This window comes from Mesorhizobium sp. MC2-1-1 (genome assembly GCF_057597255.1).
Map to the genome: position 1 here is coordinate 2,786,227 of NZ_CP195205.1, position 113,371 is coordinate 2,899,597.

The following is a 113,371-nucleotide window of genomic DNA, read 5'->3' on the forward strand; positions in this document are numbered from 1 at the left end:
ATTCACCATCTCGCCGAACCCGTTCATCAACATCGCCCATCTCGCCGCCAAGACGAAAAAGATCCGCCTCGGCACCGGCACGATCATCGCGCCCTTCTGGCATCCGATCAAACTCGCCGGGGAAGCGGCGATGACCGATGTCGTGACGGGCGGCAGGCTGGATCTCGGCATCGCTCGCGGCGCCTACAGCTACGAGTACCAGCGCGTCTTTCCCGGACTAGACGCCTGGGGCGCCGGCCAGCGCATGCGTGAGATGATCCCGGCGATCCGCGGCCTCTGGGACGGCGACTACGAGCATTCCGGCGAATTCTGGCAATTCCCGCCGACGACTTCCTCGCCCAAGCCTTTGCAACAGCCATATCCGCCTATCTGGGTGGCCGCGCGCGACCCGAACTCGCACGACTTCGCGGTGGCCAACAAATGCCAGGTCCAGGTCACGCCGCTTGCCTCCGGCGACGGCGAGGTCGCAAGCCTGATGGAGCGCTTCAACGCCGCCTGCCAGGCTCATCCGGACATAGCACGGCCGCAGATCATGCTCCTGATGCACACTTTCGTGGCCGAGGACGCGGCAGACGCCGATCGCCTGACCCAGGACCTGTCGACCTTCTACTGCCAGTTCGGCGCCTGGTTCCAGAACAAGAAACCAGTCCACCAGGGCATCCTGGAGCCCCTGACCGAGGACGAGATCGCGGCCATGCCGCAATATGCGCCGGACAAGATCCGGCAAAACCTCGTGATCGGCGAGGCCGACGAGGTGATCGCACGGCTGAAGACCTATGAGGCGCAAGGCTACGACCAGTACTCGATCTGGATCGACAGCGGCCTTTCGCACGAGCGCAAGAAGAAGTCGCTGCAGCTGTTCATCGATAAGGTGATGCCGGCCTTCCGGGAGACAGGGTCGCGATGAGCAGCACCGCCTTCAGGAACTACATCGACGGGCGGTTCACGGAGCCTTCCTCCACCTTCGACAGCATGGACCCTTCGACAGGCTTGCCCTGGGCGACGATGCCGGCCGCTTCCGTTGCTGATGTCGACCGGGCCGTGGAGGCCGCGCACCGCGCGCTGCGCTCCGGCCCATGGGCGACGATGACGGCGACCGCGCGTGGAAAACTGCTGGTGAAGCTCGGCGATCTCGTCGCCGCCAATGCCGGGCGGCTGAGCGAGCTGGAAACGCGGGACACCGGCAAGATTATCCGCGAGACCCGCGCCCAGATCGCCTATGTCGGCGACTACTACCGCTACTATGGCGGGCTGGCCGACAAGCACGAAGGGACTTTCATCCCGATCGACAAGGCAGACATGGAAGTGACTGTGCGACCCGAGCCGATCGGTGTCGTCGCCGCCGTCGTGCCGTGGAACTCGCAGCTCTTCCTGTCGGCCGTAAAACTCGGCCCGGCGCTGGCCGCCGGCTGCACCGTCGTTCTCAAAGCCTCCGAGGATGGTCCGGCGCCACTACTCGCTTTCGCCGAGTTGGTTGGCGAAGCCGGCTTTCCAGCCGGCAGCGTCAACATCATCACCGGCTTCGGCCATGATTGCGGGCATCGCCTGACCAGCCATCCGCTTGTCGCACGCGTCGCCTTTACCGGCGGTCCCTCGACCGCGCGGCGCATCGTCGCCAACACGGCCGAGAACCTCGCCTACACCACGCTGGAGCTCGGCGGAAAAAGCCCGGTCGTCGTCTTCGCCGATGCCGATCTCGATAGCGCCGCCAATGCCGTCGTCGCCGGCATATTCGCAGCCACCGGCCAAAGTTGTGTCGCGGGGTCACGACTGCTGGTCGAGCGCTCCATCAAGGACGATTTCCTTGCGCGACTGAAGGGCAAGGCCGAGGCCATCGTCATCGGCGATCCGCAGGATCCAGCTACCGAGATGGGGCCGCTGGCGACTTCGCGCCAGCGTGAGAGGATCGAGGCGATCGTAGCGGAGAGCGTGGCGGCCGGTGGTCGGCTGATCACCGGCGGCGCACGGCCGAAAGACAGCGCTGAGGGATATTACTACGCGCCGACGATCATCGAAGCGCGGGACCAAACCCTCTCCTGCGTGCGCGAAGAGCTGTTCGGCCCGGTGCTCAGCGCTATTGCCTTCGAGAGCGAGGCCGAGGCGCTCGCTCTCGCCAACGACACGGCCTTCGGCCTTGCGTCTGGCGTCTTTACCTCAAACCTCGCCAAGGCGCATCGCATGGCGCGCGGTATCCATGCCGGCGTCGTCTGGGTCAACACCTACCGCGCCGTCTCACCGCTGGTGCCCTTCGGCGGCTACGGCCTTTCCGGCCTCGGCCGAGAGGGTGGCCTCGATGCCATCCGCGATTATACGCGCTCGAAGTCGGTGTGGATCCGCACCTCGGACGAGCCGATTCCAGATTCCTTCGTCATGCGCTGAGGCGGCATGACGGCGGTGCACTAAAGAACAAGAAACGGAAAGAACAGATAAGAGGAGAACGAGATGAAATTGATTTTCGCAAGCGTAGTTGCCGGGCTTATGGCGACCACGGTCGCAAAGGCCGATGAAATGGTGTTCACCAGTTGGGGCGGGACCACGCAGGAGGCTCAGACCAAGTCCTGGGCCGAGCCCTTCACCGCGTCGTCGGGTATCAAGGTGCTGCAGGACGGGCCGACCGACTACGGCAAGCTGAAGGCCATGGTGGACGGCAAGAACGTCACCTGGGACGTCGTCGACGTCGAGATGGATTTCGCCATCAAGGCCGCCAAGGACGGCCTGCTCGAGCCGATCGACTTCGCCGTCGTGCCGAAGGCCGATCTCGACCCGCGCTTCAGCAACGAGAACGCTGTCGGCAGCTTCTACTATTCATTCGTGCTGGCCTGGAACAAAGGCGCCGTCTCCGGCGAGCCGGCAAGCTGGGCCGACATGTTCGACACCAAGAAATTTCCCGGCAAGCGCACCTTCTACAAATGGTCTGCGCCGGGCGTGATCGAGATCGCGCTGCTTGCCGACGGCGTGCCGGCCGACAAGCTCTATCCGCTCGATCTCGACCGCGCCTTCAAGAAACTCGACACCATCAAGTCCGACATCGTGTGGTGGGGCGGCGGCGCGGAATCGCAGCAGTTGATCGCTTCCGGTGAAGCCGCCTTCGGCCAGCTGTGGAACGGCCGCGTCTTCGCGCTGGAGAAGGACGGCGCCGATGTCGGCGTATCCTGGAACCAGAACCTCACCGCCGCCGACGTGCTTGTCGTGCCGAAGGGCGCCAAGAACAAGGACGCAGCGATGAAGTTCCTCGCCACAGCGACCAGCCCGACCGGCCAGGCGAAATTCGCCGAGGCGAGCGGCTACGCGCCGATCAACACCAAGGCCAAGGCCGAAATGGCTGCCGACGTGGTCAAAGGCCTGCCCGACGCGCATGTCGATGGCCAGATCAACCTCGACATGAACTATTGGGCCGAGCATCGCGACGAGATCGCCAAGCGCTGGTACGCCTGGCAGGCGAAGTAGGCGCCGTCGACCGTGACAAGGATCGGGGCAGCTCCGGCTGTCCCGCCCCCCAACTTGGGAACCGCCATGTCGGTGGAAGCACAGCAAGGGATCGCAACCCCTCGGATACCGGCAGGCCTTGGCGGCCTGCTTCCGGCGTTGATCCTGATCGGACTTTTCTTCGTCGTGCCGGTGCTGGCACTTTTGCTGCGAAGCGTCACCGACCCCGCTCCAGGCCTGCAGAATTATGCGGCGCTGCTGGGGGATGGCACCTATGCGCGGGTGTTCTTCAACACTTTCCTGGTCGCAGCCGTCGTCACCATCGTCACCGTGCTGGTCGCCTTCCCCGTCGCCTGGATGCTTGCGATCATGCCACCAGCGCTCGCTTCCATCATGTTCGGCATCATCATCCTGTCGATGTGGACGAACCTGTTGACCCGCACCTATGCCTGGATGGTGCTGCTGCAGCGTACCGGCGTCATCAACCGGGCGCTGGTAAGCGCCGGCATAATCGACCAACCGCTGCCGCTCATCAATAATCTCACAGGCGTCACCATCGGCATGGTCTATATTATGCTGCCGTTCATGATCCTTCCGCTGGTCGCCACCCTGCGCGCGATAGATCCGATGACCTTGCGCGCCGCCGCCCTTTGCGGTGCCAGCCCGCTTGCCGCGTTCCGCCGCATTCTTCTGCCGCTCTCGCTCCCCGGCATCGCCGCCGGCGGCCTGATGGTCTTCGTCATGTCGCTCGGCTATTTCGTCACCCCGGCGCTGCTCGGCGGCACGTCGAACATGATGCTGGCCGAAATGATCGCGCAGATGATTCAGTCGCTGCTCAACTGGGGCCTCGGCAGCGCCGCCGCCTTCATCCTGCTCATCGTCACCATGTCCCTCTATGCGCTGCAACTGCGTCTTGTCGGCTCAAAACGCTCGACGGGAGCCGCCTGAGATGCTGCTCGACTATGACCGCCTCGGCTGGCTGAAGGTCGCGCTGCTTGGCTTCACCGCGCTGGTGGCGGCATTTCTGCTCCTGCCGGTAGTGTTCATCGTGCTGCTCTCCTTCGGCTCGTCGCGCTGGCTGGCATTCCCACCGCCCGGCTGGACGCTCAAATGGTACGAGGAATTGTTTGCCGATCCCTCCTGGATCGAAGCGGCCCTCACAAGTGCCCGCATCGCCACGATGACTGCTATCCTTGCCGTCGCCATTGGCCTGCTTGCCTCCTTCGCGCTGGTGCGCGCCCAGTTCCGCGGCCGCGAGATCCTGCGCGGGCTGCTCTTGACGCCCATGGTGCTGCCGGTCGTCGTTTTTGCCATCGCCATCTACGCCTTCTTCCTGAAGCTTGGCCTCGGCGGCACCACGATCGGCTTCGTCGTTGCCCACACCGTGCTTGCACTGCCCTTCGCCATCATTCCGATCGCCACAGCGCTCGAAGGATTCGACAAGTCGGTCGAGGACGCGGCCATCGTCTGCGGCGCCAGTCCGCTTCAGGCGAAGCTCCGCATCACCCTGCCGTCGATCCGCATCGGCATCTTCTCCGCCGCGATCTTTTCCTTCCTGGCCTCTTGGGACGAGGTGGTCGTGGCGATCTTCATGGCTAGCCCGACCTTGCAAACCTTGCCGGTCAAGATATGGGGCAGCCTGCGATCCGACCTCACCCCCGTCATCGCCGCCGCCTCCAGCCTGTTGGTTGCACTCACGCTCGCCCTGATGGTCGTGACGGCACTCTTGCGCCGAAAGCTGCAGACATGACCCAACCCTTTCTCTCAATCCGCAAATTGCGCAAGGCATTCGGTGCGTTCACCGCCGTCCACGATGTGACGCTGGATATTCCCAAGGGCGAGTTCCTGACCTTCCTCGGTCCGTCGGGCTCGGGCAAATCGACCACGCTCTACGCAATCGCCGGCTTCCAGGACCCGACCTCCGGCAACGTGCTGCTGCAGGGCAAGTCGCTGCTGTCGGTGCCCTCGCACAAGCGCAACATCGGCATGGTTTTCCAGCGCTACACGCTATTCCCGCATCTGAGCGTCGCCGAAAACGTCGCCTTCCCGCTCCGCGTCCGCCGCCGGCCCGACTCCGAGATCAAGCGCAAGGTCGCCGACATGCTGTCGCTGGTGCGGCTGGAAAGCTTCGCCGAGCGTCTGCCTGCCGCGCTTTCCGGCGGGCAGCAGCAACGCGTCGCGCTCGCCCGCGCGCTGGCCTACGATCCGCCGATCCTTCTGATGGACGAGCCATTGTCGGCACTCGACAAGAAACTGCGCGAGGAGATCCAGGCCGAGATTCGCCGCATCCATCGCGAAACGGGCGTCACAATCCTCTACGTCACCCACGACCAGGAAGAGGCGCTCCATCTGTCGGACCGCATCGCGCTCTTCCGCGATGGCCGAATCGAGCAGATCGGTTCCGGCGAGGACCTCTACCTGAGGCCCGCCACCGATTTCGTCGCCGGGTTCATCGGCAACTCGAATTTCCTCGCCGCCGAGCATCTGGCAACGGTGGACGGCGCCTCCACCATACGCCTTGCCGATGGTTCGCTCGTTTCCGGAATAAATGCCAATGGCAGCTTCGCCTCGGGACAGAAAGCCAGGCTGATGATCAGGCCGGAGGCGTTCCACCTGGAGCGCTCGCCGAACACTGCGGAGCTGGCGGTCGAGATCGTCGATGTCGCCTTCTATGGCGAGCGCCGGCGCATCGTCGCGCGTACCGGTACCGGTCAGGAGATCGACATCAGGCCGACCTCTGCAGCTCTGGCGGCGCAGGACGTCTCACCAAGCCATCGGGCAGTATTCTTCGATCCTGGCGCGGCTTTCCTTTTTCCCGCCTGAGGCCTGTCGATTTCAAACGCGAATAACTTGTCGTACGCTGCCCGCTTGCTCGTCGGGGGCGCCGAAATTCGCCGCCAGCCAGGCAATGGCCCTGGCGACATCTTCGATCGCGAAGCGCGCCGCGGTCTCACCTTGCGGCTTCACCCGGATCGAAATTCCTCCCGCGGCATTGACGGTGTCGAAGCCGTTCTCGTCGGACGTGTCGTCGCCGAGGAACACCGGACGCCTGCCGGTGAACGGATCGAGCTGCATGAAGCGCCGGATCGCGGCGCCCTTGGCGGCTTCGAGCGGCATCAGCTCGACGCCGGCATTGCCGGCAATCACCCGGTAGCCTTTCGGCAGCCGCTCAAGCGCTGCCTCCACCAGTTCCGTCGCCCGTGCCAGGAGTTGGGGCGCGGCTCGCGTGTGGATGGCGAGCACTGGCCCCTTGCGCTCGACATAAACGGCTTTGCTTGCCAGTTCCAACTCGATCTCATCGGCGAGGACCGCCATGTCCGCCGGTTCGTCGGCGGCCTCGATCGGTCCATCCGGCGTAAGCCTGTGTTCCAAACCGTAGAGGCCGGCGACACGTAGCTTCAGCGGATCGAACAGATGGTCGACGGCCGCGATCGAGCGGCCTGTGATGAAGGCAAGCGCTCCGTCCAGCCGATGCTCGATCGTCTCCAGCAATTGCCGCAGCTCGTTGCTGACCGTCACACTGTCCGGGTGCGCAGCGTGCTCCAGCAAGGTGCCGTCGATATCGAGGAAAAGCGCCCAGCGTCCTTCGGGAAGCGGCGGGGTGAGGTCTGCCTGACTATTCATCGGAATCCGACTGCCTGCTTGCGTTCGAACATGGAAACGACATTGTCGCCGGTGGAGGCCGCTGGCCGATCGTATGAAGCCGTGACTCGGTCCAGGTCGCCGCGCTTCCTGAGCCTCGCTGCGTCGAGCAGCATGCTGCCGGCCCATCGATACACATTGTTGTCGCGCACGATCTCGCGCATGCGCCGCATGCGCTCGCGCTGCTCGTCCGGCCCCATGGTCAGCGCCTGCAGCATCGTCTCGCTCATCGTCGCGGTGTCGTAGGGATTGACGATCAGCGCCTCCAGCAATTCGCGCGACGCGCCGGCGAAGGTGCTGAGCAAAAGGACGCCCTGCTCGTCGTCGCGCGAGGCCACGAATTCCTTGGCGACGAGGTTCATGCCGTCATGCAGGCTGGTGACGAGGCAGATGTCGGCTGCGCGATAGAGTTCATAAACCGCCGCCTGCGAATGGTGTTCGGCCACCATGACCACCGGCTTGTAGGATTGGCTGCCGTAGCGCCGGTTGAGCTCCTCGGCATAGCGCATGCATTCCTCGTGCAGGTGCTTGTAGGCCGGCAGCGTGCCCCGGCTGGGAGCCGCGATCTGCAGGAAGACGACATTGCCGACCGTTTCGGGATGACGAATGAACAGCTCCTCCAATGCGTGGAAGCGATCGAGGATGCCCTTGGTGTAGTCGAGACGCTCGACGCCGACGCAGAGCTTGGCATCCGCCGGGATGCTGAACCGCTCGCGAACACGCGCGCGGCAATCGTCGACGCTAGGCAGCGCTTTCAGGACCTCGGCCGGCCATTCGATCGAGATTGGATAGGAGTGCACCAGAGTCACCTGGCCGCCATAGGAGACGGCGGCGTCCGCCCGCTCGATGCGGCTTTCCATGAAGCGGTCGACGCTTTCGGTGAAGTTGTTGGCGTGGAACTGGGTGTGGAAGCCCATGATGGAGCTGCCGAGCAAGCCGTCGAGGATGCGCTCACGCCACGGGCAGATGCTGAACACTTCGGAGTTCGGCCAGGGGATATGCCAGAAGGTGATGACGATCGCCTCCGGCAGCCGCTCGCGGATCATGCGCGGCAAGAGCGCGAAGTGGTAGTCCTGGACGAGCACGATCGGGCGCTCATTGCGCGCCTCGGCAACCACCGTCTCGGCGAATTTTCGGTTTACGGCCTGATAGGCCTCCCAGTCGGACTCGCGAAAGATCGGGCGCGTGAAGGCGATGTGGCAGAGCGGCCACAGGCCCTCATTGGCGAAGCCGAGATAATAGCCTTGATATTCATCGTCGCTCAGCCAGACGCGGCGCAGCGTGTAGGACGGGTTGCCGGGCGGGACCTGAACCCGGTCGCCCTTGTCGACCATCCGGCGGTCGGCGCTGCCGCCGCCATAGGCGATCCAGGTGCCGGCGCAGGCGCGCGTGATCGGCTCCAGCGCCGAGACCAAACCGCTTGCGGGCACGACAAGCTCGACTCCGCCATCCCTGGTCTCGTTGTGGATATAGGGTTCGCGATTGGAGACGACGATCACCTGCGCTTCCGGCAATTCGTCGGCGAGGATCTTGCGCAGCGTGTCCGGCGACCACGTGACCAGAGCCGCTTCGACAGATTGCCCGTTCTTCTCGAATTCGCGCAACACCTTGCGCGCGGCCTCGGTGGCGAAGTCGTCGCCGGTGCCGGACGACACCGCTGCCGCCGGTCGATTGCGGCGATGCCGGGATATGGAAATGAAGATCGCCAAGGCGGATAGCCCCAGGCTTGCGAGAACAAGAACCAGAAACAGGTCGACGCCATATTGTGTCATAGAAATGCCAGGTTGCCTCCGGCTGTCCGCTCAGTGTTTTCGTTCTTGCCGGCTGCGGACCGGTGAGCCGGATCTGTGTGTGCAACGCACTAAGCGGCCATGGGTTCCGACATTTTTCGATTGTTGAACGCGGGGTTGCGCCCCTTTATTTACGTGCGCACGATGAGCGGCACCTGGCCTTCGTGCCGGTCGGAAAGGAAGGCGACGACGCGGTCGCCGACCCGCTGGAAGGTGAGATCGACCGCCTTGTCGCCGACGGAAAGATGGCGGAGCGTCAGCGTGTCGATGCCGATCGGCAGCCTTGGCCGCGTGACATGCAGTTCGCCTTCCCAGCCGTCGATCTCCAGGCCAAGGCATGCCTGCATCAGCATGAAGGCTGAGCCCGCCGACCACGCTTGCGGCAGGCAAGCGACGGGATAGGCAATTGGCGCCTCGCCAGGCGCGCGGGTGAAGCCGCAAAACAGTTCCGGCAGCCGCATGTTGAAATGCACGGCCGACTCGAACGTCCCGCTCATTAGCCGCACCACGCTGTCGCGTTCGCCGTAGCGTGCGAGGCCGACCCCGCAAAGCGCGGTGTCATGCGGCCAGATCGAGCCGTTGTGGTAGGACATCGGGTTGAAGAACACCGCGTCGTCGGCGAGCGTCCTCAGTCCCCAGCCGGAATGGAAGGAGGCCGACAGCAATTGGTCGGCGACCAGCTTGGCGCGCTCGGGCTGCGGCAGGCCGACGAAAAGCAGATGCCCGGCATTCGAGGTCCGCACCTTGCAGGGCTGGCCTTCGCCATCGATGGCTAGGGCGTAGAAATCCATGTCGTCGAGCCAGAAATCCCGCTCGACGGCGACGCGCATTTCCTCGGCTCGGTTTTCCCAATGCTCGGCGTCGGCATACTCGCCGCGGCGACGCGCCAGCGCCGCCAGGCCGCGAAAGGCGGCAAAGACATAGCCCTGCACCTCGACAAGCGCGATCGGTCCCTTGGGAATGCGCCCATCGGCATGGAAGACGGAGTCGAAACTGTCCTTCCAGCCTTGGTTGGCGAGGCCGGACTCGGCGGCGCGCTGATAGGTGACGAAGCCGGTGGCCCGGCTCGCTTCCTCCGTCCATTCGGCGGCGGCCTTGAGCGAGGGCCAAAGCTTGTCGATGAAAGCCATGTCGCCCGTGCGGTCGGCATAAGCGGAAGCCAGATGGATATAAAGCGGCGTGGTGTCGACGCCACCGTAGTAGCGGCCGAAGGGAAGCTCGCGCAGCGCCGCCATCTCGCCCTTGCGCGTCTCATGCATGATCTTGCCCGGCTGGGAATCGCTGAAGGGCGATGTCTCCGTCGCCTGGTGCTCGGCGAGAAAAGCCAGCACGCCGCGCGCCAGTCCGGGATTGAGCCAAAGCATCTGCAGACTCGAGATGACGCCGTCGCGGCCGAATGCCGTCGAAAACCATGGGATGCCGGCATAGGGATAGGGCCCCGTCGAAAGCTCGGTGGTGAGCAGCGCCACGTCGGCGCGGGCGCGCTCGACCCAATCGTTGAAGACGCGCCCCGAACTGTGCACCGTGGCGCCATGCCTGCGCTTGGCGCGCATGCCGAAGCGGGCGCGTGCCGCCGCGGCGCGAAAGCGGTCGCGGTCGGGCGGATCGGCAACCTCGGGACCGACTTCGACATAGAGCACCTTCTGGCTGCGCTTGGTCACCGCGATGAGGAAGTCGGCGCGGTTGTCGCTCAACTGGTCGGGCGCCTGCGAAAAGGAGATCGCGGAAAGCCGCGGCAGGCCATCCAGGCCGTCATAGCCGAGCAGCACCGAAGTCTTGTCGGTCTTGGCGACATGCGTGGTGCCACGCCTCACCCGGGTCGAGCCTCGCACCTCGAACATGTCGCGAAAGTCGGCGGAAAAATGCAGCGAGACCGTGATGGTCGAATGCTCGCGGCTGTAGTTGGAAAGCGTGATGCGCTCGAAAAGCCTGTCCTGCCAGATCAGCCTGACGCGTTCGATATGGATAGCACCCTGCGGGATATCGCGGCCGGCCACACTCTGGATCGGCAGGTTGGTCAGGTTGGACGTGAACAGCACATTATCCTGGCTGAGCGAGGCGCCGAGCAGCGACATCTGCCTGCCGCCGATGGTAAGCCGGAACTCGGACAGCACGCGCGTGTCGTCGCGGAAGAACCCGTCGCCCGCCCCCCTGATGTCGCCATAGGCGTCGGCGACGGCGAAGCAGTCGCCCTGCTTGAGCGCAAAAAGCCGGTGCGGTTCGCGCGGCGCCGTTTCGTCCAGCGAGGAAAGGGCCACGGCGGGATCGAGCTTGCGCTCGTCGAGCTCCGTCATTGATCACCTCTTCGTTTGCCCCGCCCAAGAGCATGATGCCGAAAAGTGTGCAGCGGTTTTCGGACGACATCATGGTCAATCTCGTAGATTGGCGCAGTGAAGGTCAGGAAGCCATGGCCTCCGGCATGCCGGTCAGGCGCATATAGGCCGCAAGATAGTCGCGCGCCATTCTTGTCGCCGAGAACCTTTTCTCGAAGACCGCCCTCACCTGCCGCCGGTCGAGGTCGAGAATTGCAGGCACCGACGCGACAGCATCATCCACGCTGTCCACGACGAAGCCGGTGACGCCGTTGTCGACGATCTCCGGCAGGGCGCCGTTGTTCCAGGCGATCACTGGCGTGCCGCAGGCCATGGCCTCGATCGCGACGAGGCCGAAGGGCTCCGGCCAATCGATGGGGAACAGCAGGCCGGCCGCGTTGCCGAGAAACGCGGCCTTCTTGTCTTCCGTGATCTCGCCGACGTATTCGATACGGTCACCGTCGATGAGCGCCTCGATGTTGTCGCGGAAATAGGCCCGGTCGTCGTCGCCGATCTTGGCCGCCAGCTTCAGCTTCAATCCGGACCGCCGCGCGATCTCGATGGCGCGGTCCGGCCGCTTGTCGCGCGACAGGCGGCCAAGGAAAGCTAGATACGGCTCTTGCGCCCGCGGCTCGTAGGTCGGCCGGTAGGCGTCGAGCGGCAGTCCGTGATGGATCGTTGTCAGCCAGTTCGCATCCGGCAGGCCGCGCTTCTGGCTGCGCGAAATCGAGATCATCGGGAAGCGCGGGAAGCGCTTATAGGCCGGCGCCAAGTCGACATAGTCGAGCCGGCCATGCGGCGTCGTCACCGTCCGCGCCGCGATCTGTTCGAAGAAGGGGAAATGCAGGAAGTGGCTGAGATGGAAATGGATGACATCGAACTCGCCGGCGCGCTCGCGCACATCCGCCAGCATCGCGAGATGCGCGGCGATCTCCGATTTCTTCGGCCGTGCGTCGAGGCGTATCGCCTTGTCGCGCCCGGGCAACAGCCTGGCCGACGTCTCGCTGTCGCCGCTCGCGAACAGCGTCACGTCATGCCCGAGCGCGACCAGTGCTTCGGTGATGTAGAAGACGATCCGCTCGGTGCCGCCATAAAGCTTCGGCGGCACGGATTCGTAGAGCGGCGCGACATGGGCAATGCGCATCGGGTCCCTCGGCTGTTGACGCGAAGCAAAATGCGTCAGCCGCGAGATCGTTCCTGCCCAATTGGTCGCGGACGCGATTGAGATCCGCTCGATAGCCATGACAGGTCGGCCAGGGCTTCCAACCTCGCGGCGTTCCAGACAACATCACCCAAGGTGGCGGGCATGCCACTGCAGGTGATCGTCCATGAAGGTCGAGATGAAATTATAGGAATGGTCGTAACCTTCGTGCATCCGAAGGGTGAGATCGATCCCTGCCTTTTTGCACGCCTCATCCAGCAGCCATGGCCGAAGGCCGTCCTGTAGGAAGCCGTCCGCCGTGCCCTGATCGACGAGCAGTTCCGGAAAGCGCTTGCCGTCCTCGATCAGCAGCGTCGCGTCATAGGCGCGCCAGCTCTTTTCGTCCGATCCGAGATATTTTTCGAAAGCCGGCCGCGACCAGCCGGCCGTGGACGGCTGCACGATTGGCGCGAAGGCCGAGCAGCTCCGGTAACGCTCCGGATTCTTCAGCGCGATCGTCAGCGCGCCGTGCCCGCCCATCGAATGGCCGAAGATCGCCTGGCGCGACATGTCGGCCGGGAAATTGGCGGCGACGAGCGCCGGCAATTCCTCGGTGATGTAGGAATACATGCGGTAGTTCTTCGCGTAAGGCTCTTGCGCCGCATCGAGATAGAAGCCGGCGCCGCAGCCGAACTGCCAATTGTCCTTCTCGTCCGGAACGTCGGCGCCGCGCGGGCTGGTGTCGGGGCACACGATGACGAGCCCGAGCTCGGATGCCAAGCGACGGTATTCGCCCTTGTCCATGACATTCGCGTGCGTGCAGGTGAGGCCCGACAGGTACCACAGGACCGGGCGCGGCCCGTCCTTCGCCCGGGGCGGCACGAAGACGGCGAAGGTCATGTCGCAGGCGCAGGCCTCGGAAGCGTGCGAATAGACGCCCTGGACGCCGCCATGCGATTTGGAAGTGGAAACGACCTTCATCAGCTCTGCCTCTTGTCGGAAAATCCTGACCCGGCTTAACCGCCGGGCATGATCGACGCAACCCGCCGCTTCGGCAAACGAAGATCGGCGGCGCGATGAAGCGCGCGCGTTCGGTTAGCCCGCGGCAGCGATCAGGTCCGGGCCGACTTGTTGAAAACGGGGCACGCCGCAAAGCTTCAGGCCCGTTGCGATTTCGTCAAGCAGGATATCCAGCACGCGCTCGACGCCGGCCTGGCCCGCCACCGCGCCGAACAGCGCCGCCCGGCCAATAGCTGAGGCGGTCGCTCCGCGTGCCTTTGCCTTGATGACATCCACGCCCGTGCGAATGCCGGAATCGATCAGGACCGGAGCGCGGCCGTCCACGGCCGCGAGCACGGCGCCGACCGCATCGACGCTCGATATCGCGCCGTCAAGCTGCCGGCCGCCATGATTGGACACCCAGATCCCGTCCGCGCCCGCCTCGATCAACCGCGCGGCATCATCCGAATTCAGGACGCCCTTGACGACCAGCGGGCCCTTCCACCAGTCGCGGATCGTGCGAAAGTCGTCCCAGTCGAAACCCGCATGGAGATTGCGACCGACGCGCGCCGCGATCGTCAGCCCCGCGCTGGTGTCGCCGAGATAGCCGCGGACATTCTCGAATTGCGGCAAGCCGCCGCGAAGCAGCCGAAACGACCAGCCAGGATGCGCGATCCCTTCGAGCACGTGGCGCAGGGAAGGCCGCAGCGGGATCGAAATTCCGTTCCTCAGATCCTTCTCGCGCTTGCCGCCCGTCTGGAGATCGACCGTGACGACGAGCGCCGAATAGCCGAACGCTTCAGCCTGCCGCACCAGTTGGCGATTGAAATCGAAATCCTTCAGCACATAGAGCTGGAACCAGAGCGGTCCCTGGACCGCCCTTGCCATCCGCTCGATGCCGGTCGTCGCCATGGTCGACAGCGTGTAAGGAATACCGCGTGCCACCGCCGCTTTCGCGATCGCGATATCGGCCCCGGGTCGCACCAGGGCGCACGACCCCATCGGGCTGATCACCAATGGCGTCGGATAGGTCGTGGACCACATCGAGGTGGTCAGGTCCGGCTGGGAAGCATCGGTCAGCACGCGAGGCAGCAACCGGATACGCTCGAAGCCGGCGCGGTTGTCCTGCAAGGTCAGTTCCTGACCTGCCCCGCCGTCGACGAACTCGAAGACCGACTTCGGCAGCCGGCGGCGCGCCAGCTGGCGGAAATCCTCGACCGATACGCAGCGGTCCAGTCGCCCCATCGCCTCAGGCCGCGAGCCGGTCGCAGAGGTTCCCTGTGATCTCGGCGGTCGACGACTTCCCTTTGAGGTCGGCGCTCAGCAGCCCGTTCGCCAGGCACGCTTCCGTCACCCGGCGAATCTGTTCGGCGGCCCGGCGCAGCCTTTCGTCGTCATGTCCGCACCCGAGCCAGTCGAGCATGGCCGCCGCCGACAGGATCGTCCCGTAGGGATTTGCGATGCCCTTGCCCGCAATATCCGGCGCGGATCCGTGCGCCGCCTGGAAGAAGCCCTTTGCGTCGCCGACCTCGGCCGAGGGCGCCATGCCCATGCCGCCGACCGTCGCCGCCGCCAGGTCCGAGAGAATGTCGCCGAACATATTCTCGCTGACGATGACGTTGAAGTGGCCGGGTTTGAGCACGAGGTGCATGGCCATGGCGTCGACCAGCGCATGTTCCGTCGCGATGTCGGGGTAGTCCTTCGCCACCTCGTCGAAGACGGAGCGGAAAAAGGCGTAGCTGCGCAGCACGTTGGCCTTGTCGCAGCAGGTCACCCGCCGCACACCGTCGCGCGGCGCGCCGTTCGACTGGCGCGCGAGTTCGAAGGCCTTGCGCACGATGCGCTCGATCCCCGCGCGCGTCTGCACGAGCGTGTCGACCGCCACCTCGCCGCGCAGCAGCGCTCCTGCCCCGCGCGCCGCGTAAAGCCCCTCGCTGTTCTCGCGCAGGATGATGTAATCGATGTCGCCGGCCTTCACCCCGCTGAGCGGGCTCGTCACGCCTTCGAAGAGCCGGATCGGGCGGATGTTGGCGTAGAGGTCGAGCTCGAAACGCAGCCTCAGCGTGAAGTCGAGCCCCGCTTCGGTGCCGTCCGGATAGACCACGCCGGGCAGCCCGCCGGCGCCGTGCAGAATCGCATCCGCCGCCCGGCAGGCCTCAAAGGTCGGCTGCGGAAAGCTCTGCCCGGTCTTGAGGAAGTGTTCCGCCCCGGCCGGGTATTCGGTGAATCGCAAAGGACAGCCCGATCCGAATGCCGCCTTCACCACCTCGACTGCCGCGGCGCACACCTCGGGGCCGATGCCGTCGCCATGCACGACCGCGATCTCATAGACATCCTTCATCGCCAATCTCTCAGGAACCGCAAACAGTCAGATACATTTGCCGCCGTCGACATTGAGGTCGACGCCGGTGATCATGCTGGCTTCGTCGGAGCATAAGAACGCGGCGGCGTTGCCCATGTCCTGCGGCGTCGACAGCCGGCCGATCGGAATGGTGGCGACCACGCGGGCGCGGTTTTCCTCGCCGGAGCCGATGAAGGTGGACAGAAGCGGCGTGTCGCCGGCGACCGGGTTGATCGCGTTGACGCGGATGCCGAAGGGCGCGAGTTCGACCGCCATGGCGCGGCTGGCGGCGATCGCCCAGCCCTTGGAGGCGTTGTACCAGGTGAGGTTCGGGCGCGGCGAGACGCCGCCGGTGGAAGCGACGTTGAGGATCGCGCCGGACTTGATGGATTTGAAATGCGGCACCACGGCGCGGGCGCCGTTGTAGATGGAGCGCATGTTCACGTTGGCGATGCGGTCGAACAGGCCTTCGTCCATCGTTTCCAGCGGCAGCGGCGGCTGCGCGACGCCGGCATTGTTGACCAGTATGTCGAGGCCGCCGAAGGCCGAGCGCGCCAGGTCGGCGGCAGCCGCGAAGCTCTCCAGCGTCGACACGTCGCCCGTGATCGGCCGCACCTTGTCGCCGGCGTCGCCAGCAACGCGCGAAGCCGCTGCCCCGTCACGGTCCATCAGCACCACCGACGCGCCCTCGGCGACGAACTTCTTGACGATCCCTTCGCCAAATCCCGACCCGCCACCGGTGACGATGGCGACCTTGCCAGCAAGTCTCATATCTGTTCCTCCGTTGCCGAGACCATCGGGGAAGACGCGCGGCTTGCACAGTCCGATTATCTGAACGCCCTTTTAGCTTTCCTTGTTTGAGGTGGCCCCCGGCGGGAGTAATAGTCGCGTCGCAATTCGTGAGGAGGAGACGATGACGCTGAACTTCGACCCGAGGGCGAAGGCCACCGCGCTCTACCATGGCGAATTCCGGCCGATGTTCATCGGTGGAAAGTGGGTCGCGGCACAATCCGGCCAGTTGATGCAGGCGCTGAACCCGGCGACGGGGGAGACGTTGGCGACGGTGCCACGCGGCGGAGCCGCGGATATCGACGCGGCGGTGGCCGCCGCGCGGGCCGCGTTCGAGGGGCCTTGGTCCAAGTTCTCGCCCTACGAGCGGCAATGCGTGCTGCTCAGGATCGCCGACCTGTTCGAGAAGCATTGGGAAGAGCTCAGCGTCTCCGACACGCTCGACATGGGGCTGCCGATTACCCGAACGCTGGCCAACCGGCGCCGGGTCATCGGCATGCTGCGCTTCTATGGCGGCATGGCGACCGCCCTGCATGGCGAGGCGATCGACAATTCCATTCCGGGCGAGATCGTCACCTTCACCCGGCGCGAGCCGGTCGGCGTCGTCGGCGCGATCATCCCTTGGAATGCGCCCACCGCCGCCTCGATCTGGAAGATTGCGCCGGCCTTGGCCACGGGCTGTACCATCGTGCTCAAGCCGTCCGAGGATGCCTCGCTGACGCCGCTCCTGATCGCGAAGCTGATGCAGGAAGCCGGTGTGCCCGACGGCGTCGTCAACATCGTCACCGGGACCGGGGCCGAAGCCGGCGCCCGGCTTGCCGAACATCCCGACGTCAACAAGATCGTCTTCACCGGCTCGACGCTGACCGGCCAGGCGATCGCCCGTGCCGGCGTCACCAACCTCAAGCGCGTTTCGCTCGAGCTCGGCGGCAAGTCGCCGATCATCGTCTGCCGCGACGCCGATATCGACAAGGCAGTCCCGGTCGCCGCGATGGCGGTGTTCGTGCATTCGGGCCAGATCTGCATCGCCGGCTCGCGCCTGTTCGTGGCGCGTGAAATCCATGACGAGTTCGTGCGCCGGGTCGCCGAGTTCGCCGGCAAGCTGCGCATCGGCCACGGCATCGAGGCGGAAACAGAGATCGGCCCGCTGATCAACGCCAGGCAGGCCGGCAAGGTCGAAGGCTACATCAAGGCCGGCAACGAGGAAGGCGCCCAGCTGGTCGCCGGCGGCTCACGGCTGACAGGCAAGCTTTATGACGGCGGCAACTTCATCGCCCCCACCGTCTTCGGCGCGGTGTCGGACAAGATGACGATCGCGCGGGAAGAGATCTTCGGGCCGGTCATCTCTGCGATGCCTTTCGACACGCTGGACGAAGCGGTCGCGCGCGCCAACGCGACGCCTTACGGCCTGGCGGCCGGTATCTTCACCACCAATCTCGGCACTGCCCACAAGCTCGCGCGCCGCGTCAAGGCAGGCTCCGTCTGGGTCAACATGTACCACGCCATCGACCCGGCCGTGCCGTTCGGCGGCATGAAGATGTCCGGTTATGGCCGCGAGGGCGGCGTCGAGCATATGCACGAATATCTGGAGACCAAGGCAGTCTGGATACAGACAGAGTAAGCAATTCCACCAAAAGTGCGCAGCGGTTTTCCGTCCGGAATTGCTTTAAAACAAAGAGTCAGCCAACGCGCCGGAACGTTAGTGAGCCAGTTCGCGCAGATTGGTGCGGATCAGGTTCATCAGCTGTTCGGAGAAGGAGTGGTGCACATAGCCCCGCGCGGTGATGATGCCGACGGAGCGATGGGCATCGCGATGGTCGATCGGCACCACGCGCATGCGCTCGTCGTTGCGCGAGATCGCGATACCCGGCACGACGCAGACGCCCAGTCCCGACGACACCAGCGCCACCGCCGTCTGCGCGCTTTCGACTTCGTATTGCGGCTTGAGCTCGATGCTTTCCGCCGCCGTCAGCCGATCGAGAAGCCCGCGCACCGCCGTCTTGCGGTTGAGCAGGATCAGCGGGAAACGCGCGAGGTCGGACAGATTGATCTTCCGCTCGCCGCCATAGGTCTCGGTCGGGATGCAGGCCATCAGCGGATCGTCCAGGATCGACTCGAACTGGAAGTCGTTGAGGTTCGGCAGTTCGGGGCCGAGATAGAACTCGACTTCCTGCTGCTGCAGAAGCGCCAGCGCCGCCTGCGGCGGCGTCTCGATGACTTCGACCATCGAGCGCGGATAGCGCAACTTGAACGTCGCCAGTATGTCGCCCAGCCTGCTCGCCGCGAGCGTCGGCGCGCAGGCAATCTGCACCTTGCCCTTGCGCCGCGCGGCGATCTCGGTCAGCCGGTCTAGGCTGGACTGCACCTGCGACATCGCGTTGGCGATCTCCTCGAACAGCACCTGGCCTTCGGGCGTAAGGCTGGCGCGCTGCGCCGTGCGGATGAAGAGCGAGATGCCGATCTGCTCCTCGAGGTCGCGTATCTGCATGGAAACGGCGGACGGTGAGCGGTTGCTTTCTTCGGCAGCGCGACGGAAGCTGCCGTTTTCGGCGGCAAGCAGGAACGTCTGCAGAAGTTTGAGATTGATGCTGGACATGTCCGCTCGGGCAGGTGGTCTGACCTCCTGACCTATTCAGACCCGGCAGCGATTGCAAGGCAGTAGGGCCGGGCCAGACGCCGGCCCAAGTTTAGCCAGCGAATTTATTCCCGATCAAGGTGTGTTGAAATTCAGATCAGGCCGAGTCGAGAACGATGGCTTCCGAGAACCGGAGCGGAGCGAACTTGAAGTACGTGAGCACCGGAAGCGCAGGAGGCCGTCGTTCGCAGGCCGGCCTGATCTGAATTTCAACACACCTTAGTGGACCGCGGCGAACATGACGCGCTCCTCGGTCGCCTCGGACAGCATCATCTCCTCGACCACGCGACCGCGCTTGACGACCAGGATGCGGTCGGAAACCGCCAGGATTTCCGGCAGATAGGAGGAGATGACGACGACGGCCATGCCCTGATCGGCGAGATCGCTGATGAGTTGGTGGATTTCGACGATGGCGCCGACATCGACGCCGCGCGTCGGCTCGTCGAAGATCACCAGCTTCGGCTGCTGGATCAGCGATTTGGCGATGACGACCTTTTGCTGGTTGCCGCCGGAAAGCTCGATCATCCTGGCGCGGTCGCTGATCTGCTTCAGCCTGAGCCGCTCGCCCCATTGCTTGGCGAGTTCCTTCGCGCGTGACATCGACACCATCGACAACGGGTTGGAGGCGTCGGTCAGCTCGCCGATCTGCAGGTTCTCGCCCGCCGTCATGGTTTCGAAGAAACCGTCGAACTTGCGATCCTCAGTCACATAGACGATGCCGTCGCGCACGGCCGGCCGCGGCACCCGGTAGCGCACCGATTTGCCGAGCAGCCGGATTTCCCCGCCATGGAATATGTTGCGCTTCAGCAGGCCAGCAACGACCTTGGCCATTTCGGTGCGACCGGCGCCGACCAGTCCGAACATGCCTGTGACCTGGCCCGAAAAAACAGAGAAGGACGAGTTGCGCACCAAGCCGGCGCAGGAGAGGTTCTCGACCGACAGCACCTTGTCGCCATAGGGACGCGCGATGCGCTTGACCTCGCCATGCAGCGTTTCGGTCAGCGTGCGGCCGACCATGGCCTGCACGATGGAAGCGCGGGTGAAGCCCTTGGCGGCTCCCGAAGCCACGATCTCGCCATCGCGCATGACGGTGATGCGGTCGGCGACGGCAAGCGCCTCTTCGAGCGCATGGGTGATGAAGACGACGGCGATGCCTTCCTTCACCAGCCGCTGCAGAAGGTTGAAGAAGTGGCGCTTCTCTTCCGGTGTCAGGGTCGCGGTCGGCTCGTCGAAGATGATCACGCGCGCCTTGTGATGTACGGCGCGCGCAATCTCCACCATCTGCTTGTGCGCGGCGCCGAGCGTGCTCACCTGCGCGGTCGGGTCGACCTGGAAGCCCATGCCGGCGAGGAACTGGCGCGCCTGGATATAAAGGCCGCGCAGCCGGTTGAACATCTTCTCTTCGCCGAGATAGAGGTTCTGCGCCACCGTCATGGCCGGCACCAGATTGGTCTCCTGGAACACCATGGCGATGCCGGCGCGAAGCGCTTCGGCGGGCGTGGCGAAAGACACCTCCTTGCCGTCGAAGAACAGCTTGCCTTCGGTCAGCTTGAACACGCCGGCCATGACCTTGGTCAGCGTCGACTTGCCGGCGCCGTTTTCGCCAAGCAGCGCGTGTATCTCGCCCTTGCGCAGGTCGAAATCGACATTCTTGAAGGCCGGGATGCGCGAGAACGCCTTGGTCGCGCCCCTCAGTTCGATGATGTTATCCGACATCGCTTACCCTCGCTTGCCGCTGGCGACTTTGGCCAGGCGCACGATCCGCGACCCGCCGCGCGAGGCGACGAGCAGGTCGTCGTCCGCCTCGCAGGCGCTGAGAGTGCCGTGCACGGTTCCGTCGGCGCGCGAGTGGAAGCTCGACAGCGGCTTCATGTTCTGGTCGCAATGCACCACGAGCCCATAGGACCGAGTGACCGCGTAAGGCTTCAGCACGTTCATCTGCTTGAGCTGGCTGCCCTGCATCGGCTCTCGGTAGTCGCGCCACGAGCTGAGCGACGGCGCCATCCAGTAGGCCTCCGGCACCTCGGCGAGCATGCGCTTACGGAAGGTCTCCTCGCGCAGGATGAACTCCACCAACTGGTTGCGCACGGAATAGAAGGTCAGCCAGTAGCCGGCGTTGAAGGCCGGCGCGATGCGGGCGGGATAGGCCGGCAGATGCTCCAGAACCGGTACCGTTGCCTTGCTGGCGAGATCGATCGCCAGCACGCGATGACGCCAGGCCTCGGTGACGTAGACGCGGTTGGAGCCGGTCGTGGCGATGCCGGCGGGCCAGCCGAGGCCGTCGCGGATCAGCTCGAGCCGGCCGCTTTTCAGGTCGAGGCGCCAGACCGAGCCGGAAGCGTTCTTCTGCATCAGGTCGCGGCGCCAGCCGCTCGCCGGCAGCGAGGCCGAGCCGTTGGCCACCAGCAAGGTGTTGCTGTCGAGGAAAGTGAGCGCGGTGACACAGGATAGCCTGCCGGCCTCGTCGCCCGTCGCCTCCCGCCCGTCATGCAGGCCGCCGCGGATGACGACGCCCTTGCCGTCGATCGCCAGGGCGGTCATGCCGCGGGCATGGGCGAGCGCAGTGATCTCGCCGGGGAATTCCTGCGTCACTTCGGGCTTGCCGTCGGCGTCGAACCTCATCAGCCGGTTCGCGCTGCTCGCCAGCATTCCCTTTTCGGTCCGCACCAGATTGTCGGCGTCGGTGAGGCCGGCGAAGAGCTCCGCCTCCTCCAGTCCCTGGTTGGGCAGCAGTGGCCCGTCGAGCGTGGGCACGGTCACCGCCCAGTCGCCCCGTCCGAGGAAGCGGTCGAAAAGCCGGCTCACGGCGCTCATGCCTTTTTGCCCCAATAGGAATCCGAGCTGAACCAGTTGGGATTGACCCCCTTCAGCGGCAGCGTCCCCATCCGGTTGTTGAAGATGCCGCAGAGATAGAGGATGCCCTTATGCTCGCGCATCGAGGTGATCATTGGATGCTTTTCGCCGGCCTGGTCCCACAGGCTTTCGAGGATCTGGCCCTTCTCGTCGAAGCGCAGCACGCAGCCGGTGTTGAGATTGGGCATCAGCCAGGCATCTTCCGACACGCGCCGCGCCATGCGGCGGCGGAAGCCCGGCATTTCCAGCGACAGGTCCAGCGCCGGCGTGCGCATGCCCATCAGCGCCAGCCAGTAGGTGCCGTCGGAGGCGCGGTTGATGTTGTCGGGATAGCCGGGCAGCCCCTCGATGACCCGCTCCACCCTGCCCTTCTTCGGGCCGTCGAAATAGTAGCGGCTGATGCGGCAGGCCCAGCTCTCCGCGAACAGCACGGACTGGCCGTCGAACGCCGTGCAGATGCCATTCGGGAAGACCAGATTAGACAACAGCGTGCGGGTCGAGCCGGTGCGGGGATCGTGCACGATGATGCGCCCGTTGCCGCGGCTTTCGAGCGCGTCCGCATACCAGTCGTGCATCTCGAAACGCACGGTGGCTTCGGAAAAAACGATGCGCCCGTCCGGCAGGATGTCGCAGTCGTCGGCGAGCTTCATGGTCGAATCGTCGACGACCGATGTCAGCGAGCGGTTGGTCTCGGCCGTCAGCAGCTTCACCTCGCCCGCCGGCGAGACCTGATAGAGGCCCATGCCGGCAACGCAGATGACCAGATTGTCGTCGCGGTCGAAAGCCATGCCGAGCGGCGAGCCGCCAATATGGGCGAACACTTCGCTTTCGGTGTAGTGCGGGGGCTTGAAGCGCAGGATGTCGCCCTGGCGGCTGCCGGTGTAGAGCCGGTCCTGCCGGTCGAAGATCACGTCCTCGGCGCCGTCGAGGAAGCCAAGACCGATGACGCCGACATCCTTCAGCCGGTCGTTCACCGCCATGGGCGCGCCGGGCTCGGTCGAGATCGCCTGCGGCATCTTCGCGAAGGTCGGCGAGATATAGACGCTGCGCAGGATCTTGTGCCGGTTCTTCACCCAGCGCACGTCGAGCATCACCGACAAGAGCAGGACAAGGCCGAGGATCAGGTAGTTGACCGGGCCAGGCACGGCCAAGGCCAGCAGGCTGTTAGACAGGACGAGCACGAAGAGCGTGCCCATCAGCGCCTTGGCCACCGAGCCGCGCCCGCCGCCGAGCGAGATGCCGCCGAGCACCGTCGCGGTCAGCACCTGCAGTTCGAGCCCGGTGCCGATGTCGGAAGCAGCACTTCCAATGCGGGCCGAGAAGAAGAAGCCGGAGAGCGCGACCAGCACCGAGCACAAAACATAGGCGCTGAACAAGGTGAAACGCACATTGATGCCGGCATTGTAGGCGGAGCGACGCGCGCCGCCCACCGCGAACAGCCGCCAGCCATAGCGTGCGCGCGACAGCACCAGATGGATCACCAGCGCGATGATCAGGAAGACCACGAAAGATGTCGGCACGCCCCAGATCGTGCCGAAGCCGAGGAAATCATAGGTCGGCGAATCCGGCCCGCTGGTGACGATTGCCGTCGAGACGCGCGGGAAGATGATGTCGAAGGTGGAGCGATAGATGATGAGCGTGACCAGCGTGGTCAGGAACGCCCGCATGCGCAGGAAACCGACCAGGAAGCCGTTGATGGCGCCGCAGACGACACCCAGGCCAAGGCACGCCAGCAGGCCGATCCCGAAGCTCCATTGCTGGACGTTCATGCCGTAAAGTGTGACCAGAACGGCGAGCGCGAAAGTCGAACCGACCGAAAGATCGATGCCGCCGGACACCATGACGATGGTCATGCCGAGCACGACAAGGCCGAGCTCCGCGGTCTGGCCACTGAGATTGGTCAGCGTCGTCACGTCGAAGAAGCCCGGCACGATCGAGCCGAAGATCGCGCACAGGATAACCAGCGCTGTAAAAGGGATGACGCTGTCGATCCACTTCTTCGTCAGAATCTCCCCGACCACGTGGTCGGGGAGCAGACGATAGCGCCAGCGTACAAGGCTTTCGGCCGTGCTCATCGGAAAGTCCGTTCACTTGATGTCTTCGGGCTTCCAGCAGTTGCGGCCGGACGCATTGGTCTTGTCGACGCGTGTGATCGGGCCGAAGAAGATGGTCTTCTCGCTGCCGGCCTTGCGGTCAGGGTGCTGGAGCAGCTCGGAGATCTGCTGCGCGGCGATCTCGCCCTGGATCGGGGCGTTGAAGTTGAAGATCACGTCGAGCAGCCCGTTCTTGATGCTCTCGCAGCCCGTGGCCGCGCCCGCGCCATTGGTTACGATGGTGACCTGGTCCTGTTTGCCGGCAGCCACGACCGCTGCGCCAGCGCCGACTTCGGCATTGTCCCAGATGCCCATGATGCCGCAGAGGTCCGGATGCTGCTGCAGGACCGTCTCGGTGATCTGGCGCGCCTTTTCGCTGATGTAATCGGCCGGCTGGTCGGAGACGAGCTGCAGCTCGGGATTTGCTTTCAGCACCTCGTCAATGCCGGTGCGCATGTAGATGTTGGCGGCGCCCGTCTGTACGCCGGCAAGCCAGACCACCTTGTGCGAAACGGCGTTCGGCCCGGTGCAGTGCTTGGCCAGTTCGCCCATCTCCAGGCGACCCATCTCGATCCAGTCATTGCCGACATAAGAGTCGGTCTGGGTGGCCGACTGCATGTTGACCTGCAGCACCTTGATGCCGGCGGCCTGCGCCTGCTTCAGCAGCCGCGCATAGGTCTGCACGTCGGGGTTCTGGACGATGATCAGGTCCGGCTTCTCCGCGATGGCGCCCTGCATGGCGCGGATGCCGGCATTGGTATCGCCGTTGGGATCGCGCACTTCGAGGCTGAAGCCGTAGCGAGCGGCGTGACGCTGCCACACCATTACCCAGGCCTGGTTGAGGTCCATGCCCTGCGAGATCGGCACGAAGATGACCTTCTTGCCCTTGAGCGACTCCAGATAGGGCGCGCGGCCGACCTGGTCGGTTTCCTGCGCGCTCGCGGCCTGGGCCGCGCCCAGCAGCGCGAACGCGGCCAGTCCCCCGAACAGGCATCTCTTGAATATCTTCATGGTTTCCTCCCTGATTTGATGGTTCGGTTGTGTTTCAGATGTCGCCGCTCTGCGAGGTCTGTTCGTCGCGCGGATTGATGATGGCGTCGATGGCAAGGGCGCTGAGCAGGATCACGCTCTTGATCAGGTTCTGGCTGGTGTAGGAGAAATTCAGGATCGTCATGCCGTTGGTCAGGATGCCGACCAGAATGGTGCCGGCGATCACATTGCGCACACCGCCCTGCCCGCCCGACAGCCCGATGCCGCCCAGCACGACCACAAGGAGCACGTCGTAGATCAGGCTCGAATTGTATAGGCGCGTGTCGATGCCGGTGACGAGACCCGTCATGATGATGCCGGCGGTGAAGGCGATGAGCGCGCTGATGACATATTGCGTCACGATGATCGGGCGCGTCGGCAGGCCGGTGGTGCGTGCCGCGTTCGGATTGTCGCCGGTCGCGTAGACCAGCCGGCCGAAGCGCGTCTTCCTCAGGAAGAGGCCCATCAGGGCCGCTACCGCTCCGAAAATGACGACGGACATCGGTATGCCGAACACGCTGCCATTGCCGACGAATTTCAGCCAGGCGATGTTCGGCGGGGCATAAAGCACGTCCGACGCAAAGACGATGCGCCCCGCGCCATAGACCGATGAGGCGATGGCCAGGGTGGCGAAGATCGGCGGCACCTCCGCGATCGCCACCATGACGCCGGTGAACAGGCCGATGGCCGCGACCAGTATGGCGCCGCAGATCACGGCAAGCGTGAAATCGATGCCCCAGGTGGAGATCCAGATGCTGAATGCGACGCCGACAACCATCACCGCCACCATGGTGAGGTCGATGCCGCGGCCCACGACCACGAAGCCCATGCCGACGGCCAGCGTGCCGAGGATCGACACGTTCTTGAGGATGGCGATGATGTTGCCCTGGCTCAGGAAATTGTTGAGCGTCGCCGAGAAGACGACGAACAGCATGACCGAGATTGCAACGACGACGACTTCCTGGGACACCTTGAAGCCAAGGTGCCTGTCGTCCGATTTGCCCGAACCAGGCATTTTCTTCCTCCCAGGCAGCCCGTGATCGACGCCCTTCTCAGGCGACCAGCTGATCCGGAATCCTCCCAAGGCACCCGGCCATTCGCCTGGTCGGGACAATTACGACTGGAGCGTCGGCGGACAATTTCGTTTTTCTGATACGCTGTGCAGTTTGCTTCCGCTGCCACGGACAGACGAGTTCGCGGCCACGCGAAAGCCGGCGCGAGTAAGCCGCCAGCCATTTGATCAGTCCGACATCGACCAGTTCCGGAGGCTGTGCACTGCACGAGGAAGATTCGAGACGAGGGCGAGCTTGCCGATCGCGGATAACCACCGAACTCCGGGAACACGCCGGAACCGAAAGGGGCTTCGAAGTCCGTCGGCGAATCCTTACATCGGCCAAAAGCGCGACCGAGAGGCCGCGGCGTCAGGCGATCCTTTGCTCGAACTGCGCGATGTTCGCGTTCCTGCGCAGGCCCGTCGCGACGACGGACACGCGGAACTTTCCTGCCAAAGCCTGGTCGAAGATGGCGCCGACGATGATGTCGGCATCGGCGTCGACCTCCTCGCGTATCCGGGTCGCGGCTTCATCGACCTCGAACAGCGTCATATCCATGCCGCCGCTGATCGAGACCAGCAGCCCCCTCGCGCCCGTCATGGAGGCCTCGTCGAGGAGCGGATTGGCGATTGCCGCCTCGGCGGCCGTCCGTGCGCGTCCCTCCCCGGAGGCCTCGCCGGTACCCATCATCGCCGGCCCCATGTCGCGCATCACCGACTTGACGTCGGCGAAATCGAGATTGATCAGCCCTTCCTTGACGATGAGGTCTGTGATGCAGCCGACCCCTGCGTAGAGGACACGGTCCGCCATGGCGAAGGCGTCGGCGAACGTAGTCTTGGCATCGGCGACCCTGAACAGGTTCTGGTTCGGGATGACGATCACGGTGTCGGCGCTTTCGCGAAGGCGTTCGATACCTTCCTCGGCCGCCTGGGTCCTGCGCTTGCCTTCGAACATGAAGGGCTTGGTGACGACGGCCACCGTCAAGATTCCGGCATCGCGCGCGGCACGCGCAATCACGGGCGCGGCGCCGGTCCCGGTGCCGCCCCCCATGCCGGCGGTGATGAAACACATATGCGTCCCCGCCAGGTGATCCATGATCTCGTCGATGGATTCCTCCGCGGCCGCGCTTCCGACCTGGGGCAGCGATCCGGCGCCCAGGCCTTCGGTCACATGCGCGCCCAACTGGATCAGCCGCGACGACTTCGACATGGTGAGCGCCTGGGCGTCAGTGTTGGCAACGACGAACTCGACGCCCTGCAAGCCTTCGGCGATCATGTTGTTGACGGCGTTGCCGCCCGCGCCGCCGACCCCGACAACGGTGATCTTGGGCCTCATCTCCAGGATTTCCGGCTTGGCGGTCATTTTTTCAATCTTTCTACCGAAAGCACCTGCCGTTCCGCCGCACGGTCATGCGGAACCGGAACAACGAGCACACGAATCAGGCGATCCCCACCGACGACAGGGAATCAGAGCGGGCGCCTCCCTGCAAGGTCCGCCGAGCATATGCAAGCGCGATGGCCCTGCGTTTGAACAGAAAGGTTCCGGCTGCTCCGAGGCCACACCGTCGCGGGAAGCTCTATTGCTTTACAGAGGTCGAGGTTCCCCAGGTGTCCGACAGCACGTAGCCTTGCGGATAGGGGTCCGTCGGATCGAGATAGTAGGCGTGCTCGCCCGTGATCCAGGCGCGGCCGGTGATTTCGGGAACGATCGCCTTGCGTCCCGCGATTTCGGTCAGTTCGACAATTCTGCCGGTGAAGCGGGAGCCGATGATCGATTCATGGATCAGGACGTCGCCGACGCCCATCAGGCCGCGCGCCTGCAGCACGGCCATTCGGGCCGAGGTGCCGGTTCCAGTCGGGCTGCGGTCGGAGCGTCCGGGCGAGACGATGCAGGTGTTGCGCGTGACCTTGCCCGGCCCCTGGAACGGCATGGCGAACTGCACGATGGAGACACCGCGCACATTGTCGAATTCGGGATGCACGACATCGAGCTGTTCGCGCGCCGCGAGCCGAACCCTCTCACCGGCCGCCGCAAGGTCGCGCGCCTCGTCGGGAACGACCGAGAAGCCGAGCGCGGCCGCGTCGACGATCGCGTAGAACATCCCGCCATAGGCGATGTCGACCTTCAGCGTTCCCAACCCCTCGACCTCGATATTGGCGTCGAGGCGTTCGGCGAAAGCGGGGGCGTTGCGAAACGTGATCGACAGGCATTTGCCGTCGCGGCATTCGGCGCGCACCTCGATGACGCCGCCAGGCATGTCGAGCTTGAAGCGCGTCTCGGGCTCATTCATCGGTACCATGCCGGTCTCCAGAAGCACGGTGGCGACGCAGATCGTGTTGGAGCCGGACATCGGCGGGTACTCCGTCGGTTCCATGATGATGGCACCGGCGGCGCAATCCTCGCGCGTCGAAGGCACCAGGAGGTTTACATGACGCGCGACGCTGCCGCGCGGCTCGCAGATCAGCATGCGCCTTACATGGTCGTGATCGCGTTCCATCGTGATCATCTTTTCCATCATCGTGGGCCCTGCCGGAGGCAGCACACCGCCGACGATGACATCGCCGATCTCGCCTTCGGCATGGCAGCCGACGACGCGGATGCTGGTTCTGGTTCGCATTGTTGTTTCTCCCTGTCGGCCGCTACTATCCGCTTGGCAAGCGGTGCTTATTCGGGACAAACTGGTCAATCCGCGTGCCAGCCTCAAGGAGAATCCAAGATGACCGCCAACGTTTTTTCCGGCTGCATGCCGGCGCTGATGACACCCTGCACCAATGACCGGCTTCCCGACTTCGACGCCCTGGTGCGAAAGGGCCGCGAATTGATCGCCGCCGGCATGTCAGCGGTCGTCTATTGCGGCTCCATGGGCGACTGGCCGCTGCTGAGCGACGAGCAACGAATGCAAGGCGTCGAGCGACTGGTGAAGGCCGGCGTGCCCGTGATCGTCGGCACAGGCGCGGTCAACACCGCCAGTGCCGTGGCGCACGCCGCGCACGCTCAGAAGGTGGGCGCAAGGGGCCTGATGGTGATCCCACGCGTTCTGTCGCGCGGTCCGTCGGTCACCGCGCAGCGCCACCACTTCAAGGCGATCCTTGCAGCCGCCCCCGACCTGCCCGCCGTCATCTACAACAGCCCGTATTATGGCTTCGCCACGCGGGCAGACCTCTTCTTCGCGCTGCGGGCCGAACATCCAAACCTGGTCGGCTTCAAGGAGTTCGGCGGTCCGTCGGATCTGCTCTACGCGGCGGAGAACATCACCAGCCGGGACGACGGCGTTGCGCTGATGATCGGCGTTGACACCGCCGTCTTCCACGGCTTCGTCAATTGCGGAGCCTCCGGCGCGATCACCGGCATCGGCAACGTGCTGCCCAAGGAAGTGCTGCATCTGGTGGGCCTGAGCCAGGCCGCTGCGAAGGGCGATGCCGAAGCGCGCCGGCTGGCGCAGGAACTGGACGCCGCGCTGGCGATGCTCTCCCGCTTCGACGAAGGCCCCGACTTGGTGCTTTATTTCAAGCACATGATGGTGCTGAAGGGTAACCCCGAATACAGGTTGCACTTCAACCCGACGGACGCGCTGAGCGACAGCCAGCGCGGCTACGCCGAGGCACAGCTCAAATTGTTCGATGCTTGGTACGCCCAGTGGTCGAGGCAGCCCGCTACGGCGAGATACGCGGCCTGAGCCCGTTGCCGTGAGGCCGCCAGGCCGGTCGCAGCCTAGCGATTGGCGGCGGCCTGCGCACTAAGCAGCTTCCGCAAAGGTGCCCTGCGGTTTGCGATCGGGACCCGCGAAAACCAACAGGCCATAAGCAGATATTCTTGGGGGATCCCACGAACATCTGCTTAGGTCATCGCTTCTTTCAGGAATGGTTCGTTGCGCGGAATGCGCTCGCAATTGGGGACGCCGCGAATGGGGAAGCCCAAATGACGACAGCCTTCATCACAGGAGCGACGAGCGGCATAGGACGGGCGATGGCGATCGCGCTGAGCGACGCAGGTTACGACGTCTATGCGGTCGGCCGCAGCCAGGCCGCGCTGAAGGAGCTTCAGGCCGAGCGTCCGGGCATCGTGCCGATCGCCATCGACGTCACCGACCGCGAGGCGTTGGAATCGGTGCTGTCCGATCTCACCATCGATGTGCTGGTCAACAATGCCGGCATAATGCCGCCGCTCGGCAATTTCGCCGACATGAAGATCGCCGACATCGACGCAACGCTGGAGGTGAACCTCAGCGCCGCGATCCTGCTCACCCGTCTCGTCGTGCCGCAGATGCGAGAACGGCGGTCGGGGCACATATTTTTCACCGGCTCCGTCGCGGGACACGCCGCCTTCTCCAACATTGCCGTCTATGCGGCCACCAAGGCGGCGATCTCCGGCTTTGCCGGCGCGCTGCGCGCCGACCTCTCCCCGTCCGGCGTGCGCGTCACCGAGATCGTCGCCGGCCGCGTCGAGACGCAGCTTTACCAGGACATCCTCGACGCCAAGGCGCGCGCCGCCATGTACGCCAGCAAGGTGGTGCAGCCCGACGACGTGGCCCGGATGGTCGTCGCGGTGCTCGCGCTGCCGGCATGGGCCGACGTCACCCGTTTCGACATCATGCCGACATGGCCGACTTCGCCGAGCGGCACCAAGTAAGGGATAGTGGAATGAAGGATCTTTCCGTTCTGATCGTCGGTGGCGGCGCCGGCCTTGGCGCCCTGCTCGCCAAGATGGCTGTCGAGGCCGGGGCGGCAGGGATCGGCATCATCGACATCAACCAGCAGGCCGCGGAAAGGGCGCTCGAGCCGGCAAAGGCCGGGGGCCTGCCGACGGCGGCGGCTACGTGCGACATCCAGGTCGGGCCGCAATGCCATGCCGCCTTCGACGCCATCCTGGCCAGGCTCGGGCGCGTCGACACTCTGATCAATTGCGCCGCCATCTATCCGCGCCGGCCGCTGCTCGAAATCACCGATGACGATTGGGATGCCTCGAACGGCATCAACATCAAGGGCACCTATCACATGATGGTGGCGGCAGTCCGCCACATGCAGGCACAGGAGCCGAAGGGTCATGTGCGTGGGCGGATCGTGAACCTTACCTCCGTCGATGCCTTCAAGGCGCATCCGCAGAACGCCCATTACGCGGCGACCAAGGCCGCCGTCGTCAGCCTGACGCGATCCTTCGCGCATAACGTCGCCAAGGATGGCATCCTGGTGAATTCCGTGGCGCCGGCCGGCATGGCTACCGAGAAGGCAAAGGCCCTTGGCTTCCTCGACGAACTGGCCAAGGCAAGTCCGCTCGGCCGTGGCGCCGAGCCGACCGAGATCGCCGAGTGGGTGCTGATGACGGGCGGCCCGAGGAACACCTACATGACGGGTGAAAACGTAATCGTTTCAGGCGGTTACATCTACGCCTAGAATCACTTCGGCAATCTGCGGCTGTTGAGCCTGGGCCGGCACTATCGACTGGGTCTCGAACGAAAGGAGGCGGACTTACGATGAGCGGCAAGCTTCGCCTTCCTTCGCTCAACGCGCTTCGCGTCTTCCACGCCGTCGCGCAGCACAAGAGCTTCCGGCAGGCGGCCGACGAGCTTCTGGTCACGCCGCAGGCCGTTGGCCAGCAGATCAAGCTGCTGGAAGACACGCTGCAGGTGACGCTGTTCGAGCGCAAGGGCCGCTCGATCGAGTTGACGGAGTCGGCGATACTGCTCTCGCACTACGTCAAGGCCGGCTTCGACGAGTTTTCCGAAGGTGTGCGCCGCGTCACCAACTCGAACGACCGCTACCGCATCAACCTCAATGCCAGCCCGTATTTCGCCACGCATTACCTGTTGCCGAGGATTTCACTGTTCCGCGAGATCCTGCCGGGCGCTGACTTGCGCCTGACGACGATGGTCGACCTGCCCGACTTCGGCCGCGACGACATCGATATGACTGTGCAGTGGGGCTACGGCAACTGGTCCGACTACGAGGTCACGCTGCTGGTGCCTGACCCGAAGATCATCTGTTGCACGCCGGCGATTGGCGAGAAGATCAAGTCGGCGCAGGACCTGACGAAGTTCACGCTGCTCGACACCGTCAAGTCGAAGCGCCTGTGGCCGGACATATTGCGGCACCTCGGCGTGGAACTGACCGACGGCGACCGCAGCATCAGCTTCGACGACGCGGCGACGATGCGCCAGGCGACCTTGCAAGGCATCGGTGTCGGTCTGGTCTCCGTGATCGACGCCGAGGAGGATTTCCGTTCCGGTGCGCTGGTCGCGCCGGTCGGCCGCGACGCCATCGCCGACATGCGGCCGGACGAAGTCCCTGGCTTCTATCTCGTCGTCCCGCGCGGGCATCTGCGCGTCAAGGCTGTGGCCGCGCTCCGTCGATGGCTGACCCAGGAAGACTGGCGGAGCGACCTCAAGCTCTCCTTGCCGAAACCGGCCCCGCTTTCCGACTGACGGGCGGCGTCAGGCACCCACGGAATTTACAGCAGCAAAGAAAAACTTTCGAATGAGCCGCATTTCTTGATTTCGCCCCCAACCGCTGGAGTGCAGGTGTAACCCGCAAGGCAGGCCAGGTTTGCTCGTCACCTGAATGCAGGACGCCGCTCTCTCGCCAGTAGGTCAAGGCATGACAAGATCAGACGACATTCGTCTCGGCGCGGACATCGGCGGCACCTTCACCGACATCGCACTCGATGTCAGGGGAACGATGTTTTCAACCAAGGTGCTGACCAATTATGCGGCGCCCGAGCAGGCGATCCTCGACGGCATCGACGTCGTCATCCGCGATGCCGGCATTTCGGCGGCCGAGATCGGCATCATCATCCACGGCACGACGCTCGCCACCAACGCGCTGATCGAGCGACGCGGCGCCAGGACCGCGCTGGTCACGACGGAAGGTTTTCGCGATGTGATCGAGATGCGGACGGAGAACCGCTTCGAGCAGTATGATTTGAACCTACAGCTGCCGACGCCGCTGATCCCGCGCGAGGACCGCTTCACCGTCAAGGGCCGCATCGGCGCCGAAGGTCAGGAACTGCAACCGCTCGACGAAGTCGCGCTCGAGGAGATCGCCGATCGCATCGCCGCCGGCAATTTCGGCTCGGTGGCGATCGGCTTCATCCACGCCTACGCCAATCCCGACCACGAGCGCCGGGCGCGCCAGATCCTCGCTGGCAAGCTCGGCATCCCGATCTCCATCAGCGCCGAGGTCTCGCCGCAGATGCGCGAGTTCGAGCGCTTCAACACGGTCTGCGCCAACGCCTATGTGCGGCCGCGGATGGCCGATTACCTTGCCCGCCTGCAGACCCGGCTGAAGGATATGGGCGCCGACTGCCCGGTCTTCATGATCCATTCCGGCGGCGGCCTGATCTCTGTGGAGACCGCTTCGAAATTTCCTGTCCGGCTGGTCGAATCCGGCCCCGCGGGCGGCGCCATCTTTGCAGCCGACATCGCCAGGCGCTTCGGACTCGAAAAGGTCGTCTCCTACGACATGGGCGGCACCACCGCCAAAATCTGCCTGATCGAGGATTTTGCGCCGCGCACGGCGCGGACGTTCGAAGTGGCGCGCACCTATCGCTTCTCCAAGGGTTCGGGCATGCCGATCTCCATTCCGGTCATCGAGATGATCGAGATCGGCGCCGGCGGCGGCTCGATCGCCTGGGTCGATGCCATGGGCCGCATCCAGACCGGACCGGAAAGCGCCGGCTCGGAGCCAGGCCCTGCCTGCTACGGCCGTGGCGGCAAGCGTCCGGCGATCACCGACGCCGACCTGATGCTCGGAAAGCTCGACCCCGACAATTTCGCCGGCGGCGCGATCAAGCTCGACACCGCGGCGTCAGAGCAAGCGATCCTGCGCCATGTCGGCGAGCGCCTGTCGCTGGACGCCATCGCAACGGCCTTCGGCATCTGCGAGGTGGTGGACGAGAACATGGCAAATGCCGCGCGCGTACACGCCGTCGAGAACGGCAAGAACATCTCAGACAATCTGATGATCGCCTTCGGCGGCGCCGCACCGCTTCACGCCGCCAGGCTTTGCGAAAAGCTCGGCATCGACCAGTGCATCGTGCCGCGCGGCGCCGGCGTCGGGTCCGCGATCGGCTTCCTCAAGGCGCCGTTCGGCTACGAAGCCCTCGCATCGAAGCTGACGCGCCTGTCTCGCTTCAAGGCGACCGAGGTGAATGCCCTGCTCGCCGACCTCAAGGCCTCCGCCGAGGGTTTCGTCCGCATCAGCGCCAGCGGAGAAATCGTCTGCGAGATCACCGCTTTCATGCGCTATGCTGGCCAAGGCTGGGAGATACCCGTGCCGCTGGCGGACGCGCCGTTTGGCGACGATGCCGTGGCCAAGCTCAAGGCGCTGTTCGAGGAGAACTACCAGCGCTTCTTCGGCCGCGCAATTGAAGGGCTCGACGGGCTGGAGATCGAGATCGTCACCTGGTCGGTGAAGGCGACGGACGTTCGCCCGGCTGTCTCGCGGCACGAACTCACCGCCGGAACGAAGACGAGCAAACCGGCAACGAGGCGCGAGATCTTCGACCCGGTCAGCGGTGCTCTGCGAACCTATGGCATCGTCGAGCGCGACACGCTCTGCGCCGGCGACCGCGTCGCGGGGCCTGCCGTCATCGTCGAGCGCGAGACGTCCACCGTCATCACCACCAGCTTCGACGCCGTCATCCAAAGCGACGGCGCGATACTCCTGACCCGCAAAGGCAGCCAGGCATGAGCGATATTGGCGAAATCCGCATGCAGGTCATGTGGAACCGGTTGATCTCGGTGGTCGAGGAGCAGGCGCTCACGCTTTTGCGCACCGCCTTCTCGACCTCTGTCCGCGAATCCGGAGACCTGTCGGCCGGCGTGTTCGATCCGCGGGGCCAGATGCTGGCGCAGGCGGTGACCGGCACGCCCGGCCACGTCAACACCATGGCCGAAGCCGTGCTGCATTTCATGCACGCGATACCGCGCGAAGAGATGTTCGAGGGCGACACTTATGTCACCAACGATCCATGGCTGGGCACAGGCCACCTGCACGACATCACCATGGTCTCTCCATCCTTCCTCAACGGCGAGCTCGTCGCCTTCTTCGCCTGCACCGCACATGTCGTCGATGTCGGCGGGCGCGGCTTCGGCGCCGATGGCAAGTCGGTTTATGAGGAAGGCATCCAGATCCCGATCATGAAGTTCGCGGAAAAGGGCAAGGTCAATCTCGACCTCGTCCGCATCCTGCGCGCAAATGTCCGCGAGCCGAACCAGGTGGTTGGCGATTTCTATTCTTTGGCCGCCTGCAACGAGGTCGGCCATCGGCGCCTCGTCGACATGATGAAGGAGATCGGCCTCGCTTCGCTCGATGGACTCGGCGACTTCATCTTCTCGCGCACCCGCGACGCCATGCGTGAGCGCATCAAGGCGCTGCCCAAGGGAAGCTGGTTGAACGAGCTGGTCACCGACGGCTATGACGAGCCGGTCAAGCTCGCAGCCACGGTCTCGGTCCGCGACGACCACGTCGAAGTCGATTTCACCGGCACCGACCCGATGAGCCGCTGGGGCATCAACTGCCCGATCATCTACAGCAAGGCCTATGCGTGCTATGCGCTGAAATGCATGGTGGCGCCCGACATTCCGAACAATGCCGCCTCGCTTGCCTTCTTCACTGTCTCGTCGCCCATCAACGTTCTGAACGCGGTGCGGCCGGCGCCGGTGGCGCTCAGGCACATCTTCGGCCATATGGTGCCCGACCTCGTGCTCGGCGCCTTCGCCAAGGCGTTGCCCGGCAAAATCCTCGCCGAAGGCGCCGGCGCTCTGTGGAACATCCACATTTCGGCACGCCCGGTCGCCGGCGGTTCCGGCCGCCACGCCGAGGTGCTGATGTTCAACTCCGGCGGCATGGGCGCCCGCCCCGAGCTCGACGGCCTGTCGGCGACGGCCTTCCCGTCCGGCGTGCACACGATGCCGATCGAGGCAACGGAGCATACCGGCCCGATCGTCATCTGGCGCAAGGAGCTGCGGCCGGACTCCGGCGGCGACGGCGAGTTCCGTGGCGGCCTGGGACAGGTCATCGAGATCGCAGCGATCGACGGCCACGAGTTCGACTTCTCGGCCATGTTCGACCGCGTCAATCATCCGGCCCATGGCCGCGAGGGCGGCAAGCCGGGCGTTGCCGGCATCGTCAAGCTCGACGACGGCACCAGGATGCGCCCCAAGGGCTGGCAGCATGTATCGGCCGGGCGCCGGCTGATCCTCGAACTGCCGGGCGGCGGCGGCTATGGCGATCCCGCCAGGCGCAGCGTCGCCGCGCGGGCCAATGACCGATCCAAGGGTTACATCACGGAGAACGACCGATGAGCTATGTTGCGTCGCGTCATTCGGCGGAGCCGTCGGCCTCGATGGCAGCCTCGCAGGCAGCCAAGGCGTTCAGCGCCGGGGGTGTGGACGTGATCGACCTAGGCCTGACCGACCCCGATAGCCCGATGCCCAATCACATCATCGATGCCGCTCATTTCGCCGCGAAGGCCGGCCGGACGCTCTACACGGCCGCCGCCCGGACAGTCGAAGTGCGCGAAACGATCGCGGGAGAATTCCGGCATGAGAACGGGCTGGACTATACGGCCGACGAAATCGTCGTCGCCAACGGCGAAGCGCGACGCGACCTCGTCGTCGACGGAATCCGGAAGATCAACGGACTGACGCTCGCGCCGCCGGAGGGCGCCTTTTACGCCTATATCGGCTGCGCCAGCCTCATCGGCCGCAGGACGCCCAAGGGCGTCGGCCGGGTGGCGTCGGTGCCCGGCGTCGCCTATGGACTGTCACCCTATTTCCGCATCTCGACCGCGACCGGTGAAGAGATGCTGGCCGAGGCGATCGCGCGGATCAACGCCCCCGTCGCGCAAGTGGAGTAAGTGATGCCGCCATACGAACGTATACTGATCACCGGCGCCGCCGGCCGGCTTGGCTCGCAGTTGCGTAAGGGGCTGGTGCCCCTCGCCAAGACGATCCGCCTGGCGGGCCGCGAACCCTTCGGCGACATTGCCCCGCACGAAGAGGAAGCGGTGTTCGACCTCGCCGACATGGAAGCGACGATCGCGGCGACCAAGGACTGCGACGCGATCGTGCATTTCGGCGGCGCGCCGCTCGAATGCGAATGGCAGACCATTCTCGATTCCAGCATCCGCGGCTCCTACCACATCTATGAAGGCGCCCGGAAACACGGCGTGAAGCGCGTCATCTACGCCTCGTCCGTGCATGCCATCGGCTATCACGAGATCGAGGCGCATATCGGCGTCGACGCGCCGGTCCGCCCCGACAGTCTCTACGGCGTGTCGAAGAACTTCGTCGAGAGCCTCAGCCGGCTCTACTGGGACAAGTTCGGCATCGAGACGGTCTGCCTGCGCATCTTTTCGTCCTTCCCGGAGCCGGCCGACCGCCGCATGCTGTGGTCGTACCTGTCCTTCGCCGACTGCGTGCGCCTGGTCGAGGCGTCGCTGACGGCGCCGCGCGTCGGCCACACCATCTCCTTCGGCATATCCGACAACAGGCTGAAGATGGTCGACAACAGCGGCGCGAACCACCTCGGTTTCATCCCGCAGGATAGCGCCGAGCCGTTCCGCGCCACAGTCGAGGCGAAGACACCCATTCCCGATCCGAAGCGGCCTTCGGAGAAATATCTCGGCGGCTGGTTCTGCGAGCTCGGCCACCCGGACGACAAGCCGGCGCAATAGCGCGGCACTCAGTCGGCGGGAGGCAGGCTGGCCTCGAGGAATCGCTGCCAGGCGCCGCCGAGCACGAGACGAGTTTCGGCTTTGCCGAAGCCCGCCGAGAGAAGGCCCTTTGCAAGCCCGGGAAAATCGAGGTTCGATCCGAACCAGGACGGCTGAGGCGGGAAGCTTGCCGCCACCTGTATCTCGCGCGTCCAGCGGCCCTCGCGCATCCAGCGCACGACGCTGTCCGGCTGGTCCTGGCAGAGGTCCGAACCGATGCCGAGATGATCCGCTCCCATGATCCCGGCCGCTTCGGCAGCCATTGTCCCGAACTGCTCCAGCGTCGTGTCCGAGCCGTTGGGGAGGTGCAGCGGGTAGAGCGAAAGGCCGAGCAGCCCCTCCTTTGCGCGCAGTGCCTGCAAGACGGCCCTGGAGACATTGCGGTTGCTGTCGCGCAGCCAGCGCGGGTTGGCGTGGCTGACGACCACTGGGCGCTGCGATAGCGCGATCGTTTCCAGCGCGGTCCGCTCGCCGGCGTGCGACAGATCGATGATCATGCCGAGCCGGTTCATCTCGGCGATCGCCTCTCGCCCCATCCGGGTGACGCCGCTGTCCTCCTGTTCCATCCAGCCGCAGCCGAGCAGCGATTGGTTGTTGTAGGTGAGCTGCATGAAGCGGATGCCGAGATCGAAGAGCATTTCGATCAAACCGATGTCGTCCTCGATCGGCATGGGATTCTGCAGCCCGAGGAAGATCGCCGTCCGGTTCGACGCCCGCGCCCGCTCGATGTCGCCGGCATCGCGCGCCAGGAGGATGAGGTCCTCATTGTCACGGAAGCGGGTGCGCCAATCGACGAGGTGGCGCACCGTCTCGCGAAAACCTTCGTGATAGCCGACCGTGGCGTGGACCGCGGTCAGCCCGCCTTGGCGCATCTCCTCGAAAATCTCGCGCGACCAGTTGCAATATTGGAGCCCGTCGATGAGCACTTCAGGCGCGTCGGAACCGGAGCTCATTCGGCCGCGCCCGCATGGATGTAACTCGTCTTGACCTGGGTATAGAACTCGACCGCCGCGCGGCCCTGCTCGCGCGGGCCGTAGCTCGAGGCGCGAACGCCGCCGAACGGCACGTGGTAGTCGGTGCCGGCGGTCGCGAGGTTGACCATGACGCAGCCCGAGCGCGAGGCGTGGCGGAATTTCGTGGCGCGTGCCAGCGAGCGCGTGGCGATGCCGGCCGTCAGCCCATAGGGCGTGTCGTTCGCAAGCACGATCGCCTCGTCGAGATCGTCGGCGGGAATGACGCAGGTTATCGGCGCGAACATCTCTTCCTGATTGATGCGCATGCGTGAGCGCCCGTTCAGGAACACGGCGGGCGCCATGTAGTAACCCTTGTGCGTCAGATCGAGCCCCTCGCCGCCGGTCGCAAGTTCGGCGCCTTCGCTTTTGCCGAGCGTTACATAATCGAGATTGGCCGAGAGTTGCTCGGCGCTGACGACTGGCCCCATCTGGACGCCGGCCTCGAGCGCATGGCCGACCTTGAGCGCTTTGGTTTTCGCCAGCAGCTTCTCAACGAAGGCGTCATGCACCGGCCGGTGGACGATCAGGCGGGAGGACGCCGTGCATTTCTGTCCAGAGCCGCCGAAGGCGCCGTTCACGGCCAGGTCGACCGCGCGGTCGAGGTCGGCGTCGTCCATGACCACGAACGGATTCTTCGACCCCATTTCGAGCTGCAGCTTCACGAACCGCGCGGCGGCGAGCGCCGCTATGCCCGAACCGATGGCGCCCGAACCGGTGAAGCTCAGCCCCTGGATATCGGCATTGGCGGCAAGCTCGCGGCCGATCGTCGAGCCAGATCCCATCACCAGGTTGAACAGGCCTTTCGGGACGGCCTGCCGGCTGATGATCTCGGTTAGCGCCCAGGCGCTCGCCGGCGTGAGGCTGGCCGGTTTCCAGACCACCGCGTTGCCGAAGGCCAAGGCCGGCGCTATCTTCCAGGACGCGGTGGCGATGGGGAAATTCCAGGGCGAAATAATCGCCACGACTCCGAGCGGCTCGCGCTCGATCAGCACATCGACACCGGCCCTGACGGAGTCGGCCGAGCCGCCCAGATTACGCAGCACCTCGGCGGCGAAATAGGTGAAGAACTGGCCGGCGCGATAGACCTCGCCGATACCTTCGGGAAGGGTCTTGCCCTCCTCGCGCGAAAGCAGTTCGCCAAGTTCCTTCGAGTGCGCCATCAACTCGCGCCCGATGGCGTCGAGAACGGCGGCTCTCGCTTCCAGTCCGGCAGTCGCCCATTCCCGCTGGGCGCCCTGCGCCACCGCCACGGCGTCATGGATATCGGAAGGCCGCGCCTGCGCAAAGCGCCCGACGATGTCGGTCACGTCGGACGGGTTGATGTCCTCGACCCAGTCGGCCCCGTCGCGCCATTCGCCGGCAATGAAGTTCTGACCGTTCAGCATCGTGCTCGACCTGCATCAATTCGGTTGACAACGACCTAACCAATGCTGTGAACTTCAATCAAGCTCAATTTTTGGCACAAATGTTCAGGCAAGCTTAACAGTGACCAAAACCATCAGCCTGACCGGCATGCGCAGCTTCGTCGCGGTCTGCGAGACCGGCGGCGTGCGCGCCGCCGCCGACCAGATCGGCCGCACGCCATCTGCCGTATCGATGACCTTGAAGCAGTTGGAAGACGATATCGGCGCGCCGCTGTTCGAGAGCGAACGCAAGGGCGCGCTTTCGCCGGTCGGCCGCATCGTGCTCGACGAGGCGCGCGCCATGATCGCGCACTACGACCGCGCCTGCCTGGCGATGATCAGCTACGCCGCGGACCTGCAGGGACGCTGCGACGTGGCGAGCGTGCCTTCGGTCGCCGTGACGTTGCTGCCGCGCGCGATAGCACGGCTTCGCGACGAGGGCGGCCAGTTCGACATCCATGTTCGCGACAGCGATTCCAACGCCATCGTCGACGCGGTCGAAAACGGCCTCGTCGAGGTCGGCCTGTGCGTGCTCGCGACCAAGCGGCCGCAGCTCAGTTTCGAGCCGCTGTTCCACGAACCGCTCGATTTCGTCTGCCCGGTCGACCATCCGCTGGCAAGATCGAAGCATCCGTTGAAATGGGCGCAACTCGATGGCGAGAGCTTCATCCGCAATGGCGCGGCGGCAGCGCTTGGTCTTGCCGAGACCGAGGCGCTTGCCGCCGGCTCGAAACTCACCGCGACCAATGTGAGCTCCAACTTGGCGATGGTGGAGGCGGGGCTAGGCGTCACCATCCTGCCCCGGCTCTGCCGCTGGAAAAGCAGCCACGACGTCCGCTTCGTTCCGCTCGCCGATCCGCGATCCAGCCGCACGGTCGGCTGGATCGCCAAGGAGGGCCGCAATTTGCAACCGGCGTCGTTGCGCTTCATCGAATGCATCCGCCTGCAGACGCGGGCAAGCGAAGCAGAGTTCGGCTATGCCGTCGCATGATTGGTGGATGACCGGATGACACGCCTGACGCAAGCCCGCATTGAAACACTCGCCCGGGAAGCGCTGATGCGGCACGGCGCAAGCGAGCGGCAGGCTGAGGCGCTGGCCGCAGGCATAGCGGCGGCGGAACGCGACGGCCTCAAGTCGCACGGCCTGATGTACCTGCCGACCTATTGCGAGCATCTGACCTGCGGCAAGGTCCTGGGGCAGGCGGAGCCTACCTTGAACCGGCCGGCTCCCGCGGTCGTCGCCGTCGATGCCGCCAACGGCTTTGCCCATGCGGCCATCGCCATCGGCCTGCCGCCGCTGATCGACGCGGCCCGCTCGCAAGGGGTGGCGGCGCTTGCCATCCGCAATTCCTACAATTGCGGCGCGCTCGGCTATCACACCGAACGCATCGCGCAGGCAGGCCTCGTCGGGTTGGGTTTCACCAATGCGCCGGCCTCGATCGCGCCCTGGGGCGGCCGCAAGGCTGCACTCGGCACCAATCCCTGGTCGCTTGCGGTTCCCGACGGCCAGGGCGGCGCGCGCTTCGTGATCGACCAGAGCGCGAGCGTCGTCGCCAAGAGCGAGGTCATCAAGCGCGCCCGCGCCGGCGAACCGATCCCGCCAGGCTGGGCCTTCGACGCGAGCGGCGAGACGACCACCGACGCCGGCGAAGCGTTGAAAGGCACGATGGCGCCGGCGGGCGGCTACAAGGGCGTCGGCTCCGCATTGCTGGTGGAGATCTTTGCCGCATGCCTGACGGGCGCCAATCCCGGGCTTGTCGCGAGCCCCTTCTCCGGCACTGCCGGAGGCCCACCGGGAACCGGCCAGTTCTTCCTGGCGGTCTCGCCCGATGCAACCTCGGGCGGGGCGTTCGCCGCAATTCTGGAAACCGTCGCCGGCGCCTTTGCCGGCGAAGCGAGGCTCCCGGGCACGAGGCGTTTTGGCGCGCGCGAACACAACACCAAGGACGGCATCGAGGTGGCGGCGGAGACGCTCGCCACGCTGGAAAAGCTCGCAGGGAGCGCCGCATGACGGCGATCGCGTTGCGCCCGCCGGAGGTCGTCATGCGCGTTAAGCGTCTGGGCGCCGCACATCCGACGCGCCTCAGCTTCCTGCGCCAGCTGATCCGCCGCGCCACCAGGGAAAAATGGCGGGTGCGAAGGCACCTGCTCGACCTGGACGACGATGGGTTCGGGCGCGCGATCTATACGGTCGAGACGCCGGCAAGGACCTATAGCCTGGTAGCGTTCTCGACGCCGCTCGACGACGAAAAGCGGTCAGACCGGGTGATCGCGCAGGCCTGGGACACCAGCTACGTGCTCTACGACGGCTTGCCGGAGGCCGCCGAAATCGCGCGGCTGGAGGCAAATGCGCCCCTGCAGGAGGCGGGCCGCTACACCAACCGCGAACTCGTGCTGGCGCGCGCCAACAAGAGCGTGCGGCTGTTCGAAGAAGTCGCCACGGCGCTTGCGCAGGGACGGCAGCCGGACGAGGAGCAGTTGCTCGGCGTCGGCTATCTGCTGCGCACCACCGCCGTCTACGGCAACGGCAAGTTCGGCATCGCCGATCGCGACGAGATCGACGCGCGTCCCGAGCTTGCCGGATCCTTCCAGGCGGAGATGCTCACCGTCTGGCTGATCCGGTCCTTCACGCTAGACCTGGTCGATCATATCGCCCGTCGCCGCAACCCGGCCGGCGCCGCAAGGCTGGCGCCGCATTTGCGCCGGGCGCTCGGGGTCGGCAATGCGACGGGGCTCGGCATGGCGCCCTTCCTCGTGCGCCATCCGCTCCTGACGCATAGCTGGTTCCTCGCCCGCGAGACCGCGCTGGCGCGGGTGCGCGCACAGCCCCAAGCCGGCGAGGAAGAACGAAACGCTTTCTCGAAGGCGCTCGCCGATCTGCGGCAACGCGTCGCCCGCTGGCACAGCGACGATGACCGCCAGGCTGCCGCCACCTTGTCGCTGGCCGCCGATCTCAATGCGCTGGCCAAAGACCTCGACCAGCTTCTGGCGAAACCACGGCCATGGGATACGGTCTATCGCTTCGCGGAAGACAATTTTTCGCTGGAAGGGCAGGAAGCCTGCGTCTCGCTGATCCTCGAACCGCACGGCGCGCTGGTCGACGAACTCGGCGACACGATGAAGGCCGACGAGACGCTTGGACATTCGATCGACGGCAGCGTCAACTGCGGTTCGCTTCGCCAGGCGCTTCTCGAAAGCTATTCCTGGGCGGGAAAAGTCGATTTCGCCGAACCGTCCGCCAATGCGCGCTTCTGGTATGTCTCTGCGGCGAAGCTCGAGCCCCGGCTCGGCGAGCGTTTCGAGGAGGACGGCGCTGAGCTCGAACAGCCGCTCGCAACCGCTCGCGACGCGCTCGCTCTGGCGGCCGCGCTGGCGCAGGAGCCGGCATCGACCAGCGTCGCCGACTTCCTCCTGCGCCGCCCCGAATGGCGCCATGCGGTGCGACGCGCCCAGATCGTCGCCAAGTTTCCTTATGCCGAGATCCACGACAATCTGATTGGCGCCGACTTGCGGCCCGTCGACATATTGCGCGCCAAGCTGGCGTTCTTCGGCGCGCGCAGTTTCGACCCGCGCTCCGACCGCTGGCTGCGCATCGCGCTGTTCAGCGGCGAGCCGCTGATCGAGGATGTCGCCACGATGGCGGGAGAGGCCGCATGATCGAGCTCTCGCTCAACGAGGTGGAAACGCTGAGCACCAAGACGGCGCGCGGCGCCGGATTTTCATGGGGACTGGCCGAGGATATCGGCCGCGCGGCGCGCCGGATTGCGGTCGAGGACGCCAATTGGGGCGAGGCCATGCTGAGCCTTGCCGAAAACGCCCAATCCTTCGAGCCGCCCGATCCTGCCCGCACGACGCGGTGGCGGAACGGCGAGGCCGACGTCGCGACCGGAAGACCGCTCTGTCCGATCTGGACGTCGGCACTGCTGCTCGACGACCCGCTACCGGCAGGCGCGCTGCCGCTGACGATCCTGGATGTCGGTCTGCCGATCTGGCTCGACGCCATGCTGCGCCGGTCGGAGATGTGCATTGCACAGCCGGTGGCGCTGCTGACGCCTCGGGCCGATATCATCGTCGAGAGCCGCGCCGGGGTTGTGCCGCCAATCACGAGCCGGCGCGGAGCGATCGACGAGCGGACGCTCGCCGCGCTGAATTCCTTCGCGGCCAGAACCTACGTGCCGGAAAGCGAAAGGTCGCGTGTCCGCGGAGCCGGTGGAGGACGCGTGGACGATGAATAAGGGGAAAAAACGATGAGCGCAGCCGACGGCCAGAAGATTGCCATGCGGGGGGCGGGCTATTACTCGGCCAACACCGTCGGCGCCAAATACGTCATCGACAAGGTCGGCGATCTCGTCGTCGAGGCCGTCGCCAGGATGCCCCGATTGGCCGAGGGCCAGCCCTTCGCGATCGCCGATTTCGGCGCGGCCGACGGGGGCACCTCCATGGACATGATGCGGCGGCTGGTCGGCGCTATCCGGCAAGCAGAACCGGAACGGGCGATATCGATCACCTATACGGACCTGCCCCATAACGATTTCTCGACCTTGTTCCGGCTCAGCCAGGGACTGCTTGGAATTTCGACGGAGGCCCCGCTGGCCGACACGCCCGGGCTTTACATCTTCGGCAGCGGCACCAGCTTCTACCGCCAGATCCTTCCCGACAATGCGCTGTCGTTCGGCTTTTCCGCCACGGCGATGCACTGGATCAGCAAGCGGCCCTGCATGATCGCCGATCATGTCCAGGCGGTCGGCGCGACCGAAGCCGAGCGGGCACAGTTTCGCGCCCAGGCCCTCCGCGACTGGGACACGATCCTGCTTGCCAGGGCGCGCGAGTTGAGGTCGGGCGGCAGGCTGGCACTTGCCAATTTCTGTGTCGATGAAGAGGGGCGCTATCTCGGCCATACGACGGGCGCCGACATGTTCGACACCTTCGCGCGCCATTGGCGCGACCTGCTTCGCGCCGGACGGATCAGTGAGACGGAGTACGTCAACGCGACGTTCCAGCAATTCTACAAGACACCGGACGAGTTCGCCGCGCCGTTTCGCGATCCCGCTTCGCCGGTGTCGCGGGCGGGGCTAAAGCTGGAGACGATGTTCACCATGGTGACGCCCTGCCCTTATGCCGAGGCGTTCAGGACCCACCGCAACGCCCAGGATTTCGCCCGGGCCTATGTGCCGACGCTGCGCTCCTGGTCTGAGACTGTTTTCGCAAACGCGCTCGATCCCTCGCGACCGCCAGGAGAACGCTCCGCCATCATCGACGATTTCTACGGCGCCTATCAAGCCGACGTCACACAAGCTCCCGAAAGCCATCGCATGGACTACGTCCATTGCGTGACGGAAATCGTCAAATCGTAACGAAACCGGCATGCCGTCAGGTTTCGTCGTTGCCGCTCCGTCATGGCCCCCGCCCGACAGTCCGCCCCGTTGCCCGCTCCGGGTCTTGACGAGAACAGGTGCGCCTGTTTGAGACAATGAGACGAATGGCGACATTCGCTCCATGGGAGGCGAGCAAGCGGTGGGTAAGCAGTGAAGCGCGTTTTTCGGTTGCTTGCCGCTATTGCCCTGGCGTCCGGCGCGAGCGGCTGCACCAGCATTTCCTACTATGCGCAGTCGCTGGAGGGCCATGTGCAGATCATGGCGGCGCGCAAGAATGTTGCAAAGCTGATCGATGATCCGTCGACGCCAAAGCCGTTGCGCGCCAAGCTGACGTCGGCCAGCGCCATACGTCGCTTTGCCACGCAAGAACTGGCGCTGCCCGATAACAACAGCTACCGCAGCTATGTGGACATCGGCCGGGACAATGTGACCTTCGCGGTTTTTGCCGCGCCGCAATTCTCGCTCACGCCGATAACATGGTGCTTTCCGGTTTTCGGCTGCGTTCCATACCGGGGCTATTTTTCCCGGAGCTCCGCGGCTGAGAACGCCGCTGAACTGCAGCGGAAGGGCCTGGACGTCTATGTGTCGGGGGTCACCGCCTATTCCACCCTGGGCTGGTTCAGCGACCCGCTGCTGAGCACCATGCTCCGCCAGGACGACGCCTATATCGCCAGCCTCATCTTTCATGAACTGGCGCATCAGAAAGTCTATGTGAATGGCGACTCCGCTTTCAACGAGGCTTTCGCGGTCGCCGTCGAGACCACCGGCGTGAGGAAATGGCTGCGCGCCACCGGCAACCGCGCCGGACTGCGCCGCTACGAAGCCAATCGCAAGCGCAGCGCCGATTTTCTCGAATTGATATCGAAGACCCGGGACGAGCTGAAGCAGGTCTATGGAAGTCCCCGCGGCCCGGAGCAGATGGCGGTCGCCAAAGCCGCCATGATCGACAGGCTACGGGTGCGCTACCGGCTGACGCGTGACAAGCGCTGGGCCGGATATCGCGGATACGACGCCTGGTTCGACAGCCCGATCAACAACGCGAAGCTCGCCGCGACGTCGGTCTATGGCGAACAGGTTCCAGCCTTTATTCGCTTGTTCGACTTGTGCGCAGGCGACTATCCGAGATTCTACGCCTCTGTTCGACGGATCGGAAGTTTGCCAGGACCTTCCCGTGCCGAAGCGCTCAAGTCTGCGGCAACGTGTGGCTGACGCGACCAATCGCGAGGCTCCCGGCATAGCTGGCGGTTACCTAAAACGAAGAAGATCGCCGATCCCTTGAAACGGTGACACGCCCTACTCCGCCAGCGCCGCCACTTCGCGCCGGAAAGGCAGAGCGTCGCCGATATTCGCTTCATCCAGCTCGCGGGCGAAGCGGTGGCCGGCATAGGTCGCCCAGGCGATCGGCCCCGGCGCTTCGGCGTCGCCGATGACCTTGATCGAGTGGATGCCATTGGCGGCCCACTCATGTTCGCGAGTCTTGAGTTCGCGCCAGACGGCATCGTCCTGATCGCGCGACGTGACCAGGACGACGGCGTCGGCGACAAGGTCCCGTTTCGCACCGGTGTAGACGCAGGCCGTCGCGACCCCGCCCGAAACGATGCTCGTGACGGTCCTGTTGAGCACGATATCGACGCCCAGCTCCGCCAGGCGGCGATGGATGGCGCCCTGCTCCAGCGTGTTGCGGGTCCAGTCCGAGACATAGGCCGATGGCGTCACCAGGGTCACTTTCGCGCCCTGCCGCGCCATCAGCTCGGCTAGCACACCGCCCATGTAATAGTGGTCGTCGTCGAACAGCACCACATTGCCGGAAGGCACCTTGCCGTCCATCAAGTCGTCGGGCGAGTAAACCGGCATGGCGGTATCGATCCGCATCGGCACGACATGGGCGCGCGCGACGCCGTCGCGCCGCCATGTCGATCCGGTGGCGATGGCGACATTCTGGAAGCCGAAGGACAGGATGTCGTCGGTCGTCAGCCGGCTTTCGAAATAGATGTCGACGTTCTGCATCTGGCTCAACTGGTACTGGCGATAGTCGCGAACCCTGCCCCAGGCCGACAGGCCCGGCAGCAGGCACTCGCGTGCCACGCGCCCGCCTAGCTCGGTGCCGGCTTCGGCGATTGCCACCTGGTAGCCGCGCAGGCCGAGCGCGCGGGCGGCTTCAAGGCCGGCGGGTCCGGCGCCGACGATCAGCACGCTGTCGCTGTCGCCCTTGGCCTGCATGCGCTCCGGATGCCAGCCCTTGCGCCATTCCTCCATGAAGGTCGGGTTCTGCGTGCAGCGCGAGATCGACATCGTCATGTCGCCGGTGATGCAGATGTTGCATCCGATGCATTCGCGGATGTCCTCAATCCGGCCCTCCTCGACCTTCCGCGGCAGGAAAGGATCGGCGATCGACGGGCGCGCGCAACCGATGAAGTCGAGCGTGCCCGATTTGATCATCCGCACCATCACGTCCGGAGAGGTGAAGCGGCCGACACCGACGACCGGCTTCGAGGTCAGCTTCTTGATGCCGGAGACGAGGCTCTCCTGCGCCGCCTCTTCCTTGAAGCGCGACGGCCCCGAGCAATCCTCCCAGGCGCCATGCGCGAGGTCCCACAAATCCGGCAGGTCGGCATGCATCTCGATCATGTCGCGGACTTCCGAGTTGGCGAAGCCAAGCTCGCCGATCATTTCGTCCAGCGACAGCCTGAGCGTCAGGCCGCAGGTCTCGCCGATCGCGTCGCGCCCTTCCTCGATCAGCTCGCGCATCAGGCGAGAGCGGTTCTCCAGTGAGCCGCCATATTCGTCGCTGCGCTGATTGGTGGCGGTCGAGAGGAAATGCTGGATGATGCCGAAGCCGTGCGCCCCATAAAGGCACACCAGGTCGAAGCCCGCCTGCTTCGCGCGCTTGAAGGCATTGCGGTGCCAGCGGCGCAGATCGCGGATATCCTGCTTGTCCATCGCGCGAGCCTGCACCGGATCGTTGGTGAACGTGCGGATCGGAAGCGCCGACGGCCCGCGCGGAACCTCCTTGGTGTAGAGATTGGGGCCGTTGATGCCGGAATAGGCGAGCTGGATGCCGGCGAGCGCTCCGTATTCGTGCATGGCCCTGGCCATCTTGGCCAAAGCCGGAATGTCGGCGTCGTCCCACAGCCTGAGCTCGATGAAGGGCGTGATCTCGGAAGTGTGATGCATCTCCGTCTGCTCAGTGAAGATGACGCCCCATCCACCTTCCGACTTTATGCGGCGCATCTCGGCCGCGGCCGACGGATCGCGATAGCCGCCGCCATTGCAGTGCGGAACCTGATAGAAGCGGTTCTTGGCGGTCACCGGGCCGATCTTCATCGGCTCGAACAGAATGTCGTAGCGTGGGTCGCGCATAATAGCTTCCTTCATGCCGGCTCAGCCCTGCCGATCCGACCGAGATTACTCATAAGTTGACGCCGGCGCGGGAAAACTACGGAATTCTTCTGTGCGGATTAGGACGCGCCTAATAGCGCGTCGCGCGGATTAGCCTCAGATGAACCGGGGCTGAGCCAAATGCGACTTCAGCGCCGCCGCGCCGCGATGCTACACAGCCGGTTGCCGCAATGGGACAAAGAAATGGACAGCATCGGTATCCTCGAACGGCTGATCGCCTTCCCGACGGTGAGCCGCGACTCCAACCTCGACCTTATCGCCTATGCGACGGACCTGCTCGGGGCGAGCGGCATCGCCAGCCAGATCATCCGCAGCGCGGACGGGCACAAGGCCAATCTCTTTGCCACCATCGGCCCGGCAGACAAGCCCGGCATCATGCTTTCCGGCCACACAGACGTCGTTCCGGTCGATGGCCAGAACTGGACTTTGCCGCCATTCGCGATGACCGCGCGCGACGGCAAGCTTTACGGGCGCGGCGCGGCGGACATGAAGGGCTTCGTCGCCAGCGCCCTCGCGACCTGCGTCAAAGCCTCGAAGATGGCGCTTCGCACGCCCCTGCATCTGGCGCTCTCCTACGATGAGGAGGTCGGCTGCCTCGGCGTAAGAGACCTGATCGAGATGCTGAGCGCGGCGCCCCAGCGCCCGCTGCTGTGCATCGTCGGCGAGCCGACCGACATGCAGGTGGCGACGGGGCACAAGGGCAAGCTCGCGGCGCGCGCCCTCTGCAAGGGAAGGGAGGGCCATTCGGCGCTCGCTCCGCTGGCGCTCAACGCCATCCATCTCGGCTGCGACTTCGTGCTCGCCTTGCGCGACGAACAGGATCGGCTGACCCGCGAAGGCGCTCGCGACGGCGACTACGACATTCCCTACACGACCGTGCATGTCGGCAAGATCAATGCCGGCGTGGCGCTCAACATCGTACCCAATCTTTGCGTGGTCGATTTCGAGATCCGCAACGTCGCCGCCGACGATGCCGCCGGCATTCTCGACAGGCTGCGCGACGCCGCGTCGCGCATTGCCGTGGATGCCGCTTCGATCGCGCCGGAGGCCGCAATCGACATCGAGATCACCAACAGCTATCCCGGCCTCGACACGCCGGCCACGTCCGAAGCTGTCGCCTTCGTCAAATCGCTCACCGGCGCCAACAGCACGATGAAGGTCGCTTTCGGCACTGAAGGAGGATTGTTCAGCCGCGATCTCGGAACGCTCGCTGTCGTCTGCGGACCAGGCTCGATGGCGCAGGGCCACAAGCCGGACGAATTCGTCAGCGTCGAACAGTTGCGGCGCTGCGACGATATGCTGGAGAGGCTGCTGTCCCGGCTCGTCGACGGCTGGCCGTGACATCCCTCATTTGACGATCCGTTCTGTGCCGAAGACGCCTTGTTCGACCACGAAGCGCCGGCAGTGGTCAATGAAGGCCTGCACGGTCAGCGTGCGATGCTCGGCGTTGGGCAGCGCAATTCCCATGGTGAGCGGCCTGAGATCGCCCAACAGCGGCACGAAGACCAGCAACTTGCCATCCGGCGACATGGCGTTGAGCGGCCGCATGTTTGCGATGCCGTAGCCGAAGCCGTTGGCAACCATCGAGCGCATCACGGCGATGTCGCCCGTACGCTCGGCGATCCTGGGTCGCAGACCTTGAAAAGCCGAGAGGAAATATTCGCGGCTGTAGGGCAGGTCGAGCAGCACCATCGGCTCGTCGACCAGTTCCTCGGGCGTGATGCCCTCCCTCGCCGCAAGAGGATGCGCGGCCGGCAGCATCACATAGGCCGGCAATTGTATCAGCGGCTCGAACGTCATGTCCTGCGACAGTTCGAGATCGTAGGTGAGCGCGGCGTCTATCTCGCCACGCTGCAGCATCTCGAACAACTGCCCTTGGTTGCGCTCGAACTGCCGGACGCGCACATCCGGATAGGCGTCCTCGAATTTCCGGCGCAGCGCCGGCAGCACGATCTGCGCGAAGGTGAGCAGACAGCCGACCGCCAGCGGTCCGCGGACCTTTTCGGCGATATCGCCGGCAATGTCGTGCAGCGCGTCGGCATCGTTGAGCAGCCGCGCGGCCTCCTTGAGGAACAGGCGGCCGCCCGCCGTCAATGCCAGCGCATGCGAATGCTTGCGCACGAAGAGCTGGACGCCGAATTCCGCTTCGAGCTGGGCTATCGACGCCGAGATCGAGGGCGGCGAGACGTTCACCTGCTCGGCCGCCTTGGCGATCGAGCCTGCTTCGCCAACGGCGACGAAATATTCGAGCTGTCTGAGCGTGAAACGGAGCGGCATGGGCTTCTATGATGCCCGTTTGGTCGCTGCAATCAAGTCGTGGCCGCTCCGTGGTACTTGATCCAGGTGGTCTTCAGCGCGGTTTTTGTCAAGCGCATGCAGCGACAGTCGCGCCCGAAGCCGGACTGCGTGCAGCCGAAGGGCGGCAAGGCGGTGCACGCCCGCTCGGGCCAGGCCCTCCCCAGCATCAATCCGGCCACGGCAGCGGCGCTGGCCGAGCGACTGCCCGTCGGCGCTGTTTGCGTGAACACCGGCGATGCGCAGAGCCCGATGACGTCGATGAACGCCTTGTCGCCGAAACGGATCGCGGACGCCTTGCCGACCCACTCCTTTTGAATGAGTTCCCTTATGCCGGTTCCAGAACTGACCGGACTATTCGTCACCGGGAACGCCGTAGCTCGGCGCATCGGACGGGTTGAGGGCGCGGGTGACGTATGCATCGAGCTGGGGCTTGTAGATTTCCCACAACGTAGCCAGTTGCTCGATCGGACAGGCCTCGGTCCAGTCGCAACGCAGATCGGCGACAGGCCATGACACATCGCGCACCAGCTTCATGCCGGCCGAGCGGACGGGCCCTGCCTCCCCGCCGGCCTTCAGCGCCGCACGCATCGTCGCGATCAGCCGATCGCCGAGATCGCCCTCGGAGGCGAGGAAGGCGTCGACCATGGCTTGCGGAACACCGGCGTTCGCGAGCAGGTTGCCGCCGCAGGCGACATCCTCGCCGCGCGCCTCGGCCCAGATGCCGAGCGCTCTCGGCCCCGAATGGATCGCGCTGCCGCCGGCCGTGTCCACGGCCAGGACCTGCCGGTACTCGCTGAAGGCGGCGGTACGCTTCAGGATCGCGACGGCCTCGGTGGCGGAGGCGCCCCGCGCCATAAGCTCCAGCGCCCGAGGCCCGAGTGTCGGGTCGGTGACGTTCTGACTGGCGACCGCGCCGACACCCGCTTGCGCATAAGCGCAGCGGGCCGCGACCGCGGGAGACGACGAGGACACCGCCACCCCGAACATGCCCGTGTGCCGGCAGCGCGCAACGATGGAGAACGTCATGGCGCTCAGTCCGGGATCACGGCCGTGCCGTCGATCTCGACCAGCCATTCCGGCCGCGCGAGCGCCGACACGACCAAGCCGGTCGAAACCGGATAGACCCCCTTTATGTATTCGCCCATCGTCCGGTAGACGGCCTCGCGATGGCGAACGTCGGTGATGTAGACGACCACCTTGACCAGATGCTCCATCTTGCCGCCGCACTCCTCGATGAGCTGCTTGATGTTCTGCATGACCTTGTGGGTCTGCTCGACCGGATCGTGGCTGTCGATGTTCCTGGCCGTGTCGAGATCCTGCGGGCACTGGCCACGCAGATAGACTGTGCGGCCGCCGCGCGTAACGACCGCCTGGCAGAGATCGTTGTCGAGCTTCTGTTCGGGATAGGTGTCCTTGGTGTTGAATTTACGAATTCGCGTATGCGCCATCTCGGTCTCCATCAGGGTCGGGCTCGCAGCTTTGGTCAAGCGTCCACGGGCTCGCGCTTCGCGGCGTCGTGGTAGGCCAGATATTTTCGCTGCGTCGAAATACGGTCGGCAATGTGCTTGGCATCGTGCCAGACGCCCCAGATGAAGCTCGATCCCCGCCGCGACTGCCAGGGCAGGCCCAGGAAATAGATTCCTGGCTCCGTCGAGACACCGCGATGGTGCCTTGGCCGGCCCTTGTCGTCGAAGGCGTCGACCTTCAGCCAGCTGTAGTCGACCGCGAAACCCGTCGCCCAGATGATCGTCGTGATCCCGGCCTCGGCGAGATTGAGCTCACTTATCGGATTGGCCACGCATTCCGGGTCAGGGTCGATCCGGCGTGCCGATGGCTCTTCGGGAAGGTCGAGACCATTGCGAGCGACATAGGCGTCGGCCTCGTCAAGCAGGGACATCAGGCTGGCGTCGCCGCGGGCGATGTTCCTGGCAAGGTCTGGCGCGAAGCTCATCACGCCATCCGTATAAGTCTTGGTCATGCCGACGAGCGTGAGCCCTTGCGCGGCCAGACGGCGGAAGTCGATCGTCTCGCCGCCACGCGCGCCGCTGACCGCGATCGTGACGTGCTCGGTCCCGGGCCCCGGCGTTTCGGCGTCCCATTTGCCGAGTACGCCCAGCCACCAGCAGAAGTCGCGTCCGCGATAGGCTCGCGGCGGACGGTCGTGCGGGCCGACCGAGAGGTACACGCGCCTGCCGGCGCGCAGGAGTTCGTCGGCGATCTGCACGCCCGACGAGCCGGCTCCAACCACCAGGACCGCGCCTTTTGGCAGCTGCGCCGGGTTGCGGTACGCGCTGGAATGGATTTGCAGGATGCCGCCATCCGCGGGAACGAGAGGCGGAATGACGGGGACCTGGAAAGGTCCCGTCGCGGCGACCACGCTGTTGGCTTCGATCACACCGCCCGACGTCTCGACGCGGAATCCCGGCCGCCCAGCATTCCTCTGCACGAGCTTGACCTCCACGCCACAGCGGATCGGCGCATTGATCTGCTTCGCGTAGGCGACGAAATAGTCGGCAACCTCTTCCTTGGAGGGGAATCCGTCGGGACCCGTAACGGGAAACTCCATGCCTGGGAACCGGTCATGCCAGGCCGGTCCATTGGCGACCAGCGAGTCCCAGCGCTGCGAGCGCCAGCGCTCGGCAATGCGGCCTCGTTCGAGGACGAGATGGGGTACACCGCACTTGCCCAGATGCTCGCTCATGGCCACCCCGGCCTGGCCGCCGCCAACGACGAGCGTGTCTACCTTCTCAACCGACATGTCCACGTCTCTTTCGATCGGGCTTTCGCCACTGTGATGGAGGTCCGGTTTTGCTTTTATTGACGGCCTGGCGGAGCGAAAATTATGATTTCATGTGTCAGTGCTTAGCTTATCCCTAAACGCTGGGCCAGGATCGCCGAGACACCCAATTCGAGCGATCAGGATCGGCAAGTCATTCTTTAGACATCGCAAAAAACTTAGGCAGCCCCTAAGCACGGATGCTGGAAAAAGTAATTCTTGTGGCGTGGATTTAGTGGTTCCCTGCCCACCCGCATCAGAGCGACGATGGCCGGGAGTGAAATGGCGCGAGAGACCCTTTATGCAAACGGCGCGCTGCGTGTCGGCTCCGGATTCCTGCCACGCGCCTTTCCTGTTCGCTCCATCCACGAGGCCGGCGGCGGCGTCGCCTTTGGACCGATTGGCCGATCGTCGACCTCAATCCACTCGTCGGCATTCGCAATGCGGTGCTGCGCCAGAGCCGGGACCACCAGCCGGAAACCGGCTGGGTCCCTGCGCAGAGGATCACCGTCGCCCAGGCGCTTCATGCCTACACGCTGGGAGAGGCCTTTGCTGGCCACCGGGAAGATGACGAAGGCAGTTTGGCGGCGGGAAAGCTCGCCGACTTCATCGTCCTTTCCGATGATCCGCTACGGATCGAGCCGGACAAAATCGCTGATATCGGTGCTGAAAACAATCGTCGGCGGCAAACCGGTCTGGGAAGAACCCGCGGCCTGAGGCCGCGTCTTGGGGGTTGGATGGAAGCGACGGAATTTGACTACGTCATCGTCGGCGCCGGCTCGGCCGGTTGCGTGGTCGCCAATCGGCTGAGCGCCGATCCGTCGGTCAAAGTGTGCCTGGTCGAGGCCGGCGGCAGCGACGACAGCCTCCGGGTCAAAGTGCCGGCAGGCATCCTCTCGCTCTACGGCAACCCGAACTACGACTATTGCTTCGTCGGCGTGCCGCAACCCGAACTCAACAAGCGCAGGATTCCTGTCAACCGCGGCAAGGCGCTGGGCGGCTCCAGCTCTATCAACTCGATGGTCTATATTCGCGGCGCCGCCGAGGATTATGACGAGTGGGCCTGGCTCGGCTGCGCCGGCTGGGCCTACGGCGACGTGCTGCCCGTGTTCAAGAAGCTGGAGCGCAATCTGCTCGGCCAGGACCCGCGCTATCATGGCAGCGACGGCGAGCTCCTGGTCGACAATCCGCGCGATCCGAACGTGCTTTCCGGGATGTTCGTCAAGGCCGGGAAAGATGCCGGCCTGCCCGCCAACACCGACTTCAATGCGGAAAGCCAGTTCGGCCTCGGGATCTACAACGTCACGCAGAACCGGGGACAGCGCTTCAGCAGCTTCAGCGCGTTCATGCGTCCGGTGCTTGATCGCAAGAACCTGACGCTGCTCAGCGAATGCGAGGTGATCGACCTCGTCATCGCCGACGGCCGCGCCGCGGGGATGCGCGTGCGGCACGACGGCCAGCAGAAAACGCTTTCCGCCAACCGCGAGATCGTGCTTTCGGCCGGCGCCATCAACTCGCCCAGGATCCTGATGGCGTCCGGCATCGGCCCCGCAGATGAGCTCCGGCAGATCGGCATCACGCCGGTCCTCGACCTGCCCGGCGTCGGCAAGAACCTGCAGGACCATGTCGACGGCATGATCACCGTGCGCTCCAGGAGCGCCAGGACACTCGGCCTGTCGATCGCCAACCTGCCGCGCATGGCGGCGGCGCCCTTCCAGTATTTCGCACGCCGCAAGGGCATGCTCACCACCAACTATATCGAAGCTGGCGGCTTTGCGAAGACCAGGCATGCGAACGGCCTTCCCGACATCCAGTTCCACTTCGTGCCAGGCTATCGCAGCCATCGCGGCCGGCTGATCGAATACGGCCACGGCTACGCCATCCACACCTGCGTGCTTCGGCCGAAAAGCGTGGGCGAAATCAAATTGTCACGCGACAATGCTGGACGGGACGTCCTCATCGACCACCGGTTCTTCACGCATGAAGACGACGCGATGGTGCTGGTCGAAGGCATCAAGATCGCGCGCCGGATCTTTGCCTCGTCCGAGTTCGACGAGGTGCGCGGCAAGGAGATGCTGCCGGGCAAGGATGTTAGCAGCGACGACGAGATCCTGGCCTATCTGCGCGCCGAGGCGCTGACGGTCTATCACCCGGTGGGAACCTGCAAGATGGGAACGGACGCTATGGCCGTCGTCGATCCGGTGACGCTCAAGGTGCGCGGCGTGGACGGGCTCCGGGTCGCCGATGCCTCAATCATGCCGAAGCTAATCGGCGGCAACACCAACGCGCCAAGCATGATGATCGGTCAGAAGGCTTCCGAGATGATCCTCGGCTCGGCGCATCGCGGCCAAAGGTAGGCTCCCCCCACCCTTCGACGTTTGGGGCAGTTCAGCGTTTGCACGCGGAACTGCCCCCAACTATTTGAGATCGCTCTTAAAGCGCGTCACGCGCTTTAAGTCTCTGTCTGTGCATCTCGTTCTCCCAAAACCGCTGCGCACCTTTGGGCGACATGCATTAGTGATCCTCGTCGATCTCGTCGTGCAGAAGCCCGAGGATGCGGCGCTTGAGCGCGATGAAGTCGGGTTCGAGGATCACGTCCATAGAGCGCGGCCGCGGGATGTCGACCTTGATCTCGGCCTTGATCTTGCCAGGCCGGGCCGTCATCACCAGGACGCGATCGCCGAGCACCAGCGCCTCGTCGATGTCATGGGTGACGAAGAGCACCGTCTTCTGCTGTCGCTCCCAGACGCGCAGGAGCAGCTTCTGCATGGTGCCGCGCGTCTGGCTGTCGAGCGCGCCGAACGGCTCGTCCATCAGGAGGACGGCCGGGTCGTTGGCAAGGGCGCGCGCGATCGCCACGCGCTGTTTCATGCCGCCGGAGAGCTGCGCGGGATAATGATCGGCGAAAGGCGCGAGCCCGACCTCGTTGAGATATTGGTCGACGATCTGCTTGCGCTGCTCCGCGGGCAACCCCTTGCGCTTCGGTCCATACTCGATGTTGGCGCGCACGGTGAGCCAGGGAAACAGGGTGTAGCTCTGGAACACCATGCCCCTGTCGGGGCCGGGCTCGATCACTTCCCTGCCGTCGACCTTGATGCTGCCCGAGGTCGCGTCGTTGAGGCCCGCGGCGAGATAGAGCAGGCTGGATTTGCCGCATCCCGAAGGACCGACGATGACGCAGAATTCGTTCCTGGCCACCTTGAGCGACACATCGTCCAGCGCCAGCACGCCATTGGCGTCGCCGTAGCGCAACGTCACGTCCTCGACGGCCATCGTGATGCCCGGGGCGCGCGCATCGACATTGGCGGAGGCCACACCGGCCGGATTGTTCGCCTTGATGGTTTCGGTCATCACTACCCTTGATCCGGCTGTGGTTTGCGAGGATGCGTTCAAGATCAAGGTGCCCATGGCGCGACCCTTGCCCTGAGAATGCGGAATGCCGTGTCGGTGATGAGACCCAGGAGCCCGATAGCGGCGATCGCCATGAAGATCACGTCGACCTGGAAGCCGCGCATCGCCTTGAGACTGATATAGCCGAGACCGCTCGATGCGGCCACGAGCTCGGCCACGACCAGATAAGTCCAGGCCCAACCCATGGTGACGCGAAGCGTGTCCAGGATCGTCGGAAGTGCAGCGGGGAAGATGACGTGCCATACCGCTTCGCTGCGCTTGGTGCCGAGCGTGTAAGAGGCATTGACCAGATCCCTGGAGACACCGCGCGCGCAGTCCGAGATCATCACGAGCTGCTGGAAGAACGTCCCGAAGAAGATCACCGCTATGCGCTGCTCTATGCCGATGCCGATCCAGAGAATGAACAGAGGCACGAAGGAGGTCACCGGCAGGTAGCGGATGAAATTGACCAGCGGCTCCAGCGGCGCCTGCACCGCCCGGTAGGTTCCCATCCACAGTCCCAGCGGCACCGCGATCGCCGAAGATACGATGAAGCCCAGGATCACCACCTTGGCGCTGGTCAAAGTGTGGTAGAAAAGGCTGCCGTCAAGCGACATGCGATAGGTCGTCTGCAGCACCGTTCCGGGTGTCGGCAGGAACATGTTCGGCACGATGCGGCCGTAGGACAGCAAGGCCCAGCCGCCGATCACGACAATCCACATCCCCAGCGCGAGCGACGTTGCCGTGCTGGCGGGAATGTTGGCGAATGGGGTCGTCAGGCGTGTCCACGCCGTCCGCCTCTGTGCCATAAGATGGCCTCCGTTGATTTGAGCGCGAAATTGGTGGCTTTCGGGAATACGGTGCCGGCCCCTGGAGGCCGACCAACCCTGGCTTCCCGAAAACGGCGCCGGCCCGCTCGGGGCCGCCAGCTATGGCTTCGGGAAACGGGCTCGGCCCGATGGGCCGGGCCCGTTAATGGCGAAGGCTCACTGTTCCTTGATGAAATCGGTATCGAGAATGGTCTTCGCGTCGATCGTCATCTTGAGCTTGCCGGCCTTGCCCCAGATGTCCTGGGCGAAGTTCACCAGGTCGGACGCCTCGCTCTTTTCCGGCGTGCCGAAGAATTCCAGGTTGCGGGCGCGGTCGTAGTAGCGGACGCCCTTGGCGCCGGCCGCGAAATCCTCGGGCTTCTCGAGATAGCCGCCAATGCCCTTGGCCATGATCTCATAGGCCTTGTCCGGATTGGTCTTGATGTATTCGACCGCCTTGTAATAGCCCTTGATCAGAGCCTTCACATCCTCGGGATGCTTCTCGATCAGGTCGCACTTGAGCGCGATGACGTCGACGATCAGGCCAGGAGTGGTCGTGGAATCGATCAGCACCTTGCCCTTCCCGCCCTTGCGGACCTCGGTGAGATGCGGCTCCCAGGTCACGGCGGCGGGAACCTGGCCGGCGATGAAGGCCGTCGCGGCGTCGTCGGCTGTCATGTTGGTGACGCTGACATCGTCCTCGGTCATGCCTTCCTTCTTCAGGAGGACGTTGAACCAGAATTCGGAAACGGAGCCCTCGTTCAGAGCGACAGGCTGGCCCTTCAGATCCTTGAGCGATTTGACATCGGCCTGCGTGACGACGCCGTCACCACCGTGGCTGTCATCGAGCGCCACGACATATTTGAAACAGAGCTCGTCCGAGCGGTACTTCATCAGTTCGTCGACTGTGGAGGCGGCGCCGTCGAGGTCACCGCCGGCCACGGCCGCCATGTAAAGCGCTGATTCTTCGATGACTTTCAGCTCGACGTCGACACCGGCTTCCTTGAAGTAGCCGAGGTCGCGGGCAAGGAACAGCGGCCCGTACCCCACCCAGGTGGTCATGCCGAGGCGAATGGCGCCGGCGTCGGCGGGAGCTGCAAGCCCCAAGCCCAGCAGGCCTGCGCTGACCGCGGTCAGCAGGCAATTTCGGAATGTCTTCATTATCGTGGTTCCCCATGGCTGTTGCGGCATCGGCCCCTTCAGGTGGCCTAAGCCTGCGGTGTTTCGCAGCCGCTCTCTTGTTATGCGTCGCCTCCCGGGCGGACCTAGCGTGTTCTAGGTCCCGCAAAAGAGCATCCGCGCCTGATCGTCAAAAGAAGTCTTTTTCTGTCTTTTGCTTCGCCGAAACCGAAGCAGCGGCCCCTACTCGTCGGCGGGCCTCGCTTGCTGGATTGAAGAGGTCGAGATGGAATGCACGCCATGTCTGCGGACTTTAATTGAATTCGCTTTGGCGGCGTCCTATACGTCGGACCGATGGAAACCTTAGCCAGCGCGCAAAAACAAATCACTCCGCTGTCCGGCCGCGGGCCTCATGCCGGGCGGGCGGCGCCATTCCTGCCGATGAGCCGCGTCGAGATGACGGCGCTTGGTTGGGATGAGTGCGACATCGTGCTGGTCACGGGCGATGCCTATGTGGATCATCCGAGCTTCGGCATGGCCATCATCGGCCGCCTGCTCGAATCCCAGGGTTTCAGGGTCGGCATCATCTCGCAGCCCGACTGGCAGTCGGCGGATCCGTTCAAGGTGCTGGGCAGGCCGAGGCTGTTTTTCGGCGTCACCGGCGGCAACCTCGATTCCATGGTCAACCGCTATACTTCGGACCGCAAGCTGCGCCATGACGACGCCTATACGGCGGGCGGCGAAGGCGGCAAGCGGCCGGACCGCTGCACGATCGTCTATACGCAGCGCTGTCGCGAGGCCTACAAGGATGTGCCGATCGTGCTGGGCGGCATCGAAGCCTCGCTACGCCGCATCGCCCATTACGACTACTGGTCCGACAAGGTGCGCCGCTCGATTCTGGCCGATGCCAAGGCGGATCTCTTGATCTACGGCAACGCCGAGCGCGCCGTCGTCGAGGTGGCGAACCGGCTTGCCTCCGGCGAGACGCCGCGCCAACTCGAGTCAATCAGGGGCGTCGCCCTGTTCCGCCGCGTGCCCGAGCACTTCACGGAACTGCATGCCGATGACCTCGATTCTGCCGACGAAGGCGCCAGCCGCAAGCCCGGCGACACCGTGATCAGGCTGCCATCTTTCGAACAGGTCGAGGACGATCGCGATGCCTATGCCCGCGCCTCACGCGTACTGCACCGCGAGGCTAACCCCGGCAACGCCCGCCCGCTGGTGCAGCGCCACGGCGACCGCGACCTGTGGCTCAATCCGCCGCCCATCCCGCTGACCTCCGAAGAAATGGACGCTGTTTACGACCTGCCCTACGCGCGCGCCCCGCACCCGTCCTATGGCGATGCCAAGATCCCCGCCTGGGACATGATCAAGTTTTCGGTGACGGTGATGCGCGGGTGCTTCGGCGGTTGCACGTTCTGCTCGATCACCGAGCACGAAGGTCGCATCATCCAGAACCGGTCCGAGGGCTCTATCCTGCGCGAGATCGAGAAGATCCGCGACAAGACCCCGGGCTTTACCGGAGTGATCTCCGACATCGGCGGCCCGACCGCCAATATGTACCGGATGGCCTGCAAGGACCCCAAGATCGAGGCGGCCTGCCGCCTGCCGTCCTGCGTGTTTCCCGACATCTGCCCCAACCTCAACACCTCGCATGATGACCTGATCCGGCTTTACCGCAAGGTCCGCGAGGTCAAGGGGGTCAAGAAGGTCATGGTCGCCTCCGGCGTGCGCTACGACCTGGCCGTCAAGAGCCCCGAATATGTCAAGGAACTGGTGACCCACCACGTCGGCGGCTACCTCAAAATCGCGCCCGAGCACACCGAGCGCGGGCCACTCGACAAGATGATGAAGCCCGGCATCGGCACCTATGACCGCTTCAAGGAGATGTTCGACGCGGCGGCCAAGGAAGCCGGCAAGAAATACTATCTTATTCCGTACTTCATCGCCGCCCATCCCGGCACGACCGACGAGGACATGCTCAACCTGGCGCTCTGGCTGAAGAAGAACCGGTACCGGGCCGACCAGGTGCAGACCTTCCTGCCTTCGCCCATGGCCACGGCGACGGCCATGTACCACACCGGCGTCAACACGCTGAAGGGCGTGCGGCGCGGCGCGACCGACAAGGTCGAGACCGTTCGCGGCGGACGGCAGCGCCGCCTGCACAAGGCATTCCTGCGCTACCACGACCCCGACAATTGGCCGCTGCTGCGCGATGCCTTGAAGGAGATGGGTCGCGCCGACCTCATCGGCCCTCGCCCCGACCAGCTCGTGCCCGCCCACCAGCCTCCCGGCACCGGCAAGGCCGCCGGCACCAAGCGCCCCGTGCGGCCGATCGGCAGGGGGCAGCGATTCACCACCAAGGGCGTGCCCTTTCCGAAGAAGTGAGCCGACAGAGCAATTCCAGGAAAGGCGCCTAGCGGTTTGCCGCCTGCAATTGCGTCACTCGAGGTCAGACCGGCCTATTCCGCTTTGCCCTTCGTTAGCCCGCGCCTGGTTGAGGCGAAGTGTCCCGCTGCATGACCGCGGCAAAGAAGCCGTCCGTATCATGGCGCGCGGGCGTCAGCGACAGATAGTCCGAATGAGCTGAATTCGTCAGCCGCGGCGCGGCCTCGCGCAGCGGCACGGCACGAAAGGCGGGATGCGCCGCCAGGAAAGCGGCCACCTGCTCTTCATTCTCCTCGGGCAGCATGGAGCACGTTGCGTAGACAAGCCGCCCGCCGGGCTTCACCAGACGTGCCGCGCTCGCCAGAATCCGGGCTTGCAACGACACGAGCTTGTCCAGACCCTGTTCCTCCGGCGCGCGCCAGCGTGCATCGGGATTGCGTCGCCAGGTGCCGGTGCCGCTGCATGGCGCGTCGACCAGCACGCGATCGAAACCACCCTTGTGGCGCTTGACCCAGCGATCTGTTTCGCTGGCCAGAAGCCTGGTCTCGATATTGTGCAGCCCCGCCCGCCGGAAGCGCTCGGCACTGCGCTTCAGACGGCCGTCCATGACATCGCAGGCGACGACGTGGCCCTTGTTGTTCATCAGCGCGGCGATGGCCAGTGTCTTGCCGCCGGCTCCGGCGCAGAAATCGACCACGCGCTCGCCCGGCCGGGCATCGACCAGCATGGCGACGAGCTGCGAGCCCTCGTCCTGGATGTCGACCTCGCCGCTTCTGAGCATCGGCAGGCTGGCCAGCGAGGGGCGTTCATCCAACCGAATGCCGTACGGGGCCAAGGCTGAGGGCCGCGCCTGCAAGCCAAGATCCTTCAACGCGCCAAGCATGGCCTCACGCGTCGACTTGATCGGATTGACGCGCAGGTCGAGCGGCGCCGGCGTCAGAAGCGCGGCCATCTCTTGCCTGAACGCTTCCTTGAAACGGCGCCGCATGGGACCCACCGCCCAGGAGGGACATTCGAGGCTCACTTCTTCCGGCATGCCGGGATGGTCGATCGTGCATCCCCGCAATTTGACCAGCAGCGCGTGCTCGTGATCCGTCAGCATGGCAGGCGCGAATTTCGCGCCGTTGAACAGGCGTTCGATCTGATCGGGCGTTCTGCCCTCCTTCAGCGAAAGCCACGCAAGCAGCCGGTTGCGGGGCACATCCTCGCGCCCGTGCCTGGCCAGCCACCAGCCAAGCCGTGCATGGTGTCGGAGAACCGCATAAAGCAGTTCCATGATCCGACCGCGGTCCTTGTCGCCGATATAGCGCCGGGCGCGAAACCAGGCCGAGACGACAGCGTCCGCGGGACGCGGAACACTATCGACTTCATGCATGAGTTCGATTGTGGCTTGCAGGCGGGCGGCAGGGATCACGGAACGACGGTCAGGCTGGAAAACGCCTATATAGTCGACAGAGCCGCTGCTGACCACCGTTGGCGCGTATCGGCCAGCCAAGCGCTCCAAGTCTCTTGATCGGTTGCTGATGAGACCCGAAACCGGAGCATTCTGGACCCGGAAGGCGGCGTCTCCGCCCTTGCAACGAAGGCGCCGATTTCCTGCGGAAATGTCGGCTCTATCATGGGCCGATCCAAGAGCCGCAAAGGACCAGCGGACTGAATTGTGGGTCCGGAGGCCGTCATTTCGGCAGGTTGGACGGGACGACTATTTGGAAGTGAACGGCCCGGAGAGATGATGCTTGCGTAGCAAGGTGGAGAGCCGGTTTGCCGCCTCTGCGAAGACCGCGCCTTCCGAAAGGAGCAGAGCCGGTCGTTCTTGCTCGGATGCAGCCAGGACGCGCTCCCAGAACGCGGAAACGAGAGCGGCCGACCGGGCCAGATCGGCCGCGGCGGCCTGATCTTCGGCCAGCGCCGCAAGATGCCGCGGGCTGATGCCCCCGATGCCGGGCGAGACCCTTGCTCCCATATCGACAAAGCCGGGGGGCAGCGATCCTTTCAGATTGTATATCCGACGCTCGGTGATGGCCGCGAACATCTGATCGACCGCCTGTTTGGCGCCCGCGACGCGGGAAGGATGATCCGTGTCGGCAGCGGCGTGAGGCAGAAGCTCCAGGCGCTGGCCGTGTCGTTCGACAAGCCCGAGATAAGGCAGCATTGGACCCGACAGCGTCCCGTCGCCGGTAAACAGATCGGCGTCGATCGCCGCGTGAGAGATCCGGCCCGAGGCCAGCGCACGCTCCAGCGCGGCCACATCGACCAGTTCCCCGCGGTCGTAGTTGATGAGCACGGCGCCGTGGTTGAGCGCCGAAAGCACGTCGTCGCCGATCAGACCGGCATTGGCGTATCGCTGCCGACCTGCATCGAAAGCCCCCAGGCCAAGGTGGACCGAAAGCACATCGGCGCCACGCGCGGCGTCTGCCATGCTTGCCGCGTAATCGAAGCCTTCCAGTTCGATCCATTTTTGATGCCGCGGACGGGCATAGACCACGACGCGCATTCCGAAAGCCTGGCCAAGCCTGGCGAACTCCCGGCCGATGTTGCCGTAGCCGATCACAGCCAGTCTTTTGCCTTCGAGCTTCTCGGTCGGATAATGCCGCAGATCCTTTCCGGTATCGAACTGCTCGCCGGCGACCAGGGCGTTGAGCTTGTCCACTGGCAGGTCGGGCCTGACCCTTAGCAGCGCCTTCATGGCCATCTGCGCGGTGGCGCGGCTGTTGATGCCAGGCGTGTTCATCAGGGGCGCCTCCCCGCCTTCGCCGCTGCCGCCTCCCCATGACGCCGAACCCATGTTGCCGGTGCCTGCGCCGATGCGCACGCCGCCAAGGCGAAACCTGGTCTCGGCCGGAATGAAGGTCGCGGCGGCGATGACGGCGTCGTAACGGCCGTCGCCGGCCTCGGCCAGCAACTCCTCCCGCGTGCTCAATAGCGGCAGGTAGAAGAAGTGCAGCTTGTCGGGATCGAGGCGGCCGGCCCCACTGATACCCATTTGGTGAAACGCGCCGCCCTTGGCCTGGACGTAAGCCTTGACCTCGCTGTGGTCGGGATTGCCGTCGGCCCCAAACCGGAGGCCGACAAAGTCGCAGACGAGAATGTTGGCTGATGTCATGAAGCGTCGTTTCCCTGCAGCTGTCTCCAGCTACTCCAATCCGTTATCCGATGGACAGGCGTGAAGCGGCATATCCGCGTCGCAAGCGAGAAATCTGCCCGGGGACCTGGAACCTGTCGGCCCTGAATGGCGACAGATCGACCGTCGTCGGCAATCCTACCGTCAGTTCGGCTACGACCTTGCCGGTGAAGGTATCCACGCCGGAAGCCCCTGTCACGTGAACGAGTCCGGCTACGGGTAGGAGTCCGGGATCGAAGCCTATCTGCGGACCAAGTTCGTTACCGAGATATAGGGCCGCCACGCGATGGGTGATCGCAACGATCGCCTATCCCGGGCTGCCGCTCTGCCGTGCGCTATGAGAGTCATCCGCGTCGCGGTCGCATTAGTTGACGTGGACAACCACGTATTGACTGCCGGTTCTCTGGTAATAGGTTGCGCCGCAGTGCCAGACAATGGTTCCGTTTACGGTAACCTTGGCGCAACCGGCGGGAAGTGTTCTCACGTAAACATTCGTTCTGCGGATTGTTCGCCTTGTAGTTCGCCGTACGACGCCCGCAGCGCCTCTGCGTGCAACCGGCCGGCGTACCACCGCCAGCGCCTCGGATGACACCGATCGCCCGGTCACGAAAGAAAACGGATCAACTTGGACAAAAGTTGCCAAAGCTAATGCCAAGACTACGCAGTTGCGGAGAGTAAATTCTCATTATTATTTTCTCCTTCGTCGAATGGCATGACGACATCGCGTCGCCCGATCGAAACCCCAAAAGACCACACTAGATTGCTGACAGATGCCGATGCACCGCTTTGATTCAAATCAATGCCATGCGGAGAGGCTCATCTCTATGGTCGCAATTAAAGAGGACCTGAATAGGAACACCACGGCAATGCCCCGAAGCAATCCCGCGCCGAGCAGGTTCGCAGTTAAAGTCACGGCGGACAGCCATTTCGCTTGGCTGCGCACGCGCGCAAGCCTTGAGCGCACGCTGATGTCTTGCATCCGAACCGCGATCTCGTCGATCGGCTTTGGCTTCACCATCGTGCAGTTCTTCGACAGGTTGCAACAGTTCTCCGGGGCCAAGCCCGCGGTCTTCTCGGATGCTCCATGGTATGTCGGGCTGGCGCTTATCTTCTGTGGCGTTCTCGCGCTTGTTGTCTCGCTTTGGCAGTACCGGCTGGGCGTTCGCTATCTATGGAGTGACAGTTTCTTGCCTCTGGCAGGCACCACCAACGAGGGCATGCAATCCTCGGCGGTTGCGGTCGCGCTCGTCCTGATCGCCGTCGGGACGCTTGCCTTCCTGGCCGTGCTGTTTCGTCTCACCTAGGCAACTGGGCCACGTTGCTCGCCATGCGGCCATGGTATCGGGCTTGCCCCCCAGCTCCGGACGAGAGCTGATGGGCGGCCACTTTGGCATTGCGCTCTGTTCGCGCCGTTAGAAGAGGCCCACTCAGATGGATCAAGAGACTCTCGGCTACCACCTCCTCGCCAAACCGACCGGCGCCACTTGCAATCTGGATTGCAAGCGTGGCCTGCTGCCGGTTTTTCGGACACCAGATTAAGCTAACATAGCTTGCTCCTCGAACTCGACAGGGCTCATATAGCCCAACGTCGAGTGCCTTCGCCGAGGGTTGTAGAAGCGCTCGATGTAATCGAACACGTCCGCCCTGGCGTCATCTCTCGTCCTGTAGACCTTGCGGGCTGTCCGCTCGGTTTTCAGCGACGAGAAGAAGCTCTCCATTGCTGCATTGTCCCAGACGTTGCCCGAACGGCTCATCGAGCAGGTGATGCCGTGGTCGGCCATCAGGCGCTGGAACTGCTCGCTGGTGTATTGGCTGCCCTGGTCGCTGTGGTGTAGCAGGCTGTCCGGCCTGCCTCTGCGCCAGATCGCCATGATCAGGGCGTCGGTGACGAGTTGCGCCGTCATCTCCGCCTTCATCGCCCAGCCGACGACGCGCCTGGAGAACAGGTCGACGACGGCGGCAACGTAAAGCCACCCTTCAGCGGTCCAGATGTAGGTGAAGTCGGCGATCCACTTCTGGTTCGGGGCCAATGCCTCGAAGGCGCGGTCAAGGAGATTGTCCGACACTGCCGCTCGCTCGCCCATGTCCTTCGGCAGTCCGCGGCGCCGAGGCCGGGCCCGCAGACCGTTCACCCGCATGAGCCTCTCGACGCGATGCAAGCCACAGGAGAGACCCTCGGCCAGCACGTCATGCCAGACGCGTCTAGCGCCATAGGTTCGGTCGCTGCTCTTGAAGCTCCGGTCGATCGCCGTCACCAACACTTCATCGTGCCGGGAGCGGGAACTGGGACTGCGATTAAGCCAGGCATGGAAGCCCGAACGGGAGACATCCAGCGCGTCGCACAGCCATGCCACCGGCCAGATGTTCCGGTGCCTCGCGATGAAAGCGAACCTCATGTCACTTCCCTCGCGAAGTAGGCTGCGGCCTTTTTTAGGATGTCGCGCTCCGCCTTCAGCTTCGCCACTTCCTTGCGCAGCCGGTCAATCTCGAGCTGCTCCGGCTTCATCTGCCCGTGGCCGGGAAACGCATGCTGCGGATCCGTCGACAGATCGCGCACCCATTTGCGCAGCACGTTCTCGTGGACATCGAGGTCGCGGGCAGCCTGGGCCACCGCAACGCCCCGATCCTTGATCAATCTCACCGCCTCAAGCTTGAACTCGCGGCTGAACTTCCTTCTTTGCATTCCCACTCTCCAGTTCCGTCAAACACCTTATCTCGGTGTCCACGAAACCGGCAGCAGGCCAGCGCGCACAAACTCGAATTGGATGGCGCACGATGTCATCGCTGATTAAAGCTGTCGTGCCCGCCGGCCTTATCTTCAAATGGCTGTCGTCGGGACCGAACTAACTCTACGAGACTTCGAAGGCATTGCCGCGCTCGTGCCTATTGTTGCGGTGGCGCCCTTAAGCCAGTGGCTCGCGCGTGTAATTGTTACCCTGGCACTTATTAACGCATTTGCGCCATCGCCGATTGCCGCCGCCGGCCCTGAACCTCCCAGCGATCCCCTCGCCCCGGCGAGCGCCGGCCAGATCCGACCGAGACCGTACTGACGCCAGAGCATACGTGATGCTACGCGCGCTACCACCAAGCCTGCCATAAACCTCCTCACAGACGCCTGTCGGATCTTGGTCAGCGAGTTCCAAACTCCCGCTGCCAAAACGGTCTAGGCAAGCAGCAAGGCGGCTGCCCAGGAGCGCGTCGGCCCAAGTTGGAAAGATAGACCTTCCGTCGTCAAATGGAGACAGGGATATGACTGAGATCGACAAGAAAAACCGCTTCGACCTGCCGATGCGGAACACTTCGCGGCCAGGCCTGATCACATATGACGCAAAGGATCCTGACACCAAGTTGCCTCCCATCCAGCAACTGCGTCCTCCGAAGGGTGCGCCCAACGTATTGATCATTCTGATCGATGATGCGGGATTCGGCTCGTCCAGCGCATTCGGAGGTCCCTGTCACACGCCGACGGCCGAAAAATTGGCTGCGGCTGGGCTGAAGTATAACCGCTTCCACACGACGGCGCTGTGCTCGCCGACACGCCAGGCGCTCTTGACTGGCCGCAACCACCATTCTGCCGGCATGGGCGGGATCACAGAGATCGCCACCGGCGCTCCAGGCTACTGCTCGATCCTTCCCAACTCCATGTCGCCATTGGCCAAGACGCTCAAACTCAACGGCTACAGCACGGCGCAGTTTGGCAAATGCCATGAGGTGCCGGTCTGGCAGACGAGTCCGGTCGGTCCCTTTGATGCATGGCCCACTGGCGGTGGGGGGTTCGAATACTTCTACGGCTTCATCGGAGGCGAGGCGAGCCAATGGTATCCGTCGCTCTATGAAGGCACCAGGCCGGTTGAGCCCGACAAGACTCCCGAAGAGGGCTATCACCTTGTGGAAGACATGACCAGCAAGGCCATGAACTGGATTTCCCAACAGAAGGCGCTCGCGCCCGATAAGCCGTTCTTCGTCTATTTCGCTCCTGGGGCGACTCATGCCCCCCACCATGTGCCGAAGGAGTGGGCCGACAAGTACAAAGGCAAGTTCGATCAGGGTTGGGACAAGCTCCGCGAGGAAACTCTTGCCCGCCAGAAGAAGCTGGGAGTCGTTCCGGCTGATTGCCCGCTCACGCCGCGCCACGCCGAGATACCGGCGTGGGACGAGATGCCTGAAGATTTCAAGCCGTTTCTTCGTCGCGAAGCAGAGGTCTACGCAGGGTTCATGGAATTCACCGACCACCATGTCGGCCGCATGCTGGACGGTTTGAAAAAGCTGGGCATCTTCGAAGACACGCTCATCTACTACATTATCGGCGACAATGGCGCCTCGGCGGAGGGCTCGATCAACGGCTGCTTCAACGAGATGAGCTATTTCAATGGCTTGCAGTCATTCGAGACGCCGGAATATCTATCGGGCCGACTCGACAAGCTCGGCGGCCCTGACTCCTACAATCATTATGCCGTGGGCTGGGCCCATGCGATGAATACCCCCTACCAATGGACCAAGCAGGTCGCCTCGCACTGGGGCGGAACGCGCAACGGCACGATCGTTTCCTGGCCGAAGGGAATCAAGGCCAAGGGCGAAATCAGGTCTCAATTCAGTCATGTCATCGACGTGGCGCCGACAATCCTCGAAGCTGCTGGCATCCCTGAACCGACATCGGTCGACGGCATCCAGCAGGATGCGATCGAGGGTACCAGCATGCTGTACTCCTTTGACGATGCAAAGGCCGCCGAGCGGCACGAGACGCAGTATTTCGAAATGTTCGGCAACCGCGGCATCTATCACAAGGGCTGGTCCGCTGTAACGCATCACAAGACACCGTGGGGTTCGCTGAACGCGCAGCTTCCTGCCTTCGATGACGATGTCTGGGAACTCTACGATACCAGCAAGGACTGGAGTCAATCGAGGATCTCTCCAAGCAGAACCCGCAAAAGCTGCATGAGCTACAGCGCCTCTGGCTGATCGAGGCGACACGGTACAAAGTGCTGCCGCTGGACGACAGAATGATGGAAAAAATGAACCCGGACACAGCGGGACGTCCGGTATTGATCAAGGGTAACCACCAATTGCTCTTCAGTGGGATGGGGAGATTATCCGAAAATTGCGTTCTCAATCTTAAAAACAAATCACACACCGTTACTGCCGATATAGTCGTCCCGGAGAAAGGAGCTGAAGGGGTCATCATCTCACAGGGCGCCAACATTGGTGGATGGAGCTTGTTCGCTAAGGACGGCAAGCTGAAATATTGCTACAACTGGGGCGGCTTCAAGCAGTTCATCGTCAGTTCCGAAAAGCCGATCCCGGCCGGCGAGCGTCAGGTTCGCATGGAGTTCGCCTATGCCGGCGGCGGCTTGGGAAAAGGAGGCAAGACGACGCTTTTCGTCGACGGCCAGAAGGCCGGCGAAGGAGATATCGGAGCCACGTTGGCGATCGTCTTCTCCGCTGATGATGGTTGTGACGTCGGCGAAGACAGCGGCGCGGCGGTTTGTTCGAATACAAGCCAGGCGATAATCGCTTCAATGGCACGATCAAGGGCGTCCTGCTCTCGATCGCGGACGATCCGGCCAATTCGGATCATCTGGTGTCGGCGGAAGATGCTGTCCGCGTGGCCCTGGCGCGTCAGTAGGGGGACCTTCTCGTTGGCGGCGCGGGCTCCGTCCCTCGCCGCCCACTCGCGCGCTATCGAGGTTGGCACGGCCGCCAGCTAAATTCACAATGGAGATCATCTGATCGTCAACGGTCGGAAGACGTGGAGAAGCGCTTCGTCGTAATAGGCATGCACAATTGAAACCCGTCACTTAATCCTACCTTGCCTCCCCGCCATTTGGCAGCACAGTTTCCAACTTCACGCCGGCGCCCTCCATGCCCAACAGTCACAACAGGTTGGAAATGCCAAACGCATCCGGAACAGCGATGTTCTGGCTCATCGGTCGTCAGGGCTCGCATTGGCTGCATTCGAGTCGCTGAGCTGTTCATGACAAAAACGGCGACAGCCGCGTAACAATGGGGCCCACAATGGCCCCCTAAACGTTCTGGGCCGAGTCGCAAATTTTACAGTTAAATCAATGGTTATGGTGGGCCCGGAGGGACTCGAACCCCCAACCAAGCGGTTATGAGCCGCCGGCTCTAACCATTGAGCTACAGGCCCCACGCACGCTGGCTTAGTGTTTTTCGCTCGCTCGCACAAGACTTTCGAAAGCGCTGGCGGGGACCGTCAAAATCAGCCCATATTCGGTGCGTAGAGCGGCATGCGCCCACAAGGCGCGTGAACAGGTCCAAGCCCATGCGCAGCATCGCAGGGAATCGTCACCTTCGCGGGGTCGAGTGAGATGCGGCACGGGTCCCGCGGACCGCAGACTTCGAGGGAGTTTTCATGACCAGACATCTTTTGCCCATCGCGCTCGCGGCCTCGGTCGCGTTCCCGGCGCTGGCAAGCGCCGCCGACACCCAGCCCCCGCCCCGCATCATCGTATCCGGCGAAGGCGAAGCGACCGTGGCGCCCGACATGGCTATCCTTTCGCTTAGTGTCATGCGCGAGGCCAAGAGCGCGCGCGAAGCGCTCGATGCCAACAACGATGCCATGGCGGCGGTGATCGCGGCGATGAAATCTGCCGGCGTCGCCGAGCGCGACCTGCAGACCGCGGGTATCCAGATCAATCCGCGCTACAACTACACCAACAAGGCCGACGGCAGCCAGGAAGCCGAGCTCGTTGCCTACCAGGTGACCAACACGCTGTCAGTGCGCGTGCGCGATATCGAGAAGACCGGCGAGATCCTCGACAAGGCGGTTTCGCTCGGCGTCAACCAGGGTGGCGCGATCGCCTTCACCAATGACGATCCGAAGGCGACGATTACCGAAGCGCGCAAGAAAGCGGTCGCCGACGCGTTGGCCAAGGCAAAGACGCTCGCCGAAGCAGCCGGCGTCAGCCTGGGAAAGGTGCTCGAGATCACCGACCAGAATATTGCACCGGTGCCAATGCCGATGGCCGCCAAGTCGTTTGATGCCCGTTCGGCCGTGCCTGTCCAGGCCGGCGAGAATTCCTACAACGTCCAGGTCACGGTTACCTTCGAGCTGAAGTGACACCCGGTCGATAGCCGGACCAGCAACAAAAACCCCGGAGGGACAAGTCCTCCGGGGTTTTTTCGTGCCGCGCGCTTCGGATGGTTCAAGGGGCTCAGCTACTTATAGCCTGTCCTCGCAAAGGATCGTCCTTTCAGCTCCTGTCTCAGCGATAGATGATCGGGCAGCCGCGCTCGTTGGCGAACACCACCACGACGCGATCGCCATATTGGCGGCCGACCACCTTCACGGTGCGGCGGCTCATGTCGACGATGCGGGCGCGATTCAGGCCCATGCGCTCGGCCTTGTCGAGGGCGCGCTCCGGCGAGCAACCCCGCCAATCGCGATCACGGCGCCAGTCGCGGCGGTAGTAGCCGTCATCGTCGCCCGTGTAGACGCCAAAGCGCGGATCATGGTTGTTGCCGAAACCGAGATAGAGGCTGTCGGCATGCGCCGGAATCGCGGCAAGCGTGCCGAGCCCGACAAGAGCCGAAAGGGCTGCCGTCTTGATCGCGTTGAACATGGTCTTCTCTCCTTGCTGTGGGCTTTCGCCCGTAGAACCGATGACTGGAGAATGCCCGTTCGAGCCTGAATTTTCCGCGAACTGGCCGTTCATGTCCGGTTCATATAGGCGCGAACCCGCCAGGGTTCGTCGCAACCGCAAAGCGCCACCCAAGCGCGAACCCGCCAGGGTTCGTCGCCACCGCCAAGGCGCCCCCCAAGCGCGAACCCGCCAGGGTTCGTCGCCACCGCCAAGGCGCCCCCCAAGCGCGAACCCGCCAGGGTTCGTGGCCCTCAGGGCTTAAGCGCGAGACCGCCAGGGTTCGCCGCCCGCAGTGCATAAAGGCGAACCGTCACGGTTCGTCCTTAAAGGCGGACGCTTCAGCGTTCGTCATCAATCTGCGTTGCGAACCTCTTACGGTTCCTCGTCAAGTATATAATCAAAATAGTCGTCCGGCTCGGCGAGGTCGGTTTCCTTGGCCTTCACCCGGCCCCGGATTGATATGCCGGCCTCATGCACCGTCTCCGCGCTTCCCGAAACAAGTCGGTGCCACCAATAAAGATCGCGGCCCTCGGCGATCAGCCGGTAGGCGCAGGTCTTTGGCAGCCAGGTGATGGTGCGCACGTTCTGCGGCGTCAGCCCGACGCAATCGGGCACCCGCTCGAGGCGGTTGGCATAGTCGGAGCAGCGGCAGTGTTCAGCGTCGAACAGGCGGCATCCGACGCTCGTCCAGAAAATATCGCCCGTATCCTCGTCCTCGAGCTTCGACAGGCAGCATTTGCCGCAGCCGTCGCAAAGCGATTCCCACTCGGATGGGGTCATCGCCTCAAGCGTCTTGGTTTTCCAGAAGGGAGCAGTCATCCCGGTGGATTTGGCCCTCCGGGGCCTTCTGGTCAAGCGCTGCTGTCGCGGTGGCTCGGTATCAACATTAGAAAACCACGAAATTGCCTTCAAAACGCCAGCCAGGCATCCTTGGTTGCCGCCAATGCCTGATGGAACAAATTGCGGTCGACGAAAGTTTGGGCAGGGATGGGACCCCACTAGGAGAAAATTGATATGAAACGCCAACCACGGATCTTGGCGGGCACGGCAATCGGCCTGCTCATGGCATCCGCGCCGTTGGGCGCGTACCCGCTGCAGCCAAGTGTTGCTTTCGGCAGCCTGCACGGAGCACCGATCGTCCTGGCTCAAGCCGCCTGCGCCGAAGGCCAGTCGGCCGAGGAATGCGCCCAAGGTGGCCAACAGGGGGGCGAACAGCCGCGCAAAAAGAAGCGCGACCAGCAGCAGCAAAGCGAATCGGCGCCGGCAACCGAACAAGCCGCGCCTGCCGAGAGCGAGCAGAAGCCCCGCAAGAAGCGGCAAGAGCAGCAGCAGATGGATAATGGCCAGTCGGGGGAAGCTGCCCCGGCCGATCAGCAGGTCAAGCCGCGCAAGAAGCGTGACCAGCAGCAGCAGATCGAGGCAGCGCCCGCCGACCAGGGCGGCCAGCCGGTGATCAACGAGCAGCCCATCAAGCCGCGCAAGAAGCGCGATCAACAGCAGCAGATCGAGGCAGCGCCCGCCGACCAGGGCGGCCAGCCAGTGACCAACGAGCAGCCCATCAAACCGCGCAAGAAGCGCGATCAACAGCAGCAGATCGAGGCAGCGCCGGCTGAACAGCCCGCGAAGCAGGTCGCACCTGCCGCAAACGACCAGCAACAGGGTGACCAGCAGCAAGGCAACCAAGGCCGCAAGAAGCGTAAGCACGATCAGCAGCAGAGCGAACCCGCCGGGCAGGCCGGCGAGCCGGCTGTGCCGACGGAACAGTCCGCTCCTGCCAATGACAACCAGCAGGGCGGCAACCAGTTAAAGAAGAAGCACAAGCAGAACCAGCAGGGCGAGACCGCCCCGGCCGAGCAGACACAGACCAACGAGCCGGCCAAGAAGCTGGTGCCGGCGGGCGAATCCGTGCCGCAAGTCCAGCCGCTGCAAAATGGCGAGCAGCCGACTGAGGGCCAACAGACCCAGGACAAGAAGAAGCGCGACAAGAAACCGGTTTCCGAACAGCCGGCAAACGGCGAGAAGCCTGCGGCCGGCGAGCAGCAACCGGTCACCGGCAATCAGCCGGCGAACAACAACCAACCTGCCAATGGCGGCAATGCCGCACAGGGCGAAACCGCCAACCCGAACGAGGCACCTGTTCTGGACAGCCAGAAAGATACGTTCCGCAAACGTCGCGGCGGCCAGAACGGCGGGGCCCAGAACGAAAATGGCCAGGCTGGCAATGGTCAAGGCGCCAATCAGGCCGGACAGCAGCAGGGTGGCGCAGAGACGCCGAAGCCGGCTCCGATCGATCAGGGCCCGCCGCCAACTGACGACAAGGCGGCGCAGCAGGCGATCAAGCCCGAGAAGATCATTCCGGTGGACCAGGAGAAGGGCAAGCGGATCGACATGACGCCGGAGCAGGTCGTTCGTGAACGCCGTCGCCCGCAGGGCGCGGATGTCGTGAAGCAGTTCGGCGACCGCGTGATCCTGCAGTTCAACAACCAGACGTTCGTGGAGAGCAACGAGGCGCCTCGCATCACCCGCGGCGCCAAGGATGTCTACTACGAGGATTTGTCGGGCGGCCGCACCCGCGAGACGGTCGAGCGCGGCAACGGCGTCCGCGTCGTCACCATCCGCAACCGCTACGGCGATGTCATCCAGCGCTCACGCATCATGCCGGATGGCCAAGTATATATCCTCAGCTATGTCGACGAGCGGCAGTACCAGGATGGCGGCGACTGGCGCGATCCCGGCGACGACCTGCCGCCGATGCGGCTCACCATCCCGCGGCGCGACTACATCTTGAATTCCGAGGACGTCGAAAGCGACGACGACTACTACACCTTCCTCGAGCAGCCGCCTGTGGAAAGGGTGCAGCGTCTCTACTCGATAGACGAGGTGAAGCGGTCGGCCCGTGTGCGCGACATCGCCCGGCGTATCGATCTGGACACGCTGAACTTCGACTTCGGCTCGGCAACGATCTCCGACACCGAGGTGCAAAAGCTCGATGGCGTCGCCAACGCCATGGAAAAACTGCTCAAGAAGAACCCGGCAGAGACCTTCCTGATCGAAGGGCACACCGACGCCGTCGGCACGCCGGAGGCTAATCTCGCTCTGTCGGACCGTCGCGCCGAGGCGGTTGCCGAGGCGTTGACCAATGCCTTCGGCATACCGGCCGAGAACCTGACCACCCAGGGCTATGGCGAGGAATATCTCAAGGTGAACACGCCCGGCCCGAACCGGGAGAACCGGCGTGTCGCCATCCGCCGCATCACCTCGTTGGTGGCGCCGGTGGCGAGCAACAGCGAGCAGTGATCGGTCCATGTCGCCCAAAAGCGTCCAGCGATTTGGGATAACGGCATGCGCTAAGATACAGACCTAAACCGCGTCGCGCTGAATCAGCCTCAGCGCGACGCGTTTAGCCTTTGATTTCAAGTTTCTGCCCGGATTTTCGGAATCACCGCGCAAAATCGCGGCCCGACCGCTTCGACGGACCTTCCTTCCTGGCCGGCTCAAGAAGAATTGTCCTGATTGGCAGGCTCTGCTCATTGAATCGCCGCATTGCGGCACCCAGATTCTGGACAGGGCGTTCCCTGCCCTGTCCCGACTCCAGCGGGACACACTGAGCCCCGCCGGATCCCCTCTCCGGCGGGGCTTTTTGTCTTGAAAACCATCCTCATCCAGACGAAATACGGCCTGAAGAATTTTGGCCGGAGCCCCTCATGAAGCGTCTCGAACTCGCCATCGAATCCGTCATCCTGGCGTCGCGCTGGCTGCTGGTCGCCTTTTATCTCGGGCTCGGCGTGGCGCTGGCGATCTACGCGCTGTCTTTCGGCAAGAAGCTCTATGAGTTCGTCATGAGCGCCTTCACGCTCGGCGACACGGATACGATCCTGAAGATGCTGGGTCTGATCGACGCGGCACTTGTCGCCTCGCTGGTGGTGATGGTGATCATTTCGGGCTACGAGAATTTCGTCAGCCGCTTCGACGAGCAGGACGGCGAGGTCCATTGGTTGGGCACCATCGATGTCGGCTCACTGAAGGTCAAGGTCGCATCAACCATCGTGGCCATCTCCTCCATCCACCTTTTGCAGGTGTTCCTGAATTCCGTATCCTACACGACCGACCAGCTGATGTGGCTGACGATCATCCACCTCGCCTTCGTCGTCTCGGCGCTGATGCTGGCCTATATCGACCGGGTCATGGCGCTGGCCAAGGACAAGAAGGCCGAGACGGATTGAGGCGCCGCTCCGTCAGTAGATCCTTTTGACTTTCGTCTGCGAATTCGCAAACACCTCGTCAGGGACGAAAAAGTCGCCCGCGAGCTGATCGGCCGCGCCCGGCGCGTATACCGAAAAGTCCGTCATGCCTTCGGCGCGCAGCACCTCTTCGTCGATGTAGAAATTGCCGGTCGCCTCACGCGACGGGCGCAGGAAGATCGCATGCGCAGCATCCGCCATGATGTCGGGCGAGCGGCTCATCGCAGCCACTGTCGCGCCGCCGAGAAGATTGCGCACCGCGGCCGTGTCGATGGTCGAGATCGGCCACAGCGAGTTCACCGCGATGCCGTCCTTGGCGAACTCCGCGCTCATACCCAAGGTGCACATCGACATGCCGAACTTGGCCATCGTGTAAGCGACATGGTTCTTGAACCACTTGGCCTTCATGTCGAGCGGCGGCGCCAGATTCAGGATGTGAGGGTTCTTTGCCAACTTCAAGTGCGGAATGCACATTTTGGAGACCAGGAACGTGCCGCGCGTGTTGATCTGGTGCATCAGATCGTAGCGTTTCATGTCGGTCTCGAGTGTGCCGGTGAGTTGGATGGCGCTGGCATTGTTGACGCAGATGTCGATGCCGCCGAACCGTTCCACCGTCTTGGCCACCGCATCGGCGACCTGTGCCTCGTCGCGAATGTCGCAAAGCACAGGCAGCGCCTTGCCGCCCGCCTGCTCGATCTCCCCGGCCGCGGTGTAGATGGTGCCCGGCAGCTTCGGGTGCGGCTCGGCGGTCTTGGCCGCGATGGTCACATTGGCGCCGTCGCGCGCCGCCCGCAGCGCGATCGCAAGCCCTATGCCGCGCGATCCGCCCGAGATGAACAGCGTCTTTCCGTTGAGCGACATCTTTCGCCTCCCGCCTCGATGTGGAGGCAAATTGCGCGGCGCACGGCCGCGGCGCAAGAGCCCAAAGCGGTCGAAACGTTTACGTTGCGTACTGTAGGAAACTTTGGAGGCACCGGAGGAGGTCATTTGAGATTCAGGTCAGGCCGAGTCGAGAATGGTGACTTCCGAAAACCGGAGCGGAGCGTGCTTGAAGTATGTGAGCACCGGAAGCGCAGGAAGCCAGCATTCGCAGGTCGGCATCACCTGAATATCAAGTGACCCTTAGACCAGCACCAGCCCCTGCCGCATCGCAATCGCGATCGCATCGGTGCGGTTCGCGGCGCCAAGCTTGATCAGGATGGCAGCGACGTGGAACTTCGCCGTGTGCACGGAAATGTTTAGCCGCCGGGCAATGACCTTGTTAGGCGCACCCTCGGCCAAGAGCGCCAGCACCTCCGCCTCGCGCGGCGACAAGGCCGGGCGAGGCTGGTTGTCGTCAGGCGACTCTTCGCCGGCAAGCTCGTCATCGTGGAAATCGCCATGCACGATCTCTGGCGGCGCCGCCTTGCCGACGCGGTAGCCCGAGGCCGCCAATCGCGCCGCAGCGGCGATCAGCAGGTCGTCGGCGGAAGCAGGCAGCACGGCGAGCACATTGTCCGCCTGCCCGCTGCCCGCTCGCCACGAAAGCAGAACGACGGGCGTGGCCGAACTGACGACCTCCAGGCCGGCCTCATCGGCGATGGCGACATCCGCCATCTGGCCGAGGCCGCTTCCGGCCAAAGCCGGCGCAAGATCGTCGATCTCGGCCAGCGCATCGGCAAGCTGCTCGGCGTGCTGGGCATCGGCGAGCGCGACAAGCACCGTCAGCCGGTGATTTGCCGGCTCCGGTCTCGCAGTTCTTTGTGCCGCGCTGCTCGCCATTGCCGTCTCAGCTCAGCGGCTTTTCGCCGATGGTGATCGAAACGTCGCGCTGCGCTCCACCGCTCGAGATACTGAGCGTCACGGTGGTGCCGGCGCTGTCCGGCCCGAGCTTGCGGATAAGCTCGCGCGGCCCATGCACGGCCTCGCCGTTCCAGGCCACGACTATGTCGCCGACATGCAGCCCGGCGGCCTTGGCCGGGCCGCTATCGTCCAGGCTCATCACCATGGCGCCTTTTGTGTCGCCGTTGCGGATCGGGTGCAGCCCGGCGCCGAGATAGCCGCGCGCGACATGGCCCTTTTCGCGCAGCGTCGCGACAGCGCGCTCGATCGTCTCGTAGGGCATCACCAGCGCGCGCCGGCGCGGCCCGAACAGGAGCATGCCGATCAAACTGCCCTTGGCGTCGAGCACCGGCCCGCCCTCGAATCGCCCGCCGGTGTTGATGGCAAGGTTGATACGCCGGTCGATTGTGCCGCCGCGCATCGAGCGCCAGGCCGGCCCGACCTCGCCGACCGTGCCGAACACCGCAAGCGCGGCGCCGTCACTGTTACCGGCTGCGATTGCCAGATTGCCGGGCCGCACGGCATTGGCCTGAGCCAGCTGCGGCAAGCCGGCAGCGCTGGAAGCCGGCTTCAGCAACGCAACGCCCGTCGAAGGATCGCGGCCGACAAGCTCAGCCTTCACGGCTTCCCCCGAGGCCAGCGTCAATTCGACCTCCTCACCGGCCTCAACCGCTTCCTCGGCGGTGACGAAGAAGCCATCGCGCCAGTGGAAAGCGCTCGCGGTGCGGTGATGATGCGTGACGAAACTCGCCACCGCCGGGGCAGCGGCCGCCGCGACATCAGCGATCGCGTCGGAAAAGGCACTGAGGTTGAAGTCGCTCATAAGACTGTCTCCTGGGTTCGGTGACCCAGATATCGCTCCGTAACGCCTTCAGGGGTACTCGCCTGACGGCTAGTCGCCGGCCGGACTGGCCATATGGTCAGGTCGCGGCAATCGCGACCGCTCCGCACATATAGTCATCATTTCCGCAAGATCATACGGGAGCCCGCCGATGGCCATCGCCGCCGAAAAACGTCCATCTGACGACGCTCTGCTCGATTCGTATTCGTCAAGTGTCGCCGACGCAGTCGACCGCATCGGCCCGGCGGTCTGCCGCATCGAGCGCATTGGCGCCGCCGGCCATGGCTCCGGGTTCGTGATCGCGCAGGACGGGCTGGTCGTCACCAATTTCCATGTCGTCGGCGATGCGCGCGCCGTGCGCGTGACGATGCCGGACGGCGCTTCGCGCGAAGGCCACGTGCTTGGCCGCGACCCCGACACAGACATCGCGCTTGTGCGCGCCGACGGCAATTTCGGCGATATCGCGCCGCTCGGCGATTCCAAACGTCTGCGCCGCGGCCAGATCGCGATCGCCATCGGCAACCCGCTCGGCTTCGAATGGACCGTCACCGCCGGCGTCGTCTCAGCGCTCGGCCGCTCGATGCGCGCCTCGACCGGGCGCCTGATCGACGACGTCATCCAGACCGATGCCGCGCTCAATCCCGGCAATTCGGGCGGGCCGCTGGTGTCGTCAGCGGGCGAAGTGATTGGCGTCAACACAGCCATGATCCATGGCGCGCAGGGCATCGCCTTCGCGGTCGCCTCCAACACCGCCAACTTCGTCATCTCCGAGATCATCCGCTTCGGCCGTGTCCGGCGCGCCTTCATCGGCGTTTCCGCCGATACCACAAACCTGCCGCGCCGGGCGGCGCTCCTGTCGCAGGTGACCACGAACACGGCGGTGCGCCTGCGCAGCGTCGAGAAGAACGGTCCGGCGGCCAAGGCCGGGCTAAAGGAGGGAGACATCATCGCGGCAATAGACGCCCGGCCAGTGACAGGGGTCGACGACCTTGTGCGCATGCTCGATGCCGAACGTATCGGCCGCGAGACGCTCTGCACCGTCGTGCGCCGCACCGGCGTCAGCCAGGTGACGGTGACGCCGGTGGCGCGGACGAATTGAGAGCTGTCGGGCGGCCTATGTTCCGGCCGCTCCTTCGGCGTATTGCGCCAGGAATTCTTCGCTTGGCGGGATCGGCTTGATGACATCGATCAGCACGCCATTGGGGTCCCTGGTGATGAAATGGCGCTGGCCGAAAGGTTCGTCGCGCAAGCTGCGCAGGATCGGCAGGCCGGCGGCGACGACGCGGTCATAGATGGTATCAGGATCGCGGACCTCGAAATTGATCAGCAGGCCGGATGCACGCCCCCGCCCCTCTTGCGGTATCGTCTCATGGTCGCCCTGGACGATGCCCAGATTGACGCGACTGTCCTCGTCTGACTGCAGGTGTACATACCAGCCGCTCTCGAAGAGCGGCTTGAAGCGGAAATGCTCAACGTAAAAGGCCGCCGTGCCCGGGACATCATCCGTCATCAGCACCGGATAATAGCTTGTCGTCTTCATCTTTCCTTCTCCTCTCATCCAACATACAGTCTGCATGTAAGTGCAAATAACATACAGGCTGCATGTATGCAACAGGAGTCCGGACGCCGCTCCAACCGCGACCGCACCGAGGCGACGCGCGCCGATCTGATCCGCGCCGCGCGAAAGCTGTTCACGGAAAAATCCTATGCCGAGACCGGCACGCCGGAGATCGTCGCCGCGGCCGGCGTCACGCGCGGCGCGCTCTACCACCACTTCGCCGACAAGCAGGCGCTGTTCGCGGCGGTCGTCGAGCAGGAGGCGGCTGCGGTGGCGGCGGAGATCGACCATGCCTCCCCGCCCTCGCTGTCCGCGCGCGAGGCGCTGATCGCTGGATCGGACGCCTATCTGGCCGCAATGCGGGCGCCCGGCCGCACACGGCTTCTGCTGCTCGACGGACCCGCGGTGCTCGGGCGCGCCGCCATGGACGAGATCGACAACCGCCACGGCAACCGCTCGCTGCGCGAAGGCCTGGTCGCCGCGATGCGGGCGCAAGCGATGACCAGATTGCCGGCCGAGGCACTGACCGCCCTGCTGGCGGCCGCCTTCGACCGGGCGGCTCTTGCCATCGAGGCGGGCGCGTCCGGCGCGGATTACCGCGCGGTGCTGATCGCGCTCATGGACGGCTTGTCTCCGGCCCCTCCTCCGTCCACACGCCCGGCTCCATCTCGTTGAAGCAGCCAAGCTGCCGCTTGAACTCGTCGATCAGCCAGGATGCCGCGGGTTTCGGACTGCGGTCGGCCCTGTGCATGGCATAGAGCGGCGAGCGCACCTCGCGATAGGGCTCCAGGTCGAGTTCGACCAGCCGGCCGCTGGCGAGATCATCGGCGATCAGCCAGCGCGGCAGGCCGCCCCAGCCGAGGCCTTCGCGCATCAGCGCATGCTTGGTGCGCACATCCGTCAATCGCCAGGTCCGATAGGCAAACACGCCATAGTCGCGCCCGCGCGTCCGCTCCGACTGGTCGGAGACGACGAGCTGGATGTGCTCGCGCAGGTCTTCGACGGCAACCGGTTTCGGCAGTTTGGCCAGGGGGTGGTCGGGCGCCGCCGCGGGCACCATCGATGTGAAGCCGATGCGCAGCAGAGTGACGTCGGCATCGCCTTGCAGTCCGCCAAAGCCGAGATCCGATTGGCCGTTGACGACCTGGTCGACGATCAGGCCGAGCGAGCCGATGTACAGTCGCAGCGCCACCGCGGGGAACTGGGCCTCGAAGGCCTTGAGCACGCGCACCAGTGCGGGCGAAGGCAGCGCCACGTCCACCGACACCGCTACCTCCGCTTCAAGCCCTTGCCGGTAGCCGTCGGCGCGCGAGCGGATGCGTTGCAGGACGCCGATCATTCGCCGCGCGTCCTCGAGCATCGCCTTGCCGACATCGGTGAGCTGCGGCTCGCGCACGCCTTCGCGGTCGAATAACTTCAGCCCGAGCTGTGCTTCCAGATTGGCAATGCCGTAGCTCACCACCGACTGCGCCCGGTTGAGCTTGCGCCCTGCGGCCGAAAAGCTGCCGGTATCGGCCACCGCCACCAGGATTTGGAGCTGGTCCAAGGTCGGGTTCGGCTGCACGTCCTACCTATCCATTTTGTTGATGGATCGTATATTTATTATACCAGTTATCCTGATATGGCAACAAACCCATATTGGCGGGGAAAGTTTCATTCCAACCCCAAGGGATACCGCCATGTCCATTCTCCTCGTTACCTCGAGCCCTCGCGGCGCCGCTTCGCACTCGACCCGCGTGGCCACCGATCTCGCCCGCAAGCTCGTTGCCGCTGACCCATCCAACACGCTTGTCGTGCGCGATCTCGTTGCCAACCCGCTGCCGCATATCGACCCTGATTACGCCACGGGCATCTACACGCCGGCCGAAGCCCGTACGGCGCGCCAAGCAGAAGTCGTCGGCGTTTCCGACGCCGTGCTCGAAGAGCTTTTTGCCGCCGACACCGTGATCCTCGCCACCGGCTTCATCAACTTCAACATCTCCTCGACGTTGAAGTCGTGGGTCGACCACGTCGCCCGCTCGGGCAAGACCTTTGCTTACGGCGAAAACGGGCCGAAAGGCCTCGTCCAGGGCAAGAAGGTCTATATCGTGCTTGCTTCCGGCGGCATCTATTCGGAAGGCGCCGCGGTGCAGATGGACCATGCGGTTCCGTATCTCCGCACCGTGCTTGGCTTTCTCGGCATGACTGATGTTGAGGTCATCCGTGTAGAGGGCGTCGGCATGGGCGCTGACGCCGTCACCGCCGCGCTTGCCAAGGCCACCGCGAAAGTCAATGCGATCGCTGCCGCCACGAATGCGGAACAGATCGCCGTAGCGGCCTGATCGCCGACGCCGGAAATGAACGAGGTAGGCGCCCGCCAGCGCCTGCCTCTTTTTGCGTTTCGCTCCCTTGGATTTCGCCCCGACAATCGGCTGCTACAGCGGCGGCAGCACCACGGCCGGATGGCGGTCCTCGCGCAGGATCAGCCCAAGGCTGTAATCCAGCGCCAGCTTCATGGCGCCGAGCGCTGTGCCAACGTCTTCCAGCGTGCTGACGGCGATCGGCGTCGGCCAGGCCAGTTCGCCGGCAACACGCTCGACCTCGGCCGTCATCAGCGTATTGCGCCCGACGCCGCCGCCAAGCACGATCAGCCCCGGATCGAGCATGCCGATGCAGCCGGCCGCGAGCCGGCCGATGTCGGCGGCATGACGCGACACCGCCTCGGCAGCCGGACGCGACCCGGCCAGCGCCAGCGCGAACAATTCCTTGGCCGAGTTCGGCGGCGTTCCTTCTTCCGCCGGCCAGGACTGCCGGCTGCGCTCGACCAGCGCGCGGGAGCCCAGATAGTGCTCTAGCCCTTCGCGGAAAGGCACTTCGCTGGCCGACCATGGAAAGGGCATGCGGCCGACTTCGCCGGCAGCACCGCCCGCGCCGCGAAACAGCCGGCCTTCATTGATGAGACCGAGACCGACCCGCACGCCGACCTGCAGGAAGGCAAAGGTCCGGTGGCCCTGCGCCGCGCCAAAATGCATTTCGCCGATCGCCGCGCAATTGACGTTGTTCTCCAGGATGATCGGCACGTCGATCTTGCGGCGAAGAGTGTGGAGCACGGCGTCCGGGCCGTTGCCCAGGCCATTGCCGAGGCGGCTTTGCGAGACGATGCGCGGCACCGCGACAGCCATGCTGCGCAGGATCCGGAAAGTCTTGCCGACCTTTGCCGGGATTGACTTGGCGACCGACAGGACAACCGCGCCGATCTCATCGGTGGTCGCCCCTTCCGGGATGCTCTCCTCCACCGTCGCCAGGGGCTGGGCATCCATCGAATAGGCGACGGCGCGCACCTGCGCGGCGCCGACATCGATGCCGATCACATAGCCGGCGCCGGGACCGATGCCATAGATGGTGGCGGTCCGCCCGATGGCGCCGCGCTCCGTCCCGCGCGACGCGACGAGGCCGAGCGCACTGAGCTCGGAAACAGCGGCCGACATGGTCGGCTTGGAGAGTTCCAGCATCGAGCCGAGCTTCGGCCGCGTCACCGGCCCTTGCGAGGCCAGCAGGCGCAGCACGGCGCGGGCGCTTTCCGTCAGGTTGGGGATTTCGGATGGAGCCATCTGCGACGCTTGTTCCGCCTTCATCCTCTCGGCGCTCGGCCGGCTGCGGCGGATCGCATATCACGAATCAACCGCGACAATTGCCATTGTGATGCGTTTCGGCGCATTGCGCGAATACCCTGGTGAGTGGGGGGCACCCGACGGCCGAGAGAAAGCTAAAGCTCCGTCGGCGACCAGGGCTTCAGCTTGGTGTCGGTCTGCCGGTAGCGGAAGGTGATGTCGGTGAGGCCGGCCGCATCCTGCATGTCTGCGACGATCATCTGCAGCGCGATGATCTCAAGGATGCCGTCCGCCATCGCATTGCCCACCGCCGAGATGGCGATCACAGCGAGCCTTTCAGTGGCGACGATGTCGGTCCGTCGCGTGATCAGCACCGAGGGGCAGCCGAAGCCGGCGACGTCCTGCGCGATTTTGACCTCGCGGTCCACGCCGAAGGCGATCAGGCCAGTGGCCGCGTCCTGCGATTCCATCGGGCCATGCAGATAGTTCAGCGTGTCCCAGCCGGAGGCGGGAACCCGGACCGCCTCGCGGATCAGCATCGACGCTTCGCCCGCATTGGCAAAGCCGATGCCGGCCCCTACAATATCGATTGCGCCCCGACCAGCCAGCAGCCTTGCCGCTTGGACGGTGCCCTCCCACCCATTGGCCAGCAGACGCTCGACCGCCGGGGGGAGTTGCGCCCAGTCGAAGGAACCGCCGGCGATCCTGTCGACCAACATGCCAAGCGCGAGCAGGGTCCCGGTATAGCCGGTCGAACTTGCGCCGTTGTCGGCGCCCGATCCCATCGCGATCACCGCGCCGGTGATGTCGGCCAACGGATTGTCGGCACCGCGGCAGATGGCAAGACGCGGATAGGCTTTCGCCTCCAGCATCACGTCGGCAATCTCCCGGCTCTGGCCGGAGGCCGACAGAGCGACAAAGGCATCCGCCGCCGCATCCGTCCGGCCATAGAGTTCGGTCGGCACGAAGGCGGAAGCCCGCCTGCCGGACTGGCGCAGATAGAACGCGCCGGCAAGCGCCGCCTGGTAGCTGGCGCCGATGCCGGCGAAGCCGATCGTGCCCTCGGCAAAACCCGACAGGTCCAAAGTGTCGAGCGCCCGCGCCACGGCCTGCCTGCCGACTTCCAGGCTTTCGGCCTGGCGTGACACCGCCGGGCGGTAACCGACACGCTTCATCTTCGATACTCCATCAACATCGGCGTTCACTTATGCGCGGCCGCGGGACCGAGCCTCGCCCGCGACAAGGCGGGCGGCCAGCGCCACGGCTCCGATCACCGGCGGCTCGCGCAGCAGCATCACACGGCTTGCCGGCGATACCGACGCCATGGCCTCGACGAAAGCGTCCATCAGCATCGGCTGCTCGGCAATGACGCCGCCGCCGGCAACGACCAGCGAAGCATTGGCGCCGCGTTCGATCAGCAGTTGCACGAGCGCGGCAAGTCCCTCCCCGCCTTCCTTGATGACGCGCGAAGCGAGCGGCGAACCGGCATTTGCCGCATCGAAGACGGCGTTGGCGTAGCGGCCCCAAGCCGCCGCACCCCGCGTCTCGTTGAGAGATATGCCGAGCTTGGTCTGATCGTCGGTCCCGATTTCGCGCATCAGCATGGCAATCAGCGGATCGCCCTCCTGGCCGCGATCGAGCGCGCGGCGGATCGCCTTGGCGGCTTCGCGCACAAGCGCGGCAGCGCTGCCCTCGTCGCCCAGGATCCAGCCCCAACCGCCGGCGGCGAGCATCCTGCCCTCGGCCGTGCGCGCGACCGCGATCGACCCGGTGCCGGCGACGACGCCGATGCCGTCGATATAACCGGCGGCGGGCACCATCAGCTCCGCGTCATTGACCACGTGCACGCTCGTCTGCAGATTGGCTGCGAGCAGCGCTTGGAAACGCCGGCATTGCTCGTCGGTATCGCAGCCATGCGCGCCGACGGCCATGGCGGCTGGGGCCAAGCCGCCGCACAGATCCTTGACGATGGACGAGAGTTTCGCCGCGTCAGCCTCCATCTGGCGGATGCGCCACTCGTCGGTCACGAGCGTCTTGTCGAACAGTACGCTGCTGCCCCGGCGCGCCATGATGCGCGTCTTGGTGCCGCCTATGTCCACGCCCGCCAACAGCTTCTGATCCACGAACATCCCTCTCGCCGGACGGGCTACCAAAGCCCGTGCAACGTTGCAATTATATTAGTTAGGAAACTTTACAAACTATCTTTCCAGACGGCAAGAACTATGATTTGATTAATCCCGTCAAAGCGCATGAAGCGCTGAATTGGAGATCACGAAGATGAGCAGGAGAAGGATCGGCCTGGCCCTCGCGGCCGCCTCTTTCGCATGGGGATTCGCATCAAGCGTGGCGCATGCCACCGACATCTCGTTCTGGACCTGGCGCCAGGAAGACAAGGCCGCCTACAACGAGCTCTTCGCCGACTTCACCAAGGCCAATCCGGACATCCACGTGAAGTTCGAGTCCTTCCCGGACGAGAATTACCCGACCATCGTCTCGACGGCGCTGGCCGGCGGCAAGGGCGGCGACGTCATCCACACCCACGCCTATGGCTGGCTAGAGCAGTTCGTGAAGGCCGGCTATTTCGAGCCGCTGGATATGGCGACCGTGCCGTCGCTCGCCAATCAGCCGGCGGATGCGCTGGTGTCCGGCACCTACCGCGCCGACAAGAAGGTCTATTCGCTGCCCTTCGCCTCGCAGACGCTTGGCCTGTTCGTCAACAAGGACGTCTTCGCCAAGGCCGGCCTGACGCCGCCGACAACCTGGGACGAATTCATCACCGTCAGCAAGGCGCTGAAGGAAAAGGGCATCTATCCGCTGGCCAACGGCATGGGGACGAGCTGGTTCAACGAGATGTTCGTGGCCATCTTCACCAATCCATTCCTCGGCCAGGACTTCGTCGGCGACCTGACCAGCGGCAAGACCACCTTCAAGGATCCGCGTTATGTCGCGGCACTCGGCAAGCTGCTCGAATTGCGCCCCTATATGCCCGACGGCTTCGAAGGCATCGACTATGAGACGGCGGGGCAGCTGTTCCTGAGCGGCAAGGCGGCGATGCTTGCCGGCGGCAGTTTCGACATCGCCACCTACCGGTCGCAGAACCCCGCCATCAACATGGACTTCGTCGCCCCGCCGCTGGCCAAGGCCGGCGACACGCCGCAAGCCACGAAATTCTTCGACGGCGGCTATGCGGTCAATGCCAAGTCGGCCAACAAGGAAGCCGCGCTCAAGCTGGTCAACTGGATGGGCACCAAGGAGTTCGGCGACAAGTTCTCCGCGCTTCTCGGCAACATCTCGCCGATCAAGGGCGTCGTAATCAAGGACGAGCTTCTCTCGCATGTCGCAAAGTTGAACGAGACGGCGATGCCGCATATCAATGTCGTCTATTTCCGCTTCGAGAAGCCGACGGGATCGGAACTGCTGCAGGGCGACATCACCAAGATGATGTCAGGCTCGATCACGCCGGACCAGCTTGCCGCCGACCTCACCGACGGCCTCGCCAAATGGTACAAGCCATTCCAGGGCAAGTGAAATGAGGGACGGCCCGCGCCACAGCGAAAGATCTTTTCCGTGGCGCCGGTCGCTCTGGATCGCCGCTCTGCTGACGCCGGCGCTGATGGTCATGGTGCTGTTCGTGCTGTGGCCGCTTCTGTCGGCCTTCCGCCTCGCCTTCTATGAATTCAACGGCTTGCGGCCGTCCGGTTTCATCGGACTTGAAAATTTCCGCCAGGTCCTGTTCGAAAAGCCGTACAGCGACTGGACCTACAATGCGCTGAAGCACAACGTCGTCGCCTTCCTGGCGCTGATGGTCTTCGAGAACGGCACTGCCTTCCTGATCGCCTTCGCGCTGCTCAAGGCGCTGCCGGGACATCGCGTCCATCAGGTCATCGTCTTCCTGCCGGTGGTGCTGTCGGCGGTGATCGTCGGCTTCCTGTGGAAGCTGTTCCTGCATCCGCTGTTCGGGCTGGTGAACCAGCTGATTGGCCTGGTCGGCATCGGCGCCATCCCGTGGCTCGGCAACGAAAACACCGCGCTGGGCAGCATCCTTTTCGCCAACATCTGGCACTGGCTGGGCTTTCCGACGCTTGTGCTGCTCGCCGGCATGCAGCGCATCAGCAAGGACGTGCTGGAGGCAGCCCGCCTCGACGGCGCCGGCGACTACGCGCTAATGACCAAGATCGTCTGGCCTCTGATCGCGCCGAGCGTCACCATCGTCACCATCCTGACCTTCATCGGCAGCTTCAACTGGTTCGAGATCCCCTATGTCATGGCCGGCCTGACCGGGTCGCCGGGCGGCTCGACTGACGTACTCGGCCTCTATTTCTACCGCACGGCCTTCGGCAGCACGACCACCGGGATCCAGGATTTCGGCCAGGGCAGCGCGCTCGCCGTGCTGATGTTCGTCTTCGTCGCCGCCGTCACGGCAATAGCCCTGCGTTACCTGCGCCGCCGCGAGATCGAGCAGTGAGGGATCGCGGCGAGACGATCAGGAATGGCGCCATCCAGCTCTTGCTGGCGGTCAATGCGGTCATCATGGTCTATCCGCTGTTCGTCATGGTGACGTCGTCGTTCAAGACCAACGCCGAGATCTTTTCCTCGCCGCTCTCGCTGCCGACGCACTTCTCGACCGCCAATCTGGAGAAGGTTTGGACCGAGACCAATTTCGTCCGCTATCTGGCAAACTCGGTCGGTATCACCGCGGCCTCGGTCGCGCTGATCCTCCTGTTCAGCACGCTCGCTGGCTATGCCATCGCCCGCTATCGGTTCCGGCTGAGCTCTCTGGTCCTGATGTTCTTCCTGAGCGGCATGACGGTGCCACTGAAGCTGGCGATCATCCCGCTGTTCATCCAATTGGACACGCTCGGCCTCGTCGACAGCTATCTCGGCCTTGTGCTGGTCTATGTGGCCATGGGCATTCCCTCGGCCGTCTTCATCATGACCGGCTTCCTGCGCACCTTGCCGCGCGAGCTGGAGGAATCCGCCCGCATGGATGGCGCCAGCGAGTTCCGCATCATGTGGTCGATCATGCTGCCGTTGGCGCGGCCGGCGCTGGTGATTGTGGCGATCCAGAACGCGGTGCCAATCTGGAACGACTTTTTCTTCCCCCTGGTCCTGATCACGTCCGACAATTTGAAGACACTGCCGCAAGGGCTGACCGTGTTCGTCGGCGAATTCACCACCGACTGGGGGGTGCTGTTCACCGGGCTGACACTGGCGGCGCTGCCGATTACCTTGCTTTATATCGTGCTGTCGAAGCAGTTCATCTCCGGCATCACCCAAGGCGCGGTCAAATAGGCGCGGTCAAATAGCGAAGAGATCGAGGATCATAAGTGGCGAACCAGAACAAGATCATCATAACCTGCGCCGTAACGGGCTCGATCCACACCCCGTCAATGTCGCCGCATCTGCCGGTCACGGCGGAAGAGATCGCCACCGCGGCCATCGAGGCGGCCGAGGCGGGCGCCGCGATCGTCCACCTTCATGCGCGCAATCCGGTCGATGGACGCCCCGACCAGTCGACCGAGGCCTTCGCGCCTTTCCTGCAGGTCATCAAGCAGCGCTCCAACTGCGTCGTCAACATCACCACCGGCGGTGCCGCGACGATGAGCGTGGAGGAACGCGTCAGACCAGCGAAGGTGTTCGCGCCGGAGGTCGCCTCGCTCAACATGGGCTCGATGAATTTCGCGCTGTTCCCGATGCTGGAACGCTTCAAGACCTTCGAGCATGACTGGGAGCGGCCTTATCTGGAATCCTCGCGCGACCGCATCTTTCGCAATACGTTCGGCGACATCGAGCACATATTGCGCACCTGCGCCGACAACGGCACACGCTTCGAGATCGAGTGCTACGACATCGGCCATCTCTACACGCTGGCGCATTTCGTCGAGCGCGGCCTGGTGAAGGCGCCGTTCTTCGTCCAGAGCGTGTTTGGCATCCTCGGCGGCATCGGCACGCACCCGGAGGACGTCGCCCATATGAAGCGCACCGCCGACCGCCTGTTCGGCACCGACTACCACTGGTCGGTGCTGGGCGCTGGCCGCCATCAATTGCCGATCGCCACGCAGGCGATTGCGCTTGGCGGCAATGTGCGCGTCGGCCTGGAGGACTCGCTGTGGATCGGCAAGGGCAAGCTCGCCCGCTCCAGCGCCGAGCAGGTGACCAAGGTCCGCCAGATCATCGAAGGCGTCGGCGCCTCGATCGCCACGCCCGACGAAGCGCGCCAGATCCTGCAGCTCAAGGGCGGCGACAAGGTCGCGTTCTGATGATGAAAAGTTGACGGGCGGAGCCGGAGCCTGCACCGCTAGCCGAACATCCGCTCGCCCTGCTCGTCGACGAGTTGGATGCCCTTCTTGATCGAAATGTCGACGGCGTCGTCGAGACCGGCGAAGCGGTCGGCGCGGATGAAGCGGTGCTCTTTCATCACGCCGTCCACTTCCTTCGAGACGACGCCGCAGGTCTGGTATTGGCCGTCGGCCTTGTAGGGCGTCGCACTGATCAGGAATCCCTTGTGTTCGACCTGCTTGGCCGGCTTGGCGGAGCCGGTCTCGGTCGTCTCGCTACCGCCACCGCCAAAAAGCTTCTTCAGAAAAGACATTTCTCAAAACTCCATTCGCGCGGGCACCCTCTCAGGGCGCCCTGCTCATTCGGACTCTGCCTCAGCATGCGCGAATGCGCCGCCGTGTTCCAGCCCCTTGACGAAAACGCCGACGAGTAGCTCGATCTGATGCCATATCTCCTCGGCCTGCCGGCTGTTGGTATTGGCGACATAACCGCTGGTCACGATTCCATGCACGCTTGACCACAAGGTCCGCGCCGCAAGCGCCCGGCGATCGTCGTCGAGGCCGAAATCGCCTGCCTTGAGGACGCCGGCGACGATGTCGAAAAGTGCGTCGAGCAGCGCGTCATAGGCGTCCGGGCCGGGCCGCGTCGCGCGTCGCCGGTTGAAGGCGAGCACCGCCGGCCAGCTGCCGGGATGCGCCTCGACGAAGCGCACATAGGCGGCGGCCATCGCCAGGATGCGACGCCGGACATCGGTCACCCCTTGCCTTTCGAGTTCGGCCATCGCCGCCAGGCCTGTGGCGCCGAGCCGGTCGAGCAGCCGCATGTTGACGGCGCGATGCACCTCGTCGAGATCGGCGAACAGATTGTAGACCGATCCCACCGAGATGCCGGCCTGCTCGGCGATGGTGCGCGCCTTCAGGTTCTCGGCACCGCCCTCATTGAGCAGCGCCTCGGCAATGGCGAGGACCTTCTCGCTCATCTCTTGCTTGTCGAGCGCCAAACTTTATCCTTTGCTTGTCTTGCGAATCCGGTCAGCCGGTCCGGATGCATGCCACTAACCTGCATCTACTATTTCCGGCACTCTTTGAACAGCGTTCAACATCGGTCTAGGCAATGTGCATTTCCGTAATGCTGAGGCTATGAACGTCGTTGACGCCTTGGGGGCGGACCCGGCGCCTAGCCTGATCAAGTCGCAGCTGGAGGCGTATTCGTGCTGACCAGCTGCTTGGTGGACATGGTCAAGTGCCGCGCCGGAAAGCGGATCGCGGCCGCGCACCGCCACGATCGAGAAGGCGCGCAACGAAAGCTGATGAGCGAGCATGTCGGAAAGGATTGGCCGATTCAGGCAGGTCCGCGACAAGAGAAAAGCCCGGATCGCTCCGGGCTTTTCGTTGAATTGACCGGGTTCAGGGCGCCTTAGCGCCGAGCCAATGCCTCGATCGCCTCGGCCGCGTCTTCGAGAATGCTGATCGCCTCGGCCTGCTTGTCGTCCGGGGCGTCGGCAATATCGCCGAGCGCGGCGCGCAGCCGGTGGCGCAGCGCCCGGAACCGGTCGTGCGTTTCCGAACGGCCGCGCCGGCCGCCGTCCTCGCTGTCATCGCCCCAGCCGAACCATTCGCGCGCCGCGGCCATCTTGCGGCCGAAACGCTCGAGATGGTCGAGCACGCTCTCGATCATCTCGCGGTTCTCACCGAGATGTGCCTTTCCGGCCTCGGTGATAGAAAACACCCTCTTGTTGCCTTCGCTGGACGACACCGCGTAGCCCGCCTCCTCCAGGAAGGTCAGGGTTGGATAGACCACGCCCGGGCTCGGGCTGTAGACGCCGCTCGTGCGCTCTTCCAGCGCCTTGATGATGTCGTAGCCGTGGCGCGGCGCGTCGGCCAAAAGCGAAAGCGTGATCAGCTTGAGATCGCCGTCAGCAAGCATGCGCCCGGCGCGGAACATGTCGCCTGGGCCGCCGCGTCCGCCGCGGCCGCCGCCCCTGCCGCCATGGCCGAAAGGCCCGAAGCCGCCGCTCCCTCTGCCGCCGAATTTGCCGGCCATATGCATGAACATGCGCTCGCCGAAATGATTGTGTCCTGATTGGTTATGTCTGTGCATGGATTGCTCCTTGACATATATCTTACGATACATCTTAAGTAAGGAGCGTCGCCTACGGAGTCAAGATATATCTTACGATGCATCGCAGAATGCGCCAAGGCCTAGCGCCGTGGCGATTTGAGAAGTGGAGTGACGCCTACCAGTGGCCCTTGCGCCGGTTCCAGGCATAGAGGAGGTCCGCGAAACGGTCATAGGCAAAGCGCGTCAGCGGCAGCGCGACGGGATTGCCGAACAGGGGCGCCAGCCACCCCTCGCCCGGCGTGAGCCGCCAGAGCGCGACTGCCACGTCGGCGCCGACCAGCAAGCGCCCTTCGCTATCGGTCGCATGCAGTCGGCGGCGGATATCCTCCAGCGAGGCGCCGAAGGCGGAGAGCGCTTCGGGTTGGAGATTGATGTCGCGGAACTCGACGCGGCCGGCCTTGACCGCCTCCACCAGCCGACGCCCCTGGCGGTTGATGCCGGCGTCGCACACCGGACAGCGCGTGTTGTACCAGACGGTCAGCAGGGGTGCGGACATAATCCGACTATCGACGACCCGTCTTGGCGCCGCAATGTGACCGATCGGCCAGGCTGCTCCGGCGCGTCATCCAAGCGAGCTGATGATCTCGCGGTAAGCCAATTCCGGAAATGCCTTCATCGTCCGCGTCCTGACGCTGCCGCCCGAGGACAGCATCAGCGCGAAACGGGCGAGCACCGCATCGTCCGGGGCTTCGACGACGGCGACCATGTCGCATTCGCCCATGGTCAGATAGAACGATTTGAACGAGCCGCCCATCTCCCCCAGCAGCTTCTTGGCGGCATCGAGCCGTTTCGGCGACTCCCGCACATTCCTGGCTCCCAGTTCGGTCCAGTTGATAAGCACGATGTAGGTTGTCATGGCACACCTCCTCACGGGGCCACGGTGCGGGCGCCTGGCCATTGACGGCCGACGCCGGGGCGGGCATCCGGCTTGTCGCCCACAATGCATCCGACCCCGAATTATCCTCCTGTCGGGCAAACCCGGCAAGGCGGTATGTCAGGTGGGCGCAAATGCAAAAAAGGGCGCCGGAGGCGCCCTTTGGATTGTGGTAGGTCTGCGTTTCCGCTCAGCTGTCGAGGAAGCTTCGCAGCTTGCGCGACCTGCTCGGATGCTTGAGCTTGCGCAGCGCCTTGGCTTCGATCTGGCGAATACGTTCGCGCGTCACCGAAAACTGCTGGCCGACTTCCTCCAGCGTATGGTCGGTGTTCATGCCGATGCCGAAACGCATGCGCAGAACACGCTCCTCGCGCGGCGTCAGCGAAGCCAGCACCCGCGTCGTCGTCTCGCGCAGATTGGCCTGGATCGCCGCATCGATCGGCAGGATCGCCATCTTGTCCTCGATGAAGTCGCCCAGATGCGAGTCCTCCTCGTCACCCACGGGGGTTTCGAGCGAGATCGGCTCCTTGGCGATCTTCAAGACCTTGCGCACCTTTTCCAGCGGCATGGCGAGCTTTTCCGCCAGTTCCTCAGGCGTCGGCTCGCGGCCGATCTCGTGCAGCATCTGGCGCGAGGTGCGCACGATCTTGTTGATCGTCTCGATCATGTGCACCGGAATGCGGATGGTGCGCGCCTGGTCTGCGATCGAGCGGGTGATGGCCTGCCGAATCCACCAGGTGGCGTAGGTCGAGAACTTGTAGCCGCGGCGGTACTCGAACTTGTCGACCGCCTTCATCAGGCCGATATTGCCTTCCTGGATGAGATCCAGGAACTGCAGGCCGCGGTTGGTGTATTTCTTGGCGATGGAGATGACCAGCCGAAGGTTCGCCTCGACCATCTCCTTCTTGGCGATCGCGGCCTCGCGCTCGCCCTTCTGCACCTGGTTCACGATCTTGCGGAATTCCAGGATCGAGATCGCCGTTTCGGTGGCGAGGTTCTGGATCTCGGCGCGCAGTTCCTTGATCGTGTCCTTCTCGTTCTTGGTGAATTCCTTCCAGCCGCGCGAGGTCAAATTGGCGATCGAGCGCGTCCAGTTCGGATCGAGTTCGGAACCCTGATATTCCTTGAGGAATTCCTCGCGGCGCACGCCATAGCTTTCGGCCAGCCGCAGAAGCTTGCCCTCATTCTGCACCAGGCGCTTGTTGATGTCGTAGAGCTGCTCGACCAGGGCCTCGATGCGCGCGGCGTTGAGCGACAGCGACTTCACCGCCTTGATCAGCTGGTCCTTCAGCTCCTTCAGGCGGCGGTCCTGGCTGGGCGAGAGCGTGCCGGCGGCGGCCAGGCGGTTCTCTACCTGCTGGTCCTGCAGCTTGCGCAGCTTCTTGTAGGTGTCGGCGATGACGTCGAGCGTCTCCATCACCTGCGGGCGCAGTTCCGCTTCCATCGCGGCCAGCGAGAGGCTCGCCTCGTCCTCGTCGTCTTCCTCTTCCTCGAGCCCGCGCATGTCGCCGCCGACATTGGTGATGTCGTCTTCTTCCTCACGCGCCGCCGCGCGGCCGCGCGGCTTCTCTTCGAGCTTGGGCGCTTCCTCGACACGCTCGACCACGGGCGCCTGCTTGGCCTCGGGGCCGGCATAGGTCGCCTCAAGGTCGATGATCTCGCGCAGCAGGATCTTCGATTCGTTGAGCTCATCGCGCCAGATGATGATGGCCTGGAAGGTCAGCGGGCTTTCGCAGAGGCCGGCGATCATCGTTTCGCGGCCGGCTTCGATGCGCTTGGCAATCGCGATTTCGCCCTCGCGCGACAAAAGCTCGACCGAGCCCATCTCGCGCAGATACATGCGCACCGGATCGTCGGTGCGGTCGGTGGGCTCTTTCTTGGCGGGGGTGGCGGCAACGGCCGTGCCGGTCTGCTCGGCGAGTTCGTTGGCGTCTTCCTCGGCATCGGCGGGCGCTTCGCTCTCAGCCTCCTCGCCGACCTCATCATCCTCGACGACGTTGATGCCCATGTCGCTGAGCATCGCGTTGATGTCTTCGATGCGGTCCGGATCCGTCTCTTCCGAGGGCAGCACCGCGTTGAGCTCGTCGAGCGTGACATAGCCGCGTTTCTTCGCGGCCTTGATCATCTTCTTGACAGCATCGTCGGAAAGGTCGAGCAGAGGGCCATCGGTGGCGCCTTCGCGTTCCGTCTCGACCTCTTCCTTTTCCTTTGTCGCCATTCTTTGTCGTCTCCAAGCGGCCGATATCGAGGCCGCGTAAACTGCCGGACCGGTTTGCCGGATGCGCTCGCGCCGGAACGCTTCTACCGGCCCTGCATCATCTCTTTGTTCGGTGCGCGTCGTTGCCCAAAAACCGGTTTCCACTTTTGGGCGACATGCATTAAGTCCAGATTAACCCTGATATCTGGGGCAGGCAGTTTGCCTGTCCAGCCATCACCAGTACCTCACATCGCTCAAATTTCCCGCCGACGCCGGGGCACGGCTAACGTTTCGAATCGTCCTGATTCCGCCAATCTGCCAGAAGGTCAAGCGCCTCTGGCATGATTCGCATGAAAAAAGCGAATCAATTACCCGACTTAGAGGCGTCGATTCGACGCGCTGCGCATTTCCACTTCATTTCCAGGATCAGTCCTGCCTAAACGCGTCCAACCCTGCCCGACGAAACGCCGAACCCTTCGATCAGCGCTTCCGTTGCCTGCACATCGTTGAATTGCGCTTGAATCTCGACCAGATGCCGGAAGTTTTCATCCGAAGGGTCCGCATCGAGCGCCGCCTGCGCCTGTTTCAGCTCTCTATGTAATGTGCGGGCGCTGCGCTGCAAGTGCAGCGCCTGGTTGAAGGCGTCGCGGGCGTCGTCGAGCCCCGCCGTTTCGAGCGCCGGCCACTGCCGGGCGCGCTTGATCAACTCCACCGCCCGCTCCCAGATGCCGCCGCAGCCGGCGCGCTCGATGGTGGCGATGACCGCGCCGCGCTCGTCAGCCGCGTCATGCGCCATGGCGTCGAGAATGGCCGCATGGAGTTTTCGCAAATCCGAATTGGCCAGGTCGAGGAATTCGACATGCGCGAAATTCTCGTCGATGAGCGCCGGATGGTTGACGAGCGCCACGATGATCGTCGCCTCGCGCACCGACATGCCCTCGCCACCCCGCTTGACCAGCGCCGACTGACCGAGGCTCTCGGTGATCGCGATGCGGCCGCCTCCGCCCTTGGCGAATTGTCCGCCGGGCGCCGTGGCCTTGCCCTGGCCGCGCTCTCCTGGTCTGCCTCCAACCCGGGGGTCTTGCCTGGCTTCGCGTTGGGCGCCGAAGAAACTCCGCACACGCTCGCGCATCACCTGTTGATATTCGTAGCGTACACTCTCGTCGCGGATACGGCTGGCGAGCTCACCCAGCCTTTTTCCCAGCTCGGCGCGCCGCTCCGGCGTCTCAAAGACCCCGCCGGCGGTCTCGCGCATCCACAAAAGATCGACAAGCGGCCGCGCTTCCGCCAGCACCGCCCGGAACGCGTCCGGCCCCTCGGCCTTGACCAGATCGTCCGGGTCCTTGCCTTCCGGCAGCAATGCGAAACGAGCCGAGCGCCCGGCCTGCACGGAAGGCAGGGCAAGATCCGCGGCGCGCCATGCCGCCTTCAGCCCGGCCTTGTCGCCGTCGAAGCACAGCACCGGCTCCGGCGCCATGCGCCACAACAGTTCGAGCTGGTTCTCGGTGAGCGCGGTGCCGAGCGGCGCCACGGCGTTCTCGAAACCGGCCTGCGCCAGCGCGATCACGTCCATATAACCTTCGACCGCGATCACCGTGCCGCCCTTGGCGAGCGCCTTTCGGGCGCGCGCGAAATTGTAGAGCACATTGCCTTTGTGAAAGAGCTCGGTGTCGGGCGAGTTCATGTATTTGGCGAGCGCGTCGGGCGCCAGCGCCCGGCCGCCGAAAGCAATGATCTTGCCGCGAGAATCCGGGATCGGAAACATGATTCGGTCGCGGAACCAGTCATAGGAGACCGGGATGTCGTCGCCATGCCGCACCAGCCCACAGGCCTCGATATCGGCTTTCGGCACGCCCTTGGCGGCAAGATATTCCTTAAGCGCATTTCGGCTGTCGGGTGCATAGCCCAGCCGGAAGGATTGCTGCGTTGCCGGCGTCAGGCCGCGGTCGCGCAAGTACGCGCGGGCTTTGGCACCATCGGCGCTCTGCAGGCGGTCCTGGAAGAAGGCGGTCGCCATCTCCATGACGTCGGTCAGGCTGGCGCGTTCCTTCTCGCGCCGTTCCTCTTGCTCGTTGCGCACCGGCATCGGCACGCCGGCCATCTCGGCGATCTTCTCGACCGCCTCGGGAAAACTCACGCCGTCGAGTTCGGTGAGGAACTTGAAATGGTCGCCCGAGACCGAGCAGCCGAAGCAGTGATAACGGCCCTTCTTGTCCTCGCAATGGAAGGACGGGCTTTTCTCGCCGTGAAATGGGCAGCATGCCCAGTAGTCGCCGCGCGACGCGTTGGTCTTTTTTCTGTCCCACGCGACACGCGTGCCGACGACCGATGAAATCGGCACGCGGTCGCGTATTTCGTCCAGAAAGGCGGGCGGAAAGCGCATCGGGAAACTCGTTTGCCCTTCATATAATCACACCGGCCGGGTACGGCGACTCTGACCCGCGCATCGTACCCGCTTTTCACAGACGAAAAGAAGGCGGCCGGTGGCCGCCTTCCCGATTTCTGGATTGCCTTGAATTACCGCGCCGCGATCGCGCCGAAGATGATGCCCGACCAGATGCCGACCAGCACATAGTCGTTGCCGACGCGGATCCACTCCTGGCCGGAGCCGGGGCGACGCAGGCCATGGCGGTTCCAGTCGCGAACCGGCTGGTGGCGCCTCCAATTGGAATAGCGCTGGCCGTTGCGCCAAGGGCTGCGCTTCACCACCTTCTTTTTGACGATGACGCGCTTGTCGACATGACGGTGGGGCTTCTGCCAGTCGACCTGCGTGTAGTTGGAGTGCGGCGCGCTCGGCTGGGCAAGCGGCGCGGCCTGGCCCGAGAAGGCCGAGCCGGCCAGCATCGAGGCCGCTACGGCGGAAAGTATGAGACGCTTCATGGTCGGTTCTCCTTGGTTGTCGATGGACAGAGCGATAACCGTCGGCGGATGAACCGAAACTGAACAAGAGAATTACATTTCTGTAATGATTTCATATGCTTATGAAGAATTTTTCAACAACATCCCAGGATCGCGTTCCTCGATGCATTCGGACCTTGTGGGACGAAGCGCCGCCGAGAGACGCGCGCGTGACCAATGCCCCGTCCCTTCATTTCCGACATGGTCAGTCGAGCGGAGACGATCACCGCCTCAGAAAAATCTATTATTCGGCTAATCTTAATTGGTGTAATTGCGGACCCTGAAATGGCTGAGATTCGCACCCCCTCGCACGTTGCAGGCGTCGCTCCTCGAGGACGGCCGTGAGCGGCTCCGTAGTCCTGCTGCACCTTGCCGGCGCGGTGGCGCTGATGCTGTTCGCCACCCGCATGGTGAAGACCGGCGTCGAGCGCGCCTATGGCGACGTGCTGCGCCACAAGCTGCGCGCCACCATGCGCAATCCGATCATGGCGGTGCTGACCGGCTGCGGGCTGGCGATCGCGTTGCAGAGCTCGACCGCGGTGACGCTGCTGGTAGGCTCCTTCGCCGGGGCAGGCATCGTTTCGGGCGCCGCCGGGCAATTGGCCGTGCGCGGCGCCGAGATCGGTTCGGCGCTGGTGGTCAAGCTGCTCACCTTCGACCTCACGCTCTTGGTGCCGCTTTGCCTGATTGCGGGAACCGTCATGTTCATGGCCACCGAGCGGCGCGACTGGCGGCAGCTTGGCCGTATCCTGATCGGCGTCGGCCTGCTGATCCTGTCGCTTGAAATGATCGGGCAGGCGTCGGAGCCGCTGCGCAACAGCCCGCTGATGCCGCTGATCATGAATTATTTCTCGGGCGACTCCATCACAACCTATCTGATGGCCGCGCTGATCACCTGGTTGTTCCAATCCAGTATCGCCGCTGTCTTGCTGATGGCGACGCTGGCGGGGCGCGGACTGATCACACCGGAATTGGGCGTCGTGCTGGTGCTTGGCGTCAACCTTGGCTCATCGCTGATTGCGCCGATGCTGACGCGGGCGGCGCCGCCGGAAGTGCGCATCGTGCCGATCGGCAACCTGTTGATGCGCGGCCTCGGTTCGCTGATCATGCTGGTTCTGATCATGACCTTCAGGCCGGATCTCGCCTTTCTCGGCAAGACCGCGCCGGACCAGATCGTCAACGCCCACATCCTGTTCAACGTTCTGATCCTTCTGGCCGGCCTGCCGCTGGCAGGCCTCGTCTATCGAGCTTCCGAAAAGATCGTCGCGCTGGGCAGTAAGCCTGAACCGGCTGTCGCCCTGGAGGTCGTCGAGCTGTCGGCGCTGAACGAGAGCGCACTCGATACGCCGAGCCAGGCGCTGGCGAACGCGACGCGTGAGGTGGTGCGGGTCTGCGAGACAGTCGAAATCATGCTGAAGCGCATCATCGAGCTCTACGAGGATGCCGACCCTGCCAAGATAAAGGCGCTTGCCGCGCTCGATGACCGAGTCGACAGGAAGCACGCCGCAATCAAGCTCTATCTCGCCAGGGTCACCAGGAATCGGTTGACCGAAGACGAGGCATTGCGCTGCCAGGAACTTATCGGCGCCTGCGTCAAGCTGGAGCAGGTCGGCGACATCATCGTGCGCAACATGCTGGTTCATGTCAGGAAGAAGCTTGAGCGGGGCCTGGAATTCACGCCTGAGGGCTGGCAGGAGCTTTGCGCCTTCCATGCCTCGGTGCTGGCCAACGCGCACCTTGCCTTCAATGTCCTGGTCTCGCGCGATCCGGAGACCGCGAGACAACTGGTGCTGGAAAAGGACCTGCTGCGCGAGCGCGAGAAGGAAACCAGCGCCAGCCATTTCCTGCGCCTGCGCGAAGGCACCGCCAAGAGCGTCGAGACGAGCTCGATCCACCTCGACACCATTCGCGACCTGAAGCAGATCAACTCGCTGCTTGCCTCGATCGCCTACCCCGTGCTCGAGGAGCGCGGACTGCTCGGCGGCTCGCGGCTGAGAGCCGGCTAGAGCATCCAGGAAAAGTGCGTAGCGTTTAGCTCGGCGACTTCGCCATAGCCTCCGGCCGAAATTTTCCAAAAACTCAGGGAATCGCGAGCGGGGCAGCCAAGAAATTTAGTCTTTGCTCATCTTCGCTTCCGTCGGCTAAGGATCGCCTCTACCACGTGTTGGGAGGACGATCGTCGATGGACACGCATTCGCGCAGTTTCGCCAAGGCGCTTTCGTGGCGCGCCACCGGTACGGTCGACACGATGATCATATCGCTGGTGATCACCGGCAGCATCAAGCTCGCGGCCACCATCGGGCTCACGGAAGTCGTCACCAAGTCGCTGCTTTACTATGTGCACGAGCGGGCCTGGCTGAAGATCCCGTATGGGCGCAAGAAAGTCGCCTGATGCCTGTCGCGCAGTGTCCGGCGGTTTTACGGACACCAACACCTGAAGGGCGTCGCGCTTTAGCGGCGTTGCTCAAGAAAAGCTAAAGCGGCATCGACAATTTCTGCATTGCCGGACCAGCCCAAGCGTGGTTTGACGCGTGCATTCCATGCATATGTTTTGAGACCATGCCGCCGCTGATTGCCCTTTTCCTTGCCGCTTTCGCCTTCGGCACCACCGAATTCGTCATCGCCGGCGTGTTGCCCGAGGTAGCGCGGGGCCTCGGCGTGTCCGTGCCGACCGCCGGCTATCTCGTCTCCGGCTATGCCTGCGGCATCGCCATCGGCGGCCCGCTGCTTGCCCTCGTCACCAGCAAGGTTTCGCGCAAGACGCTGCTGATCGGGCTGACGGTCGCCTTCACCCTTGGCCAGGTGGCCTGCGCCCTGGCGCCCGATTTCACCTCGATGCTTTTGCTGCGCATCGCGACCGCCGTGGCGCATGGCTGCTATTTCGGCGTCGCCATGGTGGTAGCGGTCGGCCTGGTGCGCGAGGACCAGCGCGGCCGGGCGGTGGCGATCATTCTCTCGGGGCTGACCGTCTCCAACGTCATCGGCGTACCGGCGGGCACCGCGATCGGCAGCCTGTGGGGGTGGCGCGCGACCTTCTGGGTGATGGGCGCACTGGGCATCATCGCGATCGTCGCCATGCTGGCGCTGTTGCCGCGAGCCGCGGGCGCCGCCAACCGGCCCGCCGGGCTGGCGCGCGAAGTTCGCGTGCTCGGCCGCCAGCAGGTTTGGACCTCGCTGATCCTGATGCTGATGCTGATGATCGGCCAGTTTGCGCTGTTCACCTACATCACCCCGATGCTGCTCGAAGTCACCGGCCTCCACGAGAGCCTGATCCCTTGGGTGCTCTTGCTCAACGGCGTCGGCGCCACGATCGGCGTGCTGGTCGGCGGCAAGCTTGCCGACTGGAAGCTGATGCCGTCGCTCATCGTCATGCTCGCCCTGCAGGCCGTGGCGCTTGGCGTCATCCATCTGATCAGCCCCTACCCGGTGCCGATGGTCGTCGCCATCGTCACTTGGGGCGGTCTCAACTTCGCCATAGGCGCCCCGATCCAGACGCGCATCCTCGCCTGGACGGCCGATGCCTCCAACCTCGCCTCCGCGCTGATCCCGTCCGGCTTCAATGTCGGCATCGCGCTGGCCGCGTCGCTTGGCGCGGCGATGCTCAATGCCGGCTACGGCTATCGCAGCCTGCCGCTCGCCGGCGCCCTGGCCATGCTCGTGGCGGTGGTGGTGGCCGTCGTCTCGCAAGCCTGGGAATGGCGCAGTAGCGCGACCCCGCCGCTGCCGGCGCCAGCGGAATAAGGCGCTACGCCACCTGCGGTCGGGGCGGCCCTGACACTTCCGGCAGGATGGAGGCCAGGCTTTCAAGGCCTTCCTTCAACCGTTCGCGATTGGGTGTGGCGCCCAGCGCCAGGCGAAAACCGTTAGGAAACTCTCGCCCGACGGCAAACTCTTCCGCGGGGCTGATGGCGAGCCCTCGACGGCGGGCGATATCGGCGAGTTCGGTGGAGCGCAATCGGCTCTGCAGCGGATACCACAGATGCAGGCCAGACTCCGATGCTACAAAGCCCTCGGGCAGGATGTCGCGCGCGATCTCCTGCCTGGCCTGCGCTTCGGCGCGCACGGCGACGGTGATTTCCCCGGCAAGGCCGCTGCGCAACCATTCGCAGGCCAGCCCCGTCATCAGCGGGGGCGCCATCAGTGTCGTGCCGCGTATCGCCGCCGCGATTCGCTCCGCGGCTTGCGGATCAGGCGCCGCCAGGAAGGCGGTGCGCAGGAAAGGCGAGATGCATTTAGCCAATGTCGCGACATGGAAGGTCCGCTCCGGCGCCGAGGCCAGAAACGCTGGCGGAGGTGCTGCCAGCAACCTTCTGTAGGGATCGTCTTCGATGATGGTCAACTCAAGCTTGTCGGCCATGCGGGCGAGTTCGCGCCGCCGGCCTTCGGGCATGACGGATGCGGTCGGATTTTGCAGCGTCGGATTCAGGTAAAGAACGCGGGCGCCATGTCGCCGCGCCGCCCGCTCGAGATCGTCAGGCCGCATGCCATCGCCATCGTTCGCGACGGCGGCGAGCTTGCGTCGCGCGGCCCCGGCCAGCGCAATCAGCCCGGGATAGGTCAGCGCATCGGCAAGGATCGTGTCGCCCTCGCGGGTCTGAGACAGCACGACGGCCGTGAGCAACGCCTGCGCGCCCGAGCCGACAACGATCCTGTCGACCGGCAGCCTGTCCCCCGTCTCGGCAAGCCATGACGAGCCGACGGCACGCTCCACGGGCGAACCCGGACCGGGATGGTAGGAAAGCAGGGCTTCCGCGCTGGAGCGCTTGAGCAGCCCGTCGACACCCGTCCTGATCAAGGCCGGCAGGTTCACGCCGGCCGGTGCCGGCGGAATGTTCATGCTGAGATCGAGGATAGGCTCTTCCGGCTCGCCCGGCGTGACGAAGGTGCCCCGGCCCGCCGTCGCGTCGATGAGGTTCCTGCGCCTGGCCTCGGAAAACGCCCGCGTGACGGTCGTGAGATCGACCCCCAGCGACCGGGCGAGGTCCCGCTGCGGCGGCAACCTGTCGCCGGGCTGCAACCGGCCTTTCGAGCGGGCATACGCGAGGGCATCGACGATCTTAAGATAGACCGGTCGCGGCCCCGTCTCCAAAACCGGAACCCATCCAACGTCGCCTTCGCCGTTTACAGATCGCTTTACCATACATTTTGTCGCATTGTATGCATACAAGTATGATATATGTATGCGTCCGAGACCTCAAGGCCGACTTGGCCCATGTGACGTCTATTGGAGCGATGACCATGGAAGACCTTGCGCATTATCCACATCTGGTACCCTGGCAAGTTGGGATCCGGGGCCGCTGTCCCCGTTGCGGCGAGGGTCACCTGTTCGAGGGTTTCTTGAAGCTGGCTCCGAAATGCGATGTCTGCGGGCTCGACTATTCCTTCGCCGATCCCGCCGACGGCCCTGCGTTCTTCGTCATCTGCTTTGCCTGCGTGCCTTCGGTGCTGTTCGCGGTCTGGGCGCAGGTGACCTTCGAGCCGTCCATGTGGTTCCACGCCTTCGTTTCGATCCCGATCGTTCTTGCGACCTGCATCCCGCCGCTCAGGCCGCTCAAGGGCTGGCTCGTGGCAAGCCAGTTCTACCACAAGGCGGAAGAAGGACGGCTGGCCAGGCCCGGCGAGTAACCCTCAAAGGTCGATGCGGAACTTGAGGCTCTCCGCGCCGCCATAGGCTTCGTCCTCGAAGAAGCGGCCGACAAGCCTGCCGCCATTGGCCGTGATGACCTTGTGCGAAGCCGGATTACTCGGCTTCGCGGTTATCTCGACATGGTCGAGCCCGACCGCCCTCGCTTCGCCCAGCATCAGCCGCAGCGCTTCGGTCGCGTAGCCCCGGTTCCGCTTCCACGGCACCACCGCATAGCCGATATGGCCGAGCACATGCGAGGGCAGCGCCGACGTGCCTTTCTGCCAGCGAAAGCCGATCGAGCCGGCCGCCTCGCCATCCCAGATCCAGCGCCGGAAGCCGGGCAGCCGCGCGACCCTCGTGCCATCGGGCAAAGTGATGGGCGGCCCTTTCGCTTCGGGGTCGTCGAGGCTGGCGAGAAAGGCGACGGGATCGTGCTCGATCGCATCGAGTTGCTCGCGCGTTGCCTCCAGAAGCCGCACATTGTCTGGCGACCACCCGCGCTCCAGAGCGGCCTTGTAGGATGGCAGATGTTCGAGCGTTGGTTTGACGATCTGGATCATGGTTCGTCTCTTCGTCGAGCCGGGCATCCCGACCACACGAATTGCCTGCCGCGAGCAGTCTGGAGAACCCTCCTGGCGCCCGAACGGTTGGTCGGATGGCCCTGCATGAAGATGCTTCCCAATGGAGGGAGGAGGCGTGGGCGCGCCGGAATCAGATCATAGCTCAGTCGAAGCGGATCGGAAAACCGACCTGCGGAAGGCATCGCTAAACTAGAAGTGTTTCGCCGACGGATGCGAGATATTCTATGATTGGCGTGGTTGATTTACGACGCTTCGACAGGAGGAGCAAACCGGTGCGGTTGAGATCTGTTGCGCTGGGCGCGGCCATCTTCTGCTTGGTCGCGATCCTGACCGCCCTGACGGCATCTGTCAGCTCATATGCGGCGTTGCGGCCGTCAAGCGTGCCCGACTGGCTGCAGCGCCATGTCGGCGATGGCGAGGGCCAGATCTCCCAGGTCGTGCTGGAGCGGGCGCGCGCGCTCTATCAGTCCAAGGTCAGCGACGGTTCGGTCAGCAACCCCTGCTATTTCGCCATGGATGCCACCCGTCCCGGCGATCTCGGCAAAAGCGTGCTTGGCCAGCGATATTACGTTATCTGCGAAGCCAAGCAGCTCTTCCGCGCGTTCTCCGCGGGCCATGGTGGCGGCCGCAACCTGAAAGGCGTCGCCGATTTCTCCAACGGCAGGCGCTGCGCGAAGAATTTCGGCAACGCGATGGACTCGGAGCTGACGGCCGGCGGCGCCTACATGACCGCCGAGACCAAGACGTCCTTCAAGGGCTACTACCGTGTCGGCGCGCAGAACGCGGTGTTCATGCGCAGCTTCATTCAGTTCGATGGCGAAGGCGAAGCGGCGAACGCAAGGCAGCGCGTGATCGGCGGCCATCCGGCCGCCTTGCTCAGGGGCATGTGCATGCGCAAGGACCCAAGCAGCTCATACGCCAACCATGACGGCCTCGTCCCGTTCGGCAAGCTGGTGAATTATGCCGGCGGCCGCAGCAATGGCTGCACCAGCTGGTCGCCTACCGATGCCGAACAGATCATCCCCATCGCGAAGGACAACCCCACGACGCTCTATATCTATCCGGAATCGCGCGACATCGCCGCTGTCGCCCGGGCAAAGGCCGCCGGCCAATCGCTGTCGGGCGCGGGCCTCTATTGGAACGCCTCCTGCCTGAGCGAGATCGGCACACCCAAATTCTGGCCCAGGAAAACGCTGGAGCCGATCATCGCGCAGTACAAGACGGACCATCCGGCGCCGCCGCCCCAGCCGTTGCCGATGTGCAAGGACTAAAACAGTTCCAGGAAAAGTGCGTAGCGGTTTTCCGTCCGGAATTGCGTAAAAACAAGAACCTGGAACGGTTCAGCGATTCCGTGAAACGCTGAACCGCTTTAGGCTGTCGTCTACTGCAGCAGCCCCTTGATGATGGCGCTGGCCTTGGCGAAGTCCATCTGGCCGGCATAATTCTGCTTCAGCGCGCCGATCACCTTGCCCATGTCCTTCTGGCTGGCGGCGCCCGTCGCCGCGATCGCCTCGCGCGCCGCGGCGGTGATTGCCGCGTCGTCGAGCTGCGTCGGCAGGAATTCGCGGATGATCTCCATCTCGCCGCGCTCCTGCGCCGCCAGTTCCGGCCGCTTGCCGTCTTCGAAGGCCTTGGCCGATTCCTCGCGCTGCTTCACCATCTTGGCGAGGATCTGCAGTATCTCCTCCTGGCTCGCCGGCGGCTTGCCCGCGCCTCGATTGGCGATGTCGCGATCATGGATGGCGGCCTGGATAAGCCGCAGGGTCGGCAGGCGGTGTTTGTCCTGCGCTTTCATCGCGCTCTTCATGGATTCGGCGATTTTCTCGCGCATCGTGCTTCTCCTTCGAATGCGGCGGACAATAGCTTCGCCGAACGGCCAACGCAAATTCCGCCAAGCCGCTGATATTGCTGGACGAAAGCAAATCAACCCCGGGCTGAGGCCGCCCGCATTGACCGCTCCGGCGCCTTCCCCTATGTACTGAGCCTCGCATGAACTGAAACTTTGGTTGCGCGCCGGCTAGCGAATTCGTCGCCGCGCGCCGTTTGTTGCGCGGATCGTCCCGCTGTCGGGATAGTTCCGGAACAACCTCTAGGAGTGCCGCCATGGCCACGACCACCGCCCCATGGGCCACCGAGAAGCCGACCGCCCTTCTGGTCCTTGCCGACGGCACGGTGATCGAAGGCCGCGGTCTTGGCGCCACGGGATCGGCCGTTGCGGAAGTCTGCTTCAACACGGCGCTGACCGGCTATGAGGAAATCCTCACCGATCCCTCCTATGCCGGCCAGATCGTCACCTTTACCTTCCCTCATATCGGCAATGTCGGCACCAATGACGAAGATATTGAGGACCTGCATCCAGCCGCCCGCGCGGGCGCTGTCGGCGCAATCCTCAAGGCCAATGTCACGGATTCCTCGAACTATCGCGCCGCCGGCCATCTCGACCAATGGCTGAAGCGGCGCGGCATCGTCGCGCTTTGCGGCATCGACACCCGCGCGCTGACCGTTTTGATCCGCGAGAAGGGCATGCCCAACGCCGTCATCGCGCATGCGCCCGATGGCGTCTTCGATATCGAGGACCTGAAGCGGCAGGCCGCGGCCTGGTCGGGCCTGATCGGCCTCGATCTCGCCAAGGAAGTGACGTCCGGCCAGTCCTCGGTCTGGCGCGAGACGCCCTGGGTCTGGAACGAGGGCTATGGCGAGCAGGACGCGCCGTCCATGCACGTCGTGGCCATCGACTATGGCGTCAAGCGCAACATCCTGCGCCTGCTGGCGGGCCTGGGCGCCAAGGTCACCGTCGTCCCCGCCAAGACCGCCGCCGAGGAGATCCTCGCCATGCAGCCGGATGGCATCTTCCTGTCGAACGGGCCCGGCGACCCGCAAGCGACCGGTGAATATGCCGTGCCGGTGATCCAGAATCTGTTGAAGACCGACATCCCGGTGTTCGGCATCTGCCTCGGCCATCAGATGCTGGCGCTGGCGCTTGGCGGCAGGACCGAGAAAATGCACCAGGGCCACCACGGCGCCAACCATCCGGTCAAGGACCACACCACCGGCAAGGTCGAGATCGTCTCGATGAACCACGGTTTCGCCGTTGACGCAGATTCGTTGCCCGAAGGCGTCGAGGAAACCCATGTCTCGCTCTTCGACGGTTCGAATTGCGGCATCGCGCTGACGGGCCGGCCGGTATTCTCGGTCCAGCATCATCCCGAGGCCTCGCCTGGTCCGCAAGATTCGCACTACCTGTTCCGCCGCTTCGTCAACCTGATCCGCGAGCGGCGCGGCGAGGAAGCGTTGGCGGAACAGGCCTAGCTCAAGCCGCCAGCCTATGCAGCGTCCGTGACGGCCGCTTCCTGCGTATGCATGCGCTCGGCTTCCTTCGGTGTGGGCCTGGCCACTTTCGTCACGAAGACGATGACCGCCAGCGTCAGGAAAATCGCGCCGAGCAGATAGGGCGCGCCGCCGAACACGACCGGCGCGGTGGGGCTCGTGAACCAGGAGAAGATCGCCGTATAGAGCAGCGGCGTGATGATCGAGGTGATAGAGAAGATCGACGTCATCGCGCCCTGCAATTCGCCCTGCGCCGAAGGTGGCACCTTGGCGGCGGCGAGGCTTCTGAGCGGCGGATCGGCCAGCGCTTCCAGGCAGCCGGCCACGATTACCGCATAGATCATCCAGCCTTGCGTCGAAAACGCGTAGCCGAAAGCGCTGAGCGCGGTGAAGGTCAAGCCGATCGCCGCCGTCTTCCACTCGCCGAGCCTGGGAATGACCCGCGGCAGCACCGTCGCCATGATGACCGCGCCGCACAGGCCGAAGGCGCCGAGCGAGAAGCCGATCTGCTGCTGGTTCCAGCCATAGCGATAGTTGGAGACGAACGCCCAGACCGCCGGATACATCATGTGGCCGAGCGTCATCAGGAAAAACACCAGTCCGATCCAGCCGATGCCCTGATAATTGCGCATCTGCATGAGCGTACCGACCGGGTTGGCGCGCTTCCACTCGAAGGGCCGGCGGTGCTTTTCGTCCAGCGTCTCGGGAAGGAAGACCATCGCGATCAGGAAGTTCACAAGGGCAAGCGCCGCGGCGAAATAGAACGGCACGCGCGGCCCGAACGTGCCGAGCAGCCCGCCCAGCACCGGGCCGATGACGAAGCCGACGCCGAAGGCGATGCCGAGCAGGCCGAAATTCTTCGCCCGGTTCTCATCGTTCGAGATATCGGCGATGAAGGCGGAGGTCGTCGAATAACTGGCGCCGGAAATACCGGCCAGCACCCGGCCGATGAACAGCATCGGGTACGACCAGGCGATGGCGCAGATCAGATTGTCGATCGAGAAGGTCAGCACCGAGGCGAGCAGGATCGGCCGCCGCCCGAAGCGGTCGCTCAGGCCGCCCATGATCGGCGCGAAGAAGAACTGCATCGCTGCATAGACAAAGAACAACCAGCCACCCTCGATCGCGGCCTCGCTCACGCTGACGCCGCTCAGTTCCTCCAGATAGGCCGGCAGCACCGGCATGATGATGCCGAAGCCGATGATGTCGAGCAGCAGCGTCGTGAAAACGAGCGCAAGGCCCCGCTTGGCGGTTTTAGGATCGATCATGGTTATAAGCTCCTCATCCACCCCGGGGGCACGGGCGGGAGGGACCTTATAAGCGAGGTTGGCGACTGGAACAATCCGCGAACGAAGACAAGCGACTTATGCTGACATAACTTGCCACTCGCCCGCCCGTGAGGCGCCACGGGAAAGCAGTGAGCGCCGCCTTAGATCGGACCGCTCATCGTGTTGCAGTCGGACAGCTTGCCACTTTTGAAGCCCCGTGCCAGCCAGGTCTGCCGCTGTTGCGAGGTGCCGTGGTTGAAGCTTTCCGGCACGACGTAGCCTTGCATTTTCTTCTGCAGCGTGTCGTCGCCGATCTGCTTGGCCGCGTTGAGCGCGCTTTCGATATCACCTTGCTCCAGAATGCCCTTCTGTTGTGTGAAATGCGCCCAGACCCCGGCGAAGCAATCGGCCTGAAGCTCAATGCGCACCGAGAGCTGGTTGGCGTCGACCTCGCTCATGCCTTGCCGCATCTGGTCGAACTTGCCCATGATGCCGGTCAGGTTCTGCACGTGATGGCCAACCTCATGCGCCACCACATAGGCACGCGCAAACTCACCGGACGCGCCGAACTGCTGGTCGAGCTGCTGGAAGAAGGTCATGTCGAGATAGACCTTATGGTCGCCCGGGCAGTAGAACGGCCCGGCCGCCGCCGAAGCGAAACCGCAGGCCGAACGAACCTGGCCGCTGAACAGCACCAGCTTGGAATCCTCGTAGGTCAACCCTTGAGATTTGAAAATGCCGGTCCAGGTATCCTCAGTGTCGGCAAGCACGGTCGCGACGAACTGCTTCATCTCGTCGTTGGCCGGCGCGCTTCCGTTATCCGGCGACCCTCTGTTGTCTGTGATCTGGCCGCCGCCTGGCAGTAGGCCGCCGTCGCCGCCACCCAGGATCTGCGACGGGTCAAAGCCGAAATACCATCCCGCGAGCACGACCAGGATGACCAGAAGGATGCTGCCGCCGCCGCCGGTCCGGCCCCCGATAGGGATACGGAACTGGCCGCCGCCGCCCAATCCACCGCCGAGCCCGCCGCCGCTGTCGCTGCGGTCATCCTCGATGTTGTCGCTCTGACGACGGCCTCTCCAAAGCATGGCAACTCCTCGTAATGCGAATGTCCTGGAGGGATTGGCCCGCGACCGCCCCCTCCAGACAACTATCGCAACGGTTGGCCTAAGTCACAGAGTTTTTCGCTCCCGCGAAATACGCGGACCGTAGAAAACCTTGCTCAGGGCGGTTAAGTCCACTCCCGATAAACCGGCTAGAAGTCTCGGCTTTTTTGTTTGGCGCCGGCGCTCTTGCCGTCCGAACTTTTCGAACGCTCCTCGAAACGCGCCGCTCCCTTCTTCAATGGTTGGCCGGTTTCGGCCTCGGTCTTCCGCTCGTCCTTGGCGGCCGCCTGCCGTAATCCCCTGGCTGCCTGCTTTCCCTTATCGGTCGGTGCCTGTTCGACGCCCATCGCTTCCTCCCTAGCGCGATCATCGCGCGATGCCGGAACCAACGTGCTGGAGCGGCGGCGGTTCCCAGCCTTGTCGCTTGGGGACCTCGATACGCCTAGCGATGGGTCATCGCCCGGCGGAAAGCCTCCAGCGTTTCGGCGCTGACATGGTGCTCGATCCCCTCAGCGTCGATACGCGCCGTCTCGGCGCTGACACCGAGCGAGCGCAGGAAGGCTTCCACCGTCTGGTGGCGGATACGGCTTTCCTCGGCGACCTTGCGGCCGGCGTCAGTCAGGAACACGCCGCGATAGGGCTTTCGCGAAACCAGCCCGTCGGCGCACAGCCTCGTCAGCATCTTTGCCACCGTCGGCTGCGCAACGCCGAGCCGTGCCGCGATATCCACCTGCCGCGCCTCGTTGCCGTCCTCGATCAGATCGGCGATCAGCTCGACATAATCCTCGACCAGCGCGCCGCGGCGCGCCTCGCGCGTCTGCCGGAATCCTTCCGAATGGATCTCGGCATCGGGAAGCGGCTCCTCGCGTCGAACCGGTTTGTTCCTCAGCGCCAATACGCGATCCTCCTTGGCTGCCCCTAAGGCTGAATCGGGACCGCATCCATAGCACGAACCCCCGATGGTCCGGCCGTTTATTTACATTCCGGCCCGTGCGCAACCAGGGTTCCGAGCATCGGCCAAGGGCCCAAACGGCTCATCACGAAAGCAAGATCAATGAAATATAGCCTATTGCATAATGTTGAGCCATGGCATACGTAAGGATATCTTCGATGCATTCCCGCGGAAAATCCCCCATGCCCGACGTCGATGCAGCAACCGTAGGCCGAACCGCATGGCGATTCGACGGGCCGGACGACGAGCAGCCCAGCCTGCGCGAGGTGAACGCTTCGATCGCGGTACCGCAGACCGGCGTCTGGTTCCGCCGCCTGTTCGCCTTCATGGGGCCGGGCTACATGGTGTCCGTCGGCTATATGGACCCCGGCAACTGGGCGACCGACCTCGCCGGCGGCGCCCAGTTCGGCTACACGCTGCTTTTCGTCATCATGCTGTCCAACCTGATGGCGATCCTGCTGCAGGCGCTTGCCGCCCGTCTCGGCATCGCCACAGGTCGCGACCTCGCCCAGGCCTGCCGCGCCTACTATCCGCGCCCGGTCAACCTGATGCTCTGGATCGCCTGCGAACTGGCGATCATCGCCTGCGACCTCGCCGAGGTGATCGGCACGGCGATCGCGCTGCAGCTCCTGTTCGGTATTCCGCTGATCGGCGGCGCCATGCTGACCGCGCTCGACGCCTTCCTGGTGCTTCTCCTGATGAACAAGGGTTTCCGCTATCTGGAAGCCTTCGTCATCGCGCTCTTGATCATCATCTTCGGCTGCTTTGCCGTCCAGATATTCGTCGCCGCGCCGCCGGCCAGGACCATTCTGCATTCGATGTTCGTGCCGTCATCCGAGATCGTCACCAATCCGGCGATGCTCTACATCGCTATCGGCATCATTGGCGCGACCGTCATGCCGCATAATCTCTATCTGCATTCCTCGATCGTGCAGACCCGTGCCTATGAGCGTACCGATGCCGGCAAGCGCGACGCCATCAAATGGGCAACGACGGATTCGACCATCGCGCTGATCCTGGCGCTGTTCGTCAACGGCTCGATCCTGATCGTCGCGGCCGTCGCCTTCCACGGGACCGGACACCAGGACGTGGCCGAGATCGGCCAGGCCTTCGAACTGCTTTCGCCACTGCTGGGCTTGAGCATCGCCTCGATCCTGTTCGCGGTCGCTCTGCTGGCCTCCGGCCTCAACTCGACGGTTACCGCGACGCTTGCCGGCCAGATCGTGATGGAAGGCTTCCTGCGCCTGCGCATCCCGCAATGGGCGCGACGCCTCCTGACGCGCGGCATCGCCATCGTCCCGGTCGTGGTCGTCACCGCGCTCTATGGCGAGAAGGGCACGGCAGAGCTCCTCGTGTTCAGCCAGGTGGTGCTGTCGATGCAACTCCCCTTCGCGGTCATCCCACTCGTGCAGTTCGTGTCCGACCGCAAGAAGATGGGCAGTTTCGCCATTGCGCGCGGCGTGGCGTTGCTGGCCTGGGTGGTTGCCGCCCTCATCCTGGTGCTCAACTTCAAGCTGCTCTACGACACCATCGCCGGCTGACCGCGACAGTCGCGCCGGCCCTATGGCGGAACCGGACGCCAGCC

The 113,371-nt window shown here is 64.1% G+C and carries 100 protein-coding genes, 1 tRNA gene and 1 pseudogene (1 of these 102 cut by a window edge); 47 read left to right on the forward strand and 55 right to left on the reverse strand.

The window, feature by feature from the left end; translation table 11 throughout:
* The 6 genes from ACR64R_RS13895 to ACR64R_RS13920 form a co-directional block, all read left to right on the forward strand.
* Positions 1 to 907: the 3' portion of an LLM class flavin-dependent oxidoreductase gene (locus ACR64R_RS13895; RefSeq protein ID WP_487362182.1), read on the forward strand. The gene continues 146 nt to the left of window position 1, outside the view; only the last 907 of its 1,053 coding nucleotides appear in the window; the start codon falls outside the window, past its left edge; its stop codon occupies positions 905 to 907.
* On the forward strand, positions 904 to 2,379 hold the full coding sequence (locus ACR64R_RS13900) for an aldehyde dehydrogenase (protein ID WP_487362183.1): 1,476 nt from the start codon (positions 904 to 906) through the stop codon (positions 2,377 to 2,379). The genes ACR64R_RS13895 and ACR64R_RS13900 overlap by 4 nt, the downstream gene beginning before the upstream one ends.
* 63 nt (positions 2,380 to 2,442) lie before the next feature.
* On the forward strand, positions 2,443 to 3,447 hold the full coding sequence (locus tag ACR64R_RS13905; protein WP_487362184.1) for an ABC transporter substrate-binding protein: 1,005 nt from the start codon (positions 2,443 to 2,445) through the stop codon (positions 3,445 to 3,447).
* A 66-nt stretch (positions 3,448 to 3,513) separates the two neighbouring features.
* Positions 3,514 to 4,374: an ABC transporter permease gene (locus tag ACR64R_RS13910; RefSeq protein WP_487362185.1), complete on the forward strand. Its 861-nt coding sequence runs from the start codon at positions 3,514 to 3,516 to the stop codon at positions 4,372 to 4,374.
* A 1-nt stretch (position 4,375) separates the two neighbouring features.
* On the forward strand, positions 4,376 to 5,176 hold the full coding sequence (locus tag ACR64R_RS13915; protein WP_487362186.1) for an ABC transporter permease: 801 nt from the start codon (positions 4,376 to 4,378) through the stop codon (positions 5,174 to 5,176).
* Positions 5,173 to 6,249: an ABC transporter ATP-binding protein gene (locus tag ACR64R_RS13920; RefSeq protein WP_487362187.1), complete on the forward strand. Its 1,077-nt coding sequence runs from the start codon at positions 5,173 to 5,175 to the stop codon at positions 6,247 to 6,249. The genes ACR64R_RS13915 and ACR64R_RS13920 overlap by 4 nt, the downstream gene beginning before the upstream one ends.
* A gap of 12 nt (positions 6,250 to 6,261) precedes the next feature.
* Here the strand turns inward: ACR64R_RS13920 and otsB are convergent, their stop codons facing one another.
* From otsB to ACR64R_RS13960, 8 genes are all read right to left on the reverse strand, one after another.
* The gene (otsB, locus tag ACR64R_RS13925; protein ID WP_487362188.1) at positions 6,262 to 7,050 is read right to left on the reverse strand and encodes a trehalose-phosphatase; all 789 of its coding nucleotides are present in this window, start codon (positions 7,048 to 7,050) and stop codon (positions 6,262 to 6,264) included.
* Positions 7,047 to 8,840, reverse strand: a complete 1,794-nt coding sequence (locus ACR64R_RS13930; protein WP_487362189.1) for an alpha,alpha-trehalose-phosphate synthase (UDP-forming) — start codon at positions 8,838 to 8,840, stop codon at positions 7,047 to 7,049. Before ACR64R_RS13930 ends, otsB begins: the two co-directional genes overlap by 4 nt.
* A 149-nt stretch (positions 8,841 to 8,989) precedes the next feature.
* The gene (locus ACR64R_RS13935) at positions 8,990 to 11,152 is read right to left on the reverse strand and encodes an amylo-alpha-1,6-glucosidase (RefSeq protein ID WP_487362190.1); all 2,163 of its coding nucleotides are present in this window, start codon (positions 11,150 to 11,152) and stop codon (positions 8,990 to 8,992) included.
* A gap of 103 nt (positions 11,153 to 11,255) precedes the next feature.
* Positions 11,256 to 12,314 (reverse strand): glycosyltransferase family 4 protein, encoded by a 1,059-nt coding sequence (locus ACR64R_RS13940; protein ID WP_487362191.1) that lies wholly within the window; start codon positions 12,312 to 12,314, stop codon positions 11,256 to 11,258.
* A gap of 144 nt (positions 12,315 to 12,458) precedes the next feature.
* Positions 12,459 to 13,292, reverse strand: a complete 834-nt coding sequence (fghA, locus tag ACR64R_RS13945; protein WP_487362192.1) for an S-formylglutathione hydrolase — start codon at positions 13,290 to 13,292, stop codon at positions 12,459 to 12,461.
* Between the two features lie 114 nt (positions 13,293 to 13,406).
* Positions 13,407 to 14,555, reverse strand: coding sequence for an alpha-hydroxy acid oxidase (locus tag ACR64R_RS13950; protein ID WP_487362193.1), 1,149 nt, complete (start codon positions 14,553 to 14,555; stop codon positions 13,407 to 13,409).
* A gap of 4 nt (positions 14,556 to 14,559) precedes the next feature.
* Positions 14,560 to 15,651, reverse strand: coding sequence for an isocitrate/isopropylmalate dehydrogenase family protein (locus tag ACR64R_RS13955; RefSeq protein WP_487362437.1), 1,092 nt, complete (start codon positions 15,649 to 15,651; stop codon positions 14,560 to 14,562).
* A gap of 27 nt (positions 15,652 to 15,678) precedes the next feature.
* Complete coding sequence (locus tag ACR64R_RS13960) at positions 15,679 to 16,422, reverse strand: glucose 1-dehydrogenase (protein ID WP_487362194.1); 744 nt, start codon at positions 16,420 to 16,422, stop codon at positions 15,679 to 15,681.
* A 142-nt stretch (positions 16,423 to 16,564) separates the two neighbouring features.
* Between ACR64R_RS13960 and ACR64R_RS13965 the strand changes: the two genes are divergently transcribed.
* Positions 16,565 to 18,061 carry an aldehyde dehydrogenase family protein gene (locus ACR64R_RS13965; RefSeq protein ID WP_487362195.1) on the forward strand — a complete coding sequence of 499 codons (1,497 nt, stop codon included), beginning with the start codon at positions 16,565 to 16,567 and terminating at the stop codon, positions 18,059 to 18,061.
* 78 nt (positions 18,062 to 18,139) lie between these two features.
* Here the strand turns inward: ACR64R_RS13965 and ACR64R_RS13970 are convergent, their stop codons facing one another.
* The 8 genes from ACR64R_RS13970 to ACR64R_RS14005 all read right to left on the reverse strand — a co-directional run bounded on the left by ACR64R_RS13970 (position 18,140) and on the right by ACR64R_RS14005 (position 28,719).
* Positions 18,140 to 19,036, reverse strand: a complete 897-nt coding sequence (locus ACR64R_RS13970) for a LysR family transcriptional regulator (RefSeq protein WP_487362196.1) — start codon at positions 19,034 to 19,036, stop codon at positions 18,140 to 18,142.
* Positions 19,037 to 19,294: 258 nt separating this feature from the next.
* Complete coding sequence (locus tag ACR64R_RS13975) at positions 19,295 to 20,791, reverse strand: sugar ABC transporter ATP-binding protein (RefSeq protein ID WP_487362197.1); 1,497 nt, start codon at positions 20,789 to 20,791, stop codon at positions 19,295 to 19,297.
* A 3-nt stretch (positions 20,792 to 20,794) separates the two neighbouring features.
* On the reverse strand, positions 20,795 to 21,889 hold the full coding sequence (locus tag ACR64R_RS13980) for a strictosidine synthase (RefSeq protein ID WP_487362198.1): 1,095 nt from the start codon (positions 21,887 to 21,889) through the stop codon (positions 20,795 to 20,797).
* Positions 21,886 to 24,003 carry an ABC transporter permease gene (locus ACR64R_RS13985; protein ID WP_487362199.1) on the reverse strand — a complete coding sequence of 706 codons (2,118 nt, stop codon included), beginning with the start codon at positions 24,001 to 24,003 and terminating at the stop codon, positions 21,886 to 21,888. Before ACR64R_RS13985 ends, ACR64R_RS13980 begins: the two co-directional genes overlap by 4 nt.
* A gap of 12 nt (positions 24,004 to 24,015) precedes the next feature.
* Complete coding sequence (locus ACR64R_RS13990) at positions 24,016 to 25,032, reverse strand: sugar ABC transporter substrate-binding protein (RefSeq protein WP_487362200.1); 1,017 nt, start codon at positions 25,030 to 25,032, stop codon at positions 24,016 to 24,018.
* Between the two features lie 34 nt (positions 25,033 to 25,066).
* The gene (locus ACR64R_RS13995; RefSeq protein WP_487362201.1) at positions 25,067 to 26,065 is read right to left on the reverse strand and encodes an ABC transporter permease; all 999 of its coding nucleotides are present in this window, start codon (positions 26,063 to 26,065) and stop codon (positions 25,067 to 25,069) included.
* Positions 26,066 to 26,471: 406 nt separating this feature from the next.
* The gene (ftsZ, locus tag ACR64R_RS14000; protein WP_487362202.1) at positions 26,472 to 27,464 is read right to left on the reverse strand and encodes a cell division protein FtsZ; all 993 of its coding nucleotides are present in this window, start codon (positions 27,462 to 27,464) and stop codon (positions 26,472 to 26,474) included.
* Between the two features lie 214 nt (positions 27,465 to 27,678).
* Complete coding sequence (locus ACR64R_RS14005; RefSeq protein WP_487362203.1) at positions 27,679 to 28,719, reverse strand: proline racemase family protein; 1,041 nt, start codon at positions 28,717 to 28,719, stop codon at positions 27,679 to 27,681.
* A gap of 99 nt (positions 28,720 to 28,818) precedes the next feature.
* Here ACR64R_RS14005 and ACR64R_RS14010 point away from each other — a divergent pair, with 99 nt between their 5' ends.
* The 8 genes from ACR64R_RS14010 to ACR64R_RS14045 all read left to right on the forward strand — a co-directional run bounded on the left by ACR64R_RS14010 (position 28,819) and on the right by ACR64R_RS14045 (position 37,775).
* On the forward strand, positions 28,819 to 29,778 hold the full coding sequence (locus ACR64R_RS14010; protein ID WP_487362204.1) for a dihydrodipicolinate synthase family protein: 960 nt from the start codon (positions 28,819 to 28,821) through the stop codon (positions 29,776 to 29,778).
* 242 nt (positions 29,779 to 30,020) lie between these two features.
* A complete protein-coding gene (locus tag ACR64R_RS14015) occupies positions 30,021 to 30,731 on the forward strand; it encodes an SDR family oxidoreductase (RefSeq protein ID WP_487362205.1) in 711 nt (236 codons plus the stop codon).
* An 11-nt stretch (positions 30,732 to 30,742) separates the two neighbouring features.
* Positions 30,743 to 31,492: an SDR family NAD(P)-dependent oxidoreductase gene (locus ACR64R_RS14020; protein WP_487362206.1), complete on the forward strand. Its 750-nt coding sequence runs from the start codon at positions 30,743 to 30,745 to the stop codon at positions 31,490 to 31,492.
* Positions 31,493 to 31,572: 80 nt separating this feature from the next.
* Positions 31,573 to 32,520: a LysR substrate-binding domain-containing protein gene (locus tag ACR64R_RS14025; protein ID WP_487362207.1), complete on the forward strand. Its 948-nt coding sequence runs from the start codon at positions 31,573 to 31,575 to the stop codon at positions 32,518 to 32,520.
* 172 nt (positions 32,521 to 32,692) lie between these two features.
* Positions 32,693 to 34,786 (forward strand): hydantoinase/oxoprolinase family protein, encoded by a 2,094-nt coding sequence (locus ACR64R_RS14030; RefSeq protein ID WP_487362208.1) that lies wholly within the window; start codon positions 32,693 to 32,695, stop codon positions 34,784 to 34,786.
* Entirely contained in the window at positions 34,783 to 36,402 is a 1,620-nt protein-coding gene (locus ACR64R_RS14035) for a hydantoinase B/oxoprolinase family protein (protein WP_487362209.1), read from the forward strand. Before ACR64R_RS14030 ends, ACR64R_RS14035 begins: the two co-directional genes overlap by 4 nt.
* Entirely contained in the window at positions 36,399 to 36,956 is a 558-nt protein-coding gene (locus ACR64R_RS14040) for a hypothetical protein (protein ID WP_487362210.1), read from the forward strand. The genes ACR64R_RS14035 and ACR64R_RS14040 overlap by 4 nt, the downstream gene beginning before the upstream one ends.
* A gap of 3 nt (positions 36,957 to 36,959) precedes the next feature.
* Positions 36,960 to 37,775, forward strand: a complete 816-nt coding sequence (locus ACR64R_RS14045) for an NAD-dependent epimerase/dehydratase family protein (RefSeq protein ID WP_487362211.1) — start codon at positions 36,960 to 36,962, stop codon at positions 37,773 to 37,775.
* Positions 37,776 to 37,783: 8 nt separating this feature from the next.
* On the opposite strand, the gene ACR64R_RS14050 is transcribed toward ACR64R_RS14045, so the two are convergent.
* Both ACR64R_RS14050 and ACR64R_RS14055 read right to left on the reverse strand, forming a co-directional pair.
* Entirely contained in the window at positions 37,784 to 38,767 is a 984-nt protein-coding gene (locus ACR64R_RS14050; protein WP_487362212.1) for a membrane dipeptidase, read from the reverse strand.
* Positions 38,764 to 40,212 (reverse strand): aldehyde dehydrogenase family protein, encoded by a 1,449-nt coding sequence (locus ACR64R_RS14055; RefSeq protein WP_487362213.1) that lies wholly within the window; start codon positions 40,210 to 40,212, stop codon positions 38,764 to 38,766. Before ACR64R_RS14055 ends, ACR64R_RS14050 begins: the two co-directional genes overlap by 4 nt.
* Positions 40,213 to 40,312: 100 nt before the next feature.
* Here ACR64R_RS14055 and ACR64R_RS14060 point away from each other — a divergent pair, with 100 nt between their 5' ends.
* The 6 genes from ACR64R_RS14060 to ACR64R_RS14085 all read left to right on the forward strand — a co-directional run bounded on the left by ACR64R_RS14060 (position 40,313) and on the right by ACR64R_RS14085 (position 46,814).
* Entirely contained in the window at positions 40,313 to 41,221 is a 909-nt protein-coding gene (locus tag ACR64R_RS14060; protein ID WP_487362214.1) for a LysR family transcriptional regulator, read from the forward strand.
* Between the two features lie 15 nt (positions 41,222 to 41,236).
* On the forward strand, positions 41,237 to 42,241 hold the full coding sequence (locus tag ACR64R_RS14065; RefSeq protein ID WP_487362215.1) for an Ldh family oxidoreductase: 1,005 nt from the start codon (positions 41,237 to 41,239) through the stop codon (positions 42,239 to 42,241).
* Positions 42,238 to 43,887 carry a hypothetical protein gene (locus ACR64R_RS14070; RefSeq protein ID WP_487362216.1) on the forward strand — a complete coding sequence of 550 codons (1,650 nt, stop codon included), beginning with the start codon at positions 42,238 to 42,240 and terminating at the stop codon, positions 43,885 to 43,887. Before ACR64R_RS14065 ends, ACR64R_RS14070 begins: the two co-directional genes overlap by 4 nt.
* Positions 43,884 to 44,465, forward strand: coding sequence for a DUF3726 domain-containing protein (locus ACR64R_RS14075; protein WP_487362217.1), 582 nt, complete (start codon positions 43,884 to 43,886; stop codon positions 44,463 to 44,465). Before ACR64R_RS14070 ends, ACR64R_RS14075 begins: the two co-directional genes overlap by 4 nt.
* Before the next feature lie 12 nt (positions 44,466 to 44,477).
* Positions 44,478 to 45,584 carry a class I SAM-dependent methyltransferase gene (locus ACR64R_RS14080; protein ID WP_487362218.1) on the forward strand — a complete coding sequence of 369 codons (1,107 nt, stop codon included), beginning with the start codon at positions 44,478 to 44,480 and terminating at the stop codon, positions 45,582 to 45,584.
* A gap of 171 nt (positions 45,585 to 45,755) precedes the next feature.
* Positions 45,756 to 46,814, forward strand: a complete 1,059-nt coding sequence (locus tag ACR64R_RS14085) for an aminopeptidase (RefSeq protein ID WP_487362219.1) — start codon at positions 45,756 to 45,758, stop codon at positions 46,812 to 46,814.
* Between the two features lie 84 nt (positions 46,815 to 46,898).
* Here the strand turns inward: ACR64R_RS14085 and ACR64R_RS14090 are convergent, their stop codons facing one another.
* Positions 46,899 to 48,965 (reverse strand): oxidoreductase, encoded by a 2,067-nt coding sequence (locus ACR64R_RS14090; RefSeq protein ID WP_487362438.1) that lies wholly within the window; start codon positions 48,963 to 48,965, stop codon positions 46,899 to 46,901.
* 222 nt (positions 48,966 to 49,187) lie between these two features.
* Here ACR64R_RS14090 and argE point away from each other — a divergent pair, with 222 nt between their 5' ends.
* Positions 49,188 to 50,345: an acetylornithine deacetylase gene (gene argE / locus ACR64R_RS14095; RefSeq protein WP_487362220.1), complete on the forward strand. Its 1,158-nt coding sequence runs from the start codon at positions 49,188 to 49,190 to the stop codon at positions 50,343 to 50,345.
* 6 nt (positions 50,346 to 50,351) lie between these two features.
* Here the strand turns inward: argE and ACR64R_RS14100 are convergent, their stop codons facing one another.
* Positions 50,352 to 51,281, reverse strand: coding sequence for a LysR family transcriptional regulator (locus tag ACR64R_RS14100; RefSeq protein WP_487362221.1), 930 nt, complete (start codon positions 51,279 to 51,281; stop codon positions 50,352 to 50,354).
* Between the two features lie 57 nt (positions 51,282 to 51,338).
* On the opposite strand from ACR64R_RS14100, the gene ACR64R_RS14105 reads away from it, so the two are divergent.
* Positions 51,339 to 51,617 (forward strand): hypothetical protein, encoded by a 279-nt coding sequence (locus ACR64R_RS14105; protein ID WP_487362222.1) that lies wholly within the window; start codon positions 51,339 to 51,341, stop codon positions 51,615 to 51,617.
* A 36-nt stretch (positions 51,618 to 51,653) separates the two neighbouring features.
* Here the strand turns inward: ACR64R_RS14105 and ACR64R_RS14110 are convergent, their stop codons facing one another.
* Genes ACR64R_RS14110 through ACR64R_RS14120 form a run of 3 tightly spaced genes read right to left on the reverse strand, consistent with a single transcriptional unit; the run spans position 51,654 to position 54,060 of the window.
* On the reverse strand, positions 51,654 to 52,328 hold the full coding sequence (locus ACR64R_RS14110) for a DUF1028 domain-containing protein (protein ID WP_487362223.1): 675 nt from the start codon (positions 52,326 to 52,328) through the stop codon (positions 51,654 to 51,656).
* A 5-nt stretch (positions 52,329 to 52,333) separates the two neighbouring features.
* Entirely contained in the window at positions 52,334 to 52,750 is a 417-nt protein-coding gene (locus ACR64R_RS14115; RefSeq protein ID WP_487362224.1) for a RidA family protein, read from the reverse strand.
* 35 nt (positions 52,751 to 52,785) lie between these two features.
* On the reverse strand, positions 52,786 to 54,060 hold the full coding sequence (locus tag ACR64R_RS14120; RefSeq protein WP_487362225.1) for a flavin-containing monooxygenase: 1,275 nt from the start codon (positions 54,058 to 54,060) through the stop codon (positions 52,786 to 52,788).
* A 464-nt stretch (positions 54,061 to 54,524) separates the two neighbouring features.
* Between ACR64R_RS14120 and ACR64R_RS14125 the strand changes: the two are divergent.
* The 3 genes and pseudogenes from ACR64R_RS14125 to ACR64R_RS14135 all read left to right on the forward strand — a co-directional run.
* Positions 54,525 to 54,686 (forward strand): annotated as a pseudogene (locus tag ACR64R_RS14125) (hypothetical protein); the annotation flags it as partial.
* Positions 54,628 to 54,795 carry a hypothetical protein gene (locus ACR64R_RS14130; protein ID WP_487362594.1) on the forward strand — a complete coding sequence of 56 codons (168 nt, stop codon included), beginning with the start codon at positions 54,628 to 54,630 and terminating at the stop codon, positions 54,793 to 54,795. The pseudogene ACR64R_RS14125 and the gene ACR64R_RS14130, both read left to right, overlap by 59 nt.
* Before the next feature lie 20 nt (positions 54,796 to 54,815).
* Complete coding sequence (locus ACR64R_RS14135; RefSeq protein WP_487362439.1) at positions 54,816 to 56,435, forward strand: GMC family oxidoreductase; 1,620 nt, start codon at positions 54,816 to 54,818, stop codon at positions 56,433 to 56,435.
* 157 nt (positions 56,436 to 56,592) lie between these two features.
* Here ACR64R_RS14135 and ACR64R_RS14140 read toward each other — a convergent pair whose 3' ends face one another.
* The 3 genes from ACR64R_RS14140 to ACR64R_RS14150 form a co-directional block, all read right to left on the reverse strand.
* The gene (locus ACR64R_RS14140) at positions 56,593 to 57,351 is read right to left on the reverse strand and encodes an ABC transporter ATP-binding protein (protein WP_487362440.1); all 759 of its coding nucleotides are present in this window, start codon (positions 57,349 to 57,351) and stop codon (positions 56,593 to 56,595) included.
* A gap of 122 nt (positions 57,352 to 57,473) precedes the next feature.
* Entirely contained in the window at positions 57,474 to 58,277 is an 804-nt protein-coding gene (locus ACR64R_RS14145) for an ABC transporter permease (protein ID WP_487362226.1), read from the reverse strand.
* A gap of 177 nt (positions 58,278 to 58,454) precedes the next feature.
* On the reverse strand, positions 58,455 to 59,438 hold the full coding sequence (locus tag ACR64R_RS14150; protein WP_487362227.1) for an ABC transporter substrate-binding protein: 984 nt from the start codon (positions 59,436 to 59,438) through the stop codon (positions 58,455 to 58,457).
* A 312-nt stretch (positions 59,439 to 59,750) separates the two neighbouring features.
* Between ACR64R_RS14150 and ACR64R_RS14155 the strand changes: the two genes are divergently transcribed.
* The gene (locus ACR64R_RS14155) at positions 59,751 to 61,784 is read left to right on the forward strand and encodes a YgiQ family radical SAM protein (RefSeq protein WP_487362228.1); all 2,034 of its coding nucleotides are present in this window, start codon (positions 59,751 to 59,753) and stop codon (positions 61,782 to 61,784) included.
* A 94-nt stretch (positions 61,785 to 61,878) separates the two neighbouring features.
* Here the strand turns inward: ACR64R_RS14155 and ACR64R_RS14160 are convergent, their stop codons facing one another.
* Together ACR64R_RS14160 and ACR64R_RS14165 are read right to left on the reverse strand one after the other, a co-directional pair.
* Complete coding sequence (locus ACR64R_RS14160; RefSeq protein ID WP_487362229.1) at positions 61,879 to 63,159, reverse strand: RsmB/NOP family class I SAM-dependent RNA methyltransferase; 1,281 nt, start codon at positions 63,157 to 63,159, stop codon at positions 61,879 to 61,881.
* 327 nt (positions 63,160 to 63,486) lie between these two features.
* Positions 63,487 to 64,887, reverse strand: a complete 1,401-nt coding sequence (locus ACR64R_RS14165) for an NAD(P)-dependent oxidoreductase (RefSeq protein ID WP_487362230.1) — start codon at positions 64,885 to 64,887, stop codon at positions 63,487 to 63,489.
* A 788-nt stretch (positions 64,888 to 65,675) separates the two neighbouring features.
* Between ACR64R_RS14165 and ACR64R_RS14170 the strand changes: the two genes are divergently transcribed.
* Positions 65,676 to 66,209 (forward strand): YidH family protein, encoded by a 534-nt coding sequence (locus tag ACR64R_RS14170; RefSeq protein WP_487362231.1) that lies wholly within the window; start codon positions 65,676 to 65,678, stop codon positions 66,207 to 66,209.
* A 231-nt stretch (positions 66,210 to 66,440) separates the two neighbouring features.
* Here the strand turns inward: ACR64R_RS14170 and ACR64R_RS14175 are convergent.
* Positions 66,441 to 67,588, reverse strand: a protein-coding gene (locus ACR64R_RS14175) for an IS3 family transposase (protein WP_487357776.1) whose coding sequence is annotated in 2 segments (ribosomal slippage) — positions 66,441 to 67,339 and positions 67,339 to 67,588 — 1,149 coding nt in all. Because the reading frame shifts where the segments join, the coding sequence is not laid out codon by codon here.
* 566 nt (positions 67,589 to 68,154) lie between these two features.
* On the opposite strand from ACR64R_RS14175, the gene ACR64R_RS14180 reads away from it, so the two are divergent.
* Positions 68,155 to 69,864 carry an arylsulfatase gene (locus ACR64R_RS14180; protein ID WP_487362232.1) on the forward strand — a complete coding sequence of 570 codons (1,710 nt, stop codon included), beginning with the start codon at positions 68,155 to 68,157 and terminating at the stop codon, positions 69,862 to 69,864.
* Between the two features lie 20 nt (positions 69,865 to 69,884).
* On the forward strand, positions 69,885 to 70,610 hold the full coding sequence (locus ACR64R_RS14185) for a hypothetical protein (protein ID WP_487362233.1): 726 nt from the start codon (positions 69,885 to 69,887) through the stop codon (positions 70,608 to 70,610).
* Positions 70,611 to 70,974: 364 nt separating this feature from the next.
* Here the strand turns inward: ACR64R_RS14185 and ACR64R_RS14190 are convergent.
* A tRNA-Ile gene (locus ACR64R_RS14190) sits at positions 70,975 to 71,050 on the reverse strand.
* A gap of 225 nt (positions 71,051 to 71,275) precedes the next feature.
* Between ACR64R_RS14190 and ACR64R_RS14195 the strand changes: the two genes are divergently transcribed.
* Positions 71,276 to 71,983 (forward strand): SIMPL domain-containing protein, encoded by a 708-nt coding sequence (locus ACR64R_RS14195; RefSeq protein ID WP_487362234.1) that lies wholly within the window; start codon positions 71,276 to 71,278, stop codon positions 71,981 to 71,983.
* Between the two features lie 145 nt (positions 71,984 to 72,128).
* Here ACR64R_RS14195 and ACR64R_RS14200 read toward each other — a convergent pair whose 3' ends face one another.
* Positions 72,129 to 72,485: a hypothetical protein gene (locus tag ACR64R_RS14200; RefSeq protein WP_487362235.1), complete on the reverse strand. Its 357-nt coding sequence runs from the start codon at positions 72,483 to 72,485 to the stop codon at positions 72,129 to 72,131.
* A gap of 393 nt (positions 72,486 to 72,878) precedes the next feature.
* On the reverse strand, positions 72,879 to 73,325 hold the full coding sequence (locus ACR64R_RS14205) for a YcgN family cysteine cluster protein (protein WP_487362441.1): 447 nt from the start codon (positions 73,323 to 73,325) through the stop codon (positions 72,879 to 72,881).
* 930 nt (positions 73,326 to 74,255) lie between these two features.
* On the opposite strand from ACR64R_RS14205, the gene ACR64R_RS14210 reads away from it, so the two are divergent.
* Both ACR64R_RS14210 and ACR64R_RS14215 read left to right on the forward strand, forming a co-directional pair.
* Positions 74,256 to 75,803, forward strand: a complete 1,548-nt coding sequence (locus tag ACR64R_RS14210; protein WP_487362236.1) for an OmpA family protein — start codon at positions 74,256 to 74,258, stop codon at positions 75,801 to 75,803.
* Between the two features lie 407 nt (positions 75,804 to 76,210).
* Positions 76,211 to 76,729: a TIGR00645 family protein gene (locus ACR64R_RS14215; RefSeq protein WP_487362237.1), complete on the forward strand. Its 519-nt coding sequence runs from the start codon at positions 76,211 to 76,213 to the stop codon at positions 76,727 to 76,729.
* Positions 76,730 to 76,741: 12 nt separating this feature from the next.
* On the opposite strand, the gene ACR64R_RS14220 is transcribed toward ACR64R_RS14215, so the two are convergent.
* The 3 genes from ACR64R_RS14220 to ACR64R_RS14230 all read right to left on the reverse strand — a co-directional run bounded on the left by ACR64R_RS14220 (position 76,742) and on the right by ACR64R_RS14230 (position 79,391).
* Positions 76,742 to 77,608 carry an SDR family oxidoreductase gene (locus ACR64R_RS14220; protein WP_487362238.1) on the reverse strand — a complete coding sequence of 289 codons (867 nt, stop codon included), beginning with the start codon at positions 77,606 to 77,608 and terminating at the stop codon, positions 76,742 to 76,744.
* Between the two features lie 261 nt (positions 77,609 to 77,869).
* Positions 77,870 to 78,508, reverse strand: a complete 639-nt coding sequence (locus ACR64R_RS14225) for a response regulator transcription factor (protein WP_487362239.1) — start codon at positions 78,506 to 78,508, stop codon at positions 77,870 to 77,872.
* Between the two features lie 7 nt (positions 78,509 to 78,515).
* The gene (locus ACR64R_RS14230; protein ID WP_487362240.1) at positions 78,516 to 79,391 is read right to left on the reverse strand and encodes a S1C family serine protease; all 876 of its coding nucleotides are present in this window, start codon (positions 79,389 to 79,391) and stop codon (positions 78,516 to 78,518) included.
* Between the two features lie 169 nt (positions 79,392 to 79,560).
* Between ACR64R_RS14230 and ACR64R_RS14235 the strand changes: the two genes are divergently transcribed.
* On the forward strand, positions 79,561 to 80,508 hold the full coding sequence (locus ACR64R_RS14235) for a S1C family serine protease (RefSeq protein WP_487362241.1): 948 nt from the start codon (positions 79,561 to 79,563) through the stop codon (positions 80,506 to 80,508).
* Positions 80,509 to 80,523: 15 nt separating this feature from the next.
* Here ACR64R_RS14235 and ACR64R_RS14240 read toward each other — a convergent pair whose 3' ends face one another.
* Positions 80,524 to 80,949 (reverse strand): VOC family protein, encoded by a 426-nt coding sequence (locus ACR64R_RS14240; RefSeq protein ID WP_487362242.1) that lies wholly within the window; start codon positions 80,947 to 80,949, stop codon positions 80,524 to 80,526.
* A 66-nt stretch (positions 80,950 to 81,015) separates the two neighbouring features.
* On the opposite strand from ACR64R_RS14240, the gene ACR64R_RS14245 reads away from it, so the two are divergent.
* Complete coding sequence (locus ACR64R_RS14245; protein WP_487362243.1) at positions 81,016 to 81,642, forward strand: TetR/AcrR family transcriptional regulator; 627 nt, start codon at positions 81,016 to 81,018, stop codon at positions 81,640 to 81,642.
* On the opposite strand, the gene ACR64R_RS14250 is transcribed toward ACR64R_RS14245, so the two are convergent.
* Positions 81,584 to 82,531 (reverse strand): LysR family transcriptional regulator, encoded by a 948-nt coding sequence (locus ACR64R_RS14250; protein WP_487362244.1) that lies wholly within the window; start codon positions 82,529 to 82,531, stop codon positions 81,584 to 81,586. The genes ACR64R_RS14245 and ACR64R_RS14250 overlap by 59 nt on opposite strands.
* 115 nt (positions 82,532 to 82,646) lie before the next feature.
* Between ACR64R_RS14250 and ACR64R_RS14255 the strand changes: the two genes are divergently transcribed.
* Positions 82,647 to 83,288 carry an FMN-dependent NADH-azoreductase gene (locus ACR64R_RS14255; protein WP_487362245.1) on the forward strand — a complete coding sequence of 214 codons (642 nt, stop codon included), beginning with the start codon at positions 82,647 to 82,649 and terminating at the stop codon, positions 83,286 to 83,288.
* Positions 83,289 to 83,381: 93 nt separating this feature from the next.
* On the opposite strand, the gene ACR64R_RS14260 is transcribed toward ACR64R_RS14255, so the two are convergent.
* The 3 genes from ACR64R_RS14260 to ACR64R_RS14270 all read right to left on the reverse strand — a co-directional run bounded on the left by ACR64R_RS14260 (position 83,382) and on the right by ACR64R_RS14270 (position 86,686).
* A complete protein-coding gene (locus ACR64R_RS14260; protein ID WP_487362246.1) occupies positions 83,382 to 84,557 on the reverse strand; it encodes an ROK family transcriptional regulator in 1,176 nt (391 codons plus the stop codon).
* Positions 84,558 to 84,712: 155 nt separating this feature from the next.
* The gene (locus ACR64R_RS14265) at positions 84,713 to 85,732 is read right to left on the reverse strand and encodes an SIS domain-containing protein (protein WP_487362247.1); all 1,020 of its coding nucleotides are present in this window, start codon (positions 85,730 to 85,732) and stop codon (positions 84,713 to 84,715) included.
* A 30-nt stretch (positions 85,733 to 85,762) separates the two neighbouring features.
* The gene (locus tag ACR64R_RS14270) at positions 85,763 to 86,686 is read right to left on the reverse strand and encodes a BadF/BadG/BcrA/BcrD ATPase family protein (RefSeq protein WP_487362248.1); all 924 of its coding nucleotides are present in this window, start codon (positions 86,684 to 86,686) and stop codon (positions 85,763 to 85,765) included.
* 148 nt (positions 86,687 to 86,834) lie between these two features.
* Here ACR64R_RS14270 and ACR64R_RS14275 point away from each other — a divergent pair, with 148 nt between their 5' ends.
* Genes ACR64R_RS14275 through kce form a run of 4 tightly spaced genes read left to right on the forward strand, consistent with a single transcriptional unit; the run spans position 86,835 to position 90,817 of the window.
* Entirely contained in the window at positions 86,835 to 88,085 is a 1,251-nt protein-coding gene (locus ACR64R_RS14275; RefSeq protein WP_487362249.1) for a sugar ABC transporter substrate-binding protein, read from the forward strand.
* Between the two features lies 1 nt (position 88,086).
* Positions 88,087 to 89,022, forward strand: a complete 936-nt coding sequence (locus ACR64R_RS14280) for a carbohydrate ABC transporter permease (RefSeq protein WP_487362250.1) — start codon at positions 88,087 to 88,089, stop codon at positions 89,020 to 89,022.
* Positions 89,019 to 89,849 carry a carbohydrate ABC transporter permease gene (locus tag ACR64R_RS14285; RefSeq protein ID WP_487362251.1) on the forward strand — a complete coding sequence of 277 codons (831 nt, stop codon included), beginning with the start codon at positions 89,019 to 89,021 and terminating at the stop codon, positions 89,847 to 89,849. The genes ACR64R_RS14280 and ACR64R_RS14285 overlap by 4 nt, the downstream gene beginning before the upstream one ends.
* A 35-nt stretch (positions 89,850 to 89,884) precedes the next feature.
* Positions 89,885 to 90,817 (forward strand): 3,5-dioxohexanoate:acetyl-CoA acetone transferase, encoded by a 933-nt coding sequence (gene kce / locus ACR64R_RS14290; protein ID WP_487362252.1) that lies wholly within the window; start codon positions 89,885 to 89,887, stop codon positions 90,815 to 90,817.
* A gap of 38 nt (positions 90,818 to 90,855) precedes the next feature.
* On the opposite strand, the gene ACR64R_RS14295 is transcribed toward kce, so the two are convergent.
* The 8 genes from ACR64R_RS14295 to ACR64R_RS14330 all read right to left on the reverse strand — a co-directional run bounded on the left by ACR64R_RS14295 (position 90,856) and on the right by ACR64R_RS14330 (position 98,908).
* On the reverse strand, positions 90,856 to 91,149 hold the full coding sequence (locus ACR64R_RS14295) for an HlyU family transcriptional regulator (protein ID WP_487362253.1): 294 nt from the start codon (positions 91,147 to 91,149) through the stop codon (positions 90,856 to 90,858).
* A gap of 45 nt (positions 91,150 to 91,194) precedes the next feature.
* Positions 91,195 to 91,815 carry a TetR/AcrR family transcriptional regulator gene (locus tag ACR64R_RS14300; protein WP_487362254.1) on the reverse strand — a complete coding sequence of 207 codons (621 nt, stop codon included), beginning with the start codon at positions 91,813 to 91,815 and terminating at the stop codon, positions 91,195 to 91,197.
* A gap of 437 nt (positions 91,816 to 92,252) precedes the next feature.
* Positions 92,253 to 92,936 (reverse strand): PadR family transcriptional regulator, encoded by a 684-nt coding sequence (locus tag ACR64R_RS14305; protein WP_487362255.1) that lies wholly within the window; start codon positions 92,934 to 92,936, stop codon positions 92,253 to 92,255.
* A 136-nt stretch (positions 92,937 to 93,072) separates the two neighbouring features.
* Complete coding sequence (locus tag ACR64R_RS14310; RefSeq protein WP_487362256.1) at positions 93,073 to 93,453, reverse strand: thiol-disulfide oxidoreductase DCC family protein; 381 nt, start codon at positions 93,451 to 93,453, stop codon at positions 93,073 to 93,075.
* A 66-nt stretch (positions 93,454 to 93,519) separates the two neighbouring features.
* Positions 93,520 to 93,813 carry a GYD domain-containing protein gene (locus ACR64R_RS14315; RefSeq protein ID WP_487362257.1) on the reverse strand — a complete coding sequence of 98 codons (294 nt, stop codon included), beginning with the start codon at positions 93,811 to 93,813 and terminating at the stop codon, positions 93,520 to 93,522.
* A 208-nt stretch (positions 93,814 to 94,021) separates the two neighbouring features.
* Positions 94,022 to 96,049 (reverse strand): RNA polymerase sigma factor RpoD, encoded by a 2,028-nt coding sequence (rpoD, locus tag ACR64R_RS14320; protein WP_487362258.1) that lies wholly within the window; start codon positions 96,047 to 96,049, stop codon positions 94,022 to 94,024.
* Positions 96,050 to 96,464: 415 nt separating this feature from the next.
* The gene (dnaG, locus tag ACR64R_RS14325; RefSeq protein WP_487362259.1) at positions 96,465 to 98,411 is read right to left on the reverse strand and encodes a DNA primase; all 1,947 of its coding nucleotides are present in this window, start codon (positions 98,409 to 98,411) and stop codon (positions 96,465 to 96,467) included.
* Positions 98,412 to 98,545: 134 nt separating this feature from the next.
* Positions 98,546 to 98,908, reverse strand: coding sequence for an RcnB family protein (locus tag ACR64R_RS14330; RefSeq protein ID WP_487362260.1), 363 nt, complete (start codon positions 98,906 to 98,908; stop codon positions 98,546 to 98,548).
* Positions 98,909 to 99,267: 359 nt separating this feature from the next.
* Here ACR64R_RS14330 and ACR64R_RS14335 point away from each other — a divergent pair, with 359 nt between their 5' ends.
* From ACR64R_RS14335 to ACR64R_RS14345, 3 genes are all read left to right on the forward strand, one after another.
* Positions 99,268 to 100,932 (forward strand): Na/Pi cotransporter family protein, encoded by a 1,665-nt coding sequence (locus ACR64R_RS14335; protein ID WP_487362261.1) that lies wholly within the window; start codon positions 99,268 to 99,270, stop codon positions 100,930 to 100,932.
* Between the two features lie 176 nt (positions 100,933 to 101,108).
* Entirely contained in the window at positions 101,109 to 101,318 is a 210-nt protein-coding gene (locus ACR64R_RS14340; protein ID WP_487362262.1) for a DUF2061 domain-containing protein, read from the forward strand.
* A gap of 167 nt (positions 101,319 to 101,485) precedes the next feature.
* A complete protein-coding gene (locus ACR64R_RS14345) occupies positions 101,486 to 102,667 on the forward strand; it encodes an MFS transporter (RefSeq protein WP_487362263.1) in 1,182 nt (393 codons plus the stop codon).
* Positions 102,668 to 102,671: 4 nt separating this feature from the next.
* Here ACR64R_RS14345 and ACR64R_RS14350 read toward each other — a convergent pair whose 3' ends face one another.
* Positions 102,672 to 104,066, reverse strand: coding sequence for an aminotransferase-like domain-containing protein (locus ACR64R_RS14350; RefSeq protein ID WP_487362264.1), 1,395 nt, complete (start codon positions 104,064 to 104,066; stop codon positions 102,672 to 102,674).
* A gap of 92 nt (positions 104,067 to 104,158) precedes the next feature.
* Here ACR64R_RS14350 and ACR64R_RS14355 point away from each other — a divergent pair, with 92 nt between their 5' ends.
* A complete protein-coding gene (locus tag ACR64R_RS14355) occupies positions 104,159 to 104,551 on the forward strand; it encodes a DUF983 domain-containing protein (RefSeq protein ID WP_487362265.1) in 393 nt (130 codons plus the stop codon).
* Between the two features lie 3 nt (positions 104,552 to 104,554).
* Here ACR64R_RS14355 and ACR64R_RS14360 read toward each other — a convergent pair whose 3' ends face one another.
* Positions 104,555 to 105,112: a GNAT family N-acetyltransferase gene (locus tag ACR64R_RS14360; protein ID WP_487362266.1), complete on the reverse strand. Its 558-nt coding sequence runs from the start codon at positions 105,110 to 105,112 to the stop codon at positions 104,555 to 104,557.
* A 293-nt stretch (positions 105,113 to 105,405) separates the two neighbouring features.
* Between ACR64R_RS14360 and ACR64R_RS14365 the strand changes: the two genes are divergently transcribed.
* A complete protein-coding gene (locus ACR64R_RS14365; protein WP_487362267.1) occupies positions 105,406 to 106,404 on the forward strand; it encodes a hypothetical protein in 999 nt (332 codons plus the stop codon).
* 110 nt (positions 106,405 to 106,514) lie between these two features.
* Here the strand turns inward: ACR64R_RS14365 and ACR64R_RS14370 are convergent, their stop codons facing one another.
* Complete coding sequence (locus tag ACR64R_RS14370) at positions 106,515 to 106,964, reverse strand: GatB/YqeY domain-containing protein (protein WP_487362268.1); 450 nt, start codon at positions 106,962 to 106,964, stop codon at positions 106,515 to 106,517.
* 272 nt (positions 106,965 to 107,236) lie between these two features.
* Here ACR64R_RS14370 and carA point away from each other — a divergent pair, with 272 nt between their 5' ends.
* Complete coding sequence (gene carA / locus ACR64R_RS14375) at positions 107,237 to 108,442, forward strand: glutamine-hydrolyzing carbamoyl-phosphate synthase small subunit (protein ID WP_487362269.1); 1,206 nt, start codon at positions 107,237 to 107,239, stop codon at positions 108,440 to 108,442.
* Between the two features lie 14 nt (positions 108,443 to 108,456).
* On the opposite strand, the gene ACR64R_RS14380 is transcribed toward carA, so the two are convergent.
* From ACR64R_RS14380 to mntR, 4 genes are all read right to left on the reverse strand, one after another.
* On the reverse strand, positions 108,457 to 109,728 hold the full coding sequence (locus ACR64R_RS14380; RefSeq protein ID WP_487362270.1) for a TCR/Tet family MFS transporter: 1,272 nt from the start codon (positions 109,726 to 109,728) through the stop codon (positions 108,457 to 108,459).
* Positions 109,729 to 109,889: 161 nt separating this feature from the next.
* Positions 109,890 to 110,816, reverse strand: a complete 927-nt coding sequence (gene ypfJ / locus ACR64R_RS14385) for a KPN_02809 family neutral zinc metallopeptidase (RefSeq protein ID WP_487362271.1) — start codon at positions 110,814 to 110,816, stop codon at positions 109,890 to 109,892.
* Between the two features lie 167 nt (positions 110,817 to 110,983).
* Positions 110,984 to 111,181, reverse strand: a complete 198-nt coding sequence (locus ACR64R_RS14390) for a hypothetical protein (RefSeq protein WP_487362272.1) — start codon at positions 111,179 to 111,181, stop codon at positions 110,984 to 110,986.
* 95 nt (positions 111,182 to 111,276) lie between these two features.
* On the reverse strand, positions 111,277 to 111,729 hold the full coding sequence (gene mntR / locus ACR64R_RS14395; protein ID WP_487362273.1) for a manganese-binding transcriptional regulator MntR: 453 nt from the start codon (positions 111,727 to 111,729) through the stop codon (positions 111,277 to 111,279).
* Positions 111,730 to 111,968: 239 nt separating this feature from the next.
* Here mntR and ACR64R_RS14400 point away from each other — a divergent pair, with 239 nt between their 5' ends.
* Complete coding sequence (locus tag ACR64R_RS14400) at positions 111,969 to 113,327, forward strand: Nramp family divalent metal transporter (RefSeq protein ID WP_487362274.1); 1,359 nt, start codon at positions 111,969 to 111,971, stop codon at positions 113,325 to 113,327.
* Positions 113,328 to 113,371: the final 44 nt, after the last annotated feature.

Excerpts from the sequence above, each read along its gene's own strand:
- ACR64R_RS13900 (WP_487362183.1), top strand. The coding sequence starts at position 904 with ATGAGCAGCACCGCCTTCAGGAACTACATCGACGGGCGGTTCACGGAG.
- ACR64R_RS13905 (WP_487362184.1), top strand. The coding sequence starts at position 2,443 with ATGAAATTGATTTTCGCAAGCGTAGTTGCCGGGCTTATGGCGACCACG.
- ACR64R_RS13910 (WP_487362185.1), top strand. The coding sequence starts at position 3,514 with ATGTCGGTGGAAGCACAGCAAGGGATCGCAACCCCTCGGATACCGGCA.
- ACR64R_RS13915 (WP_487362186.1), top strand. The coding sequence starts at position 4,376 with ATGCTGCTCGACTATGACCGCCTCGGCTGGCTGAAGGTCGCGCTGCTT.
- ACR64R_RS13920 (WP_487362187.1), top strand. The coding sequence starts at position 5,173 with ATGACCCAACCCTTTCTCTCAATCCGCAAATTGCGCAAGGCATTCGGT.
- otsB (WP_487362188.1), bottom strand. The coding sequence starts at position 7,050 with ATGAATAGTCAGGCAGACCTCACCCCGCCGCTTCCCGAAGGACGCTGG.
- ACR64R_RS13930 (WP_487362189.1), bottom strand. The coding sequence starts at position 8,840 with ATGACACAATATGGCGTCGACCTGTTTCTGGTTCTTGTTCTCGCAAGC.
- ACR64R_RS13935 (WP_487362190.1), bottom strand. The coding sequence starts at position 11,152 with ATGACGGAGCTCGACGAGCGCAAGCTCGATCCCGCCGTGGCCCTTTCC.
- ACR64R_RS13940 (WP_487362191.1), bottom strand. The coding sequence starts at position 12,314 with ATGCGCATTGCCCATGTCGCGCCGCTCTACGAATCCGTGCCGCCGAAG.
- fghA (WP_487362192.1), bottom strand. The coding sequence starts at position 13,292 with ATGAAGGTCGTTTCCACTTCCAAATCGCATGGCGGCGTCCAGGGCGTC.
- ACR64R_RS13950 (WP_487362193.1), bottom strand. The coding sequence starts at position 14,555 with ATGGGGCGACTGGACCGCTGCGTATCGGTCGAGGATTTCCGCCAGCTG.
- ACR64R_RS13955 (WP_487362437.1), bottom strand. The coding sequence starts at position 15,651 with ATGAAGGATGTCTATGAGATCGCGGTCGTGCATGGCGACGGCATCGGC.
- ACR64R_RS13960 (WP_487362194.1), bottom strand. The coding sequence starts at position 16,422 with ATGAGACTTGCTGGCAAGGTCGCCATCGTCACCGGTGGCGGGTCGGGA.
- ACR64R_RS13965 (WP_487362195.1), top strand. The coding sequence starts at position 16,565 with ATGACGCTGAACTTCGACCCGAGGGCGAAGGCCACCGCGCTCTACCAT.
- ACR64R_RS13970 (WP_487362196.1), bottom strand. The coding sequence starts at position 19,036 with ATGTCCAGCATCAATCTCAAACTTCTGCAGACGTTCCTGCTTGCCGCC.
- ACR64R_RS13975 (WP_487362197.1), bottom strand. The coding sequence starts at position 20,791 with ATGTCGGATAACATCATCGAACTGAGGGGCGCGACCAAGGCGTTCTCG.
- ACR64R_RS13980 (WP_487362198.1), bottom strand. The coding sequence starts at position 21,889 with ATGAGCGCCGTGAGCCGGCTTTTCGACCGCTTCCTCGGACGGGGCGAC.
- ACR64R_RS13985 (WP_487362199.1), bottom strand. The coding sequence starts at position 24,003 with ATGAGCACGGCCGAAAGCCTTGTACGCTGGCGCTATCGTCTGCTCCCC.
- ACR64R_RS13990 (WP_487362200.1), bottom strand. The coding sequence starts at position 25,032 with ATGAAGATATTCAAGAGATGCCTGTTCGGGGGACTGGCCGCGTTCGCG.
- ACR64R_RS13995 (WP_487362201.1), bottom strand. The coding sequence starts at position 26,065 with ATGCCTGGTTCGGGCAAATCGGACGACAGGCACCTTGGCTTCAAGGTG.
- ftsZ (WP_487362202.1), bottom strand. The coding sequence starts at position 27,464 with ATGACCGCCAAGCCGGAAATCCTGGAGATGAGGCCCAAGATCACCGTT.
- ACR64R_RS14005 (WP_487362203.1), bottom strand. The coding sequence starts at position 28,719 with ATGCGAACCAGAACCAGCATCCGCGTCGTCGGCTGCCATGCCGAAGGC.
- ACR64R_RS14010 (WP_487362204.1), top strand. The coding sequence starts at position 28,819 with ATGACCGCCAACGTTTTTTCCGGCTGCATGCCGGCGCTGATGACACCC.
- ACR64R_RS14015 (WP_487362205.1), top strand. The coding sequence starts at position 30,021 with ATGACGACAGCCTTCATCACAGGAGCGACGAGCGGCATAGGACGGGCG.
- ACR64R_RS14020 (WP_487362206.1), top strand. The coding sequence starts at position 30,743 with ATGAAGGATCTTTCCGTTCTGATCGTCGGTGGCGGCGCCGGCCTTGGC.
- ACR64R_RS14025 (WP_487362207.1), top strand. The coding sequence starts at position 31,573 with ATGAGCGGCAAGCTTCGCCTTCCTTCGCTCAACGCGCTTCGCGTCTTC.
- ACR64R_RS14030 (WP_487362208.1), top strand. The coding sequence starts at position 32,693 with ATGACAAGATCAGACGACATTCGTCTCGGCGCGGACATCGGCGGCACC.
- ACR64R_RS14035 (WP_487362209.1), top strand. The coding sequence starts at position 34,783 with ATGAGCGATATTGGCGAAATCCGCATGCAGGTCATGTGGAACCGGTTG.
- ACR64R_RS14040 (WP_487362210.1), top strand. The coding sequence starts at position 36,399 with ATGAGCTATGTTGCGTCGCGTCATTCGGCGGAGCCGTCGGCCTCGATG.
- ACR64R_RS14045 (WP_487362211.1), top strand. The coding sequence starts at position 36,960 with ATGCCGCCATACGAACGTATACTGATCACCGGCGCCGCCGGCCGGCTT.
- ACR64R_RS14050 (WP_487362212.1), bottom strand. The coding sequence starts at position 38,767 with ATGAGCTCCGGTTCCGACGCGCCTGAAGTGCTCATCGACGGGCTCCAA.
- ACR64R_RS14055 (WP_487362213.1), bottom strand. The coding sequence starts at position 40,212 with ATGCTGAACGGTCAGAACTTCATTGCCGGCGAATGGCGCGACGGGGCC.
- ACR64R_RS14065 (WP_487362215.1), top strand. The coding sequence starts at position 41,237 with ATGACACGCCTGACGCAAGCCCGCATTGAAACACTCGCCCGGGAAGCG.
- ACR64R_RS14070 (WP_487362216.1), top strand. The coding sequence starts at position 42,238 with ATGACGGCGATCGCGTTGCGCCCGCCGGAGGTCGTCATGCGCGTTAAG.
- ACR64R_RS14075 (WP_487362217.1), top strand. The coding sequence starts at position 43,884 with ATGATCGAGCTCTCGCTCAACGAGGTGGAAACGCTGAGCACCAAGACG.
- ACR64R_RS14080 (WP_487362218.1), top strand. The coding sequence starts at position 44,478 with ATGAGCGCAGCCGACGGCCAGAAGATTGCCATGCGGGGGGCGGGCTAT.
- ACR64R_RS14090 (WP_487362438.1), bottom strand. The coding sequence starts at position 48,965 with ATGCGCGACCCACGCTACGACATTCTGTTCGAGCCGATGAAGATCGGC.
- argE (WP_487362220.1), top strand. The coding sequence starts at position 49,188 with ATGGACAGCATCGGTATCCTCGAACGGCTGATCGCCTTCCCGACGGTG.
- ACR64R_RS14100 (WP_487362221.1), bottom strand. The coding sequence starts at position 51,281 with ATGCCGCTCCGTTTCACGCTCAGACAGCTCGAATATTTCGTCGCCGTT.
- ACR64R_RS14110 (WP_487362223.1), bottom strand. The coding sequence starts at position 52,328 with ATGACGTTCTCCATCGTTGCGCGCTGCCGGCACACGGGCATGTTCGGG.
- ACR64R_RS14115 (WP_487362224.1), bottom strand. The coding sequence starts at position 52,750 with ATGGCGCATACGCGAATTCGTAAATTCAACACCAAGGACACCTATCCC.
- ACR64R_RS14120 (WP_487362225.1), bottom strand. The coding sequence starts at position 54,060 with ATGTCGGTTGAGAAGGTAGACACGCTCGTCGTTGGCGGCGGCCAGGCC.
- ACR64R_RS14135 (WP_487362439.1), top strand. The coding sequence starts at position 54,816 with ATGGAAGCGACGGAATTTGACTACGTCATCGTCGGCGCCGGCTCGGCC.
- ACR64R_RS14140 (WP_487362440.1), bottom strand. The coding sequence starts at position 57,351 with ATGGCCGTCGAGGACGTGACGTTGCGCTACGGCGACGCCAATGGCGTG.
- ACR64R_RS14145 (WP_487362226.1), bottom strand. The coding sequence starts at position 58,277 with ATGGCACAGAGGCGGACGGCGTGGACACGCCTGACGACCCCATTCGCC.
- ACR64R_RS14150 (WP_487362227.1), bottom strand. The coding sequence starts at position 59,438 with ATGAAGACATTCCGAAATTGCCTGCTGACCGCGGTCAGCGCAGGCCTG.
- ACR64R_RS14155 (WP_487362228.1), top strand. The coding sequence starts at position 59,751 with ATGGAAACCTTAGCCAGCGCGCAAAAACAAATCACTCCGCTGTCCGGC.
- ACR64R_RS14160 (WP_487362229.1), bottom strand. The coding sequence starts at position 63,159 with ATGCATGAAGTCGATAGTGTTCCGCGTCCCGCGGACGCTGTCGTCTCG.
- ACR64R_RS14165 (WP_487362230.1), bottom strand. The coding sequence starts at position 64,887 with ATGACATCAGCCAACATTCTCGTCTGCGACTTTGTCGGCCTCCGGTTT.
- ACR64R_RS14170 (WP_487362231.1), top strand. The coding sequence starts at position 65,676 with ATGCCGATGCACCGCTTTGATTCAAATCAATGCCATGCGGAGAGGCTC.
- ACR64R_RS14180 (WP_487362232.1), top strand. The coding sequence starts at position 68,155 with ATGACTGAGATCGACAAGAAAAACCGCTTCGACCTGCCGATGCGGAAC.
- ACR64R_RS14195 (WP_487362234.1), top strand. The coding sequence starts at position 71,276 with ATGACCAGACATCTTTTGCCCATCGCGCTCGCGGCCTCGGTCGCGTTC.
- ACR64R_RS14200 (WP_487362235.1), bottom strand. The coding sequence starts at position 72,485 with ATGTTCAACGCGATCAAGACGGCAGCCCTTTCGGCTCTTGTCGGGCTC.
- ACR64R_RS14205 (WP_487362441.1), bottom strand. The coding sequence starts at position 73,325 with ATGACTGCTCCCTTCTGGAAAACCAAGACGCTTGAGGCGATGACCCCA.
- ACR64R_RS14215 (WP_487362237.1), top strand. The coding sequence starts at position 76,211 with ATGAAGCGTCTCGAACTCGCCATCGAATCCGTCATCCTGGCGTCGCGC.
- ACR64R_RS14220 (WP_487362238.1), bottom strand. The coding sequence starts at position 77,608 with ATGTCGCTCAACGGAAAGACGCTGTTCATCTCGGGCGGATCGCGCGGC.
- ACR64R_RS14225 (WP_487362239.1), bottom strand. The coding sequence starts at position 78,508 with ATGGCGAGCAGCGCGGCACAAAGAACTGCGAGACCGGAGCCGGCAAAT.
- ACR64R_RS14230 (WP_487362240.1), bottom strand. The coding sequence starts at position 79,391 with ATGAGCGACTTCAACCTCAGTGCCTTTTCCGACGCGATCGCTGATGTC.
- ACR64R_RS14235 (WP_487362241.1), top strand. The coding sequence starts at position 79,561 with ATGGCCATCGCCGCCGAAAAACGTCCATCTGACGACGCTCTGCTCGAT.
- ACR64R_RS14240 (WP_487362242.1), bottom strand. The coding sequence starts at position 80,949 with ATGAAGACGACAAGCTATTATCCGGTGCTGATGACGGATGATGTCCCG.
- ACR64R_RS14245 (WP_487362243.1), top strand. The coding sequence starts at position 81,016 with ATGCAACAGGAGTCCGGACGCCGCTCCAACCGCGACCGCACCGAGGCG.
- ACR64R_RS14255 (WP_487362245.1), top strand. The coding sequence starts at position 82,647 with ATGTCCATTCTCCTCGTTACCTCGAGCCCTCGCGGCGCCGCTTCGCAC.
- ACR64R_RS14260 (WP_487362246.1), bottom strand. The coding sequence starts at position 84,557 with ATGGCTCCATCCGAAATCCCCAACCTGACGGAAAGCGCCCGCGCCGTG.
- ACR64R_RS14265 (WP_487362247.1), bottom strand. The coding sequence starts at position 85,732 with ATGAAGCGTGTCGGTTACCGCCCGGCGGTGTCACGCCAGGCCGAAAGC.
- ACR64R_RS14270 (WP_487362248.1), bottom strand. The coding sequence starts at position 86,686 with ATGTTCGTGGATCAGAAGCTGTTGGCGGGCGTGGACATAGGCGGCACC.
- ACR64R_RS14275 (WP_487362249.1), top strand. The coding sequence starts at position 86,835 with ATGAGCAGGAGAAGGATCGGCCTGGCCCTCGCGGCCGCCTCTTTCGCA.
- ACR64R_RS14280 (WP_487362250.1), top strand. The coding sequence starts at position 88,087 with ATGAGGGACGGCCCGCGCCACAGCGAAAGATCTTTTCCGTGGCGCCGG.
- ACR64R_RS14295 (WP_487362253.1), bottom strand. The coding sequence starts at position 91,149 with ATGTCTTTTCTGAAGAAGCTTTTTGGCGGTGGCGGTAGCGAGACGACC.
- ACR64R_RS14300 (WP_487362254.1), bottom strand. The coding sequence starts at position 91,815 with ATGAGCGAGAAGGTCCTCGCCATTGCCGAGGCGCTGCTCAATGAGGGC.
- ACR64R_RS14305 (WP_487362255.1), bottom strand. The coding sequence starts at position 92,936 with ATGCACAGACATAACCAATCAGGACACAATCATTTCGGCGAGCGCATG.
- ACR64R_RS14310 (WP_487362256.1), bottom strand. The coding sequence starts at position 93,453 with ATGTCCGCACCCCTGCTGACCGTCTGGTACAACACGCGCTGTCCGGTG.
- ACR64R_RS14315 (WP_487362257.1), bottom strand. The coding sequence starts at position 93,813 with ATGACAACCTACATCGTGCTTATCAACTGGACCGAACTGGGAGCCAGG.
- rpoD (WP_487362258.1), bottom strand. The coding sequence starts at position 96,049 with ATGGCGACAAAGGAAAAGGAAGAGGTCGAGACGGAACGCGAAGGCGCC.
- dnaG (WP_487362259.1), bottom strand. The coding sequence starts at position 98,411 with ATGCGCTTTCCGCCCGCCTTTCTGGACGAAATACGCGACCGCGTGCCG.
- ACR64R_RS14330 (WP_487362260.1), bottom strand. The coding sequence starts at position 98,908 with ATGAAGCGTCTCATACTTTCCGCCGTAGCGGCCTCGATGCTGGCCGGC.
- ACR64R_RS14340 (WP_487362262.1), top strand. The coding sequence starts at position 101,109 with ATGGACACGCATTCGCGCAGTTTCGCCAAGGCGCTTTCGTGGCGCGCC.
- ACR64R_RS14345 (WP_487362263.1), top strand. The coding sequence starts at position 101,486 with ATGCCGCCGCTGATTGCCCTTTTCCTTGCCGCTTTCGCCTTCGGCACC.
- ACR64R_RS14350 (WP_487362264.1), bottom strand. The coding sequence starts at position 104,066 with ATGGTAAAGCGATCTGTAAACGGCGAAGGCGACGTTGGATGGGTTCCG.
- ACR64R_RS14355 (WP_487362265.1), top strand. The coding sequence starts at position 104,159 with ATGACCATGGAAGACCTTGCGCATTATCCACATCTGGTACCCTGGCAA.
- ACR64R_RS14360 (WP_487362266.1), bottom strand. The coding sequence starts at position 105,112 with ATGATCCAGATCGTCAAACCAACGCTCGAACATCTGCCATCCTACAAG.
- ACR64R_RS14370 (WP_487362268.1), bottom strand. The coding sequence starts at position 106,964 with ATGCGCGAGAAAATCGCCGAATCCATGAAGAGCGCGATGAAAGCGCAG.
- carA (WP_487362269.1), top strand. The coding sequence starts at position 107,237 with ATGGCCACGACCACCGCCCCATGGGCCACCGAGAAGCCGACCGCCCTT.
- ACR64R_RS14380 (WP_487362270.1), bottom strand. The coding sequence starts at position 109,728 with ATGATCGATCCTAAAACCGCCAAGCGGGGCCTTGCGCTCGTTTTCACG.
- ypfJ (WP_487362271.1), bottom strand. The coding sequence starts at position 110,816 with ATGCTTTGGAGAGGCCGTCGTCAGAGCGACAACATCGAGGATGACCGC.
- ACR64R_RS14390 (WP_487362272.1), bottom strand. The coding sequence starts at position 111,181 with ATGGGCGTCGAACAGGCACCGACCGATAAGGGAAAGCAGGCAGCCAGG.
- ACR64R_RS14400 (WP_487362274.1), top strand. The coding sequence starts at position 111,969 with ATGCCCGACGTCGATGCAGCAACCGTAGGCCGAACCGCATGGCGATTC.